The organism is Streptomyces sp. NPDC091377 (assembly GCF_044757045.1).
Taxonomy (GTDB): Bacteria; Actinomycetota; Actinomycetes; order Streptomycetales; family Streptomycetaceae; genus Streptomyces.
Genome location: NZ_JBIVUE010000019.1, coordinates 1 through 113199, shown reverse-complemented (window position 1 = coordinate 113199; position 113199 = coordinate 1). Strand labels below are relative to the sequence as shown.

Genomic DNA, 113199 nt, shown 5'->3' with positions numbered 1-113199 from the left:
CCGGGGCACGTTGTCCACGATGTCCTTGACCATCCACGACAGGTCTGTGGTCATACGTCTTCGGACCCTTCGGGCGACGGAGCGGACAGGTTGCGGCCCGACATGGTGCCGCGCTGGAGCGCGCCCAGGCTGCGGCCGGAGAGACCGCGCCGGGGCTGCTGCGGCTCGTCGCCCGCGCCCTGCCCCTCGGCGAAGCCGGCGAGCGGCGCCTTGCGCGCCCCCCGCTTGGGCAGCCCGTGGGCCGTACGGCCGCCGATCCGCGGCACGCCCTCCGCGTGCTGCCGGATATTGCTGACGGGGGCCTCACCGGCCGGTACCGGGGTCTCCTCCATGGTCCACAGCTCCTCGGGCAGCCGGACGACGGCGCGTACCCCGCCGTAGCGGGAGACACCGGTGACATCGACGTTGAACCCGTACTGCCGGGCGAGCAGCCCGACCACAGGGAAACCGAACTTGGGCTGGTTACCGAGCTGGGAGAGCCGCGGAACGGCGTCGCCCGACAGCAGCGAGGTGGCGAACTGCCGGTCCTCGTCGTTCATACCGACACCGGCGTCGTCGATGACGATGCACACACTGTTCTGCACCCGCTGGAAGGTCACCTCGATGGGGGCGTCCTGCTGGGAGAAGCTCGCGGCGTTGTCGAGCAGCTCGGCGACGGTGAGCGCGACCGGCGCGACAGCGGCGGCCTTCAGCGCGATCCCGCTGTGCTGCATGATCTCGATGCGCTGGAAGTTGCGGATCTGCCCCTGGGCGCTGCGCACCACGTCGTAGACGCTGGCGGGCCGGGGCCGCCGACCGATGGGCGCCCCGCACATCACGGCGATGCCCTGGGCCTTACGGGCCATCTGGGCGTTCGCGTGGTGGACGTCGAGCAGATCGGAGAGGACGCCGTGCCCCCCGTACTTGCGCTGGATGTCGTCGAGCACGGTGGTCTGCTCGGCGGCGAGGCTCTGCAGGAACCGGGCGGCACCCTTCAGCACGGCCTTGGTCCGGTCCTCGGCCGCCCGCTCGGCCTCCTGGATGACGTCGTCCTGCTCCTGCCGCAGCTTGTGCACCTCGGCCCTGAGCTTCTGCGACTCGGCCACGGAGTCCCCGTGCAACTGGGCCAGCGCGGCCTCCAGCTGACCCCTCTTCGCACCCAGCGCTCTGTTCCGCACCACAAGTACGACGACCGCGGCGACGGCCAGAGCCGCCACCGCGACCAGGCACCATATGAGCACGTCTCGAATCATGGAAACCTTTCCCGGCGCGTGGCAGCAGACCTCGGCCCGACTCACCTCGCGATGATCCGCAGCCATCCCCCAGGAACTGCGTGGCCACTGTGTGGCCGCTCTGCACGGCAAGCCGGCCGACTTCAAAATGGCGCCTGACCCGAGTGGATCAAGGTCGCGGACGCGGGAATGCTACCACCGCACAACTGTGCCCAAGAGTCCCCGATGCCGTTCTAAACGCATCATCAACACACAGCCCACACACCTCTTCTGACGGGCTGTATCCCGTGCCTCCCCCGGCCGCACGATGCTACTGGCGAGTCACTTACACCCCGGGGCGGGGCCGGGCAGGCGGAGGGCCGGCTGGGCGGAGCTAGCTACCGTTCCCGGGATGGCGGAGGGCCGGGTGGGCGGAGCTTCAGCGTCCCGTCACGACGAACCGCAGGTACGTCCTGACGCCCAGCGCCGCCGGCTCTCCGCCTTCGCGGCGGTGAGTTCACCGCTCACCCGCAGCGACTCCGCCTCCGCACCGGCCAGTTGCTTCTGACGCTGCACCAGCCCGGCCCGCTTGCGCTGGGACTCCGTACGGTGGCGCCGCCGCTCCGCGGTGATGGACCGCCGCTCGTCGGCGGCCCTCCCGCGTAGGCGGTCCATGTCCCACCGGGCCCAGTCCTGCGCCCGCTCGCTCCGGTCGATCCCCCGCGCCAGCCGCGCGACGGTCCCGGCGCGGACCTGGGCGAGGCGCTGCGGGGGAAGCGAGGTGGGCGCCGACGACCGGGCCCGCCGTTCGACGGCGGCGCGCCAGTCGGCGAGCGCGGTCGCCTGCGCCTCTCCGACGCCGGGCACCCGCAAGTGCAGGCCGTTCGGGCGGACGAAGGTCGCGACGCGGCTTCCGTCCGTCCGATCCCGGCCGAAGACCACCGCGGTGAAGTCGGCCGAGGTACGGACGCCCGCGTCGAGCAGGGTCACGATCGTCCTGGCGCCGATGTCCGGCAGGTCATGCGTGTCAAGGATCGACGCGCGACACAGTTCCGCGTCCAGGTGCGCCCTCACCACGCGGTCCAGCGCCTCGCCGACCAGCTTCTCCTCCCGGGCGCGCAGCTCCGCCTTCCACCGCGCGACCTGGGCCGTACGGCGGTCAGCTTCGCGTCGATACGGGCCTGCACCGAGGAGCAGGCCGACCACGCTCGCGGTGACCGGGGCGAGCATCGTGAACGGCGCTCAGACGGTACGGGCTGTGGCCAGGGCCATGCACGACGACGGCGAGGCCGCCGCCAACGCCACCCTGAGCATCAAGGTCATCAACACGCACGAGGACCGGAAGTTCGGCGTCCAGGTCTCGCAGGCGGCGAACCGGCAGAACGCCATCGAGCAGCGCGATCACATCGCACTGGAACCCGTGCACCAGGCGAATCAAGGCCAACCTGCGCGCCGCCCTCGCTCTCGCCTGCCTTCACCCCGACGCGGAGCAGACCGCCCGCGCCGCCAGCTCCATGGAGAACCTCTGGGAGCAGGGCCCCCAGGGCAGCCACACCCTGCTGTTCAAACGTGAACCCTCCCCGCAGAAGGTGTGGCGCTCCGTGCTCACGCTGCGTGCGGCACGCAGTGCGGTCTACAAACTGGGCAGTGGGCACAACAGCCGCGAGGCTGCGACCACGGAGCACGGTGGCTTTCTCGTCACTCATCTGATCTTCCAGCACCTCGGCGCCACGAGTATCGATGACCCCGACTTCGACTGGGACAGCGAGGTCCTGGAGAAGATTCCCGCCCTGGTTCCGGAGCTGGTGCGGCGGCTGACTCACGAGATCGTGACGCGCTACGGACCGCGCCCCCAGATCAGGTCCGCCTTCCAGAGCGCGAAGACATGCCGGGAGCTGGCGAGGCATGTCCTCGGTGACCTGGCCGATGGCGTCGCCCTTCCCGCACCTCCGGCGAAGGAACGCAAGCCGCGTCGCCCGAACACCGTGCCGCTCCTGGTCGACCGCCGTGTCATCAAGGACGGAGCCCCCCTCCGGTACGTCGGTCAGAACGAGCCCGAACGGGACGCCGTCGAAGAGTGGCTGGCCGAAGACGAACGGCGGCGTCAGGCGACCTGGGTCAATCACCGGACCAAGCCGATCCTGTGGGCGTACGACGAGCAGCAGTACTCGCCGTCCGGGTTGGTGTCGAAGATGTGGGCGGACGCCGGCTGGGACGACCGTCCCGTGGCCAATCAGGGAACGGTCCGCTGGTTCCAGTCGGAGGGCCTGAGTCTGTGGGACCTGGCTCAGCGCATCCACAGCGCAGAGGACGAGCCCGAGGACGAGAGCTGACGGCCCGCGCACAGCACGAGCGGGCCGTCAGGAGGGGCGTGGTCCCTCCGGGTCGCGCAGCCGCGCGAGGAGATCGGCGATCTCGCGGGTCTCCTCGTGGTCTTCGCCGAGGAGCACGCACATGTCGTCGTGGAGGGCGTCGAGAACGCCCTCGGCCTCGCTGCGGCGGCCCTCGGAGAAGAGGAGCACGCCGATACTGCGGCGTAGGTCGAGAGCGGTCTCGGAGGCGTCGCCGTCCTCGTCGGAGACGACCTCCAGGACCTCTTGGAACTCCTGCAGGGCGGCAGTGGCCTGGCCGAGGTTGGCCCGGCAGTGGGCGGCGTGCCGACGGCACTCCAGTGTGTTCTCGTCCGCCGGTCCGGCCGTACGGGCGTAGACAGCGGCCAGGGAGTCGAACTCCGGCAAGGCGCGTCGGAAGTCGCCGCCGGCCATCAGGACCGCCGCGCGCTGTCGCCGCAGACCGAGCACCCGTGGGTTGTGCGCGCCGAGAACGCTGGCCGCCGTGGCGATCACCGCCTTGAGGACGTCCGCCGCCTGGGCGAACCGCCCGTTCTCGGCGAGGTCCGCGGACCGGGCGTAGGCGTCCCGGACCGCGTCCCGCAGTGCGGTGTCGGCGCGTTCCGGGACCGGCACCGGAACTGAAGGCGCCGGTTGAGGTGCGGCAGGAATGGTGCGCCGCAGGGGTGCGTTCGGCTGCCGGTAGACCAGCGTCGGGTCGGGCACCCCGGTAGGGGAGCCGCCGTCGATGAGAACCAAGGGGGCGGCGGCCGATCCCGGCGGCGGCAGGTGCGGCGACAGGCGCTCGTACACCTCGTACGCGTCGGCCGGACGTTGCTCGGGAGCCTTGGCCAGCAGATCCAGGGTCAGCGTCTCCAGGTCCGACGGCACCTCGGACCGCAGGGTGCGCAGGGGCGACGGCTGCGCACCCATGTGCTGGGCCATGAGCTGATAGTCACTGTCGCCGCTGAAGACCGGCTGTCCGGAGAGGAGTTCGTGCAGTACACAGCCGAGTGCGTAGAGGTCGCTGAGCGGGGTGATCTGCGCGTTGTCGATCTGCTCGGGCGGCATGTACAGGCTGGTGCCGATCACGTTGCCGGTGGCCGTGAGCCGGGTGACGTCCGTGCCCAGCAGTTTCGCGATGCCGAAATCCAGCACTTTGACCGTGCCGTCCGTCGCGATCAGGATGTTGTCCGGCTTCAGGTCGCGGTGCACCACCGGGATCGCGTGCGCGTACGACAGAACCGTGCAGATCTGCGCGGCGATCGACACGGCCCAGCTCACGGGGAGCCCCACCGCCGCTCCGTCCCCCACGCCGGTGAGCGCTCTGCGCAGGGAGATCCCGCGCACGTACTCCATCACCAAGTACATCCGGTCGTACGATGCCTCGTCCAACACCGCGTCGAACACCTGCGGTACCCCGTGGTGGCCGATCCGCGCGGTGACGCGTGCCTCGCGTTCGAAGCGGCGGGTGAACTCCTTCGCCTGCGCGGGAGTCGTGACGACGTCGGGCCGGATGAGCTTGACCGCGATCTCCCGGTCGAGGACGGCGTCGTAGCCGCGCCAGACCGTGCCCATGCCTCCGGACTCGATCTCCTCGATCAGCTCATAGCGGCCCTGCTCGCCGATTCTCCTCGCCTGCGCCACGCGTTGCGCTCCCGTCGCCCCGATGCCATGTCAGCCGATCGCAGTACACGGTACCGACCGCGGCGGCGTGCGGTGGGCTCTGCTACAGCAAGTGGTCGGCCTTGCCGGCCTTGACTTCGGTGATGAGGGTGCGCAGGGCTTCGAGGGTGTCGGTGAGGTAGTGCTCCTCTTGGCCGTTCACGGCTATGTAGCCGTTGCCGTCGGCGTCGGTTCCGAGGCGGAAGCAGGAGCTGCCTTCCCCGCAGAGCGGGGCTTCCCAGGTGATGTCGGCCATGTCGCGTCTCCTCATAGCTGTTGGGCGATCTGGCGAATGAAGTCGCGGGACGGTCCCCGGGACAGTGCCAAGTCTTCCAACAGGTCGAGTTGTGCCCGATATTTCGCGAGCTGGCCATCAGCGTGCAAGAAGACAGGACCGTGAGAGTTGTCTACCTGCACGGTATCGAGTTGCTGCACAGGGCCTTCGGTGTAGACGACCGTGTGCCCTGCTCCAGGGAAGGCGCCGTGACTGAAGGGCAGGACCAACACGGTGACGTTGTCCCATTCGGAGACCTCCAGCAGGTACTCCAACTGAGCGCGGGCGACGTCCCGTCCGCCGAACTGCATGCGAAGCGCCGCCTCGTGGATCACGGCCACGTACGGGGCCGGGTGGTCTCCGGTGATCACCTTCTGGCGCTCCGAACGGTGTGCCAGTCGGAGAGCGACCTCATGTTCAGGAAGCTGTGGGACGACGGAGCGGAAGATGGCCATGGCGTGGGCCGATGTCTGGAGCAGCCCCGGCACATGGACAGTGTTCGCGCCCCACAGACGCACTGCGCCAGCCTCTGTTTCGGAGATGTCCAGCAGACCTTGAGGCAAGCTGCCCCGGTAACGCTCCCACCATCCTGCTTCGTTCGGCTCCGCCATCTCGGCCAAGGCATCGACGTACTTCTCGTCGGTGCAGTCACAGTTGCAGGCCAGGGTGCGCAGCCTTTCGGTGCTGATCCCGCGCAGTCCGGACTCCATGTTGGAGATCCTGCTCCGATCGACCCCGAGGAGCCCCGCGGCGTACTCCGCGGACATGCCAGCCGTGGTGCGCATCCTGCGCAGCTCACTTCCCAGGCGCTTCTGGCGTTGGGTGAGGATCGTCCTTGGTGGCATGTCGTACCTTTCGTGCCGCGAGGTGCTCGCATGGACTCGACGAGCACTAGTTCACCGCATCGAGGCCATTGTTGCGAACCAGATGGCAAATATGGCCCCTCGTGTCCTACTGTCGGTATCGCGCACGCTACACACCGCAGTGCCGGAAGCGCACCGCGCGAGCCTGCCCGTCCGCCCTGGGACGGGTGAGCCCGCGACCAGGGCGGTAGGCCACCGGCGACTTCAACCCCCCACTCAGCCGAGGAGTTCGCCATGCCTGAGATCCCCCTCATCCCTGTCCACTGGCGCTTTCCCGCGCACCCCGCCTCGGTACGGCGGGCCCGGTACGCCGTCGCCAGGTCGCTGCCGGACGGCATCCGTTCCCGTCTCGGCGATGATCTGGGCCTGTTGACCTCGGAGCTGGTCACCAACGCCATCCAGCACGGCGCGTGCTGGGAGGACGAGGACCTCATCGAACTCGTCCTGTGGCCCGCAGACGGTCATTACTGGCTGGCCGTCTCCGATCCGGGTCCCGGCAAACTCGAACTGGCCCATCCGGATACGGACTCGGAGAGCGGCAGGGGTCTGTTCCTCGTCAACAGCCTCGCCACAGCCTGGACTGTCCGGTCCCGCCCCACACGCGGTACGTCTGTGGTCGCGGGCCTCTCTTTCGGGCAGGGTGGTTGATCTTGCTGAGCGGTCGGTCGGGAGGGTTCAGGCCGCTTCGTCGTCGATGTTCTCCTCCCGGCGGATCATCCGCCAAGCCGCCCGTCGCGCACTCTGGTTGAGTGACTGCTTGAAGCTGTCGTCGTGGCTGAAGTACTGGCGCCCCAGTTCGGCGATGGTGTCGATGTGTTCGGCCATCTTGTCCTCGAAGACCTCGTCGAAGACGAGACCGAAGTTCTCCTCGTCGTTGACGGCGGCGGCGCGGACCTTCGGGTCGGCCTTCGCCTCCGACCACGGCGTGATCACGTCCTGATCGGTGAAGTCGGTGCCGTACTTGTCGTTGAACTTCTCGATCAGCTCTGACAGCAGCGACTTTTCCTGCTCCTTGGCGCCGCCCGTACCCTCGCCGAAGCCCCGCAGCTCCGCCGTGCCCTCGGGGGTCAATGCCAGATCGTGTTCGCCGGTCTTCTGGATGCGCAGGTGGCTGAGGTCGAGATCGCCTACGTCCACGCCGCCGTCTCCGCGGCGCGGCAGACGGTTGAGCAGGTGACGGCCGTAGAGGTAGAGGCATTCGAGGTCGGCGTCACGATAGGGCACGACCTGTGAGAGGAAGCCGTACTTCCGCACGTAGTCGTTGAGATCCGAGCGGAACTTCTCGGCGGTCTCGACGGCGACGACTTCAGCCTGGAGTACGTCCTCAACCGGGCACGCGTGCACAGGCCGGGCCGACGCCTCACCGCGCTCCGGGACGGCACTGTCACTCTCTACTCCCACACCCGGGCGGACAAGGACGACATCATCTGGACGTCGAACGTACTGCGGTGGATCGAAGCGGAGGTCTCGCTCGGCGCCCGCCGGTTCTTCCTGCTGGACGGGCAGTGGTACGAGATCGGCGAGGCGTACCTGGAGGCGATCCGTTCGCAGGTGGGCAGGCTCATCACCGGCACGCCCTCGGTCGACCTCCCCGCCTGGGTGCTCGGGGAGACGGAGCGGAGGTACAACGAATCGGTGCCCGATGCGCGGCCCGGGTACGTCTGCTTCGACCGTGACAACGTCCGGACGGCGCTGCACCGCGGCAACGGCGTGGAGATCTGCGACCTGCTGAGTCCGGACAATGCTCTGGTCATGGTGAAACGGGCCAGGGGCTCCGACGCGCTCAGCCATCTGTTCGGCCAGGCCGTGGTCGCCGTTCAGACCTTGCTGCACTCGCCGGACGCCGTGGACGGGTTCGCCCGGAAGGTGGCCGCGGCCCGGCCCGGTCGGCCCTTGCCGGACGGCTTCCGGCCGTCGAAGGTCGTGTTCGCGATCCTGCTCAAGAGCGGAGCCGACCTCACCGCCGACTCGCTGTTCCCGTTCTCCCAGGTCACCCTCGTGCAGACGGCCAAGATCCTTGAGGCCTGGGGCGTCGAAGTCGAGGTCATCGGGATCCAGGCCACGGCGGTGCCCCCGGCTCGGGCGGGAATCCGCCACCTGGCCGCGTAGCGGGGCCTCGGCCCGGCGGCCCGTGGGTTCGGCCACAGGTTGTCGTGCGGCCGGCGGGGAGCCCGTCACTGGGGTGATGCTCCTTGCGGGAGCCTCGGGTCCACGGCCCATGGCACCGAAGGCGACACCGGGCCGCTGCTTGGCCTGCCCGACCGAGGCGGGTGCGGGGAAAATCCTGGCCCGACGGAACCGAAGGGTGGGAGCATTCCCTTAACTGGCCTACAGGAGGCCTCTGTTGGGGGAAATCTTGAGAAACGGGAGACACAGACGCGCTGCGTGGTTAGCGCTGGGCGCGATGGCGCTGGCCATGGTGCCGGCCACCGCGGTGGCCCAGCCCAAAGGCAACAGCACGGACACTCGCGGTGAAGGTACGGCGGCCCGCACCGTGGACGCCCGGACCTCCGCGGACTTCGCCGCCCTCGCGGACACCGTTCTGACCAGACGGACATCCGCTCTTGTCGAGGGCACCCAGGCAACCCTCCGGGCCGCACAGGCGCTGCCGCTGAAGGGCGACGTGCACGTCACCAGCGCCCTGGCCGGCGCAGAGAGCGGCGCGGCGGACATTCTGGGCGACCGCAAGGCGAGGCTCGCCGCCCTCGGTGAGGCTTACACGGCCGCGGACACGGAGGTCGAGGTCGACGAGGTCTCGGTGACCGGAGATCGCGCCACCGCGCACATCACCGAGACGACGATGCTCACGTACAAGCAGATCACCGGTGACGAGCCGCCGACCACGGGCTTCCAGGCGCGGCACGAGCTGACCTTTGTCGCCGCGCCGAACGGTACGTGGGAGCTGACCGGCATCACTGCCCTCGACGAAGGGGGACCGGCCGCGGTGAACTCCGCGGTGGACACCGCCGCGGACGGTGGCTTGCCGCCCACCACCACGTCGGAAGAGCCGGTCGACGAGGGCGGCGCGCCCGAGGTCGACGGACCCGCCCCCGAGGAAACGCCGGCCGGCTCGAACCAGCCCGGCATCCCGGCGGCGACCAAGGCCACGCCCCAGGCGGGCTACGACTATGGCGAGATGGCGAAGTACGCCGAGAAGTACTGGAAGAACTACAACCCCAGTTACCGAAAATTCAGTGACGTCGGTGGGGACTGCACCAATTTCATCAGCCAGGCCCTGCGCGCGGGTGGCTGGAAGAACGACACCGGTTGGTACAGGAGCTACAAGAACTGGTGGTACAACTCCTCGAACCAGACCACATCCTGGGTCAACGTCAATTACTGGGCGTCCTTCGCTCTGTACAGCGATCGCGCCTACAACCTGGACAACGTCTACAAGCTTGGCATCGGGGACATCCTCCAGATGGACTTCACCGGAAATCGGTCCAAGGACCACTCCATGATCACCACATACAAGAGTGGCGGAGTTCCTTACCTCACTTACCACTCGACGAACACCTACCGGAAGTCGGTGAGGAGCATTGTGGCGCAGTACCCGAATGCGAAGTACTACGCCTTCCGGACCTGAGAGGCGTACCCGCCGCTCATGGCCGGGGCGCACTGGTCTGCTGTCGGCCGTCTTCTGCACCGTCCTGATCAGCGCGTGCGGTGGGGGAGGCAGCGAGGCGAAGTCTCCTGACCTGGCGGAGCAGGACCGTTTCCTGCGCGAGTACGTGGAGTTCCTCAACGAGTCGGACGAGAGCGGCCTGGCGCGGCTTCTCGATGCGCACCCCGAGGGCGACGAGGACGCCCGGGCGCGGATCGTGGCGTACGGGGGACAGGACTGGGACGTCCGATGGAGTCGTGCCTCGGAGTTCGAGGGGGTGTGGACGGTCGACCTGACCGGCACCGCGCGCGCCGAGGGCCGGCCTGTCCGTGTGACCGAGACGGTCGCCTGGGAAGAGGGGAACTGGGTGATGGCCCCGATGCCTGGCATCGTACCGACCCCGTCGAATGCGGCAGGGACGGAACCGCCTGGGTGAGTTCACTGACGGCGGACAGAAACCCGTCGCATGACAGGAGGTCTGTGCGCCCTGCGAGGGCCCGCATGGACCTCCTGTCAGAGCTGTGAGCCTCGGACTTCCAGAGCTGTGAGTCTCGGACTTCTCCATGCTCCGCGTACCGGCGCCGTATACGCGCGGCTCACCAAGGCGCAGTGTGTCCTCTGAGGCACAAGAAAGGCGCCGACCTGCATTTCTGCTGGTCAGCGCCTTGATCCGGAGTGCCCCCGGCAGGATTCGAACCTGCGCACACGGCTCCGGAGGCCGTTGCTCTATCCCCTGAGCTACGGGGGCGTGTCGGGCGCGGTGGGTGTTGCTCGCGGCGACGGGTAGAACACTACCAGCTCGTTCGGGGTGGTCATGAACGGGTTTTGCGGGGTGGGGGAGGGGGTCGTCGCCCCGAAGGGTTGGAAGTGGGCAAAACCCGGACGCGGTGGCCGGTGCCGACCTACTCTCGACGTGTGCCAGGCGCCTCGGGCCGGGTGCTTGTTGTGGACGACAACAAGGTCATCCGGCAGCTGATCAGGGTCAATCTCGAACTGGAGGGTTTCGAGGTCGTGACCGCCGCCGATGGTGTCGAGTGTCTGGATGTGGTGCATCAGGTGCAGCCCGACGCCATCACCCTTGATGTCGTCATGCCCCGGCTCGACGGGCTGCGTACCGCCTCCCGGCTCCGCGCCGACCCTCGTACCCGTGATCTCCCCCTCGCCATCGTCAGCGCCTGCACCCAGCAGGAGATCGACAGTGGGCTCGATGTGGGAGTCGACGGGTTTCTCGCCAAGCCCTTCGAACCCGCTGAACTCGTCCAGCTCGTCCGGCAGATGATCGAGCTGCGGCGCAGTCGCCGTGAGGGGCGGGGGCTCGTGCGGGAGATGCTCGGGGGTGGCGGGGACGCCACCGGGCGGGGGAGCGGCTGAGTCGGGCCGTACCGCCGCCCGCGCCGTACCCCGCCCACCCCGTACGCCCACCCCGTACGCCCGCCCGCGCCGTCCATATCGCGGACCATCGGGCATATCGGCTCGCCTTCCCACCCCCCTCCTCCCCTACGCTTGTTCCGTGACCCCCGTCGAGCTGTCCCGTACCGTGCTGCGCGCGGTGCGTAGCGCTGTGGACCAGGGGCAGCTGAAGGTGAGCGTCCCTGAGCGTGCCGTGGTCACCGCACCCGGTCCCGGTGGCTGCGGGGACTACGCCACCACCATCGCCCTCCAGCTCGCCCGGCCCGCCGGACAGCCGCCTCTCCGGGTCGCCGAGATCCTCTCGGGTCACCTGCTGCGTGCCGACGGGGTGCAGGACGTCGTCGTCACCGGGCCCGGCTTCATCAATCTCCGGCTCGTCCCCCAGGTCTCCGCCTCCGCCTCCGCCGCGCTCGTCTCCGACGTACTGCGGCAGGGGAGCCGGTACGGGTATGTCGATCGGCTCACCGGGCCGCGCCCCTCCCTTCGCCTCCATGCCGCCCGCGAAGTTCGCGCCCTCGTGGTCATGGACTGCCTCGCTCGGATCCTTCGCTCCCAAGGGGTTCTTGTCACGGTCGGCAGCGAGGGCTCCGTCGGCACCGATGGCTCCGTCAGCAGCGGGGCGTCCGGAAGGGGGACCGGTCCGCAGCCCGGGCCCGTTCGGCTTCAGCCCGTCCCCGCCCCCCACGATCCCTCCTCCCTCGGCCAGGACGCCGCCCGCTGGGCGCTGCTCCATCCGGCGCCGCACGACCGGCCCCGCCTCGGGGGCGAGCATCTCGTCCAGCGTGAGAGCAATCCCCTCTTCCGGGTCCGCTACGCCCATGCCCGCACCCGTGCCCTCAGCCGCAACGCCGCCGACCTCGGCTTTCACGCCGAGCCCGGTGACATCCACCCCCGGATCGACGCCAACGGCGACACCGACCTCACCGACCTCGTCGGGCACCTCGCCGCCCACCCCCGTGTCCTCGCCACGGCCGCCCGGCACCACGACCCCTCCCGGCTCGCCCGGCACCTCGTGGCCGTCGCGGACGCGCTGACGCCGGTGCTGCCCACCGTGCTGCCGCGCGGTGCGGAGAAACCCTCGGCCGCCCACCGCGCCCGGCTCGCCCTCGTCGAGGCCGCCGGGGCTGTGCTGGCCGGCGGCCTGTCCCTGCTCGGCATCGACGCACCCGACCACCTCTGAGCCCAGGCGGGACACACCGTGACCTACAGGCAGTGCCGTGGCCCTGTCCGCCCCGGCGGCGCAGAGGCAGCAAGACCCACCGACACCATTCGACCGCCGCAGAGAGACCACGTAGAGCAATGAGCCGTTCCGCACACCCCGCCGGGCCCCGTCACGCCGATGTCCTCCCCGAAGGGCACTACACCGGGCCGCCCGCCGATCTCAACGTCCTCGACGGCAAGGTGTGGGCGCAGACCGTGACCCGCGCGGACGACGGTGTCGTCTCCGTCGGCGGGATGCCCGTCACCCGGATCGCCGAGGAGTTCGGTACCCCGGCCTACGTCATGGACGAGGCCGACTTCCGCGCCCGCGCCCGCGCCTGGCGCGACGCCTTCGGGGCCGACGCCGACGTCTTCTACGCCGGCAAGGCGTTCCTCTCCCGCGCCGTGGTGCGCTGGCTCCAGGAGGAGGGGCTCCATCTCGACGTGTGCTCCGGGGGCGAGCTGAGCACCGCGCTCTCCGCCGGGATGCCCGCCGAGCGGATCGCCTTCCACGGCAACAACAAGTCGGTCCAGGAGATCCGCCGCGCCATCGGGGCCGGGATCGGACGGATCGTGCTCGACTCCTTCCAGGAGATCGTGCGGGTCGCCCACATCGCCCAGGAACTCGGCGTCCGGCAGCGGGTGCAGATCCGGATCACCGTCGGTGTCGAGGCGCACACGCACGAGTTCATCGCCACCGCCCACGAGGACCAGAAGTTCGGCATCCCCCTCGCCGGCGGCCAGGCCGCCGAGGCCGTGCGGCGGGCGCTGCGGCTCGACGGTCTGGACCTGATCGGGATCCACTCGCACATCGGGTCGCAGATCTTCGACATGTCCGGCTTCGAGGTCGCCGCCCACCGGGTGGTCGGGCTCCTCAAGGAGATCCGCGACGAGCACGGCGTCGAACTGCCCGAGATCGACCTCGGCGGCGGCCTCGGCATCGCCTACACCAGTGGCGACGACCCCCGCGAGCCGCACGAGATCGCCAAGGCGCTCACCGAGATCGTCTCCCGCGAGTGCGACCGCGCCCGGCTGCGCACGCCCCGGATCTCCGTCGAGCCGGGCCGCGCCGTCGTCGGGCCGACCGCCTTCACCCTCTACGAGGTGGGCACCGTCAAGCCGCTCGACGGGCTGCGGACCTACGTCTCCGTCGACGGCGGCATGTCCGACAACATCCGCACCGCGCTCTACGACGCCGAGTACAGCGTCGCCCTGGTCTCCCGGGCCTCCGACGCCGAGCCGGTGCTCGCCCGGGTGGTCGGCAAGCACTGCGAGAGCGGGGACATCGTGGTCAAGGACGCCTTCCTGCCCGCCGACCTGGCACCGGGTGACCTGATCGCCGTACCCGCCACCGGCGCCTACTGCCGTTCGATGGCCAGCAACTACAACCATGTGCCCCGTCCCCCCGTCGTCGCGGTGCGCGACGGCGAGGCGCGGCTGATCGTGCGGCGCGAGACCGAGGAGGATCTGCTGCGGCTGGATGTCGGATGAGTCGGCCGGCGCTGAAGGCGGGGTGGAAGATCTCTTGTTTTTCCCTCCTGCGAAAATGAAATTGATGTCTCACGATCCGGACCATGGGCAGAAAGTCCCGTTCGGTGGGCGAGACTGGTGAGGCCCCGGATCCTGTCGCGGTACAGGATCCGGTGACGCCCGCTCCGGACAGGCCGCACACTGGTCGGTGCCGGACGGCAAACGGAACAGGTATCCGGACGGCGACCGGGACAGGATCCGGACGGCAACCGGGACAGTGACAGGATCCGGGCGGCAGCAACCGGGACACGTATCCGGGCGGCAACCGGGACACGTATCCGGACGGCGACCGGAAACAGGCGACCGGACGGCAACCGGACAGGTAAGAGGAGACGAGGTCGGATGATGCGTACGCGTCCGCTGAAAGTGGCGCTGCTGGGCTGTGGAGTGGTCGGCTCAGAGGTGGCGCGCATCATGACGACGCACGCCGACGACCTCGCCCAGCGGATCGGCGCCCCGGTGGAACTGGCCGGGGTGGCCGTACGGCGGCCCGGCAAGGTCCGTGACGGCATCGACCCGGCCCTCGTCACCACCGACGCCACCGCCCTCGTCAAACGCGGCGACATCGACGTCGTGGTCGAGGTGATCGGCGGCATCGAGCCCGCCCGGGCCCTCATCACCACCGCCTTCGAGCACGGCGCCTCCGTCGTCTCCGCCAACAAGGCGCTGCTCGCCCAGGACGGTGCCGCGCTGCACGCCGCCGCCGAGGAGCACGGCAAGGACCTCTACTACGAGGCCGCCGTCGCCGGTGCCATCCCGCTGATCCGGCCGCTGCGCGAGTCCCTCGCCGGGGACAAGGTCAACCGGGTGCTCGGCATCGTCAACGGCACCACCAACTTCATCCTCGACAAGATGGACTCCACCGGCGCCGGCTACCAGGAGGCCCTGGACGAGGCCACCGCGCTCGGGTACGCCGAGGCCGACCCCACCGCCGACGTCGAGGGCTTCGACGCCGCCGCCAAGGCCGCCATCCTCGCCGGGATCGCCTTCCACACGCGCGTGCGCCTCGACGACGTCTACCGCGAGGGCATGACCGAGGTCACCGCGGCCGACTTCGCCTCCGCCCGGCGGATGGGCTGCACCATCAAGCTCCTCGCCATCTGCGAGCGGGCCGCCGACGGGGGCTCGGTCACCGCGCGCGTGCACCCCGCCATGATTCCGCTGACCCACCCCCTCGCTTCCGTGCGCGGCGCGTACAACGCGGTGTTCGTGGAGTCGGACGCCTCCGGTCAGCTGATGTTCTACGGCCCCGGCGCCGGGGGCGCCCCCACCGCCTCGGCCGTCCTCGGCGACCTGGTCGCCGTCTGCCGCAACCGCCTCACCGGGGCCACCGGGCCCGGCGAGTCGGCGTACGCCGCGCTGCCCGTCTCGCCCATGGGCGAGGTCGTCACGCGCTATCACATCAGCCTCGACGTGGCCGACAAACCGGGTGTCCTCGCCCAGGTGGCCACGGTCTTCGCCGAGCACGGGGTGTCGATCGACACCGTTCGGCAGCAGGGCAAGGACGGCGAGGCTTCTCTCGTCGTCGTCACCCATCGCGCGTCCGACGCCTCCCTCACCGGGACCGTCGAGGCGTTGCGCCAGCTCGACACCGTGCGGGGTGTCGCCAGCATCATGCGGGTTGAAGGAGAGTAACCAGCAATGACCCACCAGTGGCGCGGAATCATCGAGGAGTACCGGGACCGGCTGCCCGTCTCCGACACCACGCCGGTCGTGACGCTCCGCGAGGGCGGCACGCCTCTCGTGCCCGCGCAGGTGCTCTCCGAGCGCACGGGCTGCGAGGTCCACCTCAAGGTGGAGGGCGCGAACCCGACCGGATCCTTCAAGGACCGCGGGATGACCATGGCCATCTCCAGGGCGAAGGAGGAGGGGGCCAAGGCCGTCATCTGCGCGTCCACCGGCAACACCTCCGCCTCCGCCGCGGCGTATGCCGTACGGGCCGGCATGGTCTCCGCCGTCCTCGTCCCGCAGGGCAAGATCGCGCTCGGCAAGATGGGCCAGGCCCTCGTCCACGGCGCGAAGATCCTCCAGGTCGACGGCAACTTCGACGACTGCCTCACACTCGCCCGCGCGCTCAGCGACAACTACCCGGTCGCCCTGGTCAACTCGGTCAACCCGGTACGGATCGAGGGGCAGAAGACCGCCGCCTTCGAGATCGTGGACATGCTCGGCGACGCGCCCGACATCCACGTCCTGCCGGTCGGCAACGCGGGCAACATCACCGCCTACTGGAAGGGCTACGGGGAGTACGCCGCCGACGGCCCGGCCTCCCGTACGCCCCGCATGTGGGGTTTCCAGGCGTCCGGCAGCGCGCCCATCGTGCGCGGCGAGGTCGTCAAGGACCCCTCGACCATCGCCACCGCCATCCGGATCGGCAATCCGGCGTCCTGGAACCTCGCCCTCGCCGCCCGCGACGAGTCCGGCGGCTTCATCGACGAGGTGACGGACCGTGAGATCCTGCGCGCCTACCGGCTGTTGGCCGCACAGGAGGGCGTCTTCGTGGAGCCCGCCTCCGCCGCCTCCGTCGCCGGTCTGCTGAAGGCCGCCGAGCGGGGCGAGGTCGACCCCGGCCAGCGGATCGTCTGCACGGTCACCGGCAACGGCCTCAAGGACCCCGACTGGGCCGTGGCCGGCGCCCCGAAGCCGGTCACCGTGCCGGTGGACGCGGCGACGGCGGCGGAACGGCTCGGCCTGGTGTAGTCCGCGGCCCGGCCCCGGGCCCACGGGGAGGGCGGCTACTTTCGGCCAACCTTTCCCGCGGGCCCGCCGGGCCGCGCCCCGGGCCCCGTCCGGTCACCGGGATAGCCCGCTCCAGGTAGGGGCATCCCCGTAGGGGGTGCACAAGGGGCTTACGACACGCATCGTGCGCCTCCTGTGCGCCCTATGTCGCCCGAGAACCTTCCTTCGATAGGCTGTACCGAACCCGCCCGCCGCATATGCCGCGGTGCCGCGTCGTCTCCGCGGCCCGACAGTCGGCCGGTTGTGGCCAACGGCGGCCGAACGGTCCGTCGTACGTCATCCGTACGTCATCGAAGCCATCCGTACGTCGCCATCGAGCGTCCTCGACCGTCCCACCGCCTCGCCCGCCCCCCCGTACCGCCTCAGTCTCGTTCGTCCCTCACGCAGTCCAGTCCTCACGCAGCCCAGTCCTCACGCAGCCCAAGGAGAGTCATCCAGCGATGGCCGGTCCCGCCTTCCGCGCCGCCGCCGTAAGGGTGCGCGTCCCCGCCACCAGCGCCAACATCGGCCCGGGCTTCGACGCCTTCGGCCTCGCGCTGGGGCTCTACGACGACGTCGTCGTCCGGGTGGCCGACTCAGGGCTGCACATCGACATCGCGGGCGAGGGCAGCGAGAGCCTCCCGCGCGACGAGAACCACCTCCTCGTACGCTCCCTGCGCACCGCCTTCGACCTTCTGGGCGGGCAGCCGCGCGGCCTGGAGATCGTCTGCGCCAACCGCATCCCGCACGGCCGGGGCCTCGGCTCTTCCTCCGCCGCCATCTGCGCGGGCATCGTCGCCGCCCGCGCCGTGACCATAGGCGGCGAGGCCCGTCTGGACGACACGGCCCTGCTGGAACTGGCCACCGAGATCGAGGGCCACCCCGACAACGTCGCCGCCTGTCTCTTCGGCGGCTTCACGCTCTCCTGGATGGAGGGCGGCGCCGCCCGCGCGATCAGGATGGAACCGGCCGATTCCATCGTTCCGGTGGTTTTCGTACCCGGTCGGCCGGTCCTCACCGAGACCGCGCGCGGACTGCTCCCGCGCACCGTGCCGCACGTCGACGCCGCCGCCAACGCGGGCCGCGCCGCGCTGCTGGTCGAGGCCCTGACCCGGCGCCCCGAACTGCTGCTGCCCGCCACCGAGGACCGGCTCCACCAGGAGTACCGCGCCCCCGCGATGCCCGACAGCGCGGCACTGGTGGAGCGGCTGCGCGCCGACGGTGTCCCCGCGGTCATCTCCGGCGCCGGACCCACCGTGATGGCGCTGGCCGACGCGGCGAGCGCCGACAAGGTCGAGGCGCTCGCGGGCGCCGACTGGGCCGCGAACCGGCTGCGTCTGGATCTGACCGGGGCCGGGGTGCTGCCGCTCGCCACGAACGCCGCCCAGGGCAGCGAGTCCGCGGGACCCTCAGGACCCACCGGAGCCGCCGGAGTTGCGGGAGGCGCCGGCTCCGCTCGACTCTCCGGCCCGTTCGGGTCCGGAGAACCCGCCGGTCAGCCCGGTGCCGCGGGTCCCGCAGACGCCGGAGGCACCGATTAGAGCCCGACCCGGGCCCGACCGGATGCCGACGGCGAGCGGGCGATTGCCGGATGTGGAGAGGGGGAATGTTTGTTGGATCCGGTAGTGTTAACCTCAAGTCTGCACCCGACCCGATATTGGCGAGGTGCCTCGTGTCCCCGTCCGGGACAGACATTCCTCCGGGAGCCCCCCAAGCCACACTGTGTCTCGTATTTCGTGCGCGAGCCGTACGCCGTACGCCGACACCGCGCGGGCCGGCGGGCACGCTCCGGAACCGGTGCGACCACGCCACGTGACACTGGGTGCCACGGCCAGAGGTAGCGCCATCACCAGAAATCTCTTCCGCCGCTTAGGCGGACCACCGCCCCGGCACGGTCCACTTGAAACGGACCAAAGCCGGACAGCACAACCGGTCGCCGAGCCAGACAGGCCGACGTCCGCTCCAGGGAAGGACCCTTCGTGAGCGACACCACCGATCTGATGGGCGCACGTGTCGAGGAGACCGCTGCCGCGCCCGCCACGGACGCCTCCGCGCCTGCCACCGGTGCCGGCTCCCGGCGGCGCCGCGGTACCGGCCTTGAGGGCATGGTGCTGGCCGAGCTTCAGCAGGTCGCCTCGGGCCTCGGGATCAGGGGCACGGCGCGGATGCGCAAGAGCCAGCTGATCGAGGTCATCAAGGAGGCGCAGGCGTCCGGCGGGGCGGCCCCCAAGGCCGAGGCCACCGCCGAGACCAAGCCGAAGCGCCGCACCACCTCCAGGACCCGTACGGGCGACACCGCCGAGGGGGACAAGCCCGCGGCGAAGAAGACGCAGCCGAAGGCGGAGGCCCCGGCCGAGCAGTCCGCGACCCAGCAGCAGATCGAGATCCCCGGCCAGCCCTCCAAGGCGACGTCGGAAGCCGCCGCGGCCGAAGAGGCCCCGGTGGAGCGCCGGCGCCGCCGGGCCACCGCCGAGGCGGGCAGCCCCGAGACGGTCGCCGCCGAGGCGAAGAGCGCCGACACCAAGACCGAGCCCAAGGGCGAGACGGCCGACCGGCAGCCGCAGGGCGACGCCGGTGACGGCGCCGAAGGCCGCCGCCGGGACCGCCGTGAGCGCGGCCGTGACCGGGATCGCGACCGCGACCGTGGCGACCGCGAGCGCGGTGACCGCGGTGACCGCGACCGCCGGGGCAACAAGGGCGACGACCAGCAGGGCCAGGGCGGCCAGCAGCAGCGTCAGCAGACGGGCGGCGGCGGCCAGGGCGGCGGCGGCAACCGCCAGGACGACGACGACTTCGAGGGCGGCCGGCGCGGCCGTCGCGGGCGCTACCGGGACCGCCGGGGCCGGCGCGGCCGTGAGGAGATGGGCGGCACCAGCGAGCCGCAGATCGCCGAGGACGACGTCCTGATCCCGGTCGCGGGCATCCTGGACATCCTCGACAACTACGCCTTCATCCGTACGTCGGGCTATCTGCCGGGCCCCAACGACGTGTACGTCTCCCTCGCCCAGGTCCGCAAGAACGGCCTGCGCAAGGGCGACCACATCACGGGCGCGGTCCGCCAGCCCAAGGAAGGCGAGCGGCGCGAGAAGTTCAACGCGCTGGTCCGGCTGGACTCCGTCAACGGCATGGCGCCCGAACACGGCCGCGGCCGACCGGAGTTCAACAAGCTGACCCCGCTCTACCCGCAGGACCGGCTCCGTCTGGAGACCGACCCGGGCGTGCTGACCACCCGCATCATCGACCTCGTCTCGCCCATCGGCAAGGGCCAGCGCGGTCTGATCGTGGCCCCGCCGAAGACCGGCAAGACCATGATCATGCAGGCGGTCGCCAACGCGATCACGCACAACAACCCCGAGTGCCACCTGATGGTCGTCCTGGTCGACGAGCGTCCGGAAGAGGTCACCGACATGCAGCGGTCGGTCAAGGGCGAGGTCATCTCCTCGACCTTCGACCGCCCGGCCGAGGACCACACCACCGTCGCCGAGCTGGCCATCGAGCGGGCCAAGCGGCTGGTGGAACTGGGCCACGACGTGGTCGTGCTGCTGGACTCCATCACCCGACTGGGCCGCGCCTACAACCTCGCGGCGCCGGCCTCCGGCCGCATCCTGTCCGGTGGTGTCGACTCGACCGCGCTGTACCCGCCGAAGCGGTTCTTCGGTGCGGCGCGGAACATCGAGGACGGCGGCTCGCTGACCATCCTCGCCACCGCCCTGGTGGACACCGGGTCCCGCATGGACGAGGTGATCTTCGAGGAGTTCAAGGGCACCGGCAACATGGAGCTGAAGCTCGACCGCAAGCTCGCGGACAAGCGGATCTTCCCGGCGGTGGACGTGGACGCGTCCGGCACCCGTAAGGAAGAGATCCTGCTCGGCGGCGAGGAACTCGCGGTCGTCTGGAAGCTGCGGCGGGTGCTGCACGCGCTGGACCAGCAGCAGGCGATCGAACTGCTGCTGGACAAGATGAAGCAGACGAAGTCGAACGTCGAATTCCTGATGCAGATCCAGAAGACGACGCCCACGCCCGGCAACGGTGACTGACCGACTCACCCGATCCTGACGCGTTGAAGTGGCCGTCCCCGCCCCGGGGGCGGCCACTTCGCCTGTTGTACGATCGGCGCCTTCACCGCTCTCATTTCCCTAGGGGGGACTTGCGTGGGTATGTCCGCGCGCCGGATACGGATCGCCCTGCCCGTCGGGGCCGCGGCCGTGGCCGCGGCGGTCACGGCGGCCCTGCTGTCCTCCTCCGCGGACGCCTCCACTCCGCTGCCCTCGCCCGCCGTGACACCCGCGGCCACCACCGTCACTTTGGACGAGCTGAAGGACCGGGTCTCGGGGGCCATGAACGAGGACGACACCGCCGGGAGCCCCGGCGGCGCGGCCGCGGGCGGCCCGGAGCAGCCGGGGGTCATCGCCGGGACCCCCACCGGGACCACCGCGGCCCCCTGGATGGCCCAGCTCTGGTACTTCGACGACCGGGGCACCGCCGACACCGCCGACGACCTCGGCTTCTTCTGCGCCGGAGCGGTCGTGGCGCCCACGAAGATCCTCACCGCCGCGCACTGCGTGCAGGGCTACAACTGGTACGCCAACGGCGCCGTCGTCACCGGCACCGCGCAGTTGCCCGCCGGCACCGCCTCCGGCGCCCCCGATCTGCGCGGCGGCACCGTCTCGATGCCGCTGCGGCAGTGGTACGACCCGGCGTACAACGCGACGACCCGGGACAGCGACATCGCGGTCGTCACCCTGGACACCGCCGTACGGGCCACGCCGATCCGGATGACGACGTCCGGGGACACCACCTCGTACACGCCCGGGACCGGAGCACAGGTCTACGGATGGGGCCGGACCGGTCCCGCCGAGGACGGGGCCTCGCCGTTCCTCAAGTCGGCGACCCTGCCGATGCGTTCCGACACCGACTGCCGCCGCGCGTACGGCATGGACTTCATCCCGGGGCACATGGTGTGCGCCGGTGAGCCGCAGGGCGACGAGGACACGACGGACGGGACCGACCAGGGCGAGTCCGACGGGGGCACGTCCGACAAGGAGAGGGCCGACGGGGGCAGGACCGGCACGAGCAGGGCCGACGCGGACAAGGCCGCCGCCGCGCTGCCCTGCAACGGGGACTCGGGTGGGCCCGTCGTCGTGGGCGGCCGGATCGTCGGCGTGGTGTCCCGGGGCGTGGAGGACTGCGCCCAGCGCGGCTCCAGCCTCCTGGTGCGGCTCACCCGCTACGTCGGCACGGTCTATCCGCGGATCGACGACACCAACCTCAGCCGGGACCACCGGGCCGATCTGTGGGTGCGCAGGTCGGGCACCGACATGGGATTCGCCAAGGCGTCCAAGGGCACCAGCTTCGACGCGCGCGAGGAGTGGGGCGACTGGGGCGGTGTGAACACCGTCCTCCAGACCGACCTCGACCGTGACGGCTTCCAGGACCTGGTCTTCCGGCGCGACCGGGACGGCGCTGTCTTCTGGACCCACTTCGTGCTCTCCACCGGCAAGTGGTCCACCGAGAAGATCGCCGACGACTGGTCGTCCCGCACCCAGATCGTCACGCCCGGTGATGTCACCGGCGACTACCTGCCCGATCTGCTCTCCGTCGACGCCGCCGGGGTGCTGTGGATCCACCCGGGCCACGGCGACGGCACCTTCGGCACCCGGACGCGGGTCGGGGGCGGCTGGAACCAGTACGCCAGCGTCGTCGGGCACGGGGACTTCACCGGGGACGGCCGTACCGACCTCATCGGCCGCAGCGCGGACGGCGGGCATGTCTACGTCCACCCCGGCACCGGTGCGGCGGGCGCCGAGGCGTTCACGGACCGGGTACGGGTGCGGACCTGGGAGGACTTCGAGACCCTGGACGCGGTCGGGGACGCCAACGGCGACGGCCGGGCGGATCTGCTGGCCCGTACGTCCGAAGGGGTGCTGTACCTCTACCCCGGCACCTGGAGGGTGGGCGGCGAGATGTTCGCCACACCGTTCACCATCGGCACGGATTTCGCCCAGTACAGCCTCTTCGGCTGAACCCGCAGGTGAGTGGGGCGGCCACCGCCCCCGACGGCTACGCAGTGTGCCCATCGCCCCCGGCGGTGGGCACAGTCCGTTGTGCCACCATGCGCCGAGTTTCCCCGTCCCCCCGAACGGGGCGACGATGGTACGGGTCGCACCTGGTGCGACCGGTCCGTCACAGCTGGGGGTAACCGACCGGACGAGAGCCGAGGAGCACATGCCAGCCGAGAGCACGCCGGGCGACTCCGGCATACCGGGTCCTCCCGGCGCCGGCCCGCCTCGCCACCGGGCCGCGAAGGGCCGCCGCCGCGCGAGCCGCGCCGAGGGCCGGGGCACCGGTCACCGCAGGGGCCGCGGCAAGCGCTCCACGGGGCTGCGCATCGCGACCTGGACCGCGGCCGGCATCGTCCTGCTGGGCGGCACCGGGGCGGGCTACGTCTACTTCAAGCTCAACGGCAACCTCAAGAGCATCGACATCGACCATCTGCTCGGCTCGGACCGGCCCACCAAGGCCGACAACGGCTCGCAGAACATCCTGGTCCTCGGCTCGGACACCCGTTCGGGGGATAACCGGCAGCTCGGTGGCGGCGCCGACGACGGCAGCGCCCGCTCGGACACCGCGATGATCGTTCATGTGTACGAAGGCCGTAAGGAGGCGAGTGTCGTCTCGCTCCCCCGGGACACCCTGATCGACCGCCCGGAGTGCGTCGACGCCGGGGGCGGCACCCATCCGGCGGCGGACGGCGTGATGTTCAATTCGGCGTACTCCACCGGCGGCGCGGCCTGTGCGGTCAAGACGGTGGAGTCGCTCACCGGCATCCGGATGGACCATTACCTGGAGGTCGACTTCAGCGGCTTCGAGAAGCTCGTCGACGAACTGGGCGGTGTCGAGGTCACCACCACCGAGAGGATCGACGATCCGGACAGCCATCTGAACCTCCCCGCCGGTACCCACCGGCTCACCGGTGAGCAGGCCCTCGGGCTGGTCCGCACCCGGCACGGTGTCGGCGACGGCTCCGACCTCGGCCGGATCCAGCTCCAGCAGGCGTTCATCAAGGCCCTGGTCGAGCAGGTCAAGAACGTCGGACTGCTCACCGACCCCAAGGGCCTGTACGACCTCGCGGACACCGCCACCAAGTCCGTGACCACCGACTCCGACCTCGGCTCGGTCAACTCCCTGGTGTCCTGGGCGGGCGGCCTGAAGAACATCAGCGCCGACCGGATGACCATGGTCACCATGCCGGTCCAGTACGACCCCGCCGACGGCAACCGGGTCCTCCTGGACGAGGCCAAGGCCGACCAGGTCTGGAAGGCCCTGAAGGCCGACCGGCCCATCCCGAAGTCGGCGACGAAGAACACGGCAACGGGCCAGGCCGACGGCGTCCTGCGCTAGCCACCGCGTCCTCCGGAGGGGAGCTGGCGTCGTCCCGGGGCGGAGCTGGCGTCGTACCAGGGCGGAGCTGGCGTCGTTCCGGAGGGGGACCGCCGCCGTCCCGGAGCGGAGCATGCACCCGCCCCGGAAACGAGCCGCCGCCCCTCCTGGAAATGAGCCGCCGCCCCTTGCGGAGTAGAGCCGCCGTCGCCCCGAAGCGGAGCCACCACCCACCCCGGAAGAGAGCCGCCGCCCCTCCCGAAACGGGTCCGCCGTCCCCCGGAGCGGAGCCGCCGTCGCCCCGGAGCGGAGCCGCCACCCGCCCCCCGAAGCGGAGCCGCCACCTGCCCCGGAACGGATCCCGCCGCCCCTCCTGGAACAGATCCGCCATCGCCCCGAAGCGGAGCCGCCACCTGCCCCGGAACGGATCCCGCCGCCCCTCCTGGAACAGATCCGCCATCGCCCCGAAGCGGAGCCACCACCCACCCCGAAACGAATCCGCCACCCACCCCGAAACAGATCCACCCCCCTCCCGGAATAGACGGGAGCCGCACCCGGTTTTGGGGGATGGCGCCAGTCCTGGCAGACTGGACCGTCGGTCCCGGTTCACGCCCCGCATCCCGCGGCGGCGACCCGGCGCCCTCCCGGAATCTAGGAGACACCTTGAAGCGCGACATTCACCCCGCGTACGTCGAGACGCAGGTCAGCTGCACCTGTGGCGCGTCGTTCACCACCCGCAGCACCATCGAGTCCGGCACCGTCCGGGCCGAGGTCTGCTCCGAGTGCCACCCGTTCTACACGGGCAAGCAGAAGATCCTCGACACCGGTGGCCGCGTGGCCCGCTTCGAGGCCCGCTTCGGCAAGGCCGCCGGCTCCAAGAAGTAGCGAGCCCCTTTTCGCCGGTCCACGGCCACGCCCCCGCGAGGGGTGTGCCGGGACCGGCGTTTTTGGTCGCCCGCCCCTTCACCGTCGCACGCACAGGAGTCCAGAGATGTTCGAGGCCGTCGAGGAACTGGTCGGCGAGCACGCCGACCTGGAACAGAAGCTCGCGGACCCCGCGGTCCACGCCGACCAGGCCAACGCGCGCAAGCTGAACAAGCGCTACGCCGAGCTCACCCCGATCGTCGCCACGTACCGCTCCTGGAAGCAGACCGGCGACGACATCGAGACCGCCCGCGAGTTCGCGGCCGACGATCCCGACTTCGCCGCCGAGGTCAAGGAGCTGGACAAACAGCGCGAGGAGCTGACGGAGAAGCTGCGGCTGCTGCTGATCCCGCGCGACCCCAGCGACGACAAGGACGTCATCCTGGAGGTCAAGGCCGGCGCGGGCGGCGACGAGTCCGCCCTGTTCGCCGGTGACCTGCTGCGGATGTATCTGCGCTACGCCGAACGCGTCGGCTGGAAGACCGAGATCATCGACGCCACCGAGTCCGAGCTGGGCGGCTACAAGGACGTCCAGGTCGCCGTGAAGACCAAGGGGCAGACCGAGCCCGGCCAGGGCGTGTGGGCGCGGCTGAAGTACGAGGGCGGGGTGCACCGGGTGCAGCGGGTGCCGGCCACCGAGTCCCAGGGCCGGATCCACACCTCGGCCGCCGGTGTGCTGGTCACACCCGAGGCGGAGGAGGTGGACGTGGAGATCAATCCGAACGATCTGCGGATCGACGTCTACCGCTCCTCCGGCCCCGGCGGCCAGTCCGTCAACACCACCGACTCCGCCGTGCGCATCACCCACCTGCCCACCGGAGTGGTCGCTTCCTGCCAGAACGAGAAGAGCCAGCTGCAGAACAAGGAGCAGGCGATGCGTATCCTGCGCTCCAGGCTGCTCGCCATGGCGCAGGAGGAGGCGGAGAGGGAGGCCGCCGACGTCCGCCGCAGCCAGGTCCGCACGGTCGACCGCTCCGAGAAGATCCGTACCTACAACTTCCCGGAGAACCGGCTCTCGGACCACCGCGTCGGCTTCAAGGCGTACAACCTGGACCAGGTGCTGGACGGCGATCTCGACGCGGTGATCCAGGCGTGCGTCGACGCGGACTCGGCGGCCAAGCTGGCCGCCGCGTAGGAGGCCCGCGACGCGTCAGAGGCGTCGAAGGCGTCAGAGTACGTACGTACGACCCAGTACGACACGGAGGACTTGCGTGAACCTGCTGCTCGCGGAGGTGGCCCAGGCCACCCAGCGGCTGGCCGACGCCGGGGTGCCCTCGCCGCGCACCGACGCGGAGGAGCTGGCCGCGTTCGTGCACGGCGTGAAGCGGGGCCAGCTGCACTCCGTGAAGGACTCCGACTTCGACGCCCGCTACTGGGAGGTCGTCGCCCGCCGCGAGGCCCGTGAGCCGCTCCAGCACATCACCGGGCACGCCTTCTTCCGCTATCTGGAGCTCCAGGTCGGGCCCGGTGTCTTCGTGCCCAGACCGGAGACCGAGTCGGTGGTCGGCTGGGCCATAGACGCCGTACGGGCCATGGACGTCGTCGAGCCCTGCATCGTCGATCTGTGCACCGGCTCCGGCGCCATCGCGCTCGCGCTCGCCCAGGAGGTGCCCCGCTCCCGGGTGCACGCCGTGGAGCTGTCCGAGGAGGCGCTGGTGTGGACCCGCAAGAACATGGAGGGCTCCCGCGTCGACCTGCGCCAGGGCGACGCCCTGGACGCCTTCCCCGACCTGGACGGCCAGGTGGACCTGGTGATCTCCAACCCGCCGTACATCCCGCTCACCGAGTGGGAGTACGTCGCCCCGGAGGCCCGTGACCACGACCCCGACATGGCGTTGTTCTCCGGCGAGGACGGTCTGGAACTGATCCGCGGCATCGAGCGCACCGCGCACCGGCTGCTGCGGCCCGGCGGGGTGGTGGTGGTCGAGCACGCCGACACCCAGGGCGGCCAGGTCCCGTGGATCTTCACCGAGGAACGCGGCTGGGCCGACGCCGCCGACCACCCCGACCTCAACAACCGCCCCCGGTTCGCGACCGCCCGCAAGGCGCTGCCGTGAGCGCCCGCCCGACCCCGGCCCGGCGGTTCGAGCACTTCCCGATTGTGTACGTCCGGTTCGTGTACTTCGTGTACGAGGAGGCCCGCTAGACATGGCACGGCGATACGACACCAATGACGCGACCGACCGCGTGACGGGTCTGCGTGAGGCCGCGTCCGCGGTCCGCCGTGGCGAACTGGTGGTCCTCCCGACCGACACCGTGTACGGCATCGGCGCCGACGCCTTCTCCGGCGACGCCGTCGCCGATCTGCTGGAGGCCAAGGGCCGCGGCCGGAACATGCCCACCCCCGTCCTCATCGGCTCCCCGAACACCCTGCACGGACTGGTCACCGACTTCTCCGAGCAGGCGTGGGAGCTGGTCGACGCGTTCTGGCCGGGAGCGCTCACCCTGGTCGCCAAGCACCAGCCGTCCCTCCAGTGGGACCTGGGCGACACCCGGGGCACGGTCGCGATCCGGATGCCGCTGCACCCGGTCGCCATCGAACTGCTCACCGAGGTCGGCCCGATGGCCGTCTCCTCCGCCAACCTGACCGGCCACCCGGCGCCGGAGGACTGCGACGCCGCGCAGGGCATGCTCGGCGACTCCGTCTCCGTCTACCTCGACGGCGGCCCGACCCCGGGCATCGTCCCGTCGTCCATCGTGGACGTCACCCGACCCGTGCCGGTGCTGCTGCGTGAGGGCGCGCTCTCGCCCGAGGAGCTGCGCAAGGTCGTACCCGACCTTGAGGTGGCGAATTGACGGCCCCTGACGCGGGGCGTGGCATAGGCAACGGGGAGCGCGCGGCCGAGATCACCACCACCTTCGTGGGGCTCCCGCGCGACAGCTTCCGCATCCTCCACGTCAGCACCGGCAATGTGTGCCGCTCGCCCATCACCGAGCGGCTGACCCGGCATTACGTGAAGCAGCGCCTCGGGGTGCTGGGCGGCGCGCTGATCGTGGAGAGCGCGGGCACCTGGGGCCACGAGGGGGCGCCCATGGAGACCAACGCCGAGGCGGTGCTCGCCGACTTCGGCGCGGACGCCTCCGGCTTCGTCGGCCGTGAGCTGCTGGACGAGCACGTCATCATGGCCGACCTGGTGCTCACCGCCACCCGTGACCACCGCGCCCAGGTGATCTCCATGGGGCACTCGGCGGGCCTGCGCACCTTCACCCTGAAGGAGTTCACCCGGCTGGTGCGGGCGATCGACCCGGCCACCCTGCCGCCGCTGGAGGACGGCGTGGTGGTCCGCGCCCGCGCCCTGGTCCGGGCCGCCGCCGCCCTGCGCGGCTGGCTGCTGGCCCCGACCGCGGAGGCGGACGAGGTCTACGACCCGTACGGGGCACCCCTGCCGTTCTTCCGCTCCATCGGCAGCGAGATCCACCAGGCCCTGGACCCGGTGGTGACCGCCCTGACCGGGGTGGCGGCACGGACCTAGGGTCTGTCGTTCGGAGCAGCCCGGCTGTAGGAAGCGGTGCTGTTCGGTCGGGCAGACCCCCCGCGCCAGGCTGATCCAAACGACAGGCCCTGGCGTTCCAGGGCGCCCCGGCGGGACCGCAGTACCCCCTCGGGCCCGACCGCCGAGCCGTCCGCGCACCCCCGGCCTACATTGGACGTACGTCACCGCCGACGTCCGGAGCGCACCATGACGGTCACCCACGCCCCAGCGGCCGACCTCCTGCGGCGGCAGGACCCCGAGCTGGCGGAGATCCTGCTCGGGGAGCCGGCCCGGCAGTCGACCACGCTCCAGCTCAACGCGGCCGAGAACTTCACCTCGCCCGCCGTGCTCGCCGCCCTCGGCTCCCCGCTCGCCAACAAGTACGCCGAGGGCTACCCGGGCGCCCGGCACCACGGCGGCTGCGAGATCGTGGACGTCGCCGAGCGGCTCGCCGTGACCCGGGCCCGCACCCTGTTCGGCGCCGGCCACGCCAACGTCCAGGCCCACTCCGGGTCTTCGGCCGTCCTCGCCGCCTACGCCGCCCTGCTGCGCCCCGGCGACACCGTCCTCGCCCTCGGCCTGGCCCACGGCGGGCACCTCACCCACGGCTCCCCGGCCAACTTCTCCGGCCGCTGGTTCGACTTCGCCGGCTACGGCGTCGACCCCGACACCGGGCTGATCGACCTCGACCAGGTGCGTGCCCTGGCCCGTGCCCGGCGCCCCAAGGCGATCGTCTGCGGCTCCATCTCCTACCCCCGCCACCTCGACTACGCCGCCTTCCGCGAGATCGCCGACGAGACGGGCGCCTACCTGATCGCCGACGCCGCGCATCCCGCCGGGCTGGTCGCCGGGGGAGCGGCGCCCAGTCCGGTGCCGTACGCCCATGTGGTGTGCGCCACCACCCACAAGGTGCTGCGCGGCCCGCGCGGCGGGATGATCCTGTGCGGCGAGGAACTGGCCGAGCGGGTCGACCGGGCGGTGTTCCCCTTCACCCAGGGCGGCGCCCAGATGAACTCCGTCGCCGCCAAGGCCGTCGCGTTCGGTGAGGCCGCGACCCCGGCCTTCACCACCTACGCCCATCAGGTCGTCGCCAACGCGCGCGTGCTGGCGGCCGGTCTTGAGGCGGAGGGGCTCACCGTCACCACGGGCGGCACCGACACCCATCTCGTCGCCGCCGACCCGGCCCCGCTCGGCGTCGACGGCCGTACCGCCCGCGGCCGGCTCGGCGCCGCCGGGATGGTGCTGGACTGCTGCGCCCTGCCGCACGGCACCGCGCGAGGGCTGCGCCTGGGCACCGCGGCGGTGACCACCCAGGGCATGGGGGAGCAGGAGATGGCACGGATCGCGGGGCTGCTCGCGGGGGTGCTGCGCGGTACGGCCGACCCCGCCCGCACCCGCGAGGAGGTGCGGGAGCTGACCGCCGCGTTCCCGCCGTACCCGGGGTGACCGCGCGGGGGAGGCGGGCATGATCAGGGCGGGCGGAAACCCTCCGGACACCTTCTGGGCCCGTCGTCCGTTACCACCGTGCACAGGCGCACCGCCGGATGTGACCATCGTGCACAACAGAAGGCGACAAAGTCTGCACAGCCTCGCGTGCAACCATCGTCGCTACCCGGAAGTCCCCACTCATATGCGTCCCTCGCTAGGGTGTGGGGCTGTGATGGCCAGCGAGACCTGTGGGGAAGCCTGTGCGTGAATACCTGCTGACGCTCTGCATCACGGCCGCGGTGACGTACCTGCTGACCGGGCCGGTGCGCAAATTCGCGATCGTGGCAGGGGCGATGCCGGAGATCCGGGCCCGGGACGTGCACCGGGAACCGACTCCGCGGCTCGGCGGTATCGCCATGTTCTTCGGGCTGTGCGCGGGCCTGCTGGTCGCCGACCACCTCACCAACCTCAACCAGGTCTTCGAGCGGTCCAACGAACCGCGGGCGCTGCTCTCCGGGGCGGCGCTGATCTGGCTGATCGGTGTCCTGGACGACAAGTTCGAGATCGACGCCCTGATCAAGCTGGGCGGCCAGATGATCGCCGCCGGCGTCATGGTCATGCAGGGTCTGACGATCCTGTGGCTGCCCGTCCCCGGCGTCGGCACGGTCGCGCTGACCCAGTGGCAGGGCACGCTGCTGACCGTCGCCCTGGTGGTGATCACCATCAACGCGGTCAACTTCGTGGACGGCCTCGACGGACTCGCGGCGGGCATGGTGTGCATCGCCGCGGCGGCGTTCTTCATGTACGCCTACCGGATCTGGTATTCGTACGGCATCGAGGCCGCCGCCCCCGCCTCGCTGTTCGCGGCGATCCTGATGGGCATGTGCCTGGGCTTCCTGCCGCACAACATGCATCCGGCGCGGATCTTCATGGGCGACTCGGGCTCGATGCTGATCGGCCTGGTGCTCGCGGCGGGCGCGATCTCGGTGACCGGGCAGGTGGACCCGGACGTGATGAACCTGTTCTCCGGCTCCGAGCGCAACACCGTGCACCAGACGGTCCCGGTGTACATCCCGCTGTTGCTGCCGCTGACCATCATCGCGATCCCGGCCGCCGACCTGATCCTGGCGATCGTCCGGCGCACCTGGCGCGGTCAGTCGCCGTTCGCCGCGGACCGGGGGCATCTGCACCACCGGCTGCTGGAGATCGGCCACTCCCACAGCCGCTCCGTCCTCATCATGTACTTCTGGTCGGCGCTGATCGCCTTCGGTGCGCTGACCTACTCGGTGAACTCCGCGTCCATGTGGATCGTGCTGGCCGTGGTGGTGCTGAGCGCGCTCGGCCTGGTGCTGCTCCTGCTGCCGCGCTTCACCCCGCGCGCCCCGCGCTGGGCCGAGGCGTTCGTGCCGCCGCGCTACCGGCGCCGGGGCATCGGCCCGGGCCTCGGCACGGCCGAAGAGGCGCCGCACGACGGGGCGGAGCCCGCGGCACAGGCACCGGAGACGCCGGAGGCGCCGGGGGAGCCCGGGGACGCCGACGAGACCCTGGAGCCCGGGGAGCCGCACCGTACGCCGGTCGCGGCGGGTGTCTCCCGGGTCAACGGGGCGACCGCGCTGGGCCCCCGCGGGCGGCTCCTCGACCGTCGGGAAGCCGGCTCGTCGCGCTGACGCCGAAGGTAAGAATCTGACGAGAGCATTGCCAACTCATGGGAGAACGCGGGCCGGACGAAGCGGCGTAATACCAGACAACTGGGTGCCGCTGAAGCTCAAACGCACAGTGTCACTCTCATGTGTGACAGCTGGCACACCTCGCAGGTAAAGACCTCATCAAATAGTTTGTGATACCGTTCACGAGAACCCGGGATAGGGCCGAAGGACCGTAGTGCGACGGTCCATTGGTGTGAGTCTCCCGCTCGGCCCGGGACTACGCTCGTCCATGACGACACCCCTGCCCCACGTTTGAAAAGCGGAGATGCCGCCATGCCGTCCAATGACGCCCGCGTTCTGATCCAGGCCGCTGTACCCACGGCTGCCGTGGGCACCGTCGCCGCCGTCGTCAGCGCAGTCGTCGCCGGCGGTAAAGGCGCCATCGGGGCCGGTGTCGGAACGCTCATCGTGATCCTGTTCATGGGCCTGGGGCTGTACGTCCTCCAGCGCACCGCCAAGACGCTCCCGCACCTGTTCCAGGCCATGGGACTGATGCTGTACGCGGCGCAGATCCTGCTGCTCTTCGTCTTCATGGCCGCGTTCAAAGAGACCACGCTCTTCAACCCGCGCGCCTTCGCCTTCACCCTGCTCGCCGGCACTCTCGTCTGGATCGCCGCGCAGACGCGGGCGCACATGAAGTCCAAGATCCTCTATGTCGAGCCCGACTCCACCGCCTCCTCGCCCGCCGAAAAGGCCGAGAGGTCGGGGCACTCGTCGTGAGGGGTAGGGCCGGTATAAGGACGCGTTCGACAAGCTGCTATCGTCCGGTGCCAACTGCGGCATCGCGGGCGCGGGTATCCGAGCTGACGCCTGTTCCAACGCGAGGCGAGATGCCCCACAGCCGCCCCCACATCCGTAACACCAGTCCCGTGCCGAACCGCGGCTCCGCGCCGCGCCGACACAACGAGGTTGCCGTACCTATGCGCCACGCTGAAGGAGCCCGCGGTGAGTGCTGACCCGACGCAGGTGCTCGCCTTCGAGACCGACTGCCACATCTTCGACGGTTGTGGATTCCCGGCTCCCGGCCTGCACTCGTTCCTGTTCAAGCCCATCTGGGGCGACGCGGACAGCAACCTGTACTTCAACAAGCCGATGCTGCTCGCGCTTCTCGGGTCGATCATCATCATCGGGTTCTTCTGGGCCGCCTTCGCCAAGCCGAAGGTCGTTCCCGGCAAGCTCCAGATGGTCGCCGAGGCGGGCTACGACTTCGTACGCCGGGGCATCGTCTACGAGACCATCGGAAAGAAGGAGGGCGAGAAGTACGTCCCCCTGATGGTGTCGCTGTTCTTCTTCATCTGGATCATGAACCTGTGGGCGATCGTGCCCCTGGCCCAGTTCCCGGTGACCTCGATCATCGCCTACCCGATCGTCCTGGCGCTGATCGTCTATATCGTCTGGGTGTCGCTCACGTTCAAGCGCCACGGGTTCGTCGGTGCCTTCAAGAACTTCACCGGCTACGACAAGTCCCTCGGCCCGGTCCTCCCGCTGGCCATGCTGATCGAGCTGTTCTCGAACCTGCTCGTCCGGCCCTTCACCCACGCCGTCCGGCTCTTCGCGAACATGTTCGCGGGCCACACCCTGCTGGTGCTCTTCACCATCGCGTCCTGGTACCTGCTCAACGGCATCGGCATCGCCTACGCGGGTGTCTCCTTCATCATGGTCCTGGTCATGCTCACCTTCGAGCTGTTCGTCCAGGCCCTTCAGGCCTACGTGTTCGTGCTCCTGGCGTGCAGCTTCATCCAGGGCGCGCTCGCCGAGCACCACTGAGCCCTCCCCCTAGCTCCGCACTCGTCCGGTGGCCCAACCCCATCGGTCCGAACAGAAAAGGAAGAACTGGCATGTCCTCGACTCTCGCCGCTGTCACTGGTGACCTCAAGGCTCTCGGCTCCATCGGCTACGGCCTCGCGGCCATCGGCCCCGGCGTCGGCGTCGGCATCATCTTCGGTAACGGCACCCAGGCCCTGGCCCGCCAGCCCGAGGCCGCCGGTCTGATCCGCGCCAACCAGATCCTCGGCTTCGCCTTCTGTGAGGCCCTCGCCCTCATCGGCCTGGTCATGCCGTTCGTCTACGGCTCCTGATCCAGCCGACGTTCAGCCACTAGACGAAAGGCACTGAAATGAGCCAGCTGCTCATTCTGGCGGCCACCGAGGAGCAGAACCCCCTCGTTCCGCCGATCCCTGAGCTCGTCATCGGCCTGATCGCCTTCGTCATCGTCTTCGGCATCCTCGCCAAGAAGCTCCTCCCGAACATCAACAAGGTTCTGGACGAGCGCCGTGAGGCCATCGAGGGCGGCATGGAGAAGGCCGAGGCCGCGAAGATCGAGGCCCAGAGCGTCCTGGAGCAGTACAAGGCCCAGCTCGCCGAGGCCCGGCACGAGGCCGCCCGACTGCGCCAGGAGGCGCAGGAGCAGGGCGCGACCCTCATTGCCGAGATGCGCGCCGAGGGCCAGCGGCAGCGCGAGGAGATCGTCGCCGCCGGTCACACGCAGATCGAGGCCGACCGCAAGGCCGCCGCGTCCGCGCTGCGCCAGGACGTCGGCAAGCTCGCCACCGACCTGGCCGGCAAGCTCGTCGGCGAGTCCCTTGAGGACCACGCCCGCCAGAGCCGCGTCATCGACCGCTTCCTCGACGAGCTTGAGGAGAAGGCCGAGGCGACTCGATGAACGGAGCGAGCCGCGAGGCCCTGGCAGCCGCCCGTGAGCGGCTCGACGCGCTGACCGACGCCACATCCGTGGACGCCGGCCGGCTCGGCGAGGAACTGGCCGCGGTCACCACGCTGCTCGACCGCGAGGTGTCGCTGCGTCGGGTCCTGACCGACCCGGCGCAGTCCGGCGAGGCCAAGGCCGAGCTGGTCCAGCGACTGCTGGGCACCCAGGTCGGCGGCGAGACCGCGGATCTGGTGTCCGGCATGGTGCGGGCCCGCTGGTCGCGCTCGCGCGACCTGGTGGACGCGCTGGAGGAGCTGGCGGACACCGCCGACCTCACGGCCGCCCAGCGGGCGAACACGCTCGACACCGTCGAGGACGAGCTGTTCCGGTTCGGCCGGATCGTCTCCTCGAACACCGAGCTGCGCGCCGCGCTCACCGACCGCAAGGCCACCACCTCGGCCAAGAGCGAGCTGCTGCGCAGCCTGCTCGGCGGCCGGGCGGACGCCGTCACCACCCGGCTGGTCACCCGTCTGGTGACCACCCCGCGGGGACGTAGCCTGGAAGCAGGGCTCGAAGCCCTGTCCAAGCTCGCCGCGGACCGCCGGAACCGGATGGTCGCCGTCGTCACCTCGGCGGTACCGCTGAGTGACGGACAGAAGCAGCGCCTGGGCCAGGCCCTGGCGGGGCTCTACGGCCGACCCATGCACCTCAACCTCGACGTGGACCCCGGGGTCGTCGGCGGGATCCGGGTGCAGATCGGTGACGACGTCATCAACGGTTCCGTCGCGGACCGCATCGAGGACGCCGCCCGCCGCCTGGCGGGCTGAGACACCGCTCAACTGAACACGCACAACGTACTTACGGCCCATGTTGGGCCGTGCAGAGGATTCACCTCGTTCGTGGGGGGAGTCCCCCAGGCTAGATCCCCCCAAAGTGAAACTTCGGGCCCAACAAGGAGAGCAGGGAACCCAGATGGCGGAGCTCACGATCCGGCCGGAGGAGATCCGGGACGCGCTGGAGAACTTCGTCCAGTCGTACCAGCCGGACGCGGCCTCGCGCGAGGAGGTCGGTACGGTCACCCTTGCCGGCGACGGCATCGCGAAGGTCGAGGGGCTGCCCTCGGCCATGGCCAACGAACTGCTGAAGTTCGAGGACGGCACCCTCGGCCTCGCGCTCAACCTGGAAGAGCGCGAGATCGGCGCCATCGTCCTCGGTGAGTTCAGCGGCGTCGAGGAGGGCCAGCCGGTGCAGCGCACCGGTGAGGTGCTGTCCGTCGCCGTCGGCGAGGGCTACCTCGGCCGCGTTGTCGACCCGCTCGGCAACCCGATCGACGGCCTCGGCGAGATCGACACGGACAGCCGCCGCGCCCTCGAACTGCAGGCCCCCACGGTCATGGAGCGCAAGTCGGTGCACGAGCCGATGGAGACGGGCTACAAGGCCGTCGACGCCATGACCCCGATCGGCCGCGGCCAGCGCCAGCTGGTCATCGGCGACCGCCAGACCGGCAAGACCGCCCTGGCCGTCGACACGATCATCAACCAGCGTGACAACTGGCGCACCGGCGACCCGAAGAAGCAGGTCCGCTGCGTCTACGTCGCCATCGGCCAGAAGGGCTCCACCATCGCGTCGGTCCGCCGCGCGCTGGAGGAGAACGGCGCGCTGGAGTACACGACCATCGTCGCCGCCCCGGCGTCCGACCCGGCCGGCTTCAAGTACCTGGCGCCCTACACCGGCTCGGCCATCGGCCAGCACTGGATGTACCAGGGCAAGCATGTCCTGATCATCTTCGACGACCTCTCGAAGCAGGCCGACGCCTACCGCGCCGTGTCCCTGCTGCTGCGCCGCCCGCCGGGCCGCGAAGCCTACCCGGGTGACGTCTTCTACCTGCACTCCCGGCTGCTGGAGCGCTGCGCCAAGCTCTCCGACGACATGGGCGCCGGTTCGATGACCGGTCTGCCGATCGTCGAGACCAAGGCCAACGACGTCTCGGCGTTCATCCCGACCAACGTCATCTCCATCACTGACGGCCAGTGCTTCCTGGAGTCGGACCTGTTCAACGCCGGTCAGCGCCCCGCGCTGAACGTCGGTATCTCCGTCTCCCGAGTCGGTGGTTCCGCCCAGCACAAGGCGATGCGCCAGGTCTCCGGCCGACTGCGGGTGGACCTCGCCCAGTTCCGTGAGCTGGAGGCGTTCGCCGCCTTCGGTTCCGACCTGGACGCCGCGTCCAAGGCGCAGCTGGAGCGCGGTCAGCGGATGGTCGAGCTGCTCAAGCAGGCTCAGTACCAGCCGATGGCCACCGAGGACCAGGTCGTCTCCGTCTGGGCCGGCACCAACGGCCGGATGGACGAGGTTCCGGTCGTGGACATCCGCCGCTTCGAGAGGGAGCTGCTGGAGTACCTGCACCGCAAGGAGCAGGGCCTCATGACCTCCATCAAGGAGGGCGCCAAGATGTCGGACGACACCATCCAGGCGATCGACGACGCCGTCGCAGAGTTCAAGAAGCAGTTCGAAACCTCGGACGGCAAGCTGCTCGGCGACGACACTCCGGCCGCTGCCGCCAAGTGACGTAAGGAAGGGACCTGACTCATGGGAGCCCAGCTCCGGGTCTACAAGCGTCGCATCCGATCCGTCACCGCGACCAAGAAGATCACCAAGGCGATGGAGATGATCGCCGCCTCGCGCGTCGTCAAGGCGCAGCGCAAGGTGGCGGCCTCCACGCCGTACGCGACCGAGTTGACCCGCGCGGTCACGGCGGTGGGCACGGGCTCGAACACGAAGCACCCGCTCACCACCCAGGCCGAGACGGTGACCCGGTCCGCGGTCCTGCTGCTGACGAGCGACCGCGGCCTCGCCGGCGCCTTCAACTCCAACGCCATCAAGGCGGCGGAGGAGCTGACCGCGCGCCTGGAGCGCGAGGGCCGGCAGGTCGACACGTACATCGTCGGCCGGCGCGGTGTGGCGCACTACAACTTCCGTGAGCGCAAGGTCGCGGAGTCGTGGACCGGCTTCACCGACGACCCGACGTACGCGGACGCCAAGAAGGTCGCGGCGCCTCTGATCGAGGCCATCGAGACGGACACCGCGGACGGCGGTGTGGATGAACTCCACATCGTCTACACGGAGTTCGTGTCGATGATGACGCAGACGGCGGTGGGCGACCAGCTGCTGCCGCTCAGCCTCGAAGAGGTGGCGGCGGAGTCGTCCGGCAAGGACGAGATCCGCCCGCTGTTCGACTTCGAGCCGTCGGCGGAGGACGTCCTCGACGCCCTGCTGCCGCGCTATGTGGAGAGCCGTATCTACAACGCGCTGCTCCAGTCGGCCGCCTCCAAGCACGCCGCCACGCGGCGCGCGATGAAGTCGGCCACTGACAACGCCGGTGAGCTGATCGAGAACCTCACCCGGCTTGCCAACGCGGCCCGCCAGGCCGAAATCACCCAGGAAATCAGCGAGATCGTCGGTGGCGCGAGCGCCCTGGCCGACGCGACCGCGGGGAGTGACTACTAATGACCACCACTGTTGAGACGGCCACGGCGACGGGCCGCGTCGCGCGGGTCATCGGCCCGGTCGTCGACGTGGAGTTCCCCGTCGACGCGATGCCGGAGATCTACAACGCGCTGCACGTCGAGGTCGCTGACCCGGCCAACGCGGGCGAGCGCAAGCTGCTGACCCTTGAGGTCGCCCAGCACCTCGGCGACGGCCTGGTCCGCGCCATCTCCATGCAGCCCACCGACGGCCTGGTCCGCCAGTCCCCGGTCACGGACACCGGCGACGGCATCACCGTCCCGGTCGGCGACTTCACCAAGGGCAAGGTGTTCAACACCCTCGGTGAGGTGCTGAACGTCGACGAGACCTACGACGGTGAGCGCTGGTCGATCCACCGCAAGGCCCCGAACTTCGACGAGCTTGAGTCGAAGACCGAGATGTTCGAGACCGGCGTCAAGGTCATCGACCTGCTGACCCCGTACGTCAAGGGCGGCAAGATCGGTCTGTTCGGCGGCGCCGGCGTCGGCAAGACGGTGCTCATCCAGGAGATGATCTACCGCGTCGCCAACAACCACGACGGTGTGTCCGTGTTCGCGGGCGTCGGTGAGCGCACCCGTGAGGGCAACGACCTCATCGACGAGATGAGCGAGTCCGGCGTCATCGACAAGACCGCGCTGGTCTTCGGCCAGATGGACGAGCCGCCGGGCACCCGGCTGCGTGTCGCCCTGGCCGGTCTGACCATGGCGGAGTACTTCCGTGACGTCCAGAAGCAGGACGTGCTGTTCTTCATCGACAACATCTTCCGCTTCACGCAGGCCGGTTCCGAGGTCTCCACGCTGCTCGGCCGGATGCCCTCCGCGGTGGGTTACCAGCCGAACCTGGCCGACGAGATGGGTCTCCTCCAGGAGCGCATCACCTCGACCCGTGGTCACTCGATCACCTCGATGCAGGCGATCTACGTCCCCGCGGACGACCTGACCGACCCGGCCCCGGCCACCACCTTCGCCCACCTCGACGCGACGACGGTGCTCTCCCGTCCGATCTCCGAGAAGGGCATCTACCCGGCCGTGGACCCGCTGGACTCCACGTCCCGGATCCTGGACCCCCGCTACATCGCGCAGGACCACTACGACGCCGCCATGCGGGTCAAGAACATCCTGCAGAAGTACAAGGACCTCCAGGACATCATCGCGATCCTCGGTATCGACGAGCTGGGCGAGGAGGACAAGCTGGTCGTCCGCCGGGCCCGTCGGGTGGAGCGCTTCCTGTCCCAGAACACCCACGTCGCCAAGCAGTTCACCGGCGTCGACGGGTCGGACGTACCGCTGGAGGAGTCGATCACCGCGTTCAACGCGATCTGCGACGGCGAGTACGACCACTTCCCGGAGCAGGCGTTCTTCATGTGCGGTGGTATCGAGGACCTCAAGAAGAACGCGAAGGAACTGGGCGTCTCCTGACCCCTGGTCGTTCGTGAGCATGGTGGAGTGAGGAGGGGCGGGGAGTGCCCGTACCGGGTGGATCCCGCCCCTCTTCGCACGCCTACTAGACTTGTAAGCAACACCCGGTCAGGAGACCGGGTGGTGACCCGAGGAGCCAACCTTGGCTGCTGAGCTGCACGTCGCGCTGGTCGCGGCCGACCGAGAGGTCTGGTCCGGCGAGGCCACCCTCGTCGTCGCGCGCACCACCTCCGGCGACATCGGCGTCATGCCCGGTCACCAGCCGCTGCTCGGTGTGCTGGAGTCGGGCCCGGTGACCATCCGTACGAGTGATGGCGGAACGGTCATCGTCGCGGTGCACGGCGGTTTCATCTCGTTCGCGGACGACAAGCTGTCGCTGCTGGCCGAGATCGCCGAGCTGTCGGACGAGATCGATGTCCAGCGTGCCGAGCGCGCGCTGGAGCGGGCGAAGTCCGGATCGGACGCCTCCGCCGAGCGTCGCGCGGAGGTCCGGCTGCGGGCGGCGACCGCGCACTGACCGGGGCGCCTCCCTGTCCGTCTAGGATCTGAGGGAGCGCCCGTGCTAGACGTCACTCAGCCGCGGCTGGGACCGGAGCGATCCGGTGCCGGTCGCGGCTGAGGCAGATATACGGGTTTTTTCCGTTCCGTTACCTAGGAGACGAGGAGGTCGGTGCCGATGGTCCTCGCTCTGACTGTGTGCGGAGTCGTGGTCGCGCTCGTGGTGGTGGGGCTGTTCGTCTTCGGACTGCGGCGCCGGCTGATCCAGCGCTCCGGCGGCACCTTCGACTGCTCGCTGCGGTGGGCGGTCCCGGAACAGGGCGACACCAGCGGCAAGGGGTGGGCGTACGGCATCGCCCGCTACAACGGTGACCGGATCGAGTGGTTCCGGGTCTTCTCCTACGCGCCCCGGCCGCGCCGGGTGCTGGAGCGGGCCTCGATCGAGGTGGCCGGGCGTCGGCTGCCCGAGGGCGAGGAGGAACTCGCGCTGCTCTCCGACGCGGTGGTCCTCACCTGTCTCCATCGGGGCACGCGCCTTGAACTCGCCATGAGCGATGACGCGCTGACCGGATTTCTCGCGTGGCTTGAGGCAGCCCCGCCCGGTCAGCGCGTCAATGTCGCTTAGTGGGTCTTACTTCTACGGTCCGTCGGTCGTCGGCCGACGGTCGGTGAGCCCTACTTCAGGCCGTTGCTGATCGCGGTGACCAGTTCACCGTTGGTGGTGTCTCCGCTGAACTCCCAGAAGAACGCACCGCCGAGGCCCTGGCTCTTGGCCCAGGACATCTTGCCCGCGATGGTCGCCGGGGTGTCGTAGGACCACCAGTTGTTGCCGCAGTGGGCGTACGCCGTGCCACCCACGGTGCCGGTGGCGGGGCAGGTGGTCTTGAGCACCTTGTAGTCCTGGTTGCCCGGTTCGATGCCGGTCGCCGGTCCGGTCGCCGTTCCGCCGGGTGCGGACTGGGTGACGCCGGTCCAGCCGCGGCCGTAGAAGCCGATGCCGAGGAGCAGCTTGTTCGCCGGGACGCCCTGGGCCTTCAGCTTGGCGATCGCCTCGGAGGAGGAGAAGCCCTGCTGGGGGATGCCCGGGTAGGGGTTGAGCGGGGAGTGCGGGGCGGTCGGGCCCTGCGCCGCCCAGGCGCCGAAGAAATCGTACGTCATGACGTTGAGCCAGTCGGAGTGGGCGGCTCCGCCCGCGTAGTCGGCCTTGTCGATCTTCCCGCCGGACGAGGCGTCGGCGGTGATGGCGGCGGTGACCAGGTTGTTGGCGCCGAACCGGGCGCGCATGGCCTGCTGCATGTTCTTGAACGCGGCCGGGCCGGACGAGTCACAGGTCAGACCGCAGGCGTTGGGGTACTCCCAGTCCAGGTCGATGCCGTCGAAGACATCGGCCCAGCGCGGGTCCTCGACCAGCTGGTAGCAGGACTCGGCGAACGCGGTCGGGTTCTGCACGGCCTGGGTGAAGCCGCCGGACCAGGTCCAGCCGCCGAAGGACCACAGGATCTTGATGTGCGGGTACTTGGCCTTCAGCTGACGCAGCTGGTTGAAGTTGCCGCGCAGCGGCTGGTCCCAGGTGTCGGCGACACCGGAGACGGACTGGTCGGCGGTGTAGGACTTCTCGATGGCCGCGTAGGAGTCACCCATCGTGCAGCGTCCGTTCTGGACGTTGCCGAAGGAGTAGTTGATGTGGGTGATCTTGGCGGCGCTGCCCGAGGTGTCCAGGTTCTTGGCGTGGTAGTTGCGCCCGTAGACGCCCCACTCCGCGAAGTAGCCCATGTTGATCTTGCCGGGCGGCGGCGGGTTGTCACCCCCGCTGGTGCGGACCGCGACCGCGCCGCTGACCGGGCCGGTCTGGTCGGCGGTGTCCCGGGCCTGGACCGTGTACGAGTAGTCCGTGCCGGCGGTCAGGCCGGTGTCGGTGTAGGTGGTGCCGGTGACGGTGGCGACCACGGTGGAACCGCGCAGGACGTCGTAGTTCTTGACGCCCTTGTCGTCGGTGGCGGCAGTCCAGGCCAGTCGCACCGAGGTGTTGGTGACGTTGGACGTCGTAGGGGTGCCCGGGGCCGACGGCGGGGCGTCGCCGGGAGGTGTGCTGCCGTCACAACTGTCGTTGTTGAGCTTACAGTTGGAGGGCGAGCCCGGTCCGGTGCCGTTGAAGCCGAAGGTCACCGTGGCGCCGGGCGCCAGAGTGCCGTTCCAGCCCAGGTTCTTGGCGGTCCACCGGTTCCCGGTGTTGGTGATGGTGGCGTCCCAGCCGGACGCCACCCTCGTGCCGGTGGGGAAGTCCCACTCGACGGTCCAGGAGTTGATCGTGGTGGTGCCGGTGTTCTTGACCGTCCACCGGCCTTCGAAGCCGTTGCCCCAGTCCGAGGGTTTGGTGAAGGTGGCGGTGGCCGAGGTGGCCGCCTGGGCGGGGGTCGCGAGACCCACCAGTCCCGCCAGCGGAAGCAGCAGGGTCGCGAGACCGGCCACCACTTTGTGTCTGAAGCGCATTGTGGAGCGCCTCCTTGGGGAGTTGTCAGGGGTGTGACGCCTTGCCATGGGCATGGCGCAGTGACGCGAGAATAGAAAGGTCTGGACCACCGGTCAATAGGTCTGGACCATTGCTAAGGGATGTTCTGTAAGGCGACTGGGAAAACCGACCTACATCCCCAACTCCTGCGCCAACACCGCGGCTTGCACCCGACTGCGCAGTTCGAGCTTGCCCAGCAAGCGGCTGACGTGCGTTTTCACCGTCGCCTCGGCCATATCGAGGCGCTGCGCGATGTCCGCGTTGGACAGCCCCCTACCGAGGCACGACAGCACCTCGCGCTCGCGCCGGGTCAGCACCTCCAGGACCGCCGGATCGGTGGACGGCTCCCTGGCCGGCTTCGCCGCGAACTCGGCGATCAGCCGCCGGGTCACGGCCGGCGCGATCAGTCCCTCGCCGCGCGCCACGGTCCGTACCGCCTCCAGCAGATCGCGGGCGTCGGTGTTCTTCAGCAGGAAACCCGACGCCCCCGCCCGCAGCGCCCCGAAGACATACTCGTCCAGATCGAACGTGGTCAGGACAAGGACGTCCGCCAGCCCCTCGGCCACCACCGTCCGGGTCGCCGACACCCCGTCGAGGCGCGGCATCTGAATGTCCATCAGCACCAGATCCGGCCGTAGCTCACGGGCGAGTTCCACCGCCCGCTCGCCGTCCCCCGCCTCACCGACCACCTCGATGTCGGGGGCACTGCGCAGGATCAGCACCAGCCCCGCCCGCACGGCGGACTGGTCCTCGGCGACGAGCACTCGGATCATGCGGACTCTCCCTCGGCGACGAGCACGTTCACTCGGACTCCCCCTCGGCCACCGGCAGACACGCGCGGACCACCCAGATCCTGCCGTGCGCCGGATCCGCGGCGTCCCGCGCCCCGGCCTCGAACGTCCCGTCCAGCAGGGCCGCCCGCTCCCGCATCCCCACCAGACCGGCCCCGGAGCCGGGCGCACGCGGCCCGTCCGGGTGCTCGCCGTACGGACTGGTCACCGTGACCGCCAGCGACCCGCTGCGCTGCTCCAGCGCCACCCGCACCCGGCCGGGGCCCGCGTGCTTGAGCGCGTTGGTCAGCGACTCCTGCACGATGCGGTAGGCCGCCATGCCCACCGGCGCGGGCAGCCCCTCCCCGTGGCCGGCCTCCAGGGTCACGTCGAGACCGTTGGCGCGGGCCGTGTCCACCAGCGCCTCCAGGCCCTCCAGGGTGGGCGCGGCGGCGGGTTCCCGGTCCCCGCTGTCGTCCCGCAGGATCCCGATGAGCCGGCGCATCTCCGACAGCCCCGCCACGCTGTTCTCCCGGATCACCCCGAGCGCGTCCCGCGAGGTCCGCTCGTCGTCGAGGGAGAGCGCGGCGCTGGAGTGGATGGCGATCGCCGAGAGGTGGTTGGCCACCATGTCGTGCAGTTCCCGCGCCACCCGGGCCCGCTCCGCCGTCACCGCCTGTGTCCGGTCCATCTCGGCCAGCAGCGCGGTCTGCTCGGCCCGCAGCAGGGCCGCGTCGGCGGCCTGCCGGTGGTTGCGCACGATCAGCCCGGTCGACGCGGGCGCGAACGCCACCACCCCGGTCGCCAGCCCGATCAGCAGGGCCTCCGGTTCCCGCCACACCGCGTACGGCACGATCGTGCCGAGCACCGACAGCATCCCGGTGATCCAGGGGATCCGGCGCGCGGCCCCGGGCGAGCCGTAGAGCACGGCGGCGTACATCACATCGGTGAACATCACGATCGTGACCAGGCTGCCCTGGGTGAACTGGTCCAGGACCAGCGCGACCGTCGCCACCGGCAGCGTCACCCGCGGCGCGGTGCGGCGCAGCACCTCGCAGCCCGCCGTCAGGACGAGCGGCAGCAGCAGCGGCCAGCGCCCGCCCCACAGCACACCGGGCGCGTCCGGGGGGCGCAGTCCCAGCCCCAGCGCCCACAGCGCCAGCCCGCCGAGCAGCCCGGCGAGCGCGATACGCACGTCGAACGGATGCGGGCGGGGCAGTCGGGCGAACATGCCTCCATCCAACACGGCCCGGCGCGGTGCCGCCTGATCCCGGGGGACGGTCCCCGACTGCATCTTTCGATGTACCGGCACTTCGTCATCGCCGACGACGTATCCGGCCGCGCCCGGCGGGAGCCTGGAAGGGTCGCTGAAAGGAGCCGTCGTGATCGTCGCCCTGATCATCGCGTGCGAGGTCGGATTCTGGGTCCTGCTGGTCCTCGGCCTCACCGCGCGCTACGTGCTGAAATGGCGCCGCACCAGTGTGGTGCTGCTGCTGTGCGAGCCGGTGCTGGAGGTCGTGCTGTTCATCGCGACGGCGATCGACCTCAAGAACGGCGCCGAGCCGGGCTGGGAGCACGGTCTGGCGGCGCTGTACATCGGCTTCACCGTGGGCTACGGCCACTACACCGTCAAGTGGCTCGACGGCCACGCCGCCCACCGCTTCGCCGGCGCCCCCCGTCCGCCCAAGCCGCCGCAGTACGGCAGGGCCCGCGCGGCCCACGAGGGCCGGCTGTGGCTGCGTACCCTCGTCGCCGCCGCGGTCGCGCTCGTGCTGCTCCAGCTCGCGATCTGGTACGTCGGCTCCGGCGACACCTCCTCGCTGCGGGGCTTCCAGGGCACGGCCCTGCGCGCGGCCGGCATCCATGGCGTCGTCGCCCTGAGCTACTTCGTGTTCGGCAAGAAGGCCCCCGAACAGGCCCCGGACCAGGCCCGCGAACAGGCACCCGACCAGGCACCCGAACAGGCCCGCGAACAGGCCCCCGACCAGGCCCCGGAGGCGGGACCCGAGCGTGCCCCGCTGACGAAGGAGCGCGGCCCGGCGCCGAGGCCGTAGGACGTCGTGTCCCGGGGTCGGGGCCCGTAGAACGTGTCCCGGCGCCCAGCCCCGCAGTGCGTCGCTACCGCTCCCCGCCCGGCACCCACAGCACGTCGCCGGTCTCGCCGTTGGCGCTGCGGGCCAGGATGAACAGCAGGTCGGACAGGCGGTTGAGGTAGGTCGCGGTGAGCGGGTTCATCGTCTCGCCGTGCGCCTCCAGGGCCACCCACGTCGAGCGCTCGGCCCGGCGCACCACCGTGCACGCCTGGTGCAGCAGGGCGGCGCCCGGGGTGCCGCCCGGCAGGATGAACGAGCGCAGCTTCTCCAGCCGCTGGTTGAACGCGTCGCAGTCCGCCTCCAGCCGGTCGATGTAGAACTGCTCGACCCGCAGCGGCGGGAACTCCGGGTTCTCGACCACCGGCGTCGACAGGTCCGCGCCCACGTCGAACAGGTCGTTCTGCACCCGGGTGAGCACCGCCGCGATCCCGGCGTCCAGCCCGCCGAGGGCGAGGGCCGTGCCGATCACCGCGTTCGCCTCGTTGGCGTCGGCGTACGCGGAGATCCTCGGATCGGTCTTCGGGACCCTGCTCATGTCGCCGAGGTTGGTGGTGCCCCGGTCCCCGGTCCTGGTGTAGATACGCGTCAGATTGACCATGTCCCCAGCGTAGTTACGCCCCCCGCCGGGCCGGGTCACCCTCCCCGGTGTGATGTCCGTCATGTGAGACGTGACGCGCGTTACTAAGCGGTCACACAGCCCCTCCCGCCCGCTAGGGTCCGCCCAGGGAACAACGACAGCGCGTATCAGGGGAGTCGCACAGTGGCACGGAAGCTCGCCGTCATCGGGGCCGGTCTCATGGGTTCCGGCATCGCCCAGGTCTCCGCCCAGGCGGGCTGGGAGGTCGTCCTGCGCGACGTCACCGACACGGCGCTGACGCGCGGCACCGACGGCATCAAGGCGTCGTACGACAAGTTCGTCGGCAAGGGGAAGCTGGAGGCGCACGACGCCGACGCCGCGCTCGCCCGGATCACCGCGACCACCGACCTGGACGCCGTCGCCGACGCCGATGTGGTGGTCGAGGCCGTGTTCGAGAGGCTCGACGTCAAGCACGAGATCTTCCGCGCCCTGGACACGCTGGTGAAGGACGACGCGATCCTCGCGTCCAACACCTCCGCCATCCCCATCACCAAGATCGCGGCGGTCACCTCGCGCCCCGAACGGGTGGTCGGCACCCACTTCTTCTCACCGGTGCCGATGATGGGGCTGTGCGAACTGGTGCGCGGTCACAAGACCAGCGACGAGACCCTCGCCACCGCACGTGAGTTCGCCGAGTCCACCGGCAAGACCTGCGTCGTCGTCAACCGGGACGTGGCCGGCTTCGTGACCACCCGGCTCATCTCCGCCCTCGTGGTCGAGGCCGCCAAGCTCTACGAGTCGGGCGTCGCCAGCGCCGAGGACATCGACCTCGCCTGCAAGCTCGGCTTCGGCCACGCCATGGGCCCGCTCGCCACGGCCGACCTCACCGGCGTCGACATCCTGCTGCACGCCACGGACAACATCTACACCGAGACCCAGGACGAGAAGTTCGCGCCGCCGGAGCTGATGCGCCGGATGGTGGACGCCGGTGACATCGGCCGCAAGAGCGGGCAGGGCTTCTACCGCCACTGAGCGGACCGACCGCACACCGGACCCTCGGCCGATCGGCCGTACACCCCCTTCGGGCATCACACGTCGGGGTGAATTCGGTATCGGTTCGCTCACAGACGGCAACCTCTGGCCGCCTGGCGCAGTCAGAGGTTGCGTCGACGGACATCATCACCGCGGAGCATCACGACGCATCACGGGGAGCACATATGCACATCAGGGGCGACCACGTCGAGCTGGTCGTCGGGGGCCGCCTCGACGTCCGCAGCGCGGCGGACGCCCGAACGGCCCTGCACACGGCGGTCGACACCGGCACCGGTGACCTGGTCCTGGACCTGTCCGAACTGGACTCCTGGGACGCCACCGGACTGGGGGTGATCATGGGCGCCCACCGGCGGGCCGGACGCTGCGGGCGCCGACTGGTGCTGCGCGACGTACCCCCGCAGATGCAGCGGCTCCTCGTCGCCACCCGGCTGCACCGGATCCTCGCCATCGAGGGCGGTATCGGAGTGGAGTCACTGCCGCGGGTATGACTGCGGATCAGCCCGCACGGACCGGCCCGACCCGCGCAATTCTCATGAGACCGTGACCTCTCGGACGGCCGGGCACCCCGGGCTGTCATGGATACTGTGCCAAGGTTTACGGTTCGAATGCCCGCCGTCCCAACACCCTGGAGCGGGCACCGGACACCGGACCAGAAGCGACAGCGCGGTGTGCGGCGGGCCGGGAGGGGCCGAGCCGCACAACGCTCTTGGGGGGCTTGCAACCGATGGACCCGACCAACCGGGGACCCGAGGAGTACGGCCACGAAGGCGCCGGCGATCCGCCGCGCCCACGTCCGCCCCGGGACTCCCTCGCCCAGGACTTCGGCCAGCACACACCCGCCCCGGCCCGCACGGTCCGGCTGGTCACCGGTGAACTGCTGCTCACCGTCAACCCCGTCGACGGCAGCGAGATCGAGGTCTGCCCGCCCGGGGAGCGGCCCGCCCGCCCCGAGAAGCTCACCGCCGCCGCCCGCGCCGAGGTGGCCCGCGCCGCGGCCCCGCCCGCGCGCACCGGCCCCGCCCGGCCCGAACCGCCGCTCCTGGGCCGCGAGACGGAACGCGAACGGCTCGTACGGCTCCTCGCCCGCGGCCGTTCCGTACGGCTCACCGGCCCCGCCGGATCCGGCCGCACCCGGCTGCTCGACCTGGTCGCCGAGGAGTGCGCCGACCTCGCCCCCGACGGAGTGGTCCGGCTCAGCGGCGTCAACCGAGGCCCCGACGACCTGCTCCACGACCTCTTCCACGCCGTCCACGCCGCGCCCCTGCACCGCCCCGGCCCCGACGAACTGCGCGCCCTGCTCGGCCAGGTCGGCGCCGTGGTCGTCGTGGACGACCTGGAGTTCGGCGGCGCCGGGCTCGACGAACTGCTCGACGCCACCCCCGAGTGCGCCTTCGCGCTCTCCGCGACCCCCGACGTGGCCGCCCCCTCCGCCGCCTCCGGGGTGGAGGACGTCCTCCTCGGCGGACTCGACCGGGCCGGCGGACTGGACCTCCTGGCGCGGGCCGTGGGCCGCCCGCTCAGCGAGGAGGAGGCCAACTGGGCCGGCGACCTGTGGTTCGAGTCCGAGGGACTGCCCCTGCGCTTCGTCCAGGCCGGGGCCCTGCTGCGGCAGCGCGACCGGCTGCGGGCCGAGGTCAGCGCGTGCGACGAGGTCGGTGTCTTCCAGGAGATGTCCGAACTCCCCGCCGACCAGCCCTACGACGCCGGGCCCGCCGACGACACCGCCGACGCGGTCCCGCTGCCCTCACTCGCCGAGGGCGCCGCGCCCGCCGCGCTGCTCGCCGCCCGGCTGAGCGCCTCCGCCCGCGCCACCCTGCGCCTCGCCGTCGCCCTCGGCGGCGAACTGCCGCACCAGGCCCATCTGCCCGCGCTCGTCGGCGACACCCACGCCGACGCCGCCCTCGGCGAACTCCTCGACTGCGCGCTGGTCTCCCCGGCCGGCCCCCGCTACCGGCTGGCCGCCGGGGTGCACTCCCAGCTCGTGGCCGCCGGATACGCCGACGACATCGATGCCGAGGTGCTCGCCGCCGCCCAGCACTACGCCTGGTGGGCCGGCCACCCCTCGGTCACCCCCGAGCGGGTGTGGGCCGAGGCCGACGCCCTGCTCGCCGCGCTCACCGTGCTGGTGCCGCTCACCGCGGCGCCCGCGCAGGACGAGCGCAGCACGGCCGTGCTCCTGGCCCGCACCGCCGCGCCCGCGTTCGCGGCGGGACTGCACTGGAACGCCTGGGAACGGGCGCTGCGCGCGGGCGGCGAGGCGTCCCGGCTCTCCGGCGAGGTGGCGGAGCAGGCGTACTTCCACCACGAGTTGGGCGTGCTCGCGCTGTGCGGCGACCGGCTCGACCGGGCCCGCGCCGAACTGGAGACCTCCATCGGGCTGCGCGCCGCCCTCGCCGACAAGCGCGGCACCGTCGCCGGGCGCCGGGCGCTGGCCCTCGTGGACGACCGCGCGGGCACCGCGCCGGGTCTGCCCACCCCGGTCGCCGGTGCGCTCGGCGGGCCGACCGCCGTCCTCGGACCGGGCACGGGCACCGGCCCGGCCGTGGGGGAGGAGACGCCGGCCACCCGCGCCGAGGAGCCGGTGTCGCCGTCCGGCGCGGGCCCGGTCACGCCGACCGCGTTCCCCGTGCCGCGGCGCGCCGACGACCCCGAGGTGAGCACCGACCGCGACGCCTACGGGGCGCCCTCCCGCAAGGCCCGCGGCGGACTGCGCGGCTTCGCCCGCCGCAACCTGGTGGCGGCCGGCGCGGGCGCCCTGCTCGCCGCCGTGCTCGGTACGGTCGTCACCCTCGGCGCCACCTCCAACAACGAGAACGAGCCCCCGGCCGACCGGGTCGGCGTCAACCCGTCCGCGAGCCAGGGCCCCGGCGACGACAGCCTCGGCGCCGACGACGGGGGCGACGACGATCCCGGCACCCCGGCCGATCCGCCGACGGACCCCGGCCGCGACGGCACCCTCGGCACGACGGACGACTCGACCCCGACGGCGAGCGGTTCCGCCTCGGGCGAGCCGTCGGACGAGCCGAGCGGGACGCAGGGCAGCGGGGGATCGTCGTCGCCGTCGGAATCGGCCACGACGAAGCCGCCGTCCTCCTCGAAGCCGCCCACGCACACGCCGAAGCCGCCGACGGGGACCTCGAAGCCGCCGACCGGTAGCTCACCGCCGCCCACCGAGACGTCCGAGCCGCCGACCGGCACCCCGTCGACCACCCCGACCACCACGGACTCCGCGAGCGGCCCCGCCCCCACCGCCACGGCGAGCGGCACCGCGCCGACCGAGGAGGCCGGCCCGACCGCCTCCGACGCGGTGTCGGGGATCTGAGGGGATCTGAGGGGATCTGAAGAGCCCTGAGAAGCCCAGGGCTCTGAGAAGCCTTGAGGAGCCCAGGGCTCAGAAGAGGCGCAGCTTGTCGTCCTCGATGCCCCTCATGGCGTTGTAGTCGAGGACCTGGCAGCCGATGCCGCGGTCCGTGGCGAGGACCCGGGCCTGCGGCTTGATCTCCTGCGCGGCGAAGACACCGCGCACCGGGGCGAGATGGGGGTCGCGGTTGAGCAGCTCCAGATAGCGGGTGAGCTGCTCCACTCCGTCGATCTCGCCGCGCCGCTTGATCTCGACGGCGACGGTCTGCCCCTCGGCGTCCCGGCACAGGATGTCGACCGGGCCGATGGCGGTCATGTACTCACGGCGGATCAGGGTGTAGCCCTCACCGAGGGTCTCGATCCGGTCGGCGAGCAGCTCCTGGAGGTGCGCTTCCACGCCATCCTTGATCAGGCCGGGATCGACCCCGAGTTCGTGCGAGGAATCGTGGAGGACTTCCTCCATCGTGATGATCAGTTTCTCGCCCGCCTTGTTGACGACGGTCCAGACGCCCGCTTCCTCACCGCTGCCCTCCTTGAGGGTGCAGGGCGGCGACATCCAGTTCAGCGGCTTGTAGGCGCGGTCGTCCGCGTGGATCGAGACGCTGCCGTCCGCCTTCACCAGGATCAGGCGGGGGGCGATGGGCAGATGGGCGGTGAGCCGGCCGGCGTAGTCGACGGAGCAGCGGGCGATGACGAGACGCATGGTCGGCAACGCTACTCGACGCCCCCGGGTCCGCGCGATTCGCACGGAGCGCGCCCGCCGTACGGTGTCCCAACGGTCCCGGGAGGCGCCCGAGTTCGGTGGGATCACTCCTGTTCGTCCCTGGCCGATTGTGCGCGTAAAGCGTCCACCAGGTGTGCCGGTTCTCCTGGTGCGGCCACGAACAGTTGCTTACGGTATGAACGGGAGGTCGCGAAGTGTGTACGCACCGTGTTCGGCGTCGCGCTCCCTTTCCTGACCGGCAACCCCTGTTGCTCGGGGGTGCGAGAGGAGAACCCATGTCGCTCGACGTCTCACCGGCCCTACTGGAACAGGCCGAGCGAGGCGAGGTCGACGAAGCCGCCTTCGTCGACTGCGTCCGGACCTCCCTGCCCTTCGCGTGGGAGATGATCAGCTCCCTGGTGGCCCAGCTCAAGGTGGACGGCGGTGCCTTCGCCGACAACCAGACGCCGCCGCCGGACGAGCAGGCGCGCGGCCAGCTGCTGCGTGCGCTCGCGAGTGACGCGATCCGCGGTGCGCTCCAGCGGCACTTCGGAGTGCGGCTGGCCTTCCAGAACTGCCACCGGGTGGCGGTGTTCCCGCTGGACGCCTCGGTGGACCAGACGCTGGCGCGCTTCACCTCGGTCCGCAGCCAGCTGCTCAACCAGTCCCCGGAGTTCCGGGACTGCTGAGTGGCGCGTCGCTCTGCTTGCCGCTCCGGTACGCGGGAGGTGCGATCAGTACCGGAGCGGTGAGTCCGTCGTCGTAGGACCCGGGGTCCGGCCGTACGGTCCGGGTGTTCAGCGCAGTTGGGGGAGGACCTCGGCGCCCAGTCGCCGGACGTTCTCCTCCGTACCGGCCAGGTCCCCCGAGCCCTCGACCAGCAGGGCGAACCGGGAGACCCCGGTCCGTTCGCCGGTCGCGGCGAGGCGGTCGGCGCACAGCCGGGGGCCGCCCACCGGGTGCAGCCCGCAGAGCAGTTCGGTGTAGGCCAGCGGATCGCGCATCCGGCGCTCCCGGCCGTCGACCGTCACATGGGCGTCGAGGCCCTGCTTCAGCCAGCCGGGCATCGCCTTCAGCAGTGTCTCCGCCGCGTCCGTACGCCGGTCGGCGATCTGGCAGACGCCCGCGGAGACATGCCCGGCCGCGCGGATCCCGTCCTCGTCGTGCCCGGCGGCCCGCGCGCTGGCCCGCCACAGGGCCACCATCTCGGCCTTCTCCTCGTCGCCGACGTGCATGCCCAGCAGCATCGGCAGGCCCCGCTCGGCCGCCATCCGCACACTCCCCGGCGAGGTGCACGCGACCAGCACCTCGGGGCCCGCCGGCTCCGCCCCGGCCCGCGCCGGGTCCGTCCCGGGCTCCGCCAGCGCCTGCGACGGCCGGGGGACGACGGTCACCTCACGGAAGCCGTAACGCCCCCCGGCCGCGCCGACGGACGGCTCGCGCAGCCAGCGGGTCAGCAGATCGAGCGACTCCGTGTACCCCTGCTCGTACGCCTCGATCCCGCCGCCGAACACCTCCAGGTCCACCCAGGGGCCGCCGCGCCCGACGCCCAGCGAGAACCGGCCGCCGCTCGTCAGGTGCAGCAGCGCGGCCTGCTCACCGAGGGCCACGGGGTGGGTCGTGGGCAGCACGCTCACCGCGGTGCCGATCCGGATGCGACGGGTGCGGCCGAGCAGCAGCGCGGCCAGGGTGACGGCCGACGGACAGACGCCGTACGGCACGAAGTGGTGCTCGGCCACCCAGACCGAGTCGAGACCGGACTCCTCGGCGACCTCGGCCGAGCGCACCGCGCGGTGCAGCGCCTCCCCCTGGCCCTGACCCGGGAACTGGGCCGCCAACACGAATGTTCCAACGCGCATGGTCTTCCTGCTTCCTCGGCTCCGACGCGGAGCTCCCCCACCCGGCATAACCGTCTGACACGTGCCGAGGTCACGGTCTCGGCGAAGGGATTTGCGGATAGTCGGGAGAATGCGTGGAACCGTAGGGAATGTGCGGGCCTCCGGTGTTCCGCGTACCCGGGCCCTCGCCGCGTAGGCTGGAGCCGGACGTGCTTCCTGTATAGCCCCGTGAGGTGTTCCGTGTCCCCGCGTCGCAACCGTCCCCATGGTGCCGACTTCGGCCGCAGCCCCGAGGACGAGGGCCCCGAGCGGTACGGCGGTTGGGAGACGTCGGTCGACTGGCGCGGCGAGCAGTGGTACGTACGGCATGTCGCCGGGGCGAGCGCGCAGGGCAAGTCGTACCGCTGCCCCGGCTGCGACCAGCTCATCCCCGACGGGGTCCCGCATGTCGTCGTCTGGCCCGGACACGAGGGCGTGGACGACCGGCGGCACTGGCACAAGGCGTGCTGGAACGCACGGGACCGCCGCACCACGCGGGTGCGGCGGTCCCGTAACGCGCCGAAGTTCTGAGGGTCCCGGAGCCTCCGGGCCCCGCCTACACGTCCCGCTTCTCCAGCAGCGCCCACGCGCCCGCGAAGGCGACGGCCGTGACGCCCGCCATGATCCACAGCGGGTCCCAGCCGGACGGGCCGGACTCGCTCAGGGAGTTGGCGTAGAAGACGGAGAGCTGGTTCGGGATGGAGTACTCGAACAGCGCCTCGCGGATGTCCTGGAGCGACGAGGCGAACATGAACATCGCGATCACCAGCGGCGCGAGGACGGCGCCGATCATGATGGTGATGGCGCCCGCGGAGTGCCGGACGATCGAGCCGACGATCAGCGACAGCAGGCCGAGCAGCGCGACGTAGAGCGAGATGCCGACCGTGGCCTTGAGCCACTCCCCTCCGGACGGGGAGCGGGCGCCGTCCAGCATCGAGGTGTGCGCGAGGGCGACCAGCGAGCTGGAGACCAGGGTCACCACGAAGGCCAGCAGGAAGAACACGATCGCCTTCGCCGCGAAGACGCGTCCGCGGGTGGGGCAGGCGGTGATGGTCGTACGGATCATGCCGGTGCCGTACTCGGAGGCGGTGGTCAGCACACCGAGCGTGATCAGGCACATCGAGCCGAGGAGCAGACCGAAGAAGCCGAGGGCGAGCGGGCTCTCGCCGCTCAGGTCGGCCTCCGAGGTGCCGGCCACCAGGGCACCCGCCGCCAGGCCGATGCCGATGACCAGCAGCAGGAAGACACCGAGGGTCCAGATCGTGGAGCGAACCGACTTGATCTTCGTCCACTCCGAGGCGAGCGCGTGCCCGAGGTGGGTACGGACCACCGGGATCGGCGAGGTGTAGCTCGGGTGTCCGGCGCCGGGAGCGGCCTGCCACTCGGGCGCGGTCTGCGGCATGGAGGGCTGGGGCGTGCTCATCGGGCGTCCTCGGACTGGGAGTCGGCGACGGGGGAGGGGGCGGGTGCGGGGGGCCCGGCAGGCGGCTGCGGGACAGCGGCCTGCGGGGGCGCGGCGGGGGCGGCCGGGATGCCCGGGGTCTGCGGCGCCTGGGGGGCCTGGGGTGCCTGAAGGTACGGGTTGGCGCCCGGTGCCGCGCCCTGGGCCTGGGGGGCGGGGAACGGCTGGCCGCCCTGGTGCTGCGGGGGCGGCGGGGCGTACCAGCCCGCCTGGCCCTGGCCCGGTACCGGCACGGGCGGCTGGAAGCCGGGCGGCAGGGGCTGCTGGAGGCCGGCCTTCTGGTCGATGGTCGAGCGGTAGTCGACGGCGTTCTGCGTCATCCGCATGTACGCCTCCTCCAGCGACGCCTGGTGCGGCGACAGCTCCCAGAGCCGTACGTCACTGCGGTGCGCGATGTCGCTGATCAGCGGCAGAGGCAGCCCGGTCACCCGCAGCGCGCCGTCCTGCTCGGGCAGGACGTGGCCGCCGGCCTCGGTGAGCGCGGAGGCGAGCTTCTCGCGCAACGGGGGGTCGGTGTCGGGGGTGCGGACCCGGGCGAAGCCGGCCGAGTTCGCGGCGATGAACTCCGACACGCTCATGTCGGCGAGCAGCTGACCGCGGCCGATCACGACGAGGTGCTCGGCGGTCAGCGCCATCTCGCTCATCAGGTGCGAGGAGACGAAGACGGTCCGGCCCTCGGCGGCGAGCGATTTCATGAGGTTGCGCACCCAGAGGATGCCCTCGGGGTCGAGGCCGTTGACCGGCTCGTCGAAGAGCAGCACCTGGGGGTCGCCGAGGAGCGCGGCGGCGATGCCGAGGCGCTGGCCCATGCCGAGGGAGAAGCCCTTGGAGCGCCGCTTGGCGACCTCCTGGAGGCCGACCACGCCCAGCACCTCGTCCACCCGGCGGGCCGGGATGCCGGAGAGCTGGGCGAGGCTCAGCAGATGGTTGCGGGCCGACCGGCCACCGTGCACGGCCTTGGCGTCCAGCAGGGCGCCGACCTGCCGGGGGGCGTTCGGGAGCTTGCGGTAGGGGTGGCCGCCGATCGACACATGGCCCGCGGTCGGGTTGTCCAGGCCGAGGATCATGCGCATGGTGGTCGACTTGCCCGAGCCGTTCGGCCCGAGGAAGCCGGTCACCGTGCCCGGACGTACCTGGAAGGACAAGTTGTACACAGCGGTCTTGTCGCCGTAGCGCTTGGTCAGGCCGACTGCTTCGATCATGCTCCGCACCCATCAAAGGTTCAGGACAGCGGGGCACACGCCCCCGTAAGGGTTAGGAGGATATCGAGGCTCCGCCGGTTCCGGCCAAGGGTGAGCGAAAAGTAACGTCTCAGCGACAACACCGGACCACCTTGGCTGCCGGGCGACGCCTTGCCCGACCTTTGGGGCGGTGGAGCGCCTCTTCCTGGTGGTTGTGCGGACCCTTGGCGGGCGGGCGTGTGTCCCGTCCCGGTGGCGGAGCCGGGCCGGTTCGGGTGGTGGGGCGCCCGCCTGGCCGTCGTGCCGCACCGCGCTCAGGCTACGGAGCGGCTTCCCTCCCGGCGGCGGAGCCGTCCCCTTCTTGTGTGGCGGAGAGGCCCCGCCCAGGTGGCGGAGCCCACACCTCGCGCGAGGCCCCCGGCCCGCGTCCCGCTCGGACGACCGAGCCCACCCCCTGCCCAGGAACCCGCCCCGAGCCTCGCTCAGGCCCTCAGGCCGAACCCTGCCCGGGCACCCGGGCCGAACCCGGCCCGATGCTTGAGCCCGCCCCGCCCAGGCCCCCAGGCGGAACCCGGCCCAGGCCCCCGGGCGGACCCCCGCCCCGACGCCCCGGCCGAACCCCGCCCCACGTTCAAGCCCGCGCCGCCCAGGCACCCGACCCCGCGCCGCTCACGCACCCGACCCCGCCCCCCGGCATCGACCCCGCCCCCCGGCATCGCCCCCCGGCATCGACCCCGCCCGGCATCGACCCCGCCCAGCCCAGCCGCAGGCGCCTACGCGTCGCGGCGTTTCAGCAGCAGGTAGCCGCCCAGGAGGGCTGCCGCCACCCAGGCCACCATGATGGCGAGGCCGCCCCAGGGGCCGTAGGGGGTGTCGTCGTTGATCGGGGTGACCACCTGCATGATCTTGCTGCCGGCCTGGTCGGGGAGGTACTGGCCGACCTTCTTGGTGGCGCTGACGCTGCCGAGGATCGTGGAGATCAGGAAGAAGAACGGCATCAGGATGCCCAGCGACAGCATCGGCGAGCGCAGCATCGAGGCGACGCCCATCGAGAACATCGCGATCAGCGTCATGTAGAGGCCGCCGCCGATCACCGCCCGCAGCACGCCCGGGTCGCCGATCGACGCCTTGAGGTCGCCGAGCATCGCCTGGCCGAGGAAGAAGGTGATGAAGCTGGTGACCATGCCGACGACCAGGGCGAGCACCGTGGCCACGGCGACCTTGCTGAAGAGGAACGAGCCGCGCTGCGGCACGGCGGCCAGTGAGGTGCGGATCATTCCGGTCGAGTACTCGTTGGAGACCACGAGCACCCCGAACACGATCATCGCGAGCTGACCGAGACTCATCCCGGCGAAGCTGATGTACGTCGGGTCGAAAGACAGCTTGTCGGTGCCGCTGAGGTTGTCGTACTCGCTCTTGGAGAGCGCCGAGATGAGGACGCCGAGACCGATGGTGACCACCACGGCCAGCGAGAGCGTCCACACCGTGGACGCCACCGACCTGATCTTGGTCCACTCGGACTGGATGACCTGGGTCGTCGCCATGATCAGGCCCCCTTCTTCCCGCTGCCGCCGTTCCAGCCCTCGCCCCACTGCTGCTGCGGGACGGGTGGTGGCGCGGTGCCCGCGGGCAAGCCGTCGTGCGCGTGGTACTCGACCGACTCCGCGGTCAGCTGCATGAACGCTTCTTCCAGGGACGCCTGCTGCGGGCTCAGCTCATGCAGCACGAGTTGGTGCCGCGCCGCCAGCTCACCGATCCGCTCGGCCGTTCCGCCCTCCGCCTCCAGCACTCCGCTGCCGGACTCCACCACCGTGATCCCGCCGTCGTGCAGGACGTCCAGCAGCCGCTCCCGGTCCGGGGTGCGGATCCGGACGTAGCTGCGGGAGTTCTGCTGGATGAAGTCGGGCATCGAGGTGTCCGCGAGGAGCCGCCCCTGACCGATCACGATCAGATGCTCGGCGGTCAGCGCCATCTCGCTCATCAGATGCGAGGAGACGAAGACCGTACGGCCCTGCGCCGCCAGCGATTTCATCAGATTGCGGATCCAGTGGATGCCCTCCGGGTCCAGCCCGTTCACCGGCTCGTCGAACATCAGGATCCGCGGGTCGCCCAGCAGCGCCCCCGCGATCCCGAGCCGCTGCCCCATGCCGAGCGAGAACCCCTTGGCCTTCTTCCTCGCCACCGCCGTCAGCCCCACGGTGTCCAGCACCTCGGAGACCCGGCCGCGGGGAATGCCGTTCGCCTGCGCCAGACACAGCAGATGGTTGAAGGCGCTGCGCCCGCCGTGCATCGCCTTGGCGTCCAGCAGCGCGCCGATCGCCTTCAACGGGTCCTTCAGCTGGTCGTAGTGCTGTCCGTCGATCCGCACATCACCCGCGGTGGGCCGGTCCAGGCCCAGCATCATCCGCATCGTCGTCGACTTGCCGGCGCCGTTCGGACCGAGGAAACCCGTGACGATCCCCGGTCGTACCTGGAAGGTGAGGTCGTTCACCGCGACCTTCTCGCCGTACCGTTTCGTCAGCCCCTCAAGCTCGATCATGCGGCAACGCTAGTGCGTGACAAAGCCCTCTGCCACCCGGGCGACAGAGGGCTTCGCACTTGTTCAGCGGTTGTGGTCGAGACGTTACCGGGACTGCTGCGCCGGGACGCCACGGGAGATCGGCTCGTCCTCGGCCGGGCTGCCGGCGGCGGCCACCGCGGCGCCGGTGAGCGTCGCGAGCATCTCACGCACGTTGGTGAGCTGCGCGTTGATGGAGTCGCGGCGGTTGGTGAGGGCGGCCAGCTCGCGCTCGGATTCCGAACGGATCCGGTCGGCCTTGGCGTTGGCGTCGGCGACGATGTCCTCGGCCTGGCGCTGCGCGGTCTCCACCGTCTGGCGGGCCCGGCGCTCGGCGTCGGTGCGCAGCTTCTCGGCCTCCAGCCGCAGCTGCTCCGCGCGGTGCTCGATCTCCGCGAGGCGCTTCTCGGCCTTGGCCTGACGGGACGCCAGGTCCCGCTCGGACTGCTCGCGGCGCTTGGCCAGGTTCGTCTCGAAGTCCGCGGCGGCCTGGGCGGCCTTGGCGCGGGTCTCCTCGAAGAGCGCGTCGGCCTCCTCTCGCTTGGACTGCGCGTCCTTCTGCGCGTCGGAGCGCAGCTGGGAGGCGTCGCTCTTGGCCTTCTCGACGATCCGGACGCCCTCGTCCTCGGCCTTGGCCTTGCGCTCGGCCGCGAACGACTCGGCGTCGTTGCGCACCTGCTGGGCGGCCGACTCGGCCAGCTCGCGGTGCTGCTCGGCCGCGCGACGGGCCTCTTCACGCAGGTCCTTCGCCTCCTCCTCGGCAAGGCGGAGGATCTTCTCGACGCGGGCGCCGAGACCGGCGTACGACGGCTCCGCGTCGCTTACCTGGGCCTGGGCGTTCTGCGTCTCAAGGTGGAGTTCCTCGATGCGCTTTTCCAGAGCAGTGATACGGGCGAGAGCGCTGTCACGGTCGGAGACGAGCTTGGAGATACGTTCGTCCACCTGAGCGCGGTCGTACCCACGCCGCACAAGCTCGAAGCCGTAGGGGGAAGTGTCGCTCATGGGGTTCCTGTCGAAAGAGACCGGTGAGGTGATAGGGGGAATCCTAGGGGCCGAAGCGGTGTGTCATCGAGCGGATACGTGTTTGATCTGGAGAATGACACCCCTTTTGGGTGGCTGACCGTCAGACAACTTGCCTAAGACGCAGTCAAAGGCCCCAGCAGACACGGAAGTCGGCGCGCGCGCAACCGCCTCGACGGCGGACCGCGCCCTTCGGCCGAACCGTGAACGCGTCGCGGACACTCTCCCATGCCCGCCCCCGAGCACCGCCACCGCCCCCGCTCACCTGCGTTGATCATGCTCCGGCAGACCCCGGGACGGTGCGCGGACCCCCGCGCGGAGGGCGTCTAGCCGTCCGAGGACTTGCCACCCGATCGGGGAGCGCCCACCGAGGCACCCGCCTTGACCCCGCCGCCGTCCTTGCCGCCCGCCGGAGCCTCGAACGACTCCAGCGCCTCCAGCACGTCCTGCACCCGGGAGATCTCGGTGTTGATGTCCTCGCGGCGGCGCACCAGCACCTCCAGCTCGCGCCGGCCCTCCTCGACCGTCCGCTTCGCCTCGCGGATCGCCTCGGCCTTCAGCTCCTCGGCCTCCCTGATCAGCGACGCCTTCTTCTGCTCGGCCTCCTTCAGCAGGCCCTCCGCCTTCTTCACGGCGGCGATACGGACCTTGCCCGCCTCGGAGTTGGCCTCCGTCACCAGTTCCTTGGCCTTCGCCTGGGCCTTCGCCAACTGGTCCTCGGCCGCCTTGATCAGCGCGTCGCAGCGGTCACCGGTCGACTTCATCGTCTCGGCCGCCTCACGGCGGGCCCGGCCGTGCAACTCCTCGATCTCGGAGGTGATCCGGTCGCGCAGCTCCTCCGCCCGCTCCCGTGTCGCGGTCGCGTCCCGGCGCGCGCCGACGAGCAACTCGTCCGCGTCCGTACGGGCCCTCTCCACCAGCGTGTTGCCCTCGACCGTCGCCTCCGACACCAGCCGGTCGGCCTCGCTGCGGGCCGCCCCGACCATCGTGTCGGCCTGCGCCTCCGCGTCCGCCGTGGTCTTCTGCGCCTGCTGCTGAGCCTCCGTCAGCAGCTTGTCCGCCTCGGCCGCGGTCTCCGTGATGAGGGTGTCGACCTGCTCGGCCGCCTCCGAACGCCGCTTGTTGGCGTCCTTGCGGGCCTCGTCCAGCGTCCGCTCCGCCTCCTGGCGGGCCGCGGAGGTCATCTGCTCCGCCGCCGCGGCGGCCTGCTCCTTGATCCGCTCCGACTCGGCCCGGATCCGCTCCGCGTGCTGCTGCGCCGAACCCACCGTGTCCGCCGCCTCGGCCCGCAGCCGCTCCGCCTCGCCCGAGGCGTCCGCGAGCAGCTTGTCCGCCGCCCGGCCCGCCTCGCCGCGCACCCGCTCGCTCTCGGCGGCCGTGCGCGTGGTCAGCAGCTCGGCCTCCTTGCGGGCCTCGGTGATCAGAGTGTCCGCCTGCGTCGCCGCGTCCGAACGGATCCGGTTGGCGTCCTCCCGCGCGTCCGCCCGGGTGCGCGAGGCGTCCTGGTCGGCCTGCGCCACGGTGTCCGACGCCTGCGTCCGCGCCCGCTGGGCGTACTCGGCGGAGTCCGCGCGCAACCGCTCCGACTCGCTGATCGCGTCCGCCACCGTGCGCTCCGCGAGCGCCTTGGCCGCCTCCGACTCCTCGCTCGCCTCGCGCCGTACCCGGCCCGCGTCCTCGGAGGCCCGCTCCCGCTCGGCGTAGGCGTCGGCGCGGACCCGGTCCGCCTCCTCCTGCGCCTCCCTGCGGGTGCGCTCCGCCGCGTGCTCCGCGGCCGACCGCAGCCCGGCGATCTCGTCCTGCGCCTGCTCGTGCAGGCCCGCCACCGAGTCCCGCACCTGCTGCGCGTGCTGGTCGGCCGCCGCCACCGTCTCCGTGGCCCGCCGGTCCGACTCCTCGACCAGCCGGACCGCCTCGGCCTGCGCCTCCTCGACCCGCTTGCGCGCCGAGGCCAGCAACTCCTCGCTCTGCTCCCGGGCCCGCTCGCGCTCCTGGCCCGCCTCCTGCCGTGCCGCGCCCAGCAGTTCCTCGGCCTCACGGCGGCGCCGGGCGGCCTCCTCCTGCGCGGCGGCCAGCGTCTCCGACGCCTCGGCGCCCAGCCGCTCGGCCGCGGCCTGCGCCTCCGCGCGCATCCGGTCGGCGGCGTCCTGCGCCTCCGCCTTCAGCCGCTCCGCCTCGGCCGCCGCCTCCGAACGCAGCCGTACGGCGACGGTCTCGCCCTCGGCCCGCGAGGTGGACGCGTCCGCCGCGGCCTCGTCCCGCAGCCGCTCGGCCTCCGCCTCCGCCTGCTCGCGCAGCGTACGGATCCGCTCGGCGGCCTCCGTGCGCAGCCGCTCGCTCTCCTCGGCGGTCTCCCGGCGGATCCGGGCGGCCTCCTCACGGGCCTCGGTCAGCGCCTGCTCGGCGGCGGCCAGCCGCTGCTCCGCCTCGGACCGCAGCCGCTCCAGCTCCTCCGCGGCCTCGGTGCGGCGGGTCTCTATCGCCCGCTCGGTCTCCTCGTGCAGCTCCCGGGCCGCCCGCTCGGCCTCCGCCTTGATGCCGTCGGACTGCTCCACGATCTCCGCGCGGTGCCGCTCGGCCTCCTTGCGGGTGCGCTCCAGCGTCTCCTCGGCCTGCCGGCGCAGCGTCGTCGCCCGCTCGATGGCCTCGGTACGGACCTTCTCGCTGTCGGTCGTCGCGCTCTGGCGCAGCTCGTCCGCGTCCGCCTTCGCCTTGGAGAGCAGCTCCTCGGCCGTACTGGCCGCCTCCTCGATCCGGGCCACGGCCTCGCGCCGCGCCTCCGCCCGGATCCGCTCGCCCTCGGCGACCCCGTCGGACCGCAGCTGCTCCGCCTCGTCGCGCAGCCGGCGGGCCTCCTCCTGGAGTTCGACCGTCCTGGCCCGGTACTCCTTGGTGTCGTCCTTCGCCGCGCCCTTGAGCTGCTCGGCCAGGTCGTGCGCCTCCGAGCGCAGCCGGTCCGCCTCGGCCTCGGCCTCCTTGCGGATCCGGTCGGCCTCCTCGGCGGCGGCCCTGGTGGTCTGCTCGGCGTTCTCGGACGCCTTGTTGAGGACGTCCTCGGCGGTCTTGGCCGCCTTGGACAGCTGCGTCGCGCTCTCCTCGGCGGTGATCGTACGAGCCTTCTCCGAGGCTTCCGCGACGATCTTCTCGGCCTCGGCGCGGGCGTCGGCGACCGACTGCTCGGCCTCGGCCCGGACCGCCTCGGCCTCCTTGGTGGCCTCGCTGACCAGCCGGGCGACCTGCTCCTTGGCCGTACGGGTGCGCTGCTCATTGGCCGACTCCGCGCCGGAGAGCGTCTTGGAGGCGCTCTCCTTGGCCTCGGCGAGCACCTTCTCCGCCTCGGACTGCGCCTTGCGCAGCGCCTCCCCGGCCTCCGCCATCCGCTGCTCGGCGGTCCGGCTCAGCTCCTGCGCCTGCCGCCGGGCCGCGTCCGACTCGGACACGGTGGAGGAGCGCAACTGCTCGGCGTGGTCGGTGGCCTCCTGCGCCTGCGTCGAGGCCGCGTTCAGCAGCCGCTCCGCCTCGGCGCGGGCCCGGCGCAGCGTCTGCTCCGCCTCCGCGCGGGCCGCCTCGGCGTCGCCACGCAGCCGCTCCCGGGCCTCCCCGGTCAGCCGCTCGGCCTCCGCGCGGGCGGCGGCCATCGCCTTGTCGGCCTCCGCGCGGGTCTCGTCCATCAGGCGGCGGGCCTGGGACTCGGCACGGGCCCGCAGCTGCTCGGCCCAGGCCACGTTCTCGTTGACGTGGGACTCGACGTTCTGCCGGCGCTCGGCCAGCTCCTGGTCGAGCTGCTGGCGGCGGTTCACCGCCTCCTGATGCAGCTCGGCCTGGAGCCGGGCGGAGTGCTCGGCGTGTTCTTGCAGGATGCGCTGGGTCTGCGCGCGGGCCTGGCTCAGCTCCCGCTCCGCGTCCGCACGCAACTGCTCGGCCTGCACCTGCGCGTTACGCAGCAACTGCTCGGCCTGATAGCCGAGGTCACCGCCGTCGTAGGCCGGCCGGGACATGATGGTGCGCCGCGCCTCGTGCAGCTTGGCGCGCAGCACCTCGACCTGGTAGCCGAGGTCCTCGGCGTGCTGGATCGCCTTTTCCCGCTCGGTCTTCAGCCGCTTCATCTCGGCCTCGAACCGAGAGAGGTGGTCGACGTCAGCCGCCGGCTCTCGCTCCTGGCTTTCGTAGCCCCGCACTGCGCGGTCCCATCCGTCCCCTGGTCGCAAGTCTCTCCGTACGGGCTCCGTCCGTCCGACGGACGACGCCCCCGGGGGAATGGTGTCAGATCAACGGCAGAGCCTGGGCTGCTGCCCCGACGCTCGTCCCCCGAAACCCGGACCCCGGCACGAATCCCGCGCCGTCGCAGGCGGCAGGACCGGGTCGCCCGTCATGGAAGCGGCGACCGCACCCAACCCTACCGGCCCCTATGTACGAGGGTCAGTGCTCAGGTGACTCAACGGGCGCCGAAGTGACCAGTTCTGTCAGAACGCCATGGCAATCCTTCGGATGCAGAAACGTGATCCGGGACCCCATGGAACCGCGTCGGGGCTCTTCGTACAGCACCCTCACCCCCTTCTCCTTGATCGCGGCGGCGTCCCCGTCCACGTCCGCCGTGCCGAAGGCGATGTGATGCACGCCCTCCCCGTTCTTCGCGAGCCACTTCGCCACCGTGGAATCGTCCCGGACCGGTTCCAGGAGCTGGAGGTAGGAGGCACCGCCGTCCGACGTCCCGTTGATCTTGAGCATGGCCTCGCGGACGCCCTGCTCCTCGTTGACCTCCGTGTGGAACACCTCGAAGCCGTACGTCCGCCGGTAGAACTCGACGGTCGCGTCGAGGTCGTGACAGGCGATCCCGATGTGGTCGATACGCGTCAGCATGGAATCAGTGGAGCGCCCCCGCGGTGGTTACGCAACGTGCGCGCGATCACACCCACGGCCCGATGACGGGGCGGAGCACCGCTCAGTACGCTCGAAAGTAAACCCTCGTTCACTCCTCGGCTGTGCAGGCCGGTAAGGGGATCGCAGCTCATGTCTTCTGGAACTTCCGGTACGACCGGCTCGGTGATCGTCGCGGGTGCGCGCACCCCCATGGGGCGGCTGCTGGGCTCGCTGAAGTCCTTCTCCGGAGCCGACCTCGGCGGCTTCGCGATCAAGGCCGCCCTCGACCGCGCCGGGATCGGCGGCGACCAGGTGCAGTACGTCATCATGGGCCAGGTCCTCCAGGCCGGCACCGGCCAGATCCCGGCCCGCCAGGCCGCCGTCAAGGCCGGTATCCCGATGAGCGTCCCGGCGCTCACCGTCAACAAGGTGTGCCTGTCCGGCCTCGACGCCATCGCGCTGGCCGACCAGCTGATCCGCGCGGGCGAGTTCGACATCGTCGTGGCGGGCGGCCAGGAGTCCATGACCAACGCCCCCCACCTGCTGCCCAAGTCCCGCGAGGGCTACAAGTACGGCGCGATCGAGATGCTCGACGCCATGGCGTACGACGGGCTGACCGACCCGTGGGAGAACATCCCCATGGGCGAGTCCACCGAGAAGCACAACACCCGCCTCGGCCTCGGCCGCGCCGAGCAGGACGAGATCGCCGCCCTCAGCCACCGGCGCGCCGCCGCCGCACAGAAGAACGGCCTGTTCGAGGCCGAGATCACCCCGGTCGAGATCCCGCAGCGCAAGGGCGACCCGGTGCTCTTCAGCGAGGACGAGGGCATCCGCGCCGACACCACCGCCGAGACCCTGGGCAAGCTGCGCCCCGCCTTCACCAAGGACGGCACGATCACCGCGGGCACCGCCTCGCAGATCTCCGACGGCGCCGCCGCCGTGGTCGTCATGAGCAAGGCGAAGGCCCTGGAGCTGGGCCTGGACTGGATCGCCGAGATCGGCGCCCACGGCAATGTCGCCGGCCCCGACAACTCCCTCCAGTCCCAGCCGTCCAACGCCATCGCCCACGCCCTGAAGAAGGAGGGCATCGCCGTCGGGGACCTCGACCTCATCGAGATCAACGAGGCGTTCGCCGCCGTGGCCCTCCAGTCGATGAAGGACCTCGGCGTGTCCCCGGAAAGGGTGAATGTGAACGGTGGCGCCATCGCCCTGGGCCACCCGATCGGCATGTCCGGCGCCCGGCTCGTCCTCCATCTGGCGCTGGAGCTGAAGCGCCGGGGCGGCGGTGTTGGCGCGGCGGCGCTGTGCGGCGGGGGCGGTCAGGGCGACGCTTTGATCGTCCGGGTCCCCCGGGGCTGAACGAACGACCACGGAGCAGAACGGAGCTGAGATGCAGGACGTCCCCACCCTGGTGGCCCAGGCGAGGGAAGGACGGCCCCGTGCCGTCGCCCGGCTGATCTCCCTGGTGGAGGGGGCGTCCCCGCAGCTCCGCGAGGTCATGGCGGCGCTCGCCCCGCTCACCGGCGGGGCCTACGTCGTCGGCCTCACCGGCTCACCGGGCGTCGGCAAGTCCACCTCGACCTCCGCCCTGGTGACCGCCTACCGCAGACAGGGCAGACGGGTCGGCGTCCTCGCGGTGGACCCGTCCTCCCCCTTCTCCGGCGGCGCCCTCCTCGGCGACCGGGTCCGGATGTCCGACCACGCCTCCGACCCCGGCGTCTACATCCGCTCCATGGCCACCCGGGGCCACCTCGGCGGCCTCGCCTGGGCCGCCCCGCAGGCCATCCGGGTCCTGGACGCGGCGGGCTGCGACGTGATCCTGGTGGAGACGGTCGGCGTCGGCCAGTCCGAGGTGGAGATCGCCTCCCAGGCCGACACCTCGGTGGTCCTGCTGGCCCCCGGGATGGGCGACGGCATCCAGGCGGCCAAGGCGGGCATCCTGGAGATCGGCGACATCTATGTCGTCAACAAGGCCGACCGCGACGGCGCCGACGCCACCGCCCGCGAACTCAACCACATGCTCGGCCTCGGCGAGGCCCGCGCGCCCGGCGACTGGCGCCCCCCGATCGTCAAGACCGTCGCCGCCCGCGCGGAGGGCGTGGACGAGGTGGTCCAGGCCCTGGAGAAGCACCGCGCCTGGATGGAGGAGCACGGCGTCCTCACCGAACGCCGCCGCACCCGGGCCGCGCGCGAGGTGGAGACCATCGCCGTCACGGCCCTGCGCGAACGCATCGCCGACCTCCACGGCGACCAGCGCCTGAGCGCCCTGGCGGACCGCATCGTGGGCGGCGAACTTGATCCCTACCGGGCGGCGGACGAGCTGGTGGCCGGCCTGACGAGCGGCACGTAGGGGAGGCGAGCCGAAAAACGCCGGACGGGCCATGTCAGCCCGTCCGGCGTTCGAGAACGAGGCCCGTCACGGGCCGATGGGGGTCCGGGGCAACCGCCCCCGGCCGTCAGTCGTCCTGTCCGTCGTCATCCCTGTCGTCGTCGCCCCGGTCCGCCCCCACCGCGCCGGACTTCGCGTTCACGGTCCAGTCCGACTCGCCGCCCTTGCCGTCGGCCACCTCGACGTCCCAGGCCCCCGCACGGTCGTCGTCGTCAAGGTCGATCGAGGTCACGAACCCCTTCGCCGTCGCCGCGGACGCGGCCTCGGCGGCGCTCACCGCGGTCCCGCGCGCCACCCGGGCCTCGTCGGCGTCATCGGAGTCGTCGTCACGGTCGCGGTCCTCACGGCTGTCGAGGATCCGGCCCGAGGAGGGGTCCACGTACACGGTGTAGGACGTGGTGCCCTCGCCCAGGATGTCGACCTCCCAGCTCAGCCCACGCGGGCCGTCGTCGCCGTCGTCCCCGTCGTCGTCCTTGCCGTCCTCACGGTCCAGGTCCGCCGAGACGGCCGTGCCGGGCCGCTCCTTCAGCGCCGCCTCGATGGCCTGCGCCGCGGTCACCTTGGTCGGGGCCTGGACCCCGTCGTCACCGCCGCGGTCGTCGCGGTCGTCGCCACCGTCGTCGTTCCGGTCGTCGCGGTCGTCCTTGTCATCGCGGTCGTCCCGGTCGTTCTTGTCATCGCGGTCGTCCTTGTCGTCGCGGTCGTCGTCGGACGACGTCGAGGACGAGGCCACCAGCGACGTCCCGGACGCCGACTTCGAGCCGTCGCCGTCGCCGCTGCCGCCTGCGAAGGCCAGCGTGGCGCCGCCACCGATCACGGCGGTCGCGGTGAGCGCTGCGATGACGATGTTGCGCTTCATGGAGGTACCTCCCCGTAGGTGAGCGTCGGTCGTTCCGACGTCCACCAAGGTGCCGTGCGTCACCTGAAGCCACGCTGAAGGCACCTGAAGAACCCTTCAGCTTCGATTTGGGAACCTGTACCCATGCGGCTGCTGATCGTGGAGGACGAGAAACGACTCGCGCTGTCCCTGGCCAAGGGCCTGACAGCGGAGGGATACGCCGTGGACGTCGTCCACGACGGCCTGGAGGGACTGCACCGGGCGACCGAGTCGCCGTACGACCTGATCGTGCTGGACATCATGCTGCCCGGTATGAACGGCTACCGCGTCTGCTCCACCCTGCGCGCCGCCGGCCATGACGTGCCGATCCTGATGCTGACCGCGAAGGACGGCGAGTACGACGAGGCCGAGGGCCTGGACACGGGGGCGGACGACTATCTGACCAAGCCCTTCTCGTACGTCGTCCTGGTCGCCCGGGTCCGCGCGCTGCTGCGGCGGCGCGGGCAGCGCGGCGGCTCCCCGGTCCATGTGGTCGGTGATCTGAAGGTGGACACCGGGGCCCGGCGGGTGCTGCGCGGCGAGGACGAGATCGCGCTGACCGCGAAGGAGTTCGCGGTCCTCGAACAGCTGGTGCTGCGCCGGGGCGAGGTGGTGTCCAAGACGGAGATCCTGGAGCACGTCTGGGACTTCGCGTACGAAGGAGACCCGAACATCGTCGAGGTCTACGTCAGCGCGCTGCGCCGCAAGCTGGGCGCCAAGCTGATCCGGACCGTGCGCGGGGCCGGATACCGGCTGGAGCTGCCCCGATGAGCCGGGTGTTCGCCTCCGTACGGGCCCGGGCCACGCTCGGTGCCACCCTGGTGGTCGCGGTGGCGCTGGCCGCCGCCGGGGCCGCCGTCCTGTTCTCCCTCTACACCAATCTGACCGGGCAGGCGGGCGCCGACGCGGAGCAGGCCGCGCGCAAGGTCGCCGCCGATCTCTCCGGCGGCACGCCCTACCGCGAGCTGTCCCTGGACGACGAGAAGCAGCCCGTCCAGGTGCTGGACGAGGACGGCGAACTGGTCGCGGCGAGCGAGGGGCTCCAGGCGATCAAGGGCACCGCCACCGACCAGGTGCGGCCCCGCCCGCAGCCGGGCCCGACGTCGTCCGCGCCGACCGACGGGGACGACGACGGCGACGACGAGGGCGAACCAGGCGACCCGGGTGATCAGGGGGACCAGGGGGACCAGGGGGACGACGACGGCGACGACAGCGCCGGATCCCTCGGCCCCGGTGAGATCGCGGAGGAGGCGGGGCTCTCCAACGGTTCGGCCACCATCGACGGCGAGGCCGGCGACTACCGGTTCGCCAGTGTGCAGGTGGACGTCCCGGGCCAGGGCACCTACACCGTTTACGCCGGTGCCCCGCTCGCGGCGGAGCAGAGCGCGGTGGAGACCTCGCTGAAGGTGATGCTGGTCGGTTTCCCGCTGCTGCTCGGCATCGTCGGGGGTGTCACCTGGCTGGTGACCCGGCGGGCGCTGCGGCCGGTGGAGGGGATCCGGCAGGAGATGGCGGAGATCACGGCGTCGGAGGATCTGACGCGGCGGGTGCCGGAGCCGGACACGCACGACGAGATCGCCCGGCTCGCCCGGACCACCAACGAGACGCTGGCCGCGCTGGAGTCCTCGGTGGAGCGGCAGCGGCGGTTCGTCGCCGACGCCTCGCACGAGCTGCGCAGCCCGATCGCCTCGCTGCGCACCCAGCTGGAGGTGGGGGTGGCCCATCCCGGGCTGCTGGATGTGCCGGGCGCGGTGGAGGACACCGTACGGCTCCAGCATCTGGCCGCCGATCTGCTGCTGCTGGCCCGGCTGGACGCGGGGGAGCGGCCCCAGGACGGGCGGGTCGATCTGGCCGCGCTGGCCCGGGAGTCGGCGGCGGGCCGCGGCGGGGTGCGGGTGACGGCCGAGGAGCCGGTGGAGGTGGCCGGGTCACGGGGCCAGTTGGAGCGGGTCCTGGCGAATCTGCTGGACAACGCCCGGCGGCACGCCCGCAGCGAGGTGACGCTCGGCGTCCGCACGGACGGCGACCGGGCCGTGGTGGCGGTCGGGGACGACGGGGACGGGGTGCCCGAGGCGGACCGGGAGCGGATCTTCGAGCGGTTCGTCCGGCTCGACGACGCCCGCAGCCGGGACGACGGTGGCGCCGGGCTGGGTCTGGCCATCGCCCGCGATGTCGCCGTACGCCACGGGGGGACCCTCACGGTGGGGGCGGCACCGGCGGGCGGAGCCCTGTTCGAACTCCGCCTGCCGCTCGTGTAGCCCGGGTCCCGGGTCGCTCAGGGGCGACCGCGCTGGCCGCGGAGGTGCTCCGCGATCGGCTTGAGGGCCTTGTCCAGCTCGGTCAGGGCCTCGGGGGAGAGCAGATCGATGAAGTGCCGGCGCACGGACGCCACGTGGTGCGGGGAGACCTTCCGCATGGTCTCCATGCCGTGGTCGGTGAGGACCGCGTACAGCCCCCGGCGGTCGGACTCGCAGTTCTCCCGGCGCACCAGGTTCGCGTTCTCCATACGCGTGATCTGGTGGGACAGCCGGCTCTTGGACTGAAGGGTGGCGGCGGCCAGATCGCTCATCCGCAGCCGCAGATCGTCGGACTCGGAGAGATTCACCAGGATCTCGTAGTCGTTCATCGTCAGGCCGAACGGCTGCAGGTCCTTCTCCAACTGGTAGGTCAACAGCTTGTTGACCTCCAGATGTGTGCGCCAGGCACACTGCTCCGCATCGGTCAGCCAGCGCGTGGCCGTCTCGGTCTCCATGAAAGAAGTCTACCTAAGATGTTGAAATGTGAACTAGTACGGGTCGTGTGACGGTGCGCACGCGTTCGATGTCACACTCCGCAGACTACCGCTCACAGCCCGAAGCGACGCTGGAGGTCCCCGAGCTGTCCGGGAAGGCGCGGTGTGCCGCCTTGTGGTCCATGATGTCCGGTCACACCCCCACCGGGTACCCCCGCCTGATGCGGGACGGTCCCTGTGGGCTGCTCCGCCATCAGGGCCTCCGACGACTGGAGCAGGACCGTCCCGGCCCCCACGAACTCGAACTGGTGCTCCTCCCCGGAGGCGCCGCCCAGACCGGTCATCGCACGTAGGCCGCCCATCAGGCCCGTCATGTACCCGTGGTCGTAGTGATGGCAGGGGGACGGGCAGTCGGCCCAGCCGACGAGCGCCTGCGGGTCCACCCGGATCGGGGGTTCCATGAACACCACCGGGCCGTTCGACACCGCCACGAACTTTCCGGTTCCGATGAGGGTCAGAAAACCCGGCACGATTGATTGCTTCAGCGCGAGACTTGGCTGAAAAGCAAGCAGATTGCCGGAGCGAATGGTCAGATTGCCGTCTTCGAGGTCGTACGCATTGACATCGAACGCCCGGTCGGCGAGGAGCATCTTGCCGCTGCCCTCCGCCACGACCCAGTCCGAGGCGTGCAGAGGCGAATGGAACGAGGTGCGCACGAGCCGGTCGAGCCGGCCGTGCCCGATCCCGTTGAAGTCGATCGACCCGTAGTAGGCGATCATCTTCCCCTTCTGCAGGAACCACTGGGAGCCCTTCAGCTCCACGCAGAAGGTGTACGCGTCGACGTTGTCGTCGCTGGGCAGCGTCATCGGGTCGTGCACGACGGGGCCCGCGCCCGGGTAGGCGGTCACAGCTTCTCCTCCGATGCCTGCACGTACACCGCGCCGCTGCCGCTCAGCTCCAGCTGGAACGCCTCGCCGGAGCCACGGCCCACCATGTCCCGCCAGCCGAGCGCGGTGGAGAGCTTGTTGCGGATGTCGCCGTGGTGGGCGACGTACGCCTGCGGGTCCACATGGACCGGGCGCTGCGGGGTGATCGGCAGCTCCAGCACCCCGCCGTGCGCCATCACGGCGACCGAGCCATGGCCCTGGAGGGTGGTGGTGAACAGGCCCTGGCCGGTGACCTGGCCCCGGACCATGCCCATGACGCCGCCCTGCGAGCCCATGAACAGGGTGCCCTGCCGCAGCGTGCCCTCGAAGGCGAGCAGCCGGTCGGCCTCCACATACAGGGTGTCGCCCGCCAGGTCAATCACCTGGATGTGATGCCCGCCGTGCCCGAACAGCACCGTGCCGCTGCCCTCGACGGTCATCAGCGGGGTGTCCTCGTCGGCGACCCGGCGGCCGATCATCGACATCACCCCGCCCTGGCCGCCGGCCATGTTCGGGGTGAAGCTCACCTCGCCCCGGTACGCGAGCATCGCCCCGCGCTGGCTGAACAGCCGCTGCCCCGGGGCCACGGTCGCCTCGACCATCCTGGAGTTGATCTCCCGGAACCCCATGTCACACCTCCCCCGCGATCGTGTTCCGCTCGCTGGGCTGCACGTAGACCACGCCGTCGCCCTCGAAGCGCATCTGGAACGCCTCGCCGCCGCCCTCGCCCAGCAGGGTGCGGAAGGTCACGCCGGACTGGAGGGACTGCCGGAGGTTGCCCTGGTGCGCCACGTACGCCCCCGGGTCGACGGTCAGCGGGTACTGCGGGCTCACCCGCAGCAGCACCGCCGGGCCGTCGGACATGAGGGCGGCCTGGCCGTGCCCCTCGACGGTCGTGGTGAACAGTCCGTTGCCCTGGGAGGCGCCGCGCAGTCCGGTGAACGAGGTGCCCGTGCGCAATCCGCCGTCGGTCGCCAGCAGGTTGCTCGACTCCACGTAGAGCGTCTCCCCCTGGAGGCTCACCAGGCTGATCTCCGAGGCCCGGTCCGCGAACCAGCACGTCCCGTGCCCCTTCACCTCCATCAGGGTCATCTGCTCGCCGGTCAGCCGGCGGGTGACCATCCCCCGGATCCCCTCGCCGCCTCCGCTGAGCTTCTTGAAGGCCATCTGGCCGTCGTAGGCGACCATCGAGCCGTTCTTCGCCTTCACGGCGTCCCCGGTCATCCCGACGGCCAGCACCTTGCTGCCTTGAAGTCGAAACATCGCCACGCTCTGGAAGGTAGCCCCCGCGACGGCCCGGCGAACAGGGCCCGGGGGCGGAGACCCGCCCCGAACGGATCCCCCGGGGCGAGGCGGCGGGGGCGACTGCGCACCCCGGAGGCCGGGGGACGGGTCAGCTCGCGCGCACGTTCCCGGTGAGCAGCCGGAGCAAGTCCTTGGCGGTGGCGAACTGTTCGGGGGGCAGCCCCAGCGCCGTGCCGATCTCCACGGGCACCGCGCGCGCCTTGTGCCGCAGCGCCGAGCCCTCCTGCGTGAGACGGATCACCACCGACCGCTCGTCGTCCGGCCGCCGCTCCCGCCGGACGAGACCGCGCGCCTCCAGGCGCTTCAGCAGGGGGGAGAGGGTGCTGGACTCCAGGTGCAGCTCCTCGCCCAGCTCACGCACCGAGACCGAGCCCCGCTCCCAGAGGACGAGCAGCGTCAGGTACCGGGGGGGGTAGGTCAGACCGAGCGCGTCGAGCAGCGGCCGGTAGCGCGCGGTCACCGCCCGGGACGGGGCGTACAGGGCGAAACAGAGCTGGTCGTCCAGGAGCAGAGAGGCGGGCGGCTGTTCCTGGGCGCCCGGTGCGCGGGCGGGCTGTTCCTGTGCCCGGTGCGAGGGCGGGCCGTTCACGGTTGAGCGGTCGGTGCGGGCGTTGTCTGACGGACCGTGCGCAGTACGACGGCCCCCGCCGGAGCGGGGGCCGCTAGCGGTACACCCTGGAGTGATCCAGGCGTACATTGCGAGTGTCAGCACGCAATGGGAGTCAGTATGCCCGACCAGAAAGAAAGGCACATCGGGGCCCGTATTCGGGAACTTCGAGCCATCCGAGACTTCAGCCTCACCGAACTGTGCCGCTTGGCCCACGTATCCACCAGTCAGCTATCCCGAGTCGAAAACGGTGAGCGGCCTGCAAGCCCGTCCGTACTCGCCTCGGTAGCCCGAGCACTCGGCGTCACTCTGTCTGTACTTCACGGGCAGCCCTACATTCACATGCTTCAGAAAGATCAGCTGGACCGGCTGCTCGCACCGATCAGCAGCGCTCTAGACGCATGGGACATTCCACCGGAAGACGGCACGCCGGTCCGTTCGCTTGATGATCTGGCCATGCGGACAGGGCACATTGCGGCGCTTCGAGCCCAGGGGGAGTTCGGCGACGTTGCTGAAGCCCTGCCCGAACTCATCGCGGACACCGCAGTAGCCGTACAGAGGTACAGCGCGCCGGGCCGGGATCGCGAGCGGGCGCACAACATGCAATCAGAGGTCGCGCGCACGACTGCGATCATCGCCTACCGCCTGGGTTTCATGGAGCTGGCCCGACTCGCCCTAGCCCGTATGGCCATGGCCGCTCCACAGTCCGGGGATCCCCGTCAAGTAGCTGTTGAGCGGTACGAGCGAGCCGTCATCACCCATGCCGAAACGTCCCGCCCCGACCGAGGGGTGGCGTTGATCAAGCAAGCCTTGCGGGATCTTCACGACGACGGCGACGCCTCAACCATGGCTGTACGGGGCACCCTGCTGCTTCGGGCTTCGGCCCTTTCGGCTGTACAGCGTGACCACTCAGCAGCCGAAGACTGGCTCGGGCAGGCTAGCGAACTGGCCGAAGCAGGCGCAGCACTCGACGCAGCAGCAGAACCGCCCGGCGAGCGGTATGCATTGGCGTTCGGTGACCTCAACGTGGCGCTTGGGCGCCTCGATGTGGCCATGTACAAGGACGACCACGAAGAGGCACTACGGGTCGCCACAACAGTGCGCTTGCCGGACTCCTACCAACCCACCAGGGTTGCCGGTTTCTTGATCCGTAAGGCCAGTGCAGAAGCATGGACCGCGCACAACGAGGATGCATTGGAGTCGTTGGAGCAGGCACGCCAAACCGCCCCCCAACTGACGCGTTATCACCCCGACGTCCACGAAACGGTGGGCACGCTGCTGCGTGCTCGTAAGCGAGCGCCGGACAAGCTGCGTGAGTTCGCAGCATGGAGCGGCGTTTAGCACCTCACGCACGCCGTGGTCAACGCTCTGCCATCCCCACTTTGGGGAAGGCAGAGCGTTGTTTTGTCGGCACGCTCACTCAGTACAAGGAACCCCCGCGACCGTGCAACCGGTCCGGGGGCGTGGCCAACCTGAGAGAGCAGGTCAACATGGTGAAGCTTATCCACACGTTCGTACGGCTGCTGCTGGACCTCTTAGCGCCTGGTCCAGGAAAGCGCCGGGCTGGATCCCGTCCGGCTCCCGTCCCTTCCCCGCAGTGCGCGGGCGCTGTTCGCCCGGCCGCCGCACGGGTTCGGGTGCCCCGTTCCCCCTACGGTCTGCACGAGCCGCTCGACGGCACGGGTACGGCCCTCATCCGCCCCTACCTGATCGCCGCCGAACGAGAACGCGAGCAGCGGCAACGGCGGCGGACTGTCCTGGTACTCGCTCCTGGCTTCGGCATCGACCTGGACCGGCACGTCATCGGGGCGAGGGGGGCCGTGCGATGAGCGGGCCCACCGTAGAGGGGCACCGGTCGGCGGAGTGCGCGCTGGCCGCGCGGCCGGAGTACGAGCGCCTGCACGACGACTGCCGCCAGACGAAGGACGTGCCGTTGCCCCACGGCGGGGGCACGGTGCTCGTCCCGCGCTGCGCCTGCCCCTGCCACAGGCAGGGTGCGGAGGGGGAGCGGTGAACGCGGGTACCAAGCCCGCTCCGGGCAGGTCGCGGATGACGATCGAGACGTACCGGGTCGGTGCGGACCGCAAGCCGAAGGGCCCGGTCGTACGACGTACCTACCGGGCCATTCCGGGTCCGCTCGCGACGGTGTCTCAGGCGTGGCCGCCGTGCCGGTGTGCGCGCTGCCGGCTGCCGTGACACGGGTGGCCTGTCGTGGCGCGGGCGGGGGGTGTGACATGGCGGCGGAACCTGGAGCGCGGGAGCGGCGGATATGCGGGGCGGGCGCGATCATGCCGGTGGACCTGGTGGCGCTGATGCTCGCTCACGTCGAGGACGACAGCGACCCGGGCGGTTCGGTCCCGTACATGCTGCGCTGTCCGCTGGAAGGACACGGGTCCGGTCCGCACCATGCCCTGACGTGGGTTCTGGACGACCCGCGCGAGGGTGAGGTGTGGGCGCAGTGGGACGACGGGCGCGACCCGCACGGGTTCCTCGTGCTGCCCGACTGCAACACCCTCAACCGTGGGGCGCCCGGCGCCACCGAGGAAGCGTGCGGGCTGTTCGCCGGGCATCCGGGCGGCCACAGCTTCGAGTTCGCCGATCCGGTGCGGGAGGCGTTCGAGCGGTCGCCGCAGTACCGGCGGGTGATGGCTGCCGTGGATGAGGGGACGCGCCGTGCGGAGCCGGATCCTCCGGACCATGCCACGGGCGCGCAGCACCCCACGCAGGGGTGGGCACCGCCCGCATGAACGCCCCTCCGCCCGCGAGGCAGCAAGGCCCCGGGCGGAGGGAGCACCCCGTGCGGGGCGGGCAGCCCTCCAGGGGCCCCCGGGCGGCGGGTGCTGGCCGTTATCCGTCTCCGTCTCCGTGTCCGTGTCCACGCTGCCGTGCGGAAAGAGGGCGGGCGGCCCCCGACATCTGTTGTTGCGAGCACCCCGTGCGAGGGGAGAGGAGTTGCGAAGGTGAGTGAGCCGCAGGGTCCGTACGGGAGCGATGACGGAGTGGATCCGCTGATGGCCGCGTTCACGGCGCTCAGGGTCGCCCAGACGATCCTGGACGTGGTGCGCGAGCGCCTGGACGAAGCGCAGCGCGCGGAGACCGGGCGGTGCCGGGCGGCGGCCTGCTCGCTGCGGACGGGCCGCACGGGCAGACGCGCCGGGGGTGACAGGCGCCGAACCTGACCCGCCCGGTACCCCTCCGTGGAGGGTGGCGGGGGCGCGCGGTCGCCCTCTCGGAGAGGGGCCATTGGGCGCGTAGTGAGGGGGGGGGCTTCAGCAAGCGGCCCCCCGGCCCCCCCGGGCGGCCTGTGAACGGCGTCCCGTGCCCTGGGCACGCCGCTTTGCCATACAGCGGACGCCCGTGCGGACCACCCTTCTTCGCGTGTGGCTGGACGTCGGCCGGATCGCGGTCGCGGGTGCCTCGGTGGGGGGCGACGATGGCCGCGGCGCTCACCCTGCTGGCCAAGGAGCGCGGCGGGATGCTCAACGCCCTGCGGAAGACCCACGTCGCCGAGGCCGCGATCCAGCAGGCCGTCACAACCCTGCGCGCCGCCTTCGGCACGGACGGGGCGGCGTGACGCCGGTGATCGGTCGAGGGGCGTGAGGCCCGGGGTCGGTTGAGCGGCGTGATGCCGGTGACCGGTCGACCGGTGTGATGCCCCGGTTCGGTCGAGCGGCATGATGATCGTGCGCAGGGCGCCATCCCGTGGCCGTGTGTCCGACCGACCCGGGTCCGACAGGGTCCGACCCTCTTCCGACCGCGTGTGCCGCACCCCGCACCCCGCACCTCGTGCCCGCCGACGACAGGAGCCCCCGCCCATGTCCCGCCGCCCCCGCCCCGCCCTTCCGCGTGTGCCGAGGGCGCTGGCCCTGTGCGGGGCACTGGCGCTGGCGCTGGCGGTGACCGGATGCTCAGGGACGGACGGCGGCGGCGGTGGAGACAAGACGGGGCGCGGGAGTGGTGACCCCACCTCCGAGGTCACCCTCCCCGAGCCCGGCGTCGGCTTCGACTACCAGATCGGCGCCCCCTACCCGCCCCCCGACGGCGTCCGGGCCGTCTCCCGCGACCGGGAGGCGAAGCCCGCCCCCGACGTCTACAACCTCTGCTACGTCAACGCCTTCCAGGCCCAGCCCGACGCCACCGGCTGGTGGCGGGAGCACCACCCCGACCTGCTCCTGCGCGACGACGAGGGCGGGCTGGTCGTGGACGAGAACTGGGACGAGGCCCTGCTCGACCTCTCCACCCCGGCCAAGCGGGAGCGGCTCGCGGAGGTCGTGGGGGAGTGGATCGACGGCTGCGCCGACTCCGGACACCAGGCCGTCGAGGCGGACAACCTCGACTCCCACGAACGCTCCGACGGGCTGCTGACCGCCGAGGACGACCTCGCCTTCGCCGAACTGCTCGTCGCCCGCGCCCACGACCAGGGTCTCGCGATCGGCCAGAAGAACGCGGCGGACCTCGCCGACCGGGGCCGTGAGCTGGGCTTCGACTTCGCGGTCGCGGAGGAGTGCGGCCAGTACGACGAGTGCGACGCCTACGCGACGGCCTACGACGACCGGGTCTTCGTCATCGAGTACGAACCGTCCGGACTGGCCGCCGCCTGCCGGGACTGGGGCGCCCGCCTCTCCATCGTCCTCCGCGACCTCGACGTGACCTCCCCGGCCGACCCGGCGTACGAACGCCGTACCTGCTGAGAGGCGGGCCCGACGACCCGCCTCCCAGCCCACGTTCGCTCCCGGACGAGACTTCGCTCACGCGAGCCGCCCCCCGGTCAAGAGATGCTCATCTCGCCTGCCACAATGGGTGAACGTTTGTGCTTCCGTTCACAAAGCGGCCGGTCCGCCGCGGACCGGCCACCGGAAACCCCCGACACAGCGAAGGTGACCCGTGGACATCAAGACCGCCGGCGCGCTGCGCCGCCTCCGCCTGGTCTCGGCCCCCGAGGCCATCTCGTTCCTCGTCCTGCTCCTCTGCTCGGTGCTGAAGCGGACGACCGAATTCAATGCGGTGCCCGTGATGGGCGCGGTCCACGGCGTGCTGTTCATCCTGTACGTGATCTTCTGGGCGGACGCCTGGAACAAGGCCAAGTGGCCGGTCAAGACGGCCGCCCTCTACTTCGTCCTCTCCGTCCTGCCCGCCGGTGGCTTCTACGCCGAGCGGATGCTGAAGCGTGAGGCCGAGGACGCGGTGATCGCCTCGCGCGCCCGCAAGGAAGGGGTCGTGGGCGCGTGATCGTCGCCTTCTCCGTGACGCCGCTGGGTGTCGGCGAGGACGTGGGGGAGTACGTCGCCGACGCCGTGCGCGTGGTGCGCGAGTCGGGGCTGCCGAACCGCACCGACGCCATGTTCACCTCGATCGAGGGTGAGTGGGACGAGGTGATGGACGTGATCAAGCGTGCCGTCGCCGCCGTCGAGGCCCGCGCGCCCCGGGTGTCCCTGGTCCTCAAGGCCGACATCCGGCCCGGCGTGACCGACGGACTCACCGCCAAGGTGGAGACGGTGGAGCGCCACCTCGGCACCGCCTGAGGCACGCCGCCCCCCGCAGAGCCCCGAGAACCCCGGCCCCCTAAGGCCGGGGTTTTTCTCGTCCCCACTCTTTGAGCGTTCGCTCAAAACCCGTTACGGTGTCGGAAGCAGTGTTTGAGCACTCGCTCAAACGCGAGGTTGAACTGGGGGACGAGCCATGAGGCTCTACATAGAGGCGTACATCCGCGCCGACCTCGACACCCTGTGGGCCGCCACGCAGGACCCGTCCCGGCATCAGCGCTGGGACCTCCGCTTCACCGAGATCGCCCACCTCCCGCGCGCGGAGGGCGAGCCGCAGCGCTTCCGCTACGCCACGCGCGTCCTGCCCTTCCTCACCGTCTCCGGCACCGGCGTCTCCGCGGGCGAGCGGGAACGCCCCGACGGCACCCGCACCTCCGCCCTGCGCTTCGCCTCCCCGCACCCGCTCTCCCTGATCGCCGAGGGCGGTGGCTACTGGCGCTACGTCCCCGCCGCCGATGGCGTGCGCTTCCTCACCGGCTACGACTACCGCCCCCGCTGGGGCCGTTTCGGCGCGCTCGCCGACCGGCTGGTGCTGCGTCCGCTGATGGGCTGGGCCACGGCCTGGTCCTTCGACCGGCTCCGGCTCTGGCTGGAGCGCGGCATCACCCCCGAGCGCGCCTTGCGGTCCTGGCTGACCGGGCTCGCCGTACGCGCCCTGGTGATCACGGTCGCCCTCACCGGGCTCGGACTGGAGTCGTTCCTGCGGCTGTTCGGCCCGTTCGCCGCGCCGATGGCGTATCTGTGCCCGCTGCTGCTCCTGGTCGCCGTCTGCCTGGCGCTGTTCCTGCCGCCCCGGCCCGGCACCCCCGCGGCCCGCCGCTGTCGGCGCACCCCGCCGACCGGCGCGGGCGCCCCGGGACTGCTGCGCAGCCTGGAGAACCCCCGATGACCTCAGCGCCCCCGCCCGCGACCACCCCCGTCTCCCTCTTCCACGCCGCCATGGGCGCCGACTTCGACCGCCTCCACCCCCGACTCCGCCGCCGCTTCTCGGTCGGTCTGCGCGGCGGCGAGGCGTGCACCGGGCGGGGGGTGATGGACCGGATCTGGCACGGCGGGGCGTTCGTCAAGCCGTTCCTGGCGGTCGGCGCCACCCGCAACATCCTGGTGCCGCGCGAGGGCCGTGACGTCCCCTTCGTCATCGAGAATGTGCCGTACGCCGACACCTTCGGGCGTGAGACGGTGAGCTTCGTGCGCACCTTCGACCTCCCCGGTGGCCCGCGCCGCTTCGACGCCCAGATGGTGCTCGACCCCCGCGGCGACCGGGTCCTCGACTATCTGGGCACCCATCAGCACCTTGCCACCGAACTGCGGCTGCGTGCCGAGCCCGACGGCTCGTTGCTGATCCGCTCCGGCGAGCACCGCTTCCGGGAGGGGCCGGTGGATGTGCGGGTGCCCGCGCTGATCGGGGCGACGGCGGAGGTACGGGAGTCGTACGACGACCGTTCGGGACGCTTCCGGATCAGGGTGCGCGTGGTGAACGACTGGTTCGGACCGCTCTTCGGCTACGAGGGATCGTTCACGGTGAGCTACACCGACGTCCGCCGCCATGGCGTGCGCCCCGGGCTGCGGCCGGTGCGCGAGGAGGCCCGCGCGTGAGTCCCGAGACCGCGAAGTCCCTGGAGACCAAGGCCAAACTGCTCGACGGCGCCTTGCGCACCCTCACCGAGCAGGGCATCGCCAAGACCTCGGCCCGTACGGTCGCGGCGGCGGCCGGGGTCAACCAGGCGCTGGTCTTCTACCACTTCGGCACCGTGGACGAGCTGCTCGCGGCGGCCTGCCGCTACGGCGCCGAGCGGTCGGTGGCCCCCTACCGGGAACGGTTCGCCGCCGTCACCTCGCTCACCGAACTGCTGGCCGTCGGGCGGGAGATCCACACGGCGGAACGGGCCGGCGGCCATGTCGCCCTGCTCGGCCAGCTCCTCGCCGGCGCCCAGACCCACAAGAGCCTCGGCCCGGCCACCGCCGCCGGACTGGAGCTGTGGATCGCGGAGATCGAGCGGGTCCTCGTCCGGGTGCTGGCGGCCACCCCGTTCGGCGAGTTCACCGACCCCGCCGGACTGGCCCGCGCGGTCGCCGCGTCGTTCGTCGGCATCGAGCTGTACGAGGGGGTGGACGCCGAGGGCGCCACGGCCGCGCTCGACGCGCTGGAACAACTCGGCGCGCTCGCCGCCGCGTTGGAGGACCTCGGCCCGGTGGCCCAACGTGCGGTCCGGCACCGCCTGCGCCGCACGACCCGCCCCTGACGCCCTCCGGGCACCCCAACGGTCCGACCGCCCCCGCCCCCCGATCCACGCCGCACGCGGCGCCCACCACCACACCGGCCTGACGGCCCCGGGATCCGGGCCGGGACCCGGCGGGCCGGGCATCCCCGGGGCCCACCCCGGCGGTCCCGGGGTCCGGCCTGGCATCCCCGGGGGCCCACCCCGGCGGCCCCGGGGGCCCACCCCGGTGGCCCCGGGATCCGGCCTGGCATCCCCGAGATCCGGCCCGGCGGTTCCGAGATCCGGCCCGGCGGTTCCGGGATCGGGTCCGGCGGTTCCGGGGTCCGGCCTGGCGGTCCGGGAACCCTGCCGGCACCTCGGGGACCCGGTGGAGCGTCCCCGGTGGAAGCCGCGACTGCGGCAGATCCGGCCTGCCGGTCCCGGGACCGGCCTGGCCCCCCCGAAACCCCAGCCCGGTGTCCGCGAGACCCGGGCCGGGATCCGGCCCGGCGGTTCCGGAACCCAGCTCGGCACCCCGGGCCGGAGTCGCGACTGCGGCAGATCCGGTCCATCGGTCCCGGAACCCAGCCCGTCACCCCTGGGACCCGCGACAGCGTCGGCTGGAACCGCGCCCGGTGTCCGTTGGTGCGGGAGGTGGTGCGGAGCCGGGCCGCGGAGCCGGGCCGCGGAGGGCGGTCCGGGGGCGGTCCGGGGGCGGTCGGGAGGCGGGAGCGCCGGGGACCGAAGGGCGAGACAGGGCTGACCGGGATATGACCGACGGGTAGGGTCTGATGCCGTGTCGAAGCCGCTCAGTCTCTCGTTCGATCCCATCGCCCGCGCCGACGAGCTGTGGCAGCAGCGCTGGGGCGGGGTGCCGTCCATGGCCGCGATCACCTCGATCATGCGGGCGCACCAGATCCTGCTCGCCGAGGTGGACGCCGTCGTCAAGCCGTACGGGCTCACCTTCGCCCGTTACGAGGCACTGGTCCTGCTCACCTTCTCCCAGCGCGGCGAGCTGCCCATGTCGAAGATCGGCGAGCGGCTGATGGTCCACCCGACATCCGTCACCAACACCGTCGACCGGCTGGTGAAATCGGGGCTGGTCGCCAAGCGCCCCAACCCCAACGACGGCCGTGGCACCCTCGCCGTGATCACCGAGAAGGGCCGCGAGGTCACCGAGTCCGCCACCCAGGACCTCATGGCCATGGACTTCGGACTGGGTGTGTACGACGCCGAGGAGTGCACCGAGATCTTCGCGATGCTGAGGCCGCTGCGGGTGGCGGCGCAGGACTTCGAGGAGGAGTGAGGACGGCCACCGCCGGGCGCCGGGGTGCTGAACGCCGGCTTCCGCGAGCGGCGCCCCGCCGCAAGATCGCCCGTGACGTGCCGATACGCTCGACGGCATGAAAAAGAGCGTGCTGACCCGCTACCGCGTCCTGGCCTACGTCACCGGCGTGCTCCTGGTGCTGCTGGTCTTCTGCATGATCGGCAAGTACGTGCTGGAGATCGACGGCGCGGACGGCGCGACCCAGGTGGTCTCGATCGCGCACGGCTGGCTGTACGTGCTCTACCTGGTCTTCGCCTTCGACCTGGGCTCCAAGGCGAAGTGGCCGGTCGCCAAGCAGCTGTGGGTGCTGCTCGCGGGCACCGTCCCGACCGCCGCCTTCTTCGTGGAGCGCAAGATCTCCGCCGAGCTGGAGGGCCGGATCGAGCGCCCCGCCCCCGAGGCCGCCAAGGTCTGACGGACCCCGCCGTACGCCCCTGCGTACGGCGGTTTCTCCGGCCCTATTACTAGGACATCCTAGTAAGCGGTCGACATTTACTTGGACGTCCTAGTAAATTCGATGGTATGGACGCTGAAGCCATCGAGGAGGGCCGCCGTCGCTGGCAGGCCCGGTTTGACGCCGCCCGCACGCGGGAGGCCGACTTCACGACGCTCTCCGGAGATGCCGTGGAACCGGTGTACGGGCCCCGGCCCGGAGACCGGTACGAGGGGTTCGAGCGCATCGGATGGCCGGGGGAGTACCCCTTCACCCGGGGTCTGCATCCGACCGGCTACCGGGGGCGGACCTGGACGATCCGGCAGTTCGCCGGGTTCGGGAACGCCGAGCAGACCAACGAGCGGTACAAGATGATCCTGGCCGCGGGCGGCGGCGGGCTCTCCGTCGCCTTCGACATGCCCACCCTCATGGGACGCGACTCCGACGACCCCCGCGCCCTCGGCGAGGTCGGCCACTGCGGGGTGGCCATCGACTCCGCCGCTGACATGGACGTGCTGTTCAAGGACATCCCCCTCGGGGACGTCACCACCTCCATGACGATCAGCGGACCCGCCGTCCCCGTCTTCTGCATGTACCTCGTCGCCGCCGAACGCCAGGGCGTCGACCCGGCCGTCCTCAACGGCACCCTCCAGACGGACATCTTCAAGGAGTACATCGCCCAGAAGGAGTGGCTCTTCGAGCCCGAGCCCCATCTGCGCCTCATCGGCGACCTGATGGAGTACTGCGCCCGCTCCATCCCCGCCTACAAGCCGCTCTCCGTCTCCGGCTACCACATCCGCGAGGCTGGCGCGACGGCCGCACAGGAGCTGGCCTACACCCTGGCCGACGGCTTCGGGTACGTGGAACTGGGGCTCTCCCGCGGCCTCGATGTCGACGTCTTCGCCCCCGGACTCTCCTTCTTCTTCGACGCGCACCTCGACTTCTTCGAGGAGATCGCCAAGTTCCGCGCCGCCCGCCGCATCTGGGCCCGCTGGATGCGGGACGTCTACGGCGCCCGCAGCGACAAGGCCCAGTGGCTGCGCTTCCACACCCAGACCGCCGGAGTCTCGCTCACCGCCCAGCAGCCGTACAACAACGTGGTCCGCACCGCCGTCGAGGCGCTCGCGGCCGTCCTCGGCGGCACCAACTCGCTGCACACCAACGCCCTGGACGAAACCCTCGCCCTCCCCTCCGAGCAGGCCGCCGAGATCGCCCTCCGTACCCAGCAGGTGCTGATGGAGGAGACCGGCGTCGCCAACGTCGCCGACCCGCTGGGCGGCTCCTGGTACATCGAGCAGCTCACCGACCGCATCGAGGCCGACGCCGAGAAGATCTTCGAGCAGATCAAGGAACGCGGGCTGCGGGCCCACCCGGACGGCAGGCACCCCATCGGTCCGATCACCTCCGGCATCCTGCGCGGCATAGAGGACGGCTGGTTCACCGGCGAGATCGCCGAGTCCGCCTTCCGCTACCAGCAGTCTCTGGAGAAGGGCGACAAACTGGTCGTCGGCGTCAACGTCCACACCGGCTCGGTCACCGGCGACCTGGAGATCCTCCGTGTCAGCCACGAGGTGGAACGCGAGCAGGTCCGCTCCCTGGGCGCCCGTAAGGGTGAACGCGACGACGCCGCCGTCCGCTCCGCCCTGGCCGCCATGCTCGCCGCCGCCCGCGACGGCTCCAACATGATCGGACCCATGGTCGACGCCGTCCGCGCCGAGGCGACCCTCGGCGAGATCTGCGGGGTCCTGCGGGACGAGTGGGGGGTGTACACCGAACCTCCCGGGTTCTGACCCGTGCACCCGTGCACCCGTGCATCCGCGCACCCGTGCATCCGCGCGGGCACGGGAGCGTGGCTCCGGCCGCCGGTCGATCCGGCCGACCGGTTCGGCCCGGCCGCCGGTCCTAGCCGGTCGCGCCCCGCACACCGCTCAGCAGGACGTTCGTGAAGCCGCGTACCCACCGCTCGTCCGCCGCGCCCGCGCTCACCAGCGTCCGGTGGATCACCGCGCCCGCCACCACGTCGAAGATCAGGTCCGCCGACCGGGTCGCCTCGTCCGGGTCGGGCTCCGGGGCCAGTTCGCCCCGCTCCTGCGCCCGGGCGCGGCCCTCCAGCACCAGACCCTTCTGGCGGTCCACGATGGAGGCGCGGATCCGGGCGCGCAGGGCCTCGTCACGGGTGGCCTCCGCGACCACCGCCATCAGGCCGCTCCTGGCCTCCGGGCGGGCCAGGATCGCGGCGAACTGGAGCACCACGCCCTCGATGTCGGCGGCCAGACTGCCCCGGTCGGGCAGCCGCAGTTCGTCGAACAGTTCGGCCACCGCGTCCACGACCAGCTCGTTCTTGCCCGCCCAGCGGCGGTACAGGGTCGTCTTCGCCACCCCGGCACGGGTCGCCACATCCGACAACGTCAGCTTCGACCAGCCCAGTTCCACCAGCGCCGCCCGGGTCGCGCCGAGGATCGCGGCGTCCGCGGCGGTGCTGCGCGGACGCCCGCGCGGGGCGGGTATGCGGCTCTGCATCCCCCGACCCTAACCGGCGCCCCCGGGAGCGGACCCGGCCCGCGCCGCGGTGCCGTGAGGGAGATCACCGGGAGCCGGGTCCCCGCGCACCTGCGCTGCCATTACGCTACGACGCGTAGCGAAAGCAGGGGCCAGGGCTTGCGCTGCCGCCCGTGACGGACGTACACGGGCGTCGGTCACACGGCGCGGGTGGGGACCCGGTGCCGTACGGCACACCCCCGGCCCGACCGGGCCCGGCACACCGGGCGGGACCGGCTTTCGGCATCGTTTTTCCCACAGGCGGGGGAACGGGGGAGGATGGACACATGCAGCCACGGAACATGTCCATGAGCGGTGTCGTCGACCTCGCCGCGGTGAAGGCCGCCCAAGAAGCCAAGGCGAAGGCGGAGCAGACACGCGCCGAAGCGGCCAGGCAGGGCGGCGGCGGTGCCGTCTCCCCGGCCGATCTCGTCATCGACGTCGACGAGGCGGGATTCGAGCGCGATGTCATCCAGCGCTCCGCCGAGGTCCCCGTCGTCCTCGACTTCTGGGCGGAGTGGTGTGAGCCCTGCAAGCAGCTGAGCCCGGTCCTGGAACGACTCACCGTCGAATACAACGGCCGGATCCTGCTCGCCAAGATCGATGTCGACGCCAATCAGATGCTGATGCAGCAGTTCGGGATCCAGGGGATCCCCGCGGTGTTCGCGGTCGTCGCGGGGCAGGCGCTGCCGCTCTTCCAGGGAGCCGCCGGCGAGGCACAGATCCGGCAGACGCTCGACCAGCTCGTCCAGGTCGCCGAGGAGCGCTTCGGACTGACCGGACTCGCCGTCGACCCCGACGCCGTGCCCGGTGACAGCGCGCCCGGCGAGGACGAGCTTCCGGCGGGCCCCTACGACGCCCTCCTCAACGCCGCCGCGCAGGCGCTGGACGCCGGTGACCTCTCCGGAGCGGTCCAGGCGTACCGGAACGTGCTCGCCGACGACCCCGCCCACCCCGAGGCCACGCTCGGCCTCTCGCAGGCCGAGTTGCTCCAGCGGGTGCAGGGCCTGGACCCGCAGCAGGTGCGCAAGGACGCCGCCGAGCGGCCCGCCGACGTACCGGCGCAGATCGCCGCCGCCGACCTCGATCTGGTCGGCGGGCATGTCGAGGACGCCTTCGGGCGGCTGATCGACACCGTGCGGCGCACGGCCGGCGACGACCGGGACGCCGTACGGCTGCGGCTCCTCGAACTCTTCGAGGTGGTCGGCGGCGACGACCCGCGGGTGGCCACCGCCCGCCGCGCGCTGGCCCGCGCGCTGTTCTGATCCATCCCCTGCCGGCGCCCGCCGGGCCGGCGTCCCCGGGTCCGCCGGGGGCGGTGGTCCACCTACGTCGCTCTCTTTCCGGCTCTTTCCGGTTCCGCCCCATTCACCCGCTGAATGGGGCGAATTGGTGGTCGGCGCGGAGGTCGGTAAGCGGTTACGTTTTGCCAAAACTTGGCCGACGCGACTGCTGTTACTGCCAGTAAGTCGGGCTCGATGATGTGCCGGATCTGTCCGGCGATCCATGCGAATGTTCTGCCCTTCGGTCGTACCCAGCGTCGCCGTTGCGAGCCCCTGTGCCGTGGCGTGGTTACCGGGCCGTTACTAGCCGGTAACGACCCCCCTTGTGCGGGCGGCCAGAATGCACCACGATCGGCGACGCTCGGTCCAATTCCCGTTGTCCCGGCAGCCGGCCGGGACGCGGACTCACTGGGTCCCCACCGAGCGGAGCGGGCGGCAGTGGCGCCCGGCTCCTGGACAGGGGGGTCTTCGCCCGCGGGCGAAGCCTGTCCGGCAAGGTTGTGCGTGATGCGTGTCAGGCGCGACCAGTGGTTGTCGCTCGGGGGAGATCGCCGGTGATCGAGGGTGCGGAACGCGCCTCCGGGCGCGGGCGCTCCTTCCCGAGGACGTAGCACTTCTCCCATCCCTGCCGCGGCGATGCCGTCTTCCGGGCGGGCCGGGGCAGGAGATGTACGTCCGAGAAGGAGGAAATATGGAGTCCCAGGTGCGTGGTGGGACGAGATGGAAGCGGTTCGCCGTGGTGATGGTGCCCAGTGTGGCCGCCACGGCCGCGATAGGCGTCGCCCTCGCGCAGGGCGCTCTCGCCGCGTCGTTCAGTGTTTCGGGCCAGTCGTTCAAGGTCACGACCAAGCAACTCGACGGCGAGGGTTTCGTCCAGTACGGCGCCCTCGACGAGGGATACACGCTCAAGGGTGACAAGACGGTCCGCCCGGTCGCCGTCTCGGCCTTCAGTACCGCCACCATCCAGAGCCTGTGTCAGTCGGTCGTCACCCCGAACATTCCGGTGCTCGGGAATGTCAGCCTGATCCTGCGGGCCGGTGACGGCGCCGAACCGGTCCTGGCCGAGAACCTGTACATCGATGTCGCCCAACTGGAGGCCGATGCCACCTTCCGGGGCATTGACATCGGTGTCGCGGCCAAGGACGCCAACAAGGGTCCCGGCATGAAGGGCGGCAAGGAGCGGGCCAACCCCTTCGGGTTCTCACAGCAGTCCGACTCGGTGACGCTGAAGGACGTGAAGCAGACGGCGTGGGCGACCTCGGCCGGCACGTTCAAGCTCAGCGGACTGAAGATGTCGGTGTCCACGGGTGTCAAGGAGTGCTACTAGGCACTCGCCGACGGGCGGGGCGCCGACGGCACCCCGCCCGTTCACCCCACACCCCCCAACACCCCGCACCCCACACGCCCATGCCCCCACCCCCCAACACCCCCCCACACCCCCGCATCCCCCTACCTCCCCACCTCGACACCCCCACCCCCCTCGCTCCGCCACGCGCACACCAGCGCGGCGCGACCTCTCTCCATCACTCTCCACAACTCTCCACCAGAGCAACGCCGTTCCAGGGAGCTGTTTTCCAATGAGCGCCGAGACCCCCGCCGTAGCCGGCCAGTTCACCCGCCGCAGGCTGCAGTTCCGCTCGTGGCGGGGCACCCGGCCGTTCTGGGCCGGACTGTTCGTCATGCTCGGCGGACTCCCCATCGCCTACTTCCCGTACGCGAACATCCGGATCGGGCATCTGACGCTGGCGATGGCCACCACCGCGGGCGCCGGATCGCTGATCATCGGGGTGCTCCTGGTCGTGCTGGGCTTCAGCCTCTGGTTCCAGAAGCACGTCCAGGTCTTCGCGGGTGTCGCCGCGATCCTGCTCGCCCTGGTCTCCATCCCGGTGTCCAACCTCGGTGGCTTCCTCATCGGCTTCCTGTTCGCCCTGGTCGGCGGCGCGATGGCCGTGGCCTGGGCCGACGGCGTACCGCCCGCGCCGGTGGAGAAGACCGACGGACTGTCAGGAACGACCCCCGCCAACGAGGCGAACGGGAGGCACAGTGCCGGCTGACGAGGTGGCCCGCGGGACCGACGCGGCGGCGGACCGGGTACGGACCGGACCACGCCACGCGGCGCCCAGGAAGCCGCTGTTCACCAGGTTCCACATGCCCGCAGGCAAGGCGATAGCCCTGGCGGCGATGCCCACCGCGGTCCTGATGGGGATGGGGTTCACCCCGAAGCTCGCCCTCGCCGAGGACCGCCCGGCGCCGCGCAGTCTGACCGCGGACGAGTACGAGGACTGCGTCACCGCGCTGAAGGCCGCCGAGAAGGAGCCCGGCGAGGACACTTCCGCCTCCCCCTCGCCCGCCGAGACCCAGGAGGAGTCTCCCGAGCCGACGCCGTCCGAGACGGAGCCGGACGCGGCCGACCCGACGCCCGGCGGCGGCGCCGGGGACCCGACGGACGACGCCTCTTCGCCGGATTCAGGTTCCGACGACAAGGCCGACCCCGCCCCGTCCCCGGCACCTTCCGGCGGGACCGGTGACACCGCGCCCGAGGCAGGGCGGCCGTCCCCGACGCCCTCGCGGGGCGGCGGCCTCCTGGACAGCGTCGGGGACGCCGTGGAGGACGTCGTGGGCGGGATCGCCGACGGCGTGAAGGACCTCACCGGGGGCGGCGCGAAGGAGGACGGGGCCGGTCCCGCCCCGAAGCCCTCGCCCTCCGGCGGCGCGCAGAAGCCCCCGGACGACGACACCGAAGGCGACACCGAGGGCGGGACCGAGCCCTCGGGGGGTGCCGGTGACCCGTCCGGGGAGCCGACCGGTCAGCCCACGGAAGAGCCCACGGAAGAGCCCTCGGAGGAACCCACCGAGGAGCCGACCGAAGAACCCACCGAGGAGCCGTCGGCCACCCCGACACCAACACCGACACCGAGCGCGTCCGCGAGTGACGGTCCGCGTCCGGAGGACTGTCCGGTCGCCACCGACGCGCAGGGCGGCGTGGACAACCCGGTACCGGTGCCGGACGACCCCTGGTACCTGGACGCGAGTTCACTGCTGCTCAAGGGCGCCGACTACCAAGGGGTCGTGGAGGTCAGGACCGCGAGCGGCGTCAAGAAGAAGGCGCTGAAGTACGTGGTCTCCCACGGCACCGACATCGGGGATCTGCACCAGACGGTCCACGACGACCAGGCGGACTCGACCTACCACGTGCAGGCCGCCGAGGGCTCGACGTCGACCATCCGCGACGGCGAGACCGTGATGTACACGGAGAAGATCTCCGGCAAGCTGCTCGGCCTGATCGAGGTGGAGTTCAGCCCGGAGAAACCGCCCCCGCTGAACATCCCGCTCATCTACTTCACCGAGGTGACGGTGGTCCAGGCGGCCCAGTTCGGCGGCACCCTGCACATCCCCGGCATGAAGGTGTACACCACCCCGCGCTGACATCCCCCCCCACAGCCGAGGGCGCCCCTGGTCGACCAGGGGCGCCCTCGGCGACGTACGGCCGGAGCCGTCGTCGTACGGCCGGAGTCTGCGTCGTACGGCCGGAGTCTGCGTCGTGCGGCCGGAGCCGGCGTACGAGACGGTCCTGCGGCCGGCCCGGGTCAGTGGCGGAGGCCGTCGCCCAGGTGGTGGACGCGGACCATGTTGGTGGTGCCGGGGACCCCGGGGGGCGAGCCCGCGGTGATCACCAGGACGTCACCGGTGTCGAAGCGGTTGAGCTTGACGACCTCCTGGTCCACCAGGTCGACCATCTCGTCGGTGCTGTTCACGAGCGGCACGACGTGCGGCTCCACGCCCCAGCTCAGCGTGAGCTGGTTGCGGGTCGCCTCGTCCGTGGTGAAGGCGATGATGGGCGGCTGGGCGCGGTAGCGGGACAGCCGGCGGGCGGTGTCACCGGACTTGGTGAAGGCGACCAGGCCCCTGCCGTCGAGGAAGTCGGCGATCTCGCAGGCGGCGCGGGCCACCGAACCGCCCTGGGTGCGCGGCTTCTTGCCCGGCACCAGCGGCTGGAGCCCCTTGGAGAGCAGTTCCTGCTCGGCGGCCTGGACGATCTTCGACATGGTCCGCACGGTCTCGACCGGGTACGCGCCCACGCTGGACTCGGCGGACAGCATCACCGCGTCGGCGCCGTCCAGGATCGCGTTGGCGACATCGGACGCCTCGGCGCGGGTCGGCCGCGAGTTGGTGATCATCGACTCCATCATCTGGGTCGCCACGATCACCGGCTTGGCGTTGCGCCGGCACAGCTCGATCAGGCGCTTCTGCACCATGGGGACCTTTTCGAGCGGGTATTCGACGGCCAGGTCGCCACGGGCGACCATCACCCCGTCGAACGCCATCACGACGTCCTCCATGTTCTCGACCGCCTGCGGCTTCTCCACCTTGGCGACGACGGGGACGCGCCGGCCCTCCTCGTCCATCACCCGGTGGACGTCGGCCACGTCCTTGGCGTCCCGGACGAAGGAGAGCGCGACCAGGTCGCAGCCCATGCGCAGCGCGAAACGGAGGTCCTCGACGTCCTTCTCGCTGAGCGCGGGGACGTTGACGGCGGTGCCGGGCAGGTTGATGCCCTTGTGGTCGGAGACCACGCCGCCCTCGATGACGATCGACTTGACCCGCGAGCCCTCGACGTCCAGCACCTTCAGCTCGACGTTGCCGTCGTTGATCAGGATCTGGTCGCCGCGGGTGACATCGCCGGGCAGGCCCTTGTAGGTGGTGCCGCAGATCGTCTTGTCCCCGGGGACGTCCTCGGTGGTGATGGTGAACTCGTCACCGCGCACCAGTTCCACCGGGCCCTCGGCGAAGGTCGCCAGCCGGATCTTGGGGCCCTGGAGGTCGGCGAGGACCCCGATGGCCCGGCCGGTCTCCTTGGCGGCGGCGCGCACCCGGTCGTAGCGACCCTGGTGCTCGGCGTGGGTGCCGTGGCTGAAGTTGAAGCGGGCCACGTTCATGCCGGCCTCGATCAGCGCGACGAGCTGCTCGTGGGAGTCGACCGCGGGGCCGAGAGTACAGACGATTTTCGAACGGCGCATGAGGGCGATCCTATCGGTTTGTTTCGCTGCGGAATATTCCGGCCAGCGGAAGATACAAATGGGCGGCCCGGTGCTCAGCCGAGTATTTCGCTACGTGCTTTCGGGACCGCCCTTTCCGACCAGTGCGTAGGTCTGTGTCGCGATCTCCAGTTCCTCGTCGGTGGGCACCACGGCCACCGCCACCCGGGCCGCGGGGGGCGAGATCAGCCGCGCCCCGTCCGCGCGTACGGCGTTCAGCCCGCCGTCGACCCGGATGCCCAGCTCATCGAGGCCCGCGAGGGCTGCCTCACGCACCGGCGCCGCGTTCTCGCCGACCCCGGCCGTGAACGCGATCGCGTCCACCCGGCCGAGCACGGCGTAATACGCGCCGATGTACTTCTTCAGCCGGTGAATGTAGATGTCGAAGGCGAGTCGCGCCTGTTCGTCGCCCTCGTCGATCCGGCGGAGGATCTCCCGCATGTCGTTGTCCCCGCACAGTCCGATCAGCCCGCTCCTCTTGTTGAGAAGAGTGTCGATCTCGTCGGCGGACATTTCACCAACACGCATCAAATGGAAGATGACGGCCGGGTCCAGATCTCCGGAACGGGTACCCATCACCAGCCCTTCCAAAGGAGTCAGTCCCATGGAGGTGTCCACGCACCGCCCGCCGCGCACCGCCGAGGCGGACGCCCCGTTGCCCAGGTGCAGCACGATCACGTTCACGTCCTGCGGCGCCCGGCCCAGCAGCTTCGCGGTGGCCCGGGAGACGTAGGCGTGGGAGGTGCCGTGGAAGCCGTAGCGGCGCACCCGGTGGGCGTCGGCGGTCGCCACGTCGAGGGCGTAGCGGGCCGCCGACTCCGGCATGGTGGTGTGGAACGCCGTGTCGAAGACGGCGACCTGCGGCAGGTCGGGGCGCAGCGCGCGGGCGGTGCGGATCCCGGTGAGATTGGCCGGGTTGTGCAGCGGCGCCACCGGGATCAGCCGCTCGATCTCGGCGAGGACGGAGTCGTCGACGACGGTCGGCTCGGTGAACCGCTGCCCGCCGTGCACCACCCGGTGCCCGATCGCCACCAGCTCGGGCGAGTCCAAACCCAGGCCGTCCCGGTCCAGCTCGGCGGCGACGGCCTTCAGCGCGGCGTCGTGATCGGCGATCGGGCCGTCCTGGGCGCGGGTTTCGCCGCCCGCCGGGGTGTGCCGGAGCCGGGAGGTCCGCTCACCGATCCGCTCCACCAGGCCCTGGGCGAGGAGGGCGCTGTCGCTCATGTCGAGCAACTGGTACTTGAGCGAGGAGGAGCCGGAGTTGAGCACGAGGACACGGGTGCCGGTCACTGGGCGGACGCCTTCTGGTCGGGGGCGGGCAGGTCGGTGGGGGACTGGGCCTGGATCGCGGTGATGGCGACGGTGTTGACGATGTCCTGGACGAGGGCGCCCCGGGACAGGTCGTTGACCGGCTTGCGCAGCCCCTGGAGCACCGGGCCGACGGCGATCGCGCCCGCCGAGCGCTGGACCGCCTTGTAGGTGTTGTTGCCGGTGTTGAGGTCGGGGAAGATCAGCACACTGGCCTGCCCGGCGACCTCGGACTCCGGCAGCTTGGTGGCCGCGACCGACGGCTCCACGGCCGCGTCGTACTGGATCGGCCCCTCGATCCGCAGGTCGGGCCGCCGCTCGCGCACCAGCCCGGTCGCCGCGCGCACCTTGTCCACGTCGGCGCCCGAACCCGAGGTGCCGGTGGAGTACGACAGCATCGCGATCCTCGGCTCCACGCCGAACTGCGCCGCCGTCGCGGCCGACTGCACGGCGATGTCCGCGAGCTGCTCGGCGTTCGGGTCCGGGTTGACCGCGCAGTCGCCGTAGACCAGCACCTTGTCGGCCAGGCACATGAAGAACACCGACGACACGATCGAGGAGCCCGGCTCCGTCTTGATGATCTCGAAGGCCGGGCGGATGGTGGCGGCGGTGGAGTGCACCGAGCCCGACACCATGCCGTCGGCGAGGCCCTCCTCGACCATCAGGGTGCCGAAGTAGTTCATGTCCGAGACGACGTCGTAGGCCAGCTCGACCGTCACGCCCCGGTGGGCGCGCAGCTCCGCGTACCGCTCGGCGAAGGCGTCGCGCAGGTCGCTGGTGGCCGGGTCGATGAGCTGGGCGTCGCCGAGGTCGATCCCGAGGTCGGCGGCGCGCTTGCGGATCTGGTCGACGGGGCCGAGCAGGGTGAGGTCGCACACACCCCGGCGCAGCAGCACCTCGGCGGCGTGCAGCACGCGCGGCTCGGTGCCCTCGGGGAGCACCACCCGGCGCCGGTCGGAGCGGGCCTGCTCCAGCAGCTGGTGCTCGAACATCATCGGGGTGACCCGGTCGCTGCTGGGCGCGCTGACCCGCTTCAGCAGCTCGGCGGTGTCGGCGTACCGCTCGAACAGGCCGAGCGCGGTCTCCGCCTTGCGCGGGGTGGCCGCGTTGAGCTTGCCCTCCAGGGAGAAGAGCTGCTCGGCGGTGGGGAAGCTGGTGCCGGAGACCGACAGCACGGGGGTGCCGGGGGCGAGCCGGGCGGCGAGGGTGAGGATCTCCGCGCTGGGCACCTCGTCCAGGGTGAGCAGCACACCGGCGATGGGCGGGGTGCCGGCGCTGTGCGCGGCGAGCGCGCCGATCACCAGGTCGGCCCGGTCACCGGGGGTGACCACCAGGGAGCCGGGCTTCAGGGCGGCCAGGAAGTTCGGCAGCATCGCGCCGCCGAAGACGAAGCCCAGCGCGTCCCGGGCGAGCCCCGAGTCGTCGCCGAGGACCACTTTCGCGCCCAGGGTGTGGGCGATCTGGGAGACGGTGGGGGCGGCCAGGGCGGGGTCGTCGGGCACCACGTAGCAGGGCACCGGCAGCCGGTCCGCGAGCCGCTCGGCGATGGTGTCCCGGTCCTCGCGGGCGACCCGGTTGGTGACCATGGCGAGCACGTCGCAGCCCAGTCCGTCGTAGGCGCGGTAGGCGTTGCGGGTCTCGGCCAGCACCGACTCGGTGTTCTGGCCGCGTCCGCCGACCACCGGGATCACCGACGCGCCGAACTCGTTCGCGAGCCGGGCGTTCAGGGCCAGCTCGTCGGGGAGCTGGGTGGCGGCGTAGTCGGAGCCGAGGACGAGGACGACGTCGTAGTCCCTGGCCACCAGGTGGAAGCGGTCGACCAGGGTGGAGACCAGTTCGTCGGTGCCGCGTTCGGCCTGGAGGGCGGAGGCGGCGTGGTAGTCGATGCCGTAGACGGTCGCCGGGTCCTGGCCGAGCCGGTAGCGGGCGCGCAGCAGCTCGAAGAGCCGGTCCGGGCCGTCGTGGACGAGCGGGCGGAAGACGCCGACCCGGTCGACCTGCCGGGTCAGCAGTTCCATGACCCCCAGCTCGACGACCTGGCGGCCGTCGCCGCGGTCGATACCGGTCACGTACACGCTGCGGGTCACGCGTGCTCTTCCTCTCTCTCGGTGACTCTCGGTCGGTGACGGGCGGGACGCCCTGTCGGTGACGGGTGGGACGCCCTCGGACGTGGGTACACGCCCCCCGGGCGATTCGCTCAGCCAGGAAATTCGCTCAGCCGGGTGAACGGAACCCTCTTGACAGTACCCCCGGCGACGGTTAAGGCGCCCGTCAATGGTGGTGTGCCACGGCGGGCCGGGGGACGTGGAACAATCGGAATCGGCTCACCGGCGTCAACAGCGAGCAGGAGACACAGCACCATGCGTATCGGAGTTCTCACCGCAGGTGGCGACTGCCCCGGACTGAACGCAGTGATCCGCTCGGTCGTGCACCGTGCCGTCGCCCAGTACGGCGACGAGGTGATCGGCTTCGAGGACGGGTACGCGGGCCTGCTCGACGGCCGCTACCGGGCCCTGGACCTCAACGCGGTCAGCGGCATCCTGGCCCGCGGCGGCACCATCCTCGGCTCCTCCCGGCTGGAGCGCGACCGGCTGCGCGAGGCGTGCGAGAACGCCTCGGACATGATCCGTGACTTCGGTATCGACGCGCTCATCCCGATCGGCGGCGAGGGCACGCTGACCGCCGCGCGGATGCTGTCGGACGCGGGACTGCCCGTCGTGGGCGTCCCCAAGACCATCGACAACGACATCTCCGCCACCGACCGCACCTTCGGCTTCGACACCGCCGTCGGGGTCGCCGCCGAGGCGATGGACCGGCTGAAGACCACCGCCGAGTCCCATCAGCGGGTGATGGTCGTGGAGGTCATGGGCCGGCACGCGGGCTGGATCGCCCTGGAGTCGGGCATGGCGGCCGGCGCCCACGGCATCTGTCTGCCCGAGCGGCCCTTCGACCCCGCCGCCGTGGCGAAGATGATCGAGGAGCGGTTCTCGCGCGGCAAGAAGTTCGCCGTCGTCTGCGTCGCCGAGGGCGCCCACCCCGCCGAGGGCACCATGGACTACCGCAAGGGCGCGATCGACCAGTTCGGGCACGAGCGCTTCCAGGGCATCGGCACCGCCCTCGCCTTCGAGCTGGAACGCCGGCTCGGCAAGGAGGCCAAGCCGGTCATCCTCGGCCACGTCCAGCGCGGCGGCACCCCCACCGCGTACGACCGGGTCCTCGCCACCCGCTTCGGCTGGCACGCCGTGGAGGCCGCCCACCGCGGTGAGTTCGGTCATATGACCGCCCTGCGCGGCACGGACGTCATGATGGTCCCCCTCGCGGAGGCCGTCACCGAACTGAAGACGGTCCCCAAGGACCGCATGGACGAGGCCGAGTCGGTCTTCTAGCCGGACCGCCCCCCGGGCCGATCCCGGACCGATCCCCTGGCCGATCCCGGACCGACCCCCGGGCCGATCCCCGAGCCGCCCCCCGGACCGCCCCCCGGGCCGATCCCCGGGGAGGGCCCCTGGAGGGCCCCTGAGGGGCCCCGCCGCGGTGGCTCACCCCTTCACCGCGCCGCCCAGGGCGAAACCACCCCCCAGCCGCCGGGCCACCAGGACGTACAGCAGGATCACCGGCGTCGAGTAGATGACGGAGAACGCGGCGAGCTGGCCGTAGGCGACCATGCCGCGGTTGCCGAAGAACTCGTTGATGCTGACGGCGGCCGGCATCTGGTCGGGGGTGAGCAGCAGCATGAAGGGGACGAAGAAGTTGCCCCACATCATGACGAACGAGAACACGGTCACCACCGCGACCCCGGGCCCCATCAGCGGCAGCACGATACGCAGCAGGGACTGGAAGGAGGAGGCGCCGTCCGTCCACGCCGCCTCCTCCAGCTCTTTGGGGACACCGTCCATGAAGTTCTTCATCAGCCAGATGGCGAACGGCAGTTGGGACGCCGCGAAGAAGAAGATCGTGCCCCGCATGGTGTCGATCAGATCGACCTGCACGAACAGCGCGTAGACCGGCACCATGATGGCGGTGATCGGCAGACTCGTCGCGAACAGGATCGTCAGCAGGAACGGCCGGTTCAGCCGGGACCGGAACCGGGAGAGCGGATACGCCGCCAGCGTCGCGGACGCCACCGTCAGCGCGGTCGCGCCACCGCACAGGATCAGGCTGTTGAGCAGCGGCCGGAACGTGACGTCCTCGGTGAGCACCGCGTCGAAGTTGTCGAACGTGACCCCGTCCGGGACCCGCACCCGCAGATCGGCGCCCGGATCCACCGCCGAGAGCAGCACCCACGCCAGCGGCAGCACGAACGCCGCCGCCGCCACGACCAGCCCCGCGTCGGCGGCGAGCCTGCGGGTGGTCCGATGGCGCGCCATCGTTGTCATACCTCGTCACACCTCCGTCCGCAGCAGACGCATGTAGACCACCGAGAACAGCGACCCCACCACGAGCAGCAGCAGCGCCACCGCCGTGCCGTAGCCGATCATGCTGTTCTGGAAGGCTTGTTCGTACATGAACAGCGGCAGCGTCTGGCTCCTGTCGCCCGGGCCGCCCCGGGTCATCACCCAGATCAGCCCGAACACGGACAGCGTCTGGAGGGTGTTGAGCATGAGGTTGGTGCCGATCGAGCGGCGGATCATCGGCAGCGTGATGTGCCACATCCGCCGCCAGCCGCCCGCCCCGTCCACCTCGGCGGCCTCCTGGATCTCCTTCGGGATCTCGTTGAGCGCGGCCGAGTAGACCAGCATCGAGAACGCCGTGCCGCGCCACACGTTGGCGAACGACACCGCCAGGATCGGCAGCGTGTACAGCCAGTTCTGCGAGGGCAGATGCAGGAAGTCGAGGATCGCGTTGAGGGTGCCCTCCCGGCGGAAGAACGCGTACAGCAGGAATCCGGCCACCACCTCCGGCAGCACCCAGGCCGTGACAACGATGCCGCCGGTGAGCGTACGGACCGGCTTCGACGCCCGCTGCATCAGCGCCGCCAGCGCGAGACCCAGGGTGTTCTGCCCGATCAGCGACGACAGCACCGTGAAGACCAGGGTCAGCCACACCGCGTTCAGGAACGCCTCGTCCTGGAACGCCGTACGGAAGTTCTCCAGCCCCACGAACGACGACTCGGCCTGACCGGTGAGCTGAAGGTCGGTGAAGGCGAGGTACACGCAGTAGCCGATCGGCCCGGCCAGGAAGAGCAGCAGCAGGATCAGGGCGGGGGAGACCGGCAGGAACCGGGAGAGGGTCCGGGACCCGCGCCGGGGCGGGGTCGCCGCCACGACCGGCACCGGTTTGCGCTCGGGCTCCGGTGGGGTCTTCAGCACCGGACCGCCCGGCGTGGCCGGCCCGTTCACGGACGCGCTGTGCACGTCACTTCTCGATCACTTGGTTGTCGGTGACGTCCTTGACCGTGTCGTCGTAGCCGCTCGCGGCCTCGTCGACGGACGCGTCCCCGGTGGTCACCGCCTCCATCGCCTCCTGGATGGCGACCGACACCTTCGGGTACGCCGGGTATGCCGGCCGGTAGTGGGTGCTGGCGACCAGTTCGGTGAAGAACTCGATACCGGGCTGCGCCTTCATGTACTCCGGGTCGGCGGCCACGTCCTCGCGCACCGCGATACCGGAGTTGGCGACGTACCATTTCTGCGCGTTCTCTTTGGTCTGCATCGTCTTGATGAAGTCGAAGGCGAGATCGGGGTTGGCCGCCTTGTCCGGGATGGACCAGGTCCAGCCGCCGGACATGCTGACCTCCCCGGGCGCCTGCCCCCGCTGCGTCGGCATCGCGGCAAGACCCAGCTTCTGCGACCACTGCGGCCACTCGTGCCCGCTGCCCGGCAGCCAGTCCTGCGGCAGCCACGAGCCGTCCAGATCGATACCGAGCTTGCCCTGGGGCAGCAGCTCACCGCGGACCCGGGTACCGAAGTTGGGGTCGAGCGCGTCGGCGACGTCCGGGCCGAGCTTCTCCTGATACACGGTCTCCACGAAGGTCAGCGCGTCCTTGAACGCCTGGCTCCCGGTGACCCACTTCTTGCTGTCCTTGTCGTACAGCGGGTCGGCGGCGCCGTCGCCCGTGCCGTACAGCAGCATCTCGAAGCCCTGCATGGTGGCGGCCTCCCCGGCGGGTTTGCCGGTGTACACGTTGATCGGGGTGACGCCGGGCACCTTCTCCTTGATGGTCCGCGCGGCGGTCAGGACGTCGTCCCAGGTCTTCGGCCGCCAGTCGGCGGGCAGCCCGGCCTTGGCGAAGACCCCCTTGTCGTACCAGAGTCCGCGGGTGTCGGTGCCGTCCGGGACGCCGTACGTCTTCCCGTCCTCGCCGCGCGCCGCGGCTTTCGCCGTGTCGATGAACCGGTCCCAGTCGGCCCATTTCTCCAGATAGGGATCGAGGGGTCTGAGATAGCCGCTGGTGATGTCCGAGTTGATCAGGAAGGTGTCCTCGTAGACCAGGTCGGGGGCGGTCTTCGGGGAGCGGAGCATCTGCTGGAGTTTGGTGTAGTACTCCGAGTCCGGTGCCTTGATCGGCACGAACTCCACCTTCTTGCCCGGGTTCTCCTTCTCGAACTGTTTCCTGATGTCCGCGAGGTAGTTGTCCATCACCTTCACGGAATTGTCAGTGGACTGTTTGTAGGACACCTTCACGGTGTCGGGGTCACTGCCGGAGCCACCGCCGCAGGCGGTGAGGCCGGCGGCGGTCAGGGCCAGGGTGGTGGTGAGCAGCACGGCGGTGGGGCGCACGGGCATGACCTCCTGCGAGCGCACGAAGGGTGTGGCCGGAAGACGACTGCCCCGTGAACGTAAGCAGGGGTGCTCCGGTCCGGTCAATGCGTATGCCGGGATTGGACGTACGGCGTGTGCGGCGGCGAACGGGAGGACGACGTGCGCCGTCGTACGCGGGCGACAGCCCGGCGGCGGACCGTCCCACCCCCGGCCGGGCGGCGCCCGTGGTCAGCGGCCCTGCGCCGCGCCCCGCACCCACCGGTACACCAGTTCAGGCCGTCCCACTTGCCCGTACTGGGGGCTGCGGCCCGCCCGCCCGGCGTCCACCAGATGCTCCAGGTAACGGCGTGCGGTGATCCGTGAGATACCGACCGCCTCGGCGACCCCGGCCGCCGTCAGCCCCTCCTCGCTGGTGCGCAGCGCGCCGGTGACCCGCTCCAGCGTCGGCCCGCTCAGCCCCTTCGGCAGCGCAGCCGGGCCGGGGGCGCGCAGGGTGGCCAGCGCCCGGTCCACCTCGTCCTGGCCGCTGGCCTCACCGGCGGAGGCCCGGAACTCCGCGTACCGGACGAGCCGGTCGCGCAGGGTCGCGAACGTGAACGGCTTCAGCACGTACTGCACCACGCCCAGGGAGACGCCCTCGCGGACCACCGCCAGATCCCGGGCCGACGTCACCGCGATCACGTCGGCGTGATAGCCGGCCGCCCGCAGCGACCGGGCGAGCTGGAGCCCGTGCACATCGGGCAGATGCAGATCCAGCAGCAGCAGATCCACCGGGTCCCGCTCCAGCGCCCGCCGTGCCTCCGCCCCCGTGTGCGCCTTGCCCGCGGCGACGAACCCCGGCACCCGGCCGACGTACATCACATGCGCGTCGGCGGCGACGGGGTCGTCCTCGACGACGAGCACCCGGATGGGCCGCCGTCCGCCCGGGGCCGACGGTCCCCCGCGGACCTGCCGCCCGTCGCCCGCCGACGGATCACCGGGGCCCGGCGGCTGGCCGCCACCTCTGCCCGCGTCGTTCATCCCCGCTCTCCCGTCGTCGTCCCATACCCACCACCGCCCCGCTCCCGCCGAGCCGGCAGGATCCCTTCCACCCCGATACCGCCGGGGTCCGACGGCACGACTCGTTCCGCCCCGGTACCGCGGGGGTCCGACGGCACGGCTCGTTCCGCCCCGGTACCGCCGGGGTCCGGCCGGGGCTCCCGGTCCGCCCGGGCCGGGTCCCGTCGGCCTGGGCTGCCGGAGCCTCCGGGGCCCGTTCCGCCGGAATCGGCCGGCGCCGTGTCGACCAGGCCCTCCGGCGTCGTGCCGTGCGGGGGCGCCGCCCCCGTGCCGATCGGGCAGCCCGGTCGGCCTTCCACACCCCTACCCCCCGCGTTCTCCGAGCCGCAGGCGCTTCCCGCTCCCGGGTGCTCTCTCCCGTCCGGCACCGTACTGCCTGGCGAGGGGGCCGGGGGTCTCAGGGGGAGGCGGACCTCGAACTGGGCTCCGTCGTCGGGGGAGGGGGTCACGGTCAGGGTGCCGTTGTGGCGGTGGGCGGTCTGGCGGACCAGGGCGAGGCCGAGGCCGCGCCCGCCGGGGCCGGACGGCTTGGTGGAGTAGCCGCGTTCGAAGACCAGGTCGGTGTGGGCCGGGTCGACACCCGTGCCGGTGTCGGAGACACGGAGGACCAGTTCGGCGTCCGGTCCCGCGCCGGCGGTCTCGGTGTACACCGCCACCGTGACCCGCGCTCCGGCACTGCCCTGCGCCGCGTCCACCGCGTTGTCGATCAGATTGCCCAGGATGGTCACCAGGTCCCGGGCCGGCAGGGCCCGCGGCAGCAGCCCGTCGTCCAGACCGCCGCTCTCACGGGAGACCTCCAGCTCCACGCCCCGCTCGTTGGCCTGCGCCGTCTTGCCCAGCAGCAGCGCCGCGAGCACCGGCTCGCTGACGGCGGCCACCACCTGGTCGGTGAGCGCCTGCGCCAGCTCCAGCTCGGCCGTCGCGAAGGCGATCGCCTCGTCCGCGCGGCCCAGCTCGATCAGCGAGACGACCGTGTGCAGCCGGTTGGCCGCCTCGTGGGCCTGGGAGCGCAGCGCCTGGGTGAAGCCCCGCTCCGAGTCCAGCTCGCCCATCACGGACTGCAGCTCCGTCACGTCCCGCAGGGTCACCACCGTGCCCCGCCGCTCACCGCCGGAGACCGGCGAGGTGTTCACCACCAGCACCCGGTCCGCGGTCAGATGCACCTCGTCCACCCGCGGCTCGGAGGACAGCAGCGCCCCGGTCAGCTGCGCGGGCAGCCCGAGATCGGCGACCGAGCGGCCCACCACCTCCCCGCTGACCCCGAGCAGTTCCCGGCCGCCGTCGTTGATCAGCGCCACCCGGTACCCCCCGTCCAGCATCAGCAGCCCCTCGCGCACCGCGTGCAGCGCGGCCTGGTGGTAGTCGTGCATATGGCTCAGCTCGGACGCGTTCATGCCGTGGGTGTGGCGGCGCAGGCGGGCGTTGACGACATACGTGCCCACCGCGCCCACCGCGAGCGCCCCCGCCGCGACCCCGATCAGCGCGGTGACCTGCTCCTGCACCCGCTGACTGATCGCCTCGACCCGGATGCCCGCGCTGACCAGCCCGATCACCCTGCCGTTCTCGACGACCGGGGTGACCGCCCGCACCGACGGGCCGAGGGTGCCGGTGTAGGTCTCGGTGAACGACTCGCCCCGCTGGGCCGCCTCGATATGACCGAGAAAAGGCTTGCCTATCTGGTTCTCGTCCGGGTGGGTCCAGCGGATCCCCTCCGGATTCATGATCGTGACGAAGTCGATCCCGGCGTCCCGCACCACCCGTACCGCGTACGGCTGGAGCTGGGCCGTCGGGTCGGAGGTGTGGATCGCCTCGGCCACCGAGGGCGCGTCGGCCACCGCCCGGGCCACCGCCATCGCCTGCCGACCGGCCGCGTCCTCGGCCTGGCTGCGGTCGCTGACGTAGGTGAACAGCGCGTACCCGGCCACGAGCACGGCGATCAGCACCGCCTGCATGGCGAAGAGCTGACCGGCCAGGCTCCGGGGTCTCGGGAAGCGGATACGCAGCATGACGCCAGTGTGCCTCGCGGCGTAAGCGTGAACTAAATGAACGCAAGGGTGACCGGCCTCACAGGCCGGGAGATAGTCACGGCTATCCCCCATACCCCCCGGACGTGAGCCGCACGCCGGTGATGCCGACGACGACATCAAGGAGGGCAGCCGTGAGCAGCCGCACCCCCGAAACGGCACCTGACGCCGCACCTGCCGCACCCCGCGCCAAGCGGGACCGCACCCATTACCTCTACATCGCGGTCATCGTCGCGGTCGCGCTCGGCATCGCCGTGGGTCTGATCGCGCCCGACTTCGCCGTAGAGCTGAAGCCCATCGGAACGGGCTTCGTCAATCTGATCAAGATGATGATCGCGCCAATCATCTTCTGCACCATCGTGCTCGGGATCGGCTCGGTCCGTAAGGCCGCCAAGGTCGGCGCGGTCGGCGGTATCGCCCTCGTCTACTTCGTGGTGATGTCCCTGGTGGCCCTCGCCATCGGTCTGCTCGTCGGCAACCTGCTGGAGCCGGGCACCGGTCTCGCGGTCACCGACGCCATCCGGGAGACCGGTCAGGCGCAGGTCGACGCCGAGGCGAAGGACACCACCGAGTTCCTGCTCGGGATCATCCCGACCACGATCGTCTCCGCCTTCACCGGCGGCGAGGTCCTCCAGGCCCTGCTGATCGCGCTGCTCGCGGGCTTCGCGCTGCAGGCCATGGGCTCGGCCGGCCAGCCGATCCTGCGGGGCATCGAGCACATCCAGCGCCTGGTCTTCCGTATCCTCGCGATGATCATGTGGATCGCCCCGGTCGGCGCGTTCGGCGCGATCGCCGCCGTCACCGGCTCCGCGGGCCTGGACGCGCTCAAGAGCCTGGCCGTGCTGATGCTCGGCTTCTACGTGACCTGCTTCCTCTTCGTCTTCCTGGTGCTCGGCGCGCTGCTGAAGGTGATCTCCGGGCTCAATGTCTTCTCGCTCTTCAAGTACCTGGGCCGTGAGTTCCTGCTGATCCTGTCCACCTCCTCCTCCGAGTCCGCGCTGCCGCGGCTCATCGCGAAGATGGAGCACCTGGGGGTCAGCAAGCCGGTGGTCGGTATCACCGTCCCGACCGGCTACTCCTTCAACCTCGACGGCACCATGATCTACATGACCATGGCGTCCCTGTTCATCGCCGACGCCATGGGCACCCCGATGTCGGTGAGCGAGCAGATCTCGCTGCTGCTGTTCCTGCTGATCGCCTCGAAGGGCGCCGCCGGTGTCACCGGCGCCGGTCTCGCCACGCTGGCGGGCGGTCTCCAGTCGCACAAGCCCGCCCTGGTGGACGGCATCGGCCTGATCGTCGGCATCGACCGCTTCATGAGCGAGGCCCGCGCCCTGACCAACTTCGCGGGCAACGCGGTCGCCACGGTGCTGATCGGCACCTGGACCAAGGAGATCGACCGCGGGCGCGTGGACCAGGTGCTCGCCGGACAGCTGCCCTTCGACGAGAAGACGCTGCTGGACGACGGTCACGGCGGCGGTGGCGGCGCGGACGACGCCGAGGCCGAGGTGCCCGCGCAGCCGAAGGCCGACAAGGCGCTGGCCAAAGCCTGAGTCAGGCTTCTGGGGAGCGGGCCTCCGCCCGGCCCGCCCCCTTCCGAGGTGTCCGACCCCGCCTGAACCGGGACCGGGCACCTGACCCCGAGGACCCCGGTCCGGCTGAGTCTCCCCCCTGTCACTCAGCCGGCCCGGGGTCCTCCGGCATGCGCCCGGCGCACCGGCCCCGGCGGCGGACCGCGCGGCGCCCCTTGCCCTGACGCCGACGTCAAGGCGTACGTTCGTACGCATGCGAATCGGCGAGCTGGCCGAACGGGCCGGGACCACCACGCGTGCGCTCAGGTACTACGAGTCGCGGGGGCTGCTGCCCGCGCGGCGGGACGTCAACGGCCATCGCGCCTACGACGAGCGGGATCTGAGGCTGCTGCGGCAGATCAGGACGCTCCAGGACTTCGGGTTCGAGCTGGAGGAGACCCGGCCGTTCGTGGAGTGTCTGCGTGCCGGGCACCCCGAGGGCGACAGCTGCCCCGCCTCGCTGACGGTCTACCGGCGCAAGCTGGCCGAGCTGGACGCGCTGATCGGCGAGCTGACGGCGGTACGCGCCGAGGTGGGCGCCCAGCTCGCGCGGGCCGAGCGGGAGCGGGACGCGCTGGCCGCCGACGCGGAGGTTCCGGGAGGTCCGGAACCGGTGTGCGAACTGGGAGGAACGACATGAGGGGACCGACATGAGGGGAGCGACATGAGCGGGGCCGCCGGAGTGGCCGAGGTGTCCGACGCGGACTTCGCGGCGGAGGTGATCGGGGCGGAATTGCCGGTGCTGGTGCAATTCACCGCCGACTGGTGTCCTTCGTGCAAACAGATGGGGCCGGTGCTCAGCGCGCTCGCGACGGAGGAGGCGGAGCGGCTGAAGGTGGTCCAGCTGAACGTCGACCACAATCCCGGCACCACCCAGCGGTACAAGGTGCTGGCGATGCCGACCTTCCTGCTCTTCCGGGGCGGTGAGCCGGTGAAGTCGCTGGTGGGGGCGCGCGCCAAGCGGCGGCTGCTGGCCGAGCTGGACGAGGCCCTCTGAGCGGTTCCGCGGCGTCCCGCGGCGCCCAGAGCCCCGGCGGGCCACCGCTGAGGGCCGGCGGTGAGGGTCGGTGGTGACTGTCGATGGCTGTCGATGACTGTCGATCACACAAGAAATCCCCCGAGCAATTGCGCTCGGGGGATTTCTCGGCGTATATTCAATGGTTCGCGACTTCCTTTATCGGAGTCGCAGAACAAGCCTTGTGAACACAGTATATCCGGGCGGGAGCGGAATTGTCAAACAACGGTTTTCCAGAAGAGCCGGGCGACCAGCCGGACGTAGAAATGCGCCGCGAGCAGGAATTCATCGACGGTCTGTACGCCCGCGTCGACGTCCTGCGCGCAGCCGCCGGCCGGTCCGTCACCGACGCGCTCGCCCAGGGCGACAAGCCCATGCAGGCCCGGCTGGAACGGGACATCCAGGTCGCCGAACAGTCCGCGCTGCTCGCCGCGCTGGACGCGGTCGATGGCTCGCTCTGCTTCGGCCGGATCGACCTCGCCTCCGGCGCCGACCACCACATCGGCCGGATCGGACTGCGCGCCGACGACTCCGAGCGCACCCCGGTCCTCATCGACTGGCGGGCCGAGGTCGCCCGCCCCTTCTACCTCGCCACCGGCCACACCCCGATGGGCCTGCGCCGGCGCCGCCACATCACCACCGACGGCCACCGGGTCACCGCCCTGCACGACGAACTCCTCGACCTCGGCGACCGCGAGCGCACCGGCCACGAGGACCCCTCGGGGGACGCCGTCCTGCTCGCCGCGCTGGGCTCCGCGCGCACCGGCCGCATGGCCGACATCGTGCAGACCATCCAGGCCGAGCAGGACGAGATCATCCGCGCCCCGTACCGCGGGGTCCTGGTGGTCGAGGGCGGCCCCGGCACCGGCAAGACCGCGGTCGCCCTGCACCGCGCCGCCTACCTCCTCTACGAGCACCGCGAACTGCTCGCCCGGCGCGCGGTCCTGATCGTCGGCCCCAACCCCGCCTTCCTCGGCTACATCGGCGAGGTGCTGCCCTCCCTCGGCGAGACCGGGGTGCTCCTCGCGACCGTCGGCGAACTCTTCCCCGGCGTCAGGGCGACCGCCACCGACAGCCCCGGCGCCGCGGCCGTCAAGGGGCGCGCGGAGATGGCCGACGTGCTCGCCGCCGTCGTACGCGACCGGCAGGCGCTGCCCGACCCGGTCGTCACCATCGAGCACGACCGCGAGATCCTCATGCTGGACGACGGCCTCGTGAGCGTCGCCCGCGAACGCACCCGCGCCGTCAAGCTGCCGCACAACGTGGCCCGCGAGTACTTCGAGGGCCACATCCTCAACACGCTCACCGAGCTGTACGCCGAGCGCATCGGCACCGACCCGTACGACGGCTCCAGCCTGCTGGACGCCGCCGACCTCACCCAGATCCGCGACGACCTCGCCGAGAACCCCGAGGTCTGGTCGGCCGTGGACCAGCTCTGGCCCCGGCTCACCCCGCGACGGCTGCTCGCCGACTTCCTCGCCGCGCCGGAGGGCTACCTCGACGCGGCCGACGCCGACGCGATCCGCCGGCCGGTGACCCGGGCCTGGACCACCGCCGACGTGCCGCTCCTCGACGAGGCCGCCGAACTCCTCGGCGTGGACGACCGGACGGCCCGCGCCCTCGCCGAGCACGAGCGCGAGACCCAGATCGCCTACGCACAGGGCGTGCTGGACGTGTCGTACGCGTCGCGCACCTTCGAGTTCGAGGACAAGCAGGACAGCGACCCGGAGGCGTCCGAGGTGCTCTCCGCGCATGACATCATCGACGCCGAGCGGTTCGCCGAACGGCAGGAGGAGGCCGACCACCGCAGCGCCGCCGAACGGGCGGCGGCCGACCGGACCTGGGCGTTCGGGCACATCATCGTGGACGAGGCGCAGGAGCTGTCCCCGATGGCGTGGCGGCTGCTGATGCGGCGCAGCCCGACCCGGTCCATGACGCTGGTCGGCGACCCGGCCCAGACGGCGGACCCGGCCGGGGCGCGGTCCTGGACGTCGGTCCTCGCCCCGTACGTCGAGGACCGCTGGGAGCACACCCGCCTCGGCGTCAACTACCGCACCCCCGCCGAGATCATGGAGCTGGCCGCGGCGGTCGTACGGGCCGAGGACCCGGACTTCGAACCGCCGCGGTCGGTACGGTCCACCGGGGTACGTCCCTGGATCCGCGCCACCGACGATCTGCCCGGCGCGGTCACCGAGGCGGTCGCCGAACTCACCCCCGAGGAAGGGCGGCTGGCGGTCATCGCCCCCCGGGCCCTGCACCGGCGCCTCGCGGCCCGCCTGGACGGGGTGACGGCCGGGGAGGAACCCGACCTGACCCGCCGGGTCGTCCTGCTCGACCCCCGCCAGGCGAAGGGACTGGAGTTCGACTCGGTGCTGGTCGTGGAGCCCGGCGCCTACGGGGTCAGTGATCTGTACGTCGCGCTGACCCGGGCGACCCAGCGGCTCGGCGTCCTGCACGCCGCCCCGCTGCCGGACGCGTTGCGCTCAGGCCGGCCGTAGCCACACCGTCGCCAGCGGGGGCAGGGTCAGGGTGACACTGGCCGGGCGGCCATGGGCGGGGTGGGGCTCCGGTTTCACCGGGTCGGCGGTGGTCACCCCGCTGCCGCCGTACGCGGCCGAGTCCGTGTTCACCGTCTCGTGCCAGGCGGGGACGTCGTCGGGCACGCCCAGCCGGTAGTCCGGGCGGACCACCGGCGCGAAGTTGCTCACCGCGAGCAGCGGGGTGCCGTCGGCGGCGCGGCGGAGGAAGGCGAGGACGTTGTCGTCCGCCGCGTCGCCCGCGATCCACTCGAAGCCGGCCGGGTCGGTGTCGCGCTGCCACAGCGCGGGCGTGGCCGTGTACACCGTGTTCAGATCGCGGACCAGGTCCCGCACGCCCCGGTGGTCGGCTTCCGCCCCGTACGCCGGGTCCAGCAGCCACCAGTCCGGGCCGTGCGCCTCCGACCACTCCGCGCCCTGGGCGAACTCCTGCCCCATGAAGAGGAGTTGCTTGCCCGGGTGCGCCCACATGAAGGCCAGGTACGCGCGGTGGTTGGCGCGCTGCTGCCACCAGTCGCCGGGCATCTTCGACACCAGCGAGCGCTTGCCGTGCACGACCTCGTCGTGGGAGATGGGCAGGACGTAGTTCTCGCTGTACGCGTACACCATCGAGAAGGTCATCTCATGGTGGTGGTGCTTGCGGTGCACCGGCTCGTGCGTCATGTACGTCAGCGAGTCGTGCATCCAGCCCATGTTCCACTTCATCCCGAAGCCCAGCCCGCCGAAGCCGCTCGGCCCGTGGTGGTGGGTGGCACGGGTGACCCCGTCCCAGGCCGTCGACTCCTCGGCGATGGTCACCACCCCCGGCGCCCGGCGGTATACGGTGGCGTTCATCTCCTGGAGGAACGCCACCGCGTCCAGGTTCTCCCGGCCGCCGTGCTCGTTCGGCGTCCACCGGCCCGGCTCGCGCGAGTAGTCCAGGTAGAGCATCGAGGCGACCGCGTCCACCCGCAGCCCGTCGATGTGGAACTCCTCGCACCAGTACACCGCGTTGGCGACCAGGAAGTTCCGCACCTCCGGCCGCCCGTAGTCGAACTCCAGCGTCCCCCAGTCCGGGTGCGCCGACCGCAGCGGGTCCTCGTGCTCGTACAGCGGCCGTCCGTCGAACTCGGCCAGCGCCCAGTCGTCCCTCGGGAAGTGCGCGGGCACCCAGTCCATGATCACGCCGATGCCCGCCCGGTGCAGGGAGTCGACCAGGAAACGGAAGTCGTCGGGGGTGCCGAGCCGGGCCGTCGGCGCGTAGAACCCGGTCACCTGGTAGCCCCAGGAGCCCCCGAAGGGGTGCTCGGCGACCGGGAGCAGCTCCACATGGGTGAAGCCCAGGTCCTTGACGTACGCCGGGAGCTGCTCGGCGAGCCGGCGGTACGTCAGTCCGGGCCGCCAGGAGGCCAGATGCAGCTCGTACACCGAGAAGGGGGCCTCATGCGCGGGCACCTCACCCCGCCGGGCCAGCCAGGCGCCGTCGCCCCACTCGTACGTCGAAGAGGTCACCACCGACGCCGTCTCGGGCGGCACCTGGGTGTGCCGGGCCAGCGGGTCCGCGCGCAGCGTCTTCGAACCGTCCGGCCGGGTGATCGCGAACTTGTACTGCTCACCGGTGCCTATGGCGGGGACGAACAGCTCCCAGACGCCCGAGCCGCCCAGGGAGCGCATCGGGAAGCCGGTGCCGTCCCAGTGGTTGAAGGTACCGGCGACGCTGACGCCCCGCGCGTTCGGCGCCCAGACCGTGAAGCGGGTGCCGGACACCCCCTGATGGGTCATCGGCTCGGCGCCCAGCGCCCGCCAGAGCTGCTCGTGCCGGCCCTCGCCGATCAGATGCAGATCGAGTTCGCCGACCGAGGGCAGGAAACGGTACGGGTCCTCCGTCTCCAGCTCGCTGCCCTCGTAGCCCACCACCAGCCGGTACTCCGGCACGTCCGGCAGCGGCAGCAGACCCGAGAACAGCCCGTCGCCGTCATGGTGCAGCTCGGCCCAGACACCTCCGGAGACGACCGTGACCGACAGCGCGTACGGGCGGAACGCCCGGAACACCACCCCGCCGGGGACGGGGTGCGCGCCCAGCACCCCGTGGGGGTCGTGATGGGCCCCGGACAGCAGCCGTTCCCGGTCCGCCGCGTCCAGGTTGGGGCTGGGGGAGAGCGCGAGGGGCTCGGGAGGGGCGGGGACGGTTCTTTCCTCGGGGCTCTCCCCGGCATCCTTCGCGGGGTTCTCCCCGGCCTTCTTCTCCGTCTCCCCGGTCGCCTGCGCCTTCTTCTGGTTCCTCGGGTTCCTCGGGTTCTTCGGGTTCTTAGGGCTCTTCTGGCTCTTCTGGTTCTTCCTGGAGTTCGGGTTCGGGGTGCTGGACGGGGGACGCGGGGTCACGGACGGGGCCTCCTGCGCGCAACGGGGTGGATCAGGACGGGGCGGTGGCGAGGCGGTGGGCCGCCGCGAGGGGCACGGGGAGCCACTCGGGGCGGTGCCGGGCCTCGTAGACGACTTCGTAGACCGCCTTGTCGGTCTCGTAGGCCCGCAGGAGCACGGCGTCGGCGCGCGGGTCGTGTCCGGTCGCCTCGGCGTAACCGGCGCAGTAGGCGGCGCGGCAGTCGGTCGCCCAGGTGCCGGGCGCGGGCGGGCGGGCCGAGTGGGCGGCGTAGTCGAAGGAGCGCAGCATGCCCGCGACGTCCCGGGCCACCGGCTGCGGCATCCGGCGTTCGGCCAGCGACTTGGCGGGTTCGCCCTCGAAGTCGATCAGCGACCAGGCCCCGGAGGCGGCCCGCAGACACTGCCCCAGATGGAGATCGCCGTGGATCCGCTGGGCGGTCCAGGTGTGCCCGGCGGCGCAGTGCCCGGCGAGCGCGTCGAACGCGGCCCGCAGCCCGGGCGCGTGGGGCCGCAGCGCGGGCACCGCCCGTACGGCCGCGTCGAGCCGTGCGCGCATCCCGGTGAGCAGCGGCTCCAGCCGGGCGGGGCCGAGCGTGACCGTGGGCAGCGCGCGGGCGAGCGCGGTGTGCACCTCGGCCGTGGCGCGGCCCAGCTCACGGGCCTCGGGGGTGAAGTCCGCGCCCTCGGCCAGCCCGCGCAGCGCGCGTTCCCAGCCGTCCCCGGCGCCCGGGAGGTAGGGCTGGAGGACACCGAGGACATAGGGCTCCGCGCCCAGTTCGGCCCGGATCCACCCGGTCGGCGCGGGCACCCGCGCACAGCCCTCGCGGGCCAGGGCCAGCGGTAGCTCCAGGTCGGGGTGGATGCCGGGGGCGACCCGGCGCAGCAGTTTGAGGATCAGGGTGTCGCCGTAGACCACCGACGAGTTGGACTGCTCGGCGCCGACCACCCGGGGCGCCAGGTCCGGAGGGATACCGTGCCCGGGGTCCCGCTCGAAACGCAGCCAGCCGACACGGGCCCGGGAGCGCAGGGCCTCCAGGAGCACCTCGGCGGGCCGGGGGTCGTACACGGCGTCGTACACCGTCCGCCCGGCGAGCGGGCCCTGGCGCACCTGACCGATCAGCGCGGGCGCGAGCCGGGGCGGCAGCGCCTCGCGCGCGCCTATGAGGAGCTGGTAGCAGTCGCCCCGCTGCTCGGGCTGATGGGCCCGCACCAGCAGATGGAGCAGCGCGAGCCGGCCGCCGGGCGGGAGCAGATCGGTGGCCGCCACCAGCGAGAAGCCGCTGACCGGGCGCCCCTTGCCGGCGAACCAGCGCTGCCGGGGCAGCCAGGTGCGCAGCAGCGGTGCCAGTGAGGCGAGCAGACCGGGGCCGGTGGAGGCGGCACGGGCGACGGCTTCCGACATGGCGGGCGTCCTTTCCCCGGGGCGGGGTGTTACGTATGGGTGCCCGGGGCGGGGCGGGGGAAACCGCCCCGCCCGCGAGTTCTCCGAGTTCTACACCGCGTCCTTGCGGAGCCGGAACCAGTAGAAGCCGTGACCCGCGAGGGTCAGCAGATAGGGGAGCTGACCGATGGCCGGGAACCGCACCCCGCCGATCAGCTCCACCGGGTGGCGTCCGGTGAACTCCCGCAGATCCAGTTCGGTGGGCTGGGCGAACCGCGAGAAGTTGTTCACGCACAGCACCAGGTCGTCCTTGTACTCGCGCAGGAAGGCGAGGACGGCCGGGTTGGTGGAGGGGAGTTCGGTGTAGGTGCCGAGGCCGAAGGCGGGGTTCTGCTTGCGGATCTCGATCATGCGGCGGGTCCAGTGGAGCAGTGAGGCGGGGGAGGACATGGATGCCTCGACGTTGGTGACCTGGTAGCCGTAGACCGGGTCCATGATGGTGGGGAGGTAGAGCCGCCCCGGGTCGCTGGAGGAGAAGCCGGCGTTGCGGTCGGGGGTCCACTGCATGGGGGTGCGTACGGCGTCCCGGTCGCCGAGCCAGATGTTGTCGCCCATGCCGATCTCGTCGCCGTAGTAGAGGATCGGCGAGCCGGGCAGGGAGAGCAGCAGGGCGGTGAACAGCTCGATCTGGTTGCGGTCGTTGTCCAGGAGCGGGGCCAGCCGCCGGCGGATGCCGATGTTGGCGCGCATCCGCGGGTCCTTGGCGTACTCCGCGTACATGTAGTCGCGCTCCTCGTCGGTGACCATCTCCAGGGTCAGCTCGTCGTGGTTGCGCAGGAAGATCCCCCACTGGCAGTGGGAGGGGATGGCGGGGGTCTTCGCCAGGACCTCGGAGACGGGGTAGCGGGACTCGCGACGCACGGCCATGAAGATGCGCGGCATGACGGGGAAGTGGAACGCCATGTGGCACTCGTCGCCGCCGGAGGCGTAGTCGCCGAAGTAGTCGACCACGTCCTCGGGCCACTGGTTGGCCTCCGCCAGCAGCACCGTGTCCGGGTAGTGGGCGTCGATCTCCTTGCGGACCCGCTTGAGCAGGTTGTGGGTCGCGGGGAGGTTCTCGCAGTTGGTGCCCTCCTGCGCGTACAGATAGGGCACGGCGTCCAGGCGGAAGCCGTCGATGCCCAGGTCCAGCCAGAAGCGGAGGGCGGAGACGATCTCCTCCTGGACCACCGGGTTCTCGTAGTTGAGGTCCGGCTGGTGGGAGAAGAAGCGGTGGAAGAAGTACTGCTTGCGGACGGGGTCGAAGGTCCAGTTGGACGCCTCGGTGTCGACGAAGATGATGCGGGCGTCCTGGTACTGCTTGTCGTCGTCGGCCCACATGTAGTAGTCGCCGTAGGGGCCGTCGGGATCCTTGCGGGACTCCTGGAACCACGGGTGCTGGTCGCTGGTGTGGTTCATGACGAAGTCGACGATGACGCGCATGCCGCGCTGGTGGGCGGCGTCCACGAACTCCACGAAGTCGGCGAGGTCGCCGAACTCGGGCAGGACGGAGGTGTAGTCGGAGACGTCGTAGCCGCCGTCGCGCAGCGGCGACTGGAAGAAGGGCGGCAGCCAGAGGCAGTCGACGCCGAGCCATTGGAGGTAGTCGAGTTTGGCGGTGAGGCCCTTGAGGTCGCCGATGCCGTCGCCGTTGCTGTCCTGGAAGGAGCGGACGAGGACTTCGTAGAAGACCGCGCGTTTGAACCACTCCGGGTCCCGGTCCTTGGCGGGCGTGTCCTCGAACGTGTCCGGGACGGGCTCATTCACAGTCATGGTGTGGGTGACCCTCCGGTCTGCTGGATGGACGGTCGCAGGACGGTCAGCAGGTGCGCGGGCCGGCGGCCCGGTTCCAGTCGCACATAGTTGGTCCTGCCCCAGTGGTAGGTCTCGCCGGTCAGCTCGTCGCGCACCGGCACCGTCTCGTGCCAGTCCAGGCCGAGACGCGGCATGTCCAACGAGACCGTGGCCTCCTGGGTGTGATGGGGGTCGAGGTTGGCGACCACCAGAACCGTGTTCGAGCCCGAGCGCTTGGAGTACACGATCACCGCGTCCTGATCGGCGTGGTGGAAGTGCAGATCGCGCAGCTGACGCAGGGCCGGACTGGCACGCCGGATGGTGTTGAGGCGGGTGATGAGGGGGGTGAGGGTGCGGCCCTCGCGTTCGGCGGCCTCCCAGTCACGGGGCCGCAACTGGTACTTCTCCGA

General features: G+C 71.1%; 104 protein-coding genes, 1 tRNA gene and 1 pseudogene (1 of these 106 only partly in view). 66 read left to right on the top strand and 40 right to left on the bottom strand.

Annotation, left to right across the window (positions count from 1 at the left end; genetic code table 11):
• The 3 genes from ACIQNG_RS31890 to ACIQNG_RS31880 form a co-directional block, all read right to left on the bottom strand.
• Positions 1–54 carry the 5' portion of a roadblock/LC7 domain-containing protein gene (locus tag ACIQNG_RS31890; RefSeq protein ID WP_401440164.1) on the bottom strand. It extends 789 nt beyond the left edge of the window, so only the first 54 of its 843 coding nucleotides appear in the window; the start codon lies at positions 52–54; its stop codon lies beyond the left edge, outside the window.
• Complete coding sequence (locus tag ACIQNG_RS31885; RefSeq protein ID WP_401489802.1) at positions 51–1232, bottom strand: ATP-binding protein; 1182 nt, start codon at positions 1230–1232, stop codon at positions 51–53. The genes ACIQNG_RS31890 and ACIQNG_RS31885 overlap by 4 nt, the downstream gene beginning before the upstream one ends.
• Before the next feature lie 408 nt (positions 1233–1640).
• A complete protein-coding gene (locus ACIQNG_RS31880) occupies positions 1641–2420 on the bottom strand; it encodes a hypothetical protein (protein WP_401489800.1) in 780 nt (259 codons plus the stop codon).
• Between ACIQNG_RS31880 and ACIQNG_RS31875 the strand changes: the two genes are divergently transcribed.
• The gene (locus ACIQNG_RS31875; RefSeq protein ID WP_401489797.1) at positions 2404–2763 is read left to right on the top strand and encodes an AIPR family protein; all 360 of its coding nucleotides are present in this window, start codon (positions 2404–2406) and stop codon (positions 2761–2763) included. The two genes, ACIQNG_RS31880 and ACIQNG_RS31875, sit on opposite strands and share 17 nt — an antisense overlap.
• Positions 2705–3523: a hypothetical protein gene (locus ACIQNG_RS31870; protein WP_401489794.1), complete on the top strand. Its 819-nt coding sequence runs from the start codon at positions 2705–2707 to the stop codon at positions 3521–3523. The genes ACIQNG_RS31875 and ACIQNG_RS31870 overlap by 59 nt, the downstream gene beginning before the upstream one ends.
• A gap of 27 nt (positions 3524–3550) precedes the next feature.
• On the opposite strand, the gene ACIQNG_RS31865 is transcribed toward ACIQNG_RS31870, so the two are convergent.
• The 3 genes from ACIQNG_RS31865 to ACIQNG_RS31855 form a co-directional block, all read right to left on the bottom strand.
• On the bottom strand, positions 3551–5167 hold the full coding sequence (locus tag ACIQNG_RS31865; RefSeq protein WP_401489791.1) for a protein kinase: 1617 nt from the start codon (positions 5165–5167) through the stop codon (positions 3551–3553).
• Positions 5168–5249: 82 nt separating this feature from the next.
• Positions 5250–5441, bottom strand: coding sequence for a hypothetical protein (locus tag ACIQNG_RS31860; RefSeq protein ID WP_401489789.1), 192 nt, complete (start codon positions 5439–5441; stop codon positions 5250–5252).
• A gap of 11 nt (positions 5442–5452) precedes the next feature.
• Positions 5453–6304 carry a helix-turn-helix domain-containing protein gene (locus ACIQNG_RS31855; RefSeq protein ID WP_401489787.1) on the bottom strand — a complete coding sequence of 284 codons (852 nt, stop codon included), beginning with the start codon at positions 6302–6304 and terminating at the stop codon, positions 5453–5455.
• Between the two features lie 252 nt (positions 6305–6556).
• On the opposite strand from ACIQNG_RS31855, the gene ACIQNG_RS31850 reads away from it, so the two are divergent.
• Entirely contained in the window at positions 6557–6970 is a 414-nt protein-coding gene (locus ACIQNG_RS31850) for an ATP-binding protein (RefSeq protein ID WP_401489784.1), read from the top strand.
• Positions 6971–6997: 27 nt separating this feature from the next.
• On the opposite strand, the pseudogene ACIQNG_RS31845 reads toward ACIQNG_RS31850, so the two are convergent.
• Positions 6998–7618: pseudogene (locus tag ACIQNG_RS31845) on the bottom strand (type I restriction endonuclease subunit R); the annotation flags it as partial.
• 42 nt (positions 7619–7660) lie between these two features.
• Between ACIQNG_RS31845 and ACIQNG_RS31840 the strand changes: the two are divergent.
• From ACIQNG_RS31840 to ACIQNG_RS31830, 3 genes are all read left to right on the top strand, one after another.
• On the top strand, positions 7661–8431 hold the full coding sequence (locus ACIQNG_RS31840; protein ID WP_401489781.1) for a TIGR04141 family sporadically distributed protein: 771 nt from the start codon (positions 7661–7663) through the stop codon (positions 8429–8431).
• A gap of 295 nt (positions 8432–8726) precedes the next feature.
• On the top strand, positions 8727–9908 hold the full coding sequence (locus ACIQNG_RS31835) for an amidase domain-containing protein (RefSeq protein ID WP_401489779.1): 1182 nt from the start codon (positions 8727–8729) through the stop codon (positions 9906–9908).
• Complete coding sequence (locus tag ACIQNG_RS31830; protein WP_401489776.1) at positions 9880–10362, top strand: hypothetical protein; 483 nt, start codon at positions 9880–9882, stop codon at positions 10360–10362. The genes ACIQNG_RS31835 and ACIQNG_RS31830 overlap by 29 nt, the downstream gene beginning before the upstream one ends.
• Positions 10363–10602: 240 nt before the next feature.
• On the opposite strand, the gene ACIQNG_RS31825 is transcribed toward ACIQNG_RS31830, so the two are convergent.
• Positions 10603–10674 (bottom strand) — tRNA-Arg (locus ACIQNG_RS31825).
• A gap of 119 nt (positions 10675–10793) precedes the next feature.
• Here ACIQNG_RS31825 and ACIQNG_RS31820 point away from each other — a divergent pair.
• From ACIQNG_RS31820 to ACIQNG_RS31695, 26 genes are all read left to right on the top strand, one after another.
• Positions 10794–11297 carry a two-component system response regulator gene (locus tag ACIQNG_RS31820; RefSeq protein ID WP_401438946.1) on the top strand — a complete coding sequence of 168 codons (504 nt, stop codon included), beginning with the start codon at positions 10794–10796 and terminating at the stop codon, positions 11295–11297.
• 139 nt (positions 11298–11436) lie between these two features.
• Positions 11437–12516, top strand: a complete 1080-nt coding sequence (gene nrtL / locus ACIQNG_RS31815) for an ArgS-related anticodon-binding protein NrtL (RefSeq protein WP_401489774.1) — start codon at positions 11437–11439, stop codon at positions 12514–12516.
• Positions 12517–12635: 119 nt separating this feature from the next.
• Positions 12636–14027, top strand: a complete 1392-nt coding sequence (gene lysA / locus ACIQNG_RS31810; RefSeq protein WP_401489772.1) for a diaminopimelate decarboxylase — start codon at positions 12636–12638, stop codon at positions 14025–14027.
• 381 nt (positions 14028–14408) lie between these two features.
• A complete protein-coding gene (locus tag ACIQNG_RS31805) occupies positions 14409–15701 on the top strand; it encodes a homoserine dehydrogenase (protein WP_401438938.1) in 1293 nt (430 codons plus the stop codon).
• A gap of 6 nt (positions 15702–15707) precedes the next feature.
• Positions 15708–16766, top strand: a complete 1059-nt coding sequence (gene thrC / locus ACIQNG_RS31800; RefSeq protein ID WP_401489770.1) for a threonine synthase — start codon at positions 15708–15710, stop codon at positions 16764–16766.
• A gap of 479 nt (positions 16767–17245) precedes the next feature.
• Entirely contained in the window at positions 17246–18325 is a 1080-nt protein-coding gene (thrB, locus tag ACIQNG_RS31795) for a homoserine kinase (protein ID WP_401438932.1), read from the top strand.
• Between the two features lie 438 nt (positions 18326–18763).
• Positions 18764–20821 carry a transcription termination factor Rho gene (gene rho / locus ACIQNG_RS31790; protein WP_401489769.1) on the top strand — a complete coding sequence of 686 codons (2058 nt, stop codon included), beginning with the start codon at positions 18764–18766 and terminating at the stop codon, positions 20819–20821.
• 120 nt (positions 20822–20941) lie between these two features.
• On the top strand, positions 20942–22807 hold the full coding sequence (locus tag ACIQNG_RS31785; protein WP_401489865.1) for a trypsin-like serine protease: 1866 nt from the start codon (positions 20942–20944) through the stop codon (positions 22805–22807).
• Between the two features lie 202 nt (positions 22808–23009).
• A complete protein-coding gene (locus ACIQNG_RS31780; protein WP_401438926.1) occupies positions 23010–24185 on the top strand; it encodes an LCP family protein in 1176 nt (391 codons plus the stop codon).
• A gap of 642 nt (positions 24186–24827) precedes the next feature.
• On the top strand, positions 24828–25049 hold the full coding sequence (gene rpmE, locus ACIQNG_RS31775; RefSeq protein ID WP_007499053.1) for a 50S ribosomal protein L31: 222 nt from the start codon (positions 24828–24830) through the stop codon (positions 25047–25049).
• Between the two features lie 106 nt (positions 25050–25155).
• Positions 25156–26223, top strand: coding sequence for a peptide chain release factor 1 (prfA, locus tag ACIQNG_RS31770; protein WP_401438923.1), 1068 nt, complete (start codon positions 25156–25158; stop codon positions 26221–26223).
• A gap of 76 nt (positions 26224–26299) precedes the next feature.
• Complete coding sequence (gene prmC, locus ACIQNG_RS31765) at positions 26300–27145, top strand: peptide chain release factor N(5)-glutamine methyltransferase (protein ID WP_401438920.1); 846 nt, start codon at positions 26300–26302, stop codon at positions 27143–27145.
• A 91-nt stretch (positions 27146–27236) separates the two neighbouring features.
• Positions 27237–27884 (top strand): L-threonylcarbamoyladenylate synthase, encoded by a 648-nt coding sequence (locus tag ACIQNG_RS31760; RefSeq protein ID WP_401438917.1) that lies wholly within the window; start codon positions 27237–27239, stop codon positions 27882–27884.
• A complete protein-coding gene (locus ACIQNG_RS31755; RefSeq protein WP_401489764.1) occupies positions 27881–28561 on the top strand; it encodes a protein-tyrosine-phosphatase in 681 nt (226 codons plus the stop codon). The genes ACIQNG_RS31760 and ACIQNG_RS31755 overlap by 4 nt, the downstream gene beginning before the upstream one ends.
• 207 nt (positions 28562–28768) lie before the next feature.
• Entirely contained in the window at positions 28769–30007 is a 1239-nt protein-coding gene (gene glyA, locus ACIQNG_RS31750) for a serine hydroxymethyltransferase (RefSeq protein ID WP_401489762.1), read from the top strand.
• 242 nt (positions 30008–30249) lie between these two features.
• On the top strand, positions 30250–31656 hold the full coding sequence (locus ACIQNG_RS31745; RefSeq protein WP_401489759.1) for an MraY family glycosyltransferase: 1407 nt from the start codon (positions 30250–30252) through the stop codon (positions 31654–31656).
• A gap of 312 nt (positions 31657–31968) precedes the next feature.
• Positions 31969–32415 carry a hypothetical protein gene (locus tag ACIQNG_RS31740; protein ID WP_401489757.1) on the top strand — a complete coding sequence of 149 codons (447 nt, stop codon included), beginning with the start codon at positions 31969–31971 and terminating at the stop codon, positions 32413–32415.
• A 210-nt stretch (positions 32416–32625) separates the two neighbouring features.
• Complete coding sequence (gene atpB, locus ACIQNG_RS31735) at positions 32626–33462, top strand: F0F1 ATP synthase subunit A (RefSeq protein ID WP_401439042.1); 837 nt, start codon at positions 32626–32628, stop codon at positions 33460–33462.
• Positions 33463–33533: 71 nt separating this feature from the next.
• Positions 33534–33773 (top strand): ATP synthase subunit C, encoded by a 240-nt coding sequence (locus ACIQNG_RS31730; protein ID WP_055538220.1) that lies wholly within the window; start codon positions 33534–33536, stop codon positions 33771–33773.
• 38 nt (positions 33774–33811) lie between these two features.
• Positions 33812–34357, top strand: a complete 546-nt coding sequence (locus ACIQNG_RS31725; RefSeq protein ID WP_401438902.1) for a F0F1 ATP synthase subunit B — start codon at positions 33812–33814, stop codon at positions 34355–34357.
• Positions 34354–35169, top strand: a complete 816-nt coding sequence (locus ACIQNG_RS31720; RefSeq protein WP_401438900.1) for a F0F1 ATP synthase subunit delta — start codon at positions 34354–34356, stop codon at positions 35167–35169. Before ACIQNG_RS31725 ends, ACIQNG_RS31720 begins: the two co-directional genes overlap by 4 nt.
• Positions 35170–35314: 145 nt before the next feature.
• Complete coding sequence (gene atpA / locus ACIQNG_RS31715) at positions 35315–36907, top strand: F0F1 ATP synthase subunit alpha (protein WP_401438897.1); 1593 nt, start codon at positions 35315–35317, stop codon at positions 36905–36907.
• A 21-nt stretch (positions 36908–36928) separates the two neighbouring features.
• Positions 36929–37846 (top strand): F0F1 ATP synthase subunit gamma, encoded by a 918-nt coding sequence (locus ACIQNG_RS31710; RefSeq protein ID WP_401438894.1) that lies wholly within the window; start codon positions 36929–36931, stop codon positions 37844–37846.
• Positions 37846–39282: a F0F1 ATP synthase subunit beta gene (gene atpD, locus ACIQNG_RS31705; protein WP_401438891.1), complete on the top strand. Its 1437-nt coding sequence runs from the start codon at positions 37846–37848 to the stop codon at positions 39280–39282. The genes ACIQNG_RS31710 and atpD overlap by 1 nt, the downstream gene beginning before the upstream one ends.
• A gap of 142 nt (positions 39283–39424) precedes the next feature.
• On the top strand, positions 39425–39799 hold the full coding sequence (locus ACIQNG_RS31700; protein WP_401438889.1) for a F0F1 ATP synthase subunit epsilon: 375 nt from the start codon (positions 39425–39427) through the stop codon (positions 39797–39799).
• A 159-nt stretch (positions 39800–39958) separates the two neighbouring features.
• Positions 39959–40405: a DUF2550 domain-containing protein gene (locus tag ACIQNG_RS31695; protein WP_401438886.1), complete on the top strand. Its 447-nt coding sequence runs from the start codon at positions 39959–39961 to the stop codon at positions 40403–40405.
• A gap of 50 nt (positions 40406–40455) precedes the next feature.
• On the opposite strand, the gene ACIQNG_RS31690 is transcribed toward ACIQNG_RS31695, so the two are convergent.
• From ACIQNG_RS31690 to ACIQNG_RS31680, 3 genes are all read right to left on the bottom strand, one after another.
• The gene (locus ACIQNG_RS31690) at positions 40456–42270 is read right to left on the bottom strand and encodes a glycosyl hydrolase family 18 protein (RefSeq protein ID WP_401438884.1); all 1815 of its coding nucleotides are present in this window, start codon (positions 42268–42270) and stop codon (positions 40456–40458) included.
• A gap of 150 nt (positions 42271–42420) precedes the next feature.
• The gene (locus tag ACIQNG_RS31685) at positions 42421–43062 is read right to left on the bottom strand and encodes a response regulator (RefSeq protein WP_401489751.1); all 642 of its coding nucleotides are present in this window, start codon (positions 43060–43062) and stop codon (positions 42421–42423) included.
• A 28-nt stretch (positions 43063–43090) separates the two neighbouring features.
• Positions 43091–44290, bottom strand: coding sequence for a sensor histidine kinase (locus ACIQNG_RS31680; RefSeq protein ID WP_401489749.1), 1200 nt, complete (start codon positions 44288–44290; stop codon positions 43091–43093).
• Positions 44291–44441: 151 nt separating this feature from the next.
• On the opposite strand from ACIQNG_RS31680, the gene ACIQNG_RS31675 reads away from it, so the two are divergent.
• Positions 44442–45113: a hypothetical protein gene (locus ACIQNG_RS31675; protein ID WP_401489747.1), complete on the top strand. Its 672-nt coding sequence runs from the start codon at positions 44442–44444 to the stop codon at positions 45111–45113.
• 64 nt (positions 45114–45177) lie between these two features.
• Here the strand turns inward: ACIQNG_RS31675 and ACIQNG_RS31670 are convergent, their stop codons facing one another.
• Entirely contained in the window at positions 45178–45750 is a 573-nt protein-coding gene (locus ACIQNG_RS31670; RefSeq protein WP_401438871.1) for a cob(I)yrinic acid a,c-diamide adenosyltransferase, read from the bottom strand.
• Between the two features lie 162 nt (positions 45751–45912).
• Here ACIQNG_RS31670 and ACIQNG_RS31665 point away from each other — a divergent pair, with 162 nt between their 5' ends.
• The 3 genes from ACIQNG_RS31665 (at position 45913) to ACIQNG_RS31655 (ending at position 50104) form a co-directional block, all read left to right on the top strand.
• Positions 45913–46761 (top strand): 3-hydroxyacyl-CoA dehydrogenase family protein, encoded by an 849-nt coding sequence (locus tag ACIQNG_RS31665; protein WP_401438868.1) that lies wholly within the window; start codon positions 45913–45915, stop codon positions 46759–46761.
• Positions 46762–46946: 185 nt separating this feature from the next.
• Positions 46947–47270 (top strand): STAS domain-containing protein, encoded by a 324-nt coding sequence (locus ACIQNG_RS31660; protein ID WP_401438865.1) that lies wholly within the window; start codon positions 46947–46949, stop codon positions 47268–47270.
• Positions 47271–47506: 236 nt separating this feature from the next.
• A complete protein-coding gene (locus ACIQNG_RS31655) occupies positions 47507–50104 on the top strand; it encodes an ATP-binding protein (RefSeq protein WP_401489745.1) in 2598 nt (865 codons plus the stop codon).
• 69 nt (positions 50105–50173) lie between these two features.
• On the opposite strand, the gene nucS is transcribed toward ACIQNG_RS31655, so the two are convergent.
• Positions 50174–50845, bottom strand: coding sequence for an endonuclease NucS (gene nucS, locus ACIQNG_RS31650; RefSeq protein WP_401438860.1), 672 nt, complete (start codon positions 50843–50845; stop codon positions 50174–50176).
• 296 nt (positions 50846–51141) lie between these two features.
• Between nucS and ACIQNG_RS31645 the strand changes: the two genes are divergently transcribed.
• A complete protein-coding gene (locus ACIQNG_RS31645) occupies positions 51142–51534 on the top strand; it encodes an SCO5389 family protein (protein ID WP_401438857.1) in 393 nt (130 codons plus the stop codon).
• Positions 51535–51642: 108 nt separating this feature from the next.
• Here the strand turns inward: ACIQNG_RS31645 and ACIQNG_RS31640 are convergent, their stop codons facing one another.
• Positions 51643–52704, bottom strand: a complete 1062-nt coding sequence (locus ACIQNG_RS31640) for an LLM class flavin-dependent oxidoreductase (protein WP_401438854.1) — start codon at positions 52702–52704, stop codon at positions 51643–51645.
• A 219-nt stretch (positions 52705–52923) separates the two neighbouring features.
• Here ACIQNG_RS31640 and ACIQNG_RS31635 point away from each other — a divergent pair, with 219 nt between their 5' ends.
• A complete protein-coding gene (locus tag ACIQNG_RS31635; protein WP_401489741.1) occupies positions 52924–53253 on the top strand; it encodes an ATP/GTP-binding protein in 330 nt (109 codons plus the stop codon).
• A 25-nt stretch (positions 53254–53278) separates the two neighbouring features.
• Here ACIQNG_RS31635 and ACIQNG_RS31630 read toward each other — a convergent pair whose 3' ends face one another.
• The 7 genes from ACIQNG_RS31630 to mce all read right to left on the bottom strand — a co-directional run bounded on the left by ACIQNG_RS31630 (position 53279) and on the right by mce (position 63802).
• Positions 53279–54145, bottom strand: a complete 867-nt coding sequence (locus tag ACIQNG_RS31630) for an ABC transporter permease (protein WP_401489738.1) — start codon at positions 54143–54145, stop codon at positions 53279–53281.
• The gene (locus ACIQNG_RS31625; RefSeq protein ID WP_401489736.1) at positions 54142–55386 is read right to left on the bottom strand and encodes an ATP-binding cassette domain-containing protein; all 1245 of its coding nucleotides are present in this window, start codon (positions 55384–55386) and stop codon (positions 54142–54144) included. Before ACIQNG_RS31625 ends, ACIQNG_RS31630 begins: the two co-directional genes overlap by 4 nt.
• A gap of 752 nt (positions 55387–56138) precedes the next feature.
• Positions 56139–56909 (bottom strand): ABC transporter permease, encoded by a 771-nt coding sequence (locus ACIQNG_RS31620; protein WP_401438844.1) that lies wholly within the window; start codon positions 56907–56909, stop codon positions 56139–56141.
• Between the two features lie 2 nt (positions 56910–56911).
• Positions 56912–57904 (bottom strand): ATP-binding cassette domain-containing protein, encoded by a 993-nt coding sequence (locus tag ACIQNG_RS31615; protein ID WP_401489734.1) that lies wholly within the window; start codon positions 57902–57904, stop codon positions 56912–56914.
• A gap of 84 nt (positions 57905–57988) precedes the next feature.
• The gene (locus ACIQNG_RS31610; protein ID WP_401438838.1) at positions 57989–58924 is read right to left on the bottom strand and encodes a cellulose-binding protein; all 936 of its coding nucleotides are present in this window, start codon (positions 58922–58924) and stop codon (positions 57989–57991) included.
• A 344-nt stretch (positions 58925–59268) separates the two neighbouring features.
• Positions 59269–63120: a polarized growth protein Scy gene (gene scy, locus ACIQNG_RS31605; RefSeq protein ID WP_401489733.1), complete on the bottom strand. Its 3852-nt coding sequence runs from the start codon at positions 63118–63120 to the stop codon at positions 59269–59271.
• 241 nt (positions 63121–63361) lie between these two features.
• Positions 63362–63802 carry a methylmalonyl-CoA epimerase gene (gene mce / locus ACIQNG_RS31600; RefSeq protein WP_401438832.1) on the bottom strand — a complete coding sequence of 147 codons (441 nt, stop codon included), beginning with the start codon at positions 63800–63802 and terminating at the stop codon, positions 63362–63364.
• A 150-nt stretch (positions 63803–63952) separates the two neighbouring features.
• Between mce and ACIQNG_RS31595 the strand changes: the two genes are divergently transcribed.
• Together ACIQNG_RS31595 and meaB are read left to right on the top strand one after the other, a co-directional pair.
• The gene (locus ACIQNG_RS31595; protein ID WP_401489729.1) at positions 63953–65161 is read left to right on the top strand and encodes an acetyl-CoA C-acetyltransferase; all 1209 of its coding nucleotides are present in this window, start codon (positions 63953–63955) and stop codon (positions 65159–65161) included.
• Between the two features lie 31 nt (positions 65162–65192).
• The gene (meaB, locus tag ACIQNG_RS31590; protein ID WP_401438825.1) at positions 65193–66152 is read left to right on the top strand and encodes a methylmalonyl Co-A mutase-associated GTPase MeaB; all 960 of its coding nucleotides are present in this window, start codon (positions 65193–65195) and stop codon (positions 66150–66152) included.
• Positions 66153–66258: 106 nt separating this feature from the next.
• On the opposite strand, the gene ACIQNG_RS31585 is transcribed toward meaB, so the two are convergent.
• Complete coding sequence (locus ACIQNG_RS31585) at positions 66259–67050, bottom strand: PepSY domain-containing protein (RefSeq protein ID WP_401489727.1); 792 nt, start codon at positions 67048–67050, stop codon at positions 66259–66261.
• Between the two features lie 123 nt (positions 67051–67173).
• On the opposite strand from ACIQNG_RS31585, the gene ACIQNG_RS31580 reads away from it, so the two are divergent.
• Together ACIQNG_RS31580 and ACIQNG_RS31575 are read left to right on the top strand one after the other, a co-directional pair.
• Complete coding sequence (locus ACIQNG_RS31580; RefSeq protein WP_401489724.1) at positions 67174–67839, top strand: response regulator transcription factor; 666 nt, start codon at positions 67174–67176, stop codon at positions 67837–67839.
• Complete coding sequence (locus ACIQNG_RS31575) at positions 67836–69326, top strand: sensor histidine kinase (RefSeq protein ID WP_401489722.1); 1491 nt, start codon at positions 67836–67838, stop codon at positions 69324–69326. Before ACIQNG_RS31580 ends, ACIQNG_RS31575 begins: the two co-directional genes overlap by 4 nt.
• A 17-nt stretch (positions 69327–69343) precedes the next feature.
• Here the strand turns inward: ACIQNG_RS31575 and ACIQNG_RS31570 are convergent, their stop codons facing one another.
• The 5 genes from ACIQNG_RS31570 to ACIQNG_RS31550 form a co-directional block, all read right to left on the bottom strand.
• Positions 69344–69820, bottom strand: a complete 477-nt coding sequence (locus ACIQNG_RS31570; protein WP_401438815.1) for a MarR family winged helix-turn-helix transcriptional regulator — start codon at positions 69818–69820, stop codon at positions 69344–69346.
• 92 nt (positions 69821–69912) lie between these two features.
• Positions 69913–70707 (bottom strand): AIM24 family protein, encoded by a 795-nt coding sequence (locus tag ACIQNG_RS31565; protein ID WP_401438812.1) that lies wholly within the window; start codon positions 70705–70707, stop codon positions 69913–69915.
• Entirely contained in the window at positions 70704–71354 is a 651-nt protein-coding gene (locus ACIQNG_RS31560) for an AIM24 family protein (protein ID WP_401489718.1), read from the bottom strand. Before ACIQNG_RS31560 ends, ACIQNG_RS31565 begins: the two co-directional genes overlap by 4 nt.
• Before the next feature lies 1 nt (position 71355).
• Positions 71356–71988, bottom strand: a complete 633-nt coding sequence (locus tag ACIQNG_RS31555; protein WP_401439041.1) for an AIM24 family protein — start codon at positions 71986–71988, stop codon at positions 71356–71358.
• 130 nt (positions 71989–72118) lie between these two features.
• The gene (locus ACIQNG_RS31550) at positions 72119–72541 is read right to left on the bottom strand and encodes a MarR family winged helix-turn-helix transcriptional regulator (protein ID WP_401489862.1); all 423 of its coding nucleotides are present in this window, start codon (positions 72539–72541) and stop codon (positions 72119–72121) included.
• A 204-nt stretch (positions 72542–72745) separates the two neighbouring features.
• On the opposite strand from ACIQNG_RS31550, the gene ACIQNG_RS31545 reads away from it, so the two are divergent.
• The 15 genes from ACIQNG_RS31545 to ACIQNG_RS31475 all read left to right on the top strand — a co-directional run bounded on the left by ACIQNG_RS31545 (position 72746) and on the right by ACIQNG_RS31475 (position 83931).
• On the top strand, positions 72746–73978 hold the full coding sequence (locus tag ACIQNG_RS31545; RefSeq protein ID WP_401489716.1) for a helix-turn-helix domain-containing protein: 1233 nt from the start codon (positions 72746–72748) through the stop codon (positions 73976–73978).
• A gap of 296 nt (positions 73979–74274) precedes the next feature.
• Complete coding sequence (locus ACIQNG_RS31540; RefSeq protein ID WP_401489714.1) at positions 74275–74466, top strand: hypothetical protein; 192 nt, start codon at positions 74275–74277, stop codon at positions 74464–74466.
• Positions 74463–74651, top strand: coding sequence for a hypothetical protein (locus ACIQNG_RS31535; protein WP_401489713.1), 189 nt, complete (start codon positions 74463–74465; stop codon positions 74649–74651). Before ACIQNG_RS31540 ends, ACIQNG_RS31535 begins: the two co-directional genes overlap by 4 nt.
• A gap of 220 nt (positions 74652–74871) precedes the next feature.
• A complete protein-coding gene (locus ACIQNG_RS31530; RefSeq protein ID WP_401489712.1) occupies positions 74872–75384 on the top strand; it encodes a hypothetical protein in 513 nt (170 codons plus the stop codon).
• Between the two features lie 213 nt (positions 75385–75597).
• The gene (locus tag ACIQNG_RS31525; RefSeq protein WP_401489709.1) at positions 75598–75816 is read left to right on the top strand and encodes a hypothetical protein; all 219 of its coding nucleotides are present in this window, start codon (positions 75598–75600) and stop codon (positions 75814–75816) included.
• Positions 75817–76070: 254 nt separating this feature from the next.
• Positions 76071–76211, top strand: a complete 141-nt coding sequence (locus ACIQNG_RS31520; protein WP_401489707.1) for a hypothetical protein — start codon at positions 76071–76073, stop codon at positions 76209–76211.
• A 241-nt stretch (positions 76212–76452) separates the two neighbouring features.
• Positions 76453–77328, top strand: coding sequence for an endo alpha-1,4 polygalactosaminidase (locus ACIQNG_RS31515; protein WP_401489706.1), 876 nt, complete (start codon positions 76453–76455; stop codon positions 77326–77328).
• A gap of 193 nt (positions 77329–77521) precedes the next feature.
• A complete protein-coding gene (locus tag ACIQNG_RS31510; RefSeq protein WP_401438788.1) occupies positions 77522–77866 on the top strand; it encodes a DUF3817 domain-containing protein in 345 nt (114 codons plus the stop codon).
• The gene (locus tag ACIQNG_RS31505; RefSeq protein ID WP_401489702.1) at positions 77863–78159 is read left to right on the top strand and encodes an MTH1187 family thiamine-binding protein; all 297 of its coding nucleotides are present in this window, start codon (positions 77863–77865) and stop codon (positions 78157–78159) included. The genes ACIQNG_RS31510 and ACIQNG_RS31505 overlap by 4 nt, the downstream gene beginning before the upstream one ends.
• Before the next feature lie 157 nt (positions 78160–78316).
• Positions 78317–79069, top strand: a complete 753-nt coding sequence (locus ACIQNG_RS31500; protein ID WP_401438783.1) for a hypothetical protein — start codon at positions 78317–78319, stop codon at positions 79067–79069.
• Positions 79066–79776, top strand: coding sequence for a DUF4166 domain-containing protein (locus ACIQNG_RS31495; RefSeq protein ID WP_401489700.1), 711 nt, complete (start codon positions 79066–79068; stop codon positions 79774–79776). The genes ACIQNG_RS31500 and ACIQNG_RS31495 overlap by 4 nt, the downstream gene beginning before the upstream one ends.
• Complete coding sequence (locus ACIQNG_RS31490; RefSeq protein ID WP_401438777.1) at positions 79773–80423, top strand: TetR/AcrR family transcriptional regulator; 651 nt, start codon at positions 79773–79775, stop codon at positions 80421–80423. The genes ACIQNG_RS31495 and ACIQNG_RS31490 overlap by 4 nt, the downstream gene beginning before the upstream one ends.
• Before the next feature lie 754 nt (positions 80424–81177).
• Positions 81178–81687: a MarR family winged helix-turn-helix transcriptional regulator gene (locus tag ACIQNG_RS31485; RefSeq protein WP_401438774.1), complete on the top strand. Its 510-nt coding sequence runs from the start codon at positions 81178–81180 to the stop codon at positions 81685–81687.
• A gap of 97 nt (positions 81688–81784) precedes the next feature.
• Complete coding sequence (locus ACIQNG_RS31480; RefSeq protein WP_401438771.1) at positions 81785–82123, top strand: DUF3817 domain-containing protein; 339 nt, start codon at positions 81785–81787, stop codon at positions 82121–82123.
• 107 nt (positions 82124–82230) lie between these two features.
• The gene (locus tag ACIQNG_RS31475) at positions 82231–83931 is read left to right on the top strand and encodes a methylmalonyl-CoA mutase (protein ID WP_401489698.1); all 1701 of its coding nucleotides are present in this window, start codon (positions 82231–82233) and stop codon (positions 83929–83931) included.
• A gap of 112 nt (positions 83932–84043) precedes the next feature.
• Here ACIQNG_RS31475 and ACIQNG_RS31470 read toward each other — a convergent pair whose 3' ends face one another.
• Positions 84044–84661: a TetR/AcrR family transcriptional regulator gene (locus ACIQNG_RS31470; RefSeq protein ID WP_401438765.1), complete on the bottom strand. Its 618-nt coding sequence runs from the start codon at positions 84659–84661 to the stop codon at positions 84044–84046.
• Positions 84662–84966: 305 nt separating this feature from the next.
• Between ACIQNG_RS31470 and ACIQNG_RS31465 the strand changes: the two genes are divergently transcribed.
• The 4 genes from ACIQNG_RS31465 to ACIQNG_RS31450 all read left to right on the top strand — a co-directional run bounded on the left by ACIQNG_RS31465 (position 84967) and on the right by ACIQNG_RS31450 (position 89388).
• Positions 84967–85944 (top strand): tetratricopeptide repeat protein, encoded by a 978-nt coding sequence (locus ACIQNG_RS31465; protein ID WP_401438762.1) that lies wholly within the window; start codon positions 84967–84969, stop codon positions 85942–85944.
• A 709-nt stretch (positions 85945–86653) separates the two neighbouring features.
• The gene (locus ACIQNG_RS31460) at positions 86654–87289 is read left to right on the top strand and encodes a DUF6230 family protein (RefSeq protein ID WP_401489695.1); all 636 of its coding nucleotides are present in this window, start codon (positions 86654–86656) and stop codon (positions 87287–87289) included.
• A 250-nt stretch (positions 87290–87539) separates the two neighbouring features.
• The gene (locus ACIQNG_RS31455; RefSeq protein WP_401438756.1) at positions 87540–88016 is read left to right on the top strand and encodes a DUF6114 domain-containing protein; all 477 of its coding nucleotides are present in this window, start codon (positions 87540–87542) and stop codon (positions 88014–88016) included.
• Entirely contained in the window at positions 88006–89388 is a 1383-nt protein-coding gene (locus tag ACIQNG_RS31450) for a hypothetical protein (protein WP_401489693.1), read from the top strand. Before ACIQNG_RS31455 ends, ACIQNG_RS31450 begins: the two co-directional genes overlap by 11 nt.
• A 161-nt stretch (positions 89389–89549) precedes the next feature.
• On the opposite strand, the gene pyk is transcribed toward ACIQNG_RS31450, so the two are convergent.
• The 3 genes from pyk to pta all read right to left on the bottom strand — a co-directional run bounded on the left by pyk (position 89550) and on the right by pta (position 94393).
• Entirely contained in the window at positions 89550–90980 is a 1431-nt protein-coding gene (gene pyk, locus ACIQNG_RS31445) for a pyruvate kinase (RefSeq protein ID WP_401438750.1), read from the bottom strand.
• 90 nt (positions 90981–91070) lie between these two features.
• Positions 91071–92288 carry an acetate kinase gene (locus ACIQNG_RS31440; protein ID WP_401489690.1) on the bottom strand — a complete coding sequence of 406 codons (1218 nt, stop codon included), beginning with the start codon at positions 92286–92288 and terminating at the stop codon, positions 91071–91073.
• Entirely contained in the window at positions 92285–94393 is a 2109-nt protein-coding gene (gene pta / locus ACIQNG_RS31435; RefSeq protein WP_401489689.1) for a phosphate acetyltransferase, read from the bottom strand. The genes ACIQNG_RS31440 and pta overlap by 4 nt, the downstream gene beginning before the upstream one ends.
• Positions 94394–94666: 273 nt before the next feature.
• Between pta and ACIQNG_RS31430 the strand changes: the two genes are divergently transcribed.
• Positions 94667–95692, top strand: a complete 1026-nt coding sequence (locus ACIQNG_RS31430) for a 6-phosphofructokinase (protein WP_401438742.1) — start codon at positions 94667–94669, stop codon at positions 95690–95692.
• Between the two features lie 153 nt (positions 95693–95845).
• On the opposite strand, the gene ACIQNG_RS31425 is transcribed toward ACIQNG_RS31430, so the two are convergent.
• The 5 genes from ACIQNG_RS31425 to ACIQNG_RS31405 all read right to left on the bottom strand — a co-directional run bounded on the left by ACIQNG_RS31425 (position 95846) and on the right by ACIQNG_RS31405 (position 102070).
• On the bottom strand, positions 95846–96682 hold the full coding sequence (locus ACIQNG_RS31425; RefSeq protein WP_401438739.1) for a carbohydrate ABC transporter permease: 837 nt from the start codon (positions 96680–96682) through the stop codon (positions 95846–95848).
• A gap of 6 nt (positions 96683–96688) precedes the next feature.
• The gene (locus ACIQNG_RS31420; protein WP_401439038.1) at positions 96689–97579 is read right to left on the bottom strand and encodes a carbohydrate ABC transporter permease; all 891 of its coding nucleotides are present in this window, start codon (positions 97577–97579) and stop codon (positions 96689–96691) included.
• Positions 97580–97661: 82 nt separating this feature from the next.
• Positions 97662–99032, bottom strand: a complete 1371-nt coding sequence (locus tag ACIQNG_RS31415) for an extracellular solute-binding protein (protein ID WP_401489687.1) — start codon at positions 99030–99032, stop codon at positions 97662–97664.
• Positions 99033–99236: 204 nt separating this feature from the next.
• Positions 99237–100028: a response regulator gene (locus tag ACIQNG_RS31410; protein ID WP_401438733.1), complete on the bottom strand. Its 792-nt coding sequence runs from the start codon at positions 100026–100028 to the stop codon at positions 99237–99239.
• A complete protein-coding gene (locus ACIQNG_RS31405) occupies positions 100025–102070 on the bottom strand; it encodes an ATP-binding protein (RefSeq protein WP_401489859.1) in 2046 nt (681 codons plus the stop codon). Before ACIQNG_RS31405 ends, ACIQNG_RS31410 begins: the two co-directional genes overlap by 4 nt.
• Positions 102071–102195: 125 nt before the next feature.
• Here ACIQNG_RS31405 and ACIQNG_RS31400 point away from each other — a divergent pair, with 125 nt between their 5' ends.
• The 4 genes from ACIQNG_RS31400 (at position 102196) to ACIQNG_RS31385 (ending at position 107175) form a co-directional block, all read left to right on the top strand.
• Positions 102196–103644 carry a cation:dicarboxylate symporter family transporter gene (locus ACIQNG_RS31400; RefSeq protein WP_401489856.1) on the top strand — a complete coding sequence of 483 codons (1449 nt, stop codon included), beginning with the start codon at positions 102196–102198 and terminating at the stop codon, positions 103642–103644.
• Between the two features lie 232 nt (positions 103645–103876).
• A complete protein-coding gene (locus ACIQNG_RS31395; protein WP_401438731.1) occupies positions 103877–104302 on the top strand; it encodes a MerR family transcriptional regulator in 426 nt (141 codons plus the stop codon).
• Positions 104303–104326: 24 nt separating this feature from the next.
• Positions 104327–104659 (top strand): thioredoxin family protein, encoded by a 333-nt coding sequence (locus ACIQNG_RS31390; protein ID WP_401489684.1) that lies wholly within the window; start codon positions 104327–104329, stop codon positions 104657–104659.
• A 284-nt stretch (positions 104660–104943) separates the two neighbouring features.
• Positions 104944–107175 carry a HelD family protein gene (locus tag ACIQNG_RS31385; RefSeq protein WP_401489853.1) on the top strand — a complete coding sequence of 744 codons (2232 nt, stop codon included), beginning with the start codon at positions 104944–104946 and terminating at the stop codon, positions 107173–107175.
• Here ACIQNG_RS31385 and glgB read toward each other — a convergent pair.
• From glgB to ACIQNG_RS31365, 4 genes are all read right to left on the bottom strand, one after another.
• Complete coding sequence (gene glgB / locus ACIQNG_RS31380; protein WP_401489683.1) at positions 107161–109575, bottom strand: 1,4-alpha-glucan branching enzyme; 2415 nt, start codon at positions 109573–109575, stop codon at positions 107161–107163. The genes ACIQNG_RS31385 and glgB overlap by 15 nt on opposite strands.
• Before the next feature lie 31 nt (positions 109576–109606).
• Entirely contained in the window at positions 109607–110977 is a 1371-nt protein-coding gene (locus ACIQNG_RS31375; RefSeq protein ID WP_401489681.1) for a maltokinase, read from the bottom strand.
• Between the two features lie 90 nt (positions 110978–111067).
• Entirely contained in the window at positions 111068–112768 is a 1701-nt protein-coding gene (treS, locus tag ACIQNG_RS31370; RefSeq protein WP_401489679.1) for a maltose alpha-D-glucosyltransferase, read from the bottom strand.
• The coding region (locus tag ACIQNG_RS31365; protein ID WP_401489677.1) for a DUF3459 domain-containing protein at positions 112765–113199 on the bottom strand (435 nt) is incomplete at its 5' end. The genes treS and ACIQNG_RS31365, both read right to left, overlap by 4 nt.

Bases quoted from the DNA above. Each gene is read 5' to 3' on its own strand.
- ACIQNG_RS31395 (WP_401438731.1), top strand. From the start codon at position 103,877: ATGCGAATCGGCGAGCTGGCCGAACGGGCCGGGACCACCACGCGTGCG.
- ACIQNG_RS31695 (WP_401438886.1), top strand. From the start codon at position 39,959: ATGGTCCTCGCTCTGACTGTGTGCGGAGTCGTGGTCGCGCTCGTGGTG.
- ACIQNG_RS31580 (WP_401489724.1), top strand. From the start codon at position 67,174: ATGCGGCTGCTGATCGTGGAGGACGAGAAACGACTCGCGCTGTCCCTG.
- glyA (WP_401489762.1), top strand. From the start codon at position 28,769: ATGACGGTCACCCACGCCCCAGCGGCCGACCTCCTGCGGCGGCAGGAC.
- ACIQNG_RS31670 (WP_401438871.1), bottom strand. From the start codon at position 45,750: ATGGTCAATCTGACGCGTATCTACACCAGGACCGGGGACCGGGGCACC.
- pyk (WP_401438750.1), bottom strand. From the start codon at position 90,980: ATGCGCCGTTCGAAAATCGTCTGTACTCTCGGCCCCGCGGTCGACTCC.
- ACIQNG_RS31855 (WP_401489787.1), bottom strand. From the start codon at position 6,304: ATGCCACCAAGGACGATCCTCACCCAACGCCAGAAGCGCCTGGGAAGT.
- ACIQNG_RS31390 (WP_401489684.1), top strand. From the start codon at position 104,327: ATGAGCGGGGCCGCCGGAGTGGCCGAGGTGTCCGACGCGGACTTCGCG.
- ACIQNG_RS31465 (WP_401438762.1), top strand. From the start codon at position 84,967: ATGCAGCCACGGAACATGTCCATGAGCGGTGTCGTCGACCTCGCCGCG.
- ACIQNG_RS31760 (WP_401438917.1), top strand. From the start codon at position 27,237: ATGGCACGGCGATACGACACCAATGACGCGACCGACCGCGTGACGGGT.
- ACIQNG_RS31725 (WP_401438902.1), top strand. From the start codon at position 33,812: ATGAGCCAGCTGCTCATTCTGGCGGCCACCGAGGAGCAGAACCCCCTC.
- ACIQNG_RS31640 (WP_401438854.1), bottom strand. From the start codon at position 52,704: ATGCGCGTTGGAACATTCGTGTTGGCGGCCCAGTTCCCGGGTCAGGGC.
- ACIQNG_RS31830 (WP_401489776.1), top strand. From the start codon at position 9,880: ATGCGAAGTACTACGCCTTCCGGACCTGAGAGGCGTACCCGCCGCTCA.
- ACIQNG_RS31400 (WP_401489856.1), top strand. From the start codon at position 102,196: ATGCCGACGACGACATCAAGGAGGGCAGCCGTGAGCAGCCGCACCCCC.
- ACIQNG_RS31575 (WP_401489722.1), top strand. From the start codon at position 67,836: ATGAGCCGGGTGTTCGCCTCCGTACGGGCCCGGGCCACGCTCGGTGCC.
- ACIQNG_RS31885 (WP_401489802.1), bottom strand. From the start codon at position 1,232: ATGATTCGAGACGTGCTCATATGGTGCCTGGTCGCGGTGGCGGCTCTG.
- nucS (WP_401438860.1), bottom strand. From the start codon at position 50,845: ATGCGTCTCGTCATCGCCCGCTGCTCCGTCGACTACGCCGGCCGGCTC.
- ACIQNG_RS31410 (WP_401438733.1), bottom strand. From the start codon at position 100,028: ATGAACGACGCGGGCAGAGGTGGCGGCCAGCCGCCGGGCCCCGGTGAT.
- ACIQNG_RS31660 (WP_401438865.1), top strand. From the start codon at position 46,947: ATGCACATCAGGGGCGACCACGTCGAGCTGGTCGTCGGGGGCCGCCTC.
- treS (WP_401489679.1), bottom strand. From the start codon at position 112,768: ATGACTGTGAATGAGCCCGTCCCGGACACGTTCGAGGACACGCCCGCC.
- ACIQNG_RS31570 (WP_401438815.1), bottom strand. From the start codon at position 69,820: ATGGAGACCGAGACGGCCACGCGCTGGCTGACCGATGCGGAGCAGTGT.
- prfA (WP_401438923.1), top strand. From the start codon at position 25,156: ATGTTCGAGGCCGTCGAGGAACTGGTCGGCGAGCACGCCGACCTGGAA.
- ACIQNG_RS31430 (WP_401438742.1), top strand. From the start codon at position 94,667: ATGCGTATCGGAGTTCTCACCGCAGGTGGCGACTGCCCCGGACTGAAC.
- thrB (WP_401438932.1), top strand. From the start codon at position 17,246: ATGGCCGGTCCCGCCTTCCGCGCCGCCGCCGTAAGGGTGCGCGTCCCC.
- ACIQNG_RS31610 (WP_401438838.1), bottom strand. From the start codon at position 58,924: ATGAGCGACACTTCCCCCTACGGCTTCGAGCTTGTGCGGCGTGGGTAC.
- ACIQNG_RS31850 (WP_401489784.1), top strand. From the start codon at position 6,557: ATGCCTGAGATCCCCCTCATCCCTGTCCACTGGCGCTTTCCCGCGCAC.
- ACIQNG_RS31520 (WP_401489707.1), top strand. From the start codon at position 76,071: ATGGCCGCGGCGCTCACCCTGCTGGCCAAGGAGCGCGGCGGGATGCTC.
- ACIQNG_RS31415 (WP_401489687.1), bottom strand. From the start codon at position 99,032: ATGCCCGTGCGCCCCACCGCCGTGCTGCTCACCACCACCCTGGCCCTG.
- ACIQNG_RS31870 (WP_401489794.1), top strand. From the start codon at position 2,705: ATGGAGAACCTCTGGGAGCAGGGCCCCCAGGGCAGCCACACCCTGCTG.
- ACIQNG_RS31455 (WP_401438756.1), top strand. From the start codon at position 87,540: ATGAGCGCCGAGACCCCCGCCGTAGCCGGCCAGTTCACCCGCCGCAGG.
- ACIQNG_RS31530 (WP_401489712.1), top strand. From the start codon at position 74,872: ATGGCGGCGGAACCTGGAGCGCGGGAGCGGCGGATATGCGGGGCGGGC.
- ACIQNG_RS31690 (WP_401438884.1), bottom strand. From the start codon at position 42,270: ATGCGCTTCAGACACAAAGTGGTGGCCGGTCTCGCGACCCTGCTGCTT.
- ACIQNG_RS31560 (WP_401489718.1), bottom strand. From the start codon at position 71,354: ATGGGGTTCCGGGAGATCAACTCCAGGATGGTCGAGGCGACCGTGGCC.
- ACIQNG_RS31460 (WP_401489695.1), top strand. From the start codon at position 86,654: ATGGAGTCCCAGGTGCGTGGTGGGACGAGATGGAAGCGGTTCGCCGTG.
- ACIQNG_RS31710 (WP_401438894.1), top strand. From the start codon at position 36,929: ATGGGAGCCCAGCTCCGGGTCTACAAGCGTCGCATCCGATCCGTCACC.
- ACIQNG_RS31480 (WP_401438771.1), top strand. From the start codon at position 81,785: ATGAAAAAGAGCGTGCTGACCCGCTACCGCGTCCTGGCCTACGTCACC.
- ACIQNG_RS31620 (WP_401438844.1), bottom strand. From the start codon at position 56,909: ATGGCGACGACCCAGGTCATCCAGTCCGAGTGGACCAAGATCAGGTCG.
- ACIQNG_RS31805 (WP_401438938.1), top strand. From the start codon at position 14,409: ATGATGCGTACGCGTCCGCTGAAAGTGGCGCTGCTGGGCTGTGGAGTG.
- ACIQNG_RS31615 (WP_401489734.1), bottom strand. From the start codon at position 57,904: ATGATCGAGCTTGAGGGGCTGACGAAACGGTACGGCGAGAAGGTCGCG.
- atpA (WP_401438897.1), top strand. From the start codon at position 35,315: ATGGCGGAGCTCACGATCCGGCCGGAGGAGATCCGGGACGCGCTGGAG.
- ACIQNG_RS31880 (WP_401489800.1), bottom strand. From the start codon at position 2,420: ATGCTCGCCCCGGTCACCGCGAGCGTGGTCGGCCTGCTCCTCGGTGCA.
- ACIQNG_RS31385 (WP_401489853.1), top strand. From the start codon at position 104,944: ATGCGCCGCGAGCAGGAATTCATCGACGGTCTGTACGCCCGCGTCGAC.
- ACIQNG_RS31425 (WP_401438739.1), bottom strand. From the start codon at position 96,682: ATGACAACGATGGCGCGCCATCGGACCACCCGCAGGCTCGCCGCCGAC.
- ACIQNG_RS31655 (WP_401489745.1), top strand. From the start codon at position 47,507: ATGGACCCGACCAACCGGGGACCCGAGGAGTACGGCCACGAAGGCGCC.
- ACIQNG_RS31625 (WP_401489736.1), bottom strand. From the start codon at position 55,386: ATGATCGAAGCAGTCGGCCTGACCAAGCGCTACGGCGACAAGACCGCT.
- ACIQNG_RS31545 (WP_401489716.1), top strand. From the start codon at position 72,746: ATGGGAGTCAGTATGCCCGACCAGAAAGAAAGGCACATCGGGGCCCGT.
- ACIQNG_RS31555 (WP_401439041.1), bottom strand. From the start codon at position 71,988: ATGTTTCGACTTCAAGGCAGCAAGGTGCTGGCCGTCGGGATGACCGGG.
- atpD (WP_401438891.1), top strand. From the start codon at position 37,846: ATGACCACCACTGTTGAGACGGCCACGGCGACGGGCCGCGTCGCGCGG.
- ACIQNG_RS31785 (WP_401489865.1), top strand. From the start codon at position 20,942: ATGTCCGCGCGCCGGATACGGATCGCCCTGCCCGTCGGGGCCGCGGCC.
- ACIQNG_RS31780 (WP_401438926.1), top strand. From the start codon at position 23,010: ATGCCAGCCGAGAGCACGCCGGGCGACTCCGGCATACCGGGTCCTCCC.
- ACIQNG_RS31495 (WP_401489700.1), top strand. From the start codon at position 79,066: ATGACCTCAGCGCCCCCGCCCGCGACCACCCCCGTCTCCCTCTTCCAC.
- ACIQNG_RS31585 (WP_401489727.1), bottom strand. From the start codon at position 67,050: ATGAAGCGCAACATCGTCATCGCAGCGCTCACCGCGACCGCCGTGATC.
- thrC (WP_401489770.1), top strand. From the start codon at position 15,708: ATGACCCACCAGTGGCGCGGAATCATCGAGGAGTACCGGGACCGGCTG.
- ACIQNG_RS31475 (WP_401489698.1), top strand. From the start codon at position 82,231: ATGGACGCTGAAGCCATCGAGGAGGGCCGCCGTCGCTGGCAGGCCCGG.
- ACIQNG_RS31595 (WP_401489729.1), top strand. From the start codon at position 63,953: ATGTCTTCTGGAACTTCCGGTACGACCGGCTCGGTGATCGTCGCGGGT.
- ACIQNG_RS31500 (WP_401438783.1), top strand. From the start codon at position 78,317: ATGAGGCTCTACATAGAGGCGTACATCCGCGCCGACCTCGACACCCTG.
- ACIQNG_RS31860 (WP_401489789.1), bottom strand. From the start codon at position 5,441: ATGGCCGACATCACCTGGGAAGCCCCGCTCTGCGGGGAAGGCAGCTCC.
- ACIQNG_RS31835 (WP_401489779.1), top strand. From the start codon at position 8,727: ATGGCGCTGGCCATGGTGCCGGCCACCGCGGTGGCCCAGCCCAAAGGC.
- ACIQNG_RS31645 (WP_401438857.1), top strand. From the start codon at position 51,142: ATGTCGCTCGACGTCTCACCGGCCCTACTGGAACAGGCCGAGCGAGGC.
- mce (WP_401438832.1), bottom strand. From the start codon at position 63,802: ATGCTGACGCGTATCGACCACATCGGGATCGCCTGTCACGACCTCGAC.
- lysA (WP_401489772.1), top strand. From the start codon at position 12,636: ATGAGCCGTTCCGCACACCCCGCCGGGCCCCGTCACGCCGATGTCCTC.
- ACIQNG_RS31720 (WP_401438900.1), top strand. From the start codon at position 34,354: ATGAACGGAGCGAGCCGCGAGGCCCTGGCAGCCGCCCGTGAGCGGCTC.
- ACIQNG_RS31740 (WP_401489757.1), top strand. From the start codon at position 31,969: ATGCCGTCCAATGACGCCCGCGTTCTGATCCAGGCCGCTGTACCCACG.
- meaB (WP_401438825.1), top strand. From the start codon at position 65,193: ATGCAGGACGTCCCCACCCTGGTGGCCCAGGCGAGGGAAGGACGGCCC.
- ACIQNG_RS31630 (WP_401489738.1), bottom strand. From the start codon at position 54,145: ATGAGCACGCCCCAGCCCTCCATGCCGCAGACCGCGCCCGAGTGGCAG.
- ACIQNG_RS31730 (WP_055538220.1), top strand. From the start codon at position 33,534: ATGTCCTCGACTCTCGCCGCTGTCACTGGTGACCTCAAGGCTCTCGGC.
- ACIQNG_RS31375 (WP_401489681.1), bottom strand. From the start codon at position 110,977: ATGTCGGAAGCCGTCGCCCGTGCCGCCTCCACCGGCCCCGGTCTGCTC.
- ACIQNG_RS31470 (WP_401438765.1), bottom strand. From the start codon at position 84,661: ATGCAGAGCCGCATACCCGCCCCGCGCGGGCGTCCGCGCAGCACCGCC.
- ACIQNG_RS31680 (WP_401489749.1), bottom strand. From the start codon at position 44,290: ATGTTCGCCCGACTGCCCCGCCCGCATCCGTTCGACGTGCGTATCGCG.
- ACIQNG_RS31515 (WP_401489706.1), top strand. From the start codon at position 76,453: ATGTCCCGCCGCCCCCGCCCCGCCCTTCCGCGTGTGCCGAGGGCGCTG.
- ACIQNG_RS31535 (WP_401489713.1), top strand. From the start codon at position 74,463: ATGAGCGGGCCCACCGTAGAGGGGCACCGGTCGGCGGAGTGCGCGCTG.
- ACIQNG_RS31685 (WP_401489751.1), bottom strand. From the start codon at position 43,062: ATGATCCGAGTGCTCGTCGCCGAGGACCAGTCCGCCGTGCGGGCGGGG.